Source organism: Pseudomonas sp. YeP6b, assembly GCF_025642995.1.
Lineage (GTDB): Bacteria > Pseudomonadota > Gammaproteobacteria > Pseudomonadales > Pseudomonadaceae > Aquipseudomonas.
In genome coordinates, this window is record NZ_CP080090.1 from 4,795,474 (window position 1) to 4,910,816 (window position 115,343).

The 115,343-nt window shown below is 60.7% G+C and carries 104 protein-coding genes and 2 pseudogenes (2 of these 106 only partly in view); 52 read left to right on the forward strand and 54 right to left on the reverse strand.

Translation table 11 applies throughout. The features are described 5' to 3' along the window. The 3 genes from ngg to KZH41_RS21535 all read left to right on the forward strand — a co-directional run. A protein-coding gene (gene ngg / locus KZH41_RS21525; RefSeq protein ID WP_242151504.1) for an N-acetylglutaminylglutamine synthetase crosses the window boundary here: on the forward strand, positions 1–984 show its 3' portion. 762 nt of this gene lie to the left of the window's left edge; 984 of the gene's 1,746 nt are visible here — the last part of the coding sequence; its start codon lies off the left edge, out of view; it ends in the stop codon at positions 982–984. A gap of 174 nt (positions 985–1,158) precedes the next feature. Continuing rightward, positions 1,159–2,343 (forward strand): osmoprotectant NAGGN system M42 family peptidase, encoded by a 1,185-nt coding sequence (locus KZH41_RS21530; RefSeq protein ID WP_094953533.1) that lies wholly within the window; start codon positions 1,159–1,161, stop codon positions 2,341–2,343. A 74-nt stretch (positions 2,344–2,417) separates the two neighbouring features. Beyond that, the gene (locus tag KZH41_RS21535) at positions 2,418–2,645 is read left to right on the forward strand and encodes a YheU family protein (protein WP_053257215.1); all 228 of its coding nucleotides are present in this window, start codon (positions 2,418–2,420) and stop codon (positions 2,643–2,645) included. 7 nt (positions 2,646–2,652) lie between these two features. Here KZH41_RS21535 and csrA read toward each other — a convergent pair whose 3' ends face one another. Together csrA and KZH41_RS21545 are read right to left on the reverse strand one after the other, a co-directional pair. After that, the gene (gene csrA, locus KZH41_RS21540) at positions 2,653–2,844 is read right to left on the reverse strand and encodes a carbon storage regulator CsrA (RefSeq protein ID WP_094953534.1); all 192 of its coding nucleotides are present in this window, start codon (positions 2,842–2,844) and stop codon (positions 2,653–2,655) included. Positions 2,845–3,930: 1,086 nt separating this feature from the next. Then, a complete protein-coding gene (locus KZH41_RS21545; RefSeq protein ID WP_263273671.1) occupies positions 3,931–4,746 on the reverse strand; it encodes an SDR family oxidoreductase in 816 nt (271 codons plus the stop codon). 328 nt (positions 4,747–5,074) lie between these two features. Here KZH41_RS21545 and KZH41_RS21550 point away from each other — a divergent pair, with 328 nt between their 5' ends. Then, positions 5,075–5,227: a DUF3309 family protein gene (locus KZH41_RS21550; RefSeq protein ID WP_015885095.1), complete on the forward strand. Its 153-nt coding sequence runs from the start codon at positions 5,075–5,077 to the stop codon at positions 5,225–5,227. Between the two features lie 53 nt (positions 5,228–5,280). Here KZH41_RS21550 and KZH41_RS21555 read toward each other — a convergent pair whose 3' ends face one another. The 5 genes from KZH41_RS21555 to KZH41_RS21575 form a co-directional block, all read right to left on the reverse strand. Next, complete coding sequence (locus KZH41_RS21555) at positions 5,281–7,368, reverse strand: LTA synthase family protein (RefSeq protein ID WP_263273672.1); 2,088 nt, start codon at positions 7,366–7,368, stop codon at positions 5,281–5,283. A 417-nt stretch (positions 7,369–7,785) separates the two neighbouring features. Continuing rightward, positions 7,786–7,977, reverse strand: a complete 192-nt coding sequence (locus KZH41_RS21560) for a PLDc N-terminal domain-containing protein (RefSeq protein WP_003192770.1) — start codon at positions 7,975–7,977, stop codon at positions 7,786–7,788. A gap of 67 nt (positions 7,978–8,044) precedes the next feature. Next, on the reverse strand, positions 8,045–8,581 hold the full coding sequence (locus KZH41_RS21565) for a hypothetical protein (protein ID WP_263273673.1): 537 nt from the start codon (positions 8,579–8,581) through the stop codon (positions 8,045–8,047). A 41-nt stretch (positions 8,582–8,622) separates the two neighbouring features. Beyond that, positions 8,623–9,138 carry an ankyrin repeat domain-containing protein gene (locus KZH41_RS21570; protein WP_094951437.1) on the reverse strand — a complete coding sequence of 172 codons (516 nt, stop codon included), beginning with the start codon at positions 9,136–9,138 and terminating at the stop codon, positions 8,623–8,625. Positions 9,139–9,278: 140 nt separating this feature from the next. Further along, positions 9,279–11,105 (reverse strand): long-chain-acyl-CoA synthetase, encoded by a 1,827-nt coding sequence (locus KZH41_RS21575; protein ID WP_094951438.1) that lies wholly within the window; start codon positions 11,103–11,105, stop codon positions 9,279–9,281. A gap of 75 nt (positions 11,106–11,180) precedes the next feature. Here KZH41_RS21575 and KZH41_RS21580 point away from each other — a divergent pair, with 75 nt between their 5' ends. Next, positions 11,181–11,405, forward strand: coding sequence for a hypothetical protein (locus KZH41_RS21580; RefSeq protein WP_263273674.1), 225 nt, complete (start codon positions 11,181–11,183; stop codon positions 11,403–11,405). Positions 11,406–11,501: 96 nt separating this feature from the next. After that, positions 11,502–11,780 (forward strand): DUF3509 domain-containing protein, encoded by a 279-nt coding sequence (locus KZH41_RS21585; RefSeq protein ID WP_048721059.1) that lies wholly within the window; start codon positions 11,502–11,504, stop codon positions 11,778–11,780. Between the two features lie 63 nt (positions 11,781–11,843). Here the strand turns inward: KZH41_RS21585 and KZH41_RS21590 are convergent, their stop codons facing one another. The 4 genes from KZH41_RS21590 to aroC form a co-directional block, all read right to left on the reverse strand. Beyond that, positions 11,844–12,113, reverse strand: a complete 270-nt coding sequence (locus KZH41_RS21590; RefSeq protein WP_263273675.1) for a response regulator transcription factor — start codon at positions 12,111–12,113, stop codon at positions 11,844–11,846. Positions 12,114–12,325: 212 nt separating this feature from the next. Beyond that, a complete protein-coding gene (locus tag KZH41_RS21595; protein ID WP_094951441.1) occupies positions 12,326–12,856 on the reverse strand; it encodes a 1,2-dihydroxy-3-keto-5-methylthiopentene dioxygenase in 531 nt (176 codons plus the stop codon). Then, entirely contained in the window at positions 12,853–14,016 is a 1,164-nt protein-coding gene (locus tag KZH41_RS21600) for an MFS transporter (protein ID WP_242151516.1), read from the reverse strand. The genes KZH41_RS21595 and KZH41_RS21600 overlap by 4 nt, the downstream gene beginning before the upstream one ends. 55 nt (positions 14,017–14,071) lie before the next feature. Beyond that, positions 14,072–15,163: a chorismate synthase gene (aroC, locus tag KZH41_RS21605; protein ID WP_094951442.1), complete on the reverse strand. Its 1,092-nt coding sequence runs from the start codon at positions 15,161–15,163 to the stop codon at positions 14,072–14,074. Positions 15,164–15,306: 143 nt separating this feature from the next. On the opposite strand from aroC, the gene KZH41_RS21610 reads away from it, so the two are divergent. Both KZH41_RS21610 and KZH41_RS21615 read left to right on the forward strand, forming a co-directional pair. Continuing rightward, on the forward strand, positions 15,307–16,269 hold the full coding sequence (locus tag KZH41_RS21610; RefSeq protein WP_263273676.1) for an alpha/beta hydrolase: 963 nt from the start codon (positions 15,307–15,309) through the stop codon (positions 16,267–16,269). 99 nt (positions 16,270–16,368) lie between these two features. Continuing rightward, positions 16,369–17,175: a hypothetical protein gene (locus KZH41_RS21615; RefSeq protein WP_094951444.1), complete on the forward strand. Its 807-nt coding sequence runs from the start codon at positions 16,369–16,371 to the stop codon at positions 17,173–17,175. A 119-nt stretch (positions 17,176–17,294) separates the two neighbouring features. Here the strand turns inward: KZH41_RS21615 and prmB are convergent, their stop codons facing one another. Beyond that, entirely contained in the window at positions 17,295–18,203 is a 909-nt protein-coding gene (gene prmB / locus KZH41_RS21620) for a 50S ribosomal protein L3 N(5)-glutamine methyltransferase (RefSeq protein ID WP_094951445.1), read from the reverse strand. 239 nt (positions 18,204–18,442) lie between these two features. Here prmB and KZH41_RS21625 point away from each other — a divergent pair, with 239 nt between their 5' ends. The 5 genes from KZH41_RS21625 to KZH41_RS21645 all read left to right on the forward strand — a co-directional run bounded on the left by KZH41_RS21625 (position 18,443) and on the right by KZH41_RS21645 (position 21,227). Further along, entirely contained in the window at positions 18,443–19,033 is a 591-nt protein-coding gene (locus KZH41_RS21625) for a cysteine hydrolase family protein (RefSeq protein ID WP_094951446.1), read from the forward strand. Between the two features lie 142 nt (positions 19,034–19,175). Continuing rightward, on the forward strand, positions 19,176–19,496 hold the full coding sequence (locus tag KZH41_RS21630) for a hypothetical protein (protein WP_094951447.1): 321 nt from the start codon (positions 19,176–19,178) through the stop codon (positions 19,494–19,496). 75 nt (positions 19,497–19,571) lie between these two features. Next, the gene (locus KZH41_RS21635; protein WP_083357563.1) at positions 19,572–20,129 is read left to right on the forward strand and encodes a Smr/MutS family protein; all 558 of its coding nucleotides are present in this window, start codon (positions 19,572–19,574) and stop codon (positions 20,127–20,129) included. 78 nt (positions 20,130–20,207) lie between these two features. Next, positions 20,208–20,753 (forward strand): GTP cyclohydrolase I FolE, encoded by a 546-nt coding sequence (gene folE, locus KZH41_RS21640; RefSeq protein ID WP_024076633.1) that lies wholly within the window; start codon positions 20,208–20,210, stop codon positions 20,751–20,753. Positions 20,754–20,855: 102 nt separating this feature from the next. Then, positions 20,856–21,227, forward strand: a complete 372-nt coding sequence (locus KZH41_RS21645; RefSeq protein WP_094951448.1) for a glutathione S-transferase N-terminal domain-containing protein — start codon at positions 20,856–20,858, stop codon at positions 21,225–21,227. Positions 21,228–21,345: 118 nt separating this feature from the next. Here the strand turns inward: KZH41_RS21645 and KZH41_RS21650 are convergent, their stop codons facing one another. Both KZH41_RS21650 and KZH41_RS21655 read right to left on the reverse strand, forming a co-directional pair. Next, on the reverse strand, positions 21,346–21,948 hold the full coding sequence (locus KZH41_RS21650; RefSeq protein ID WP_094951449.1) for a glutathione S-transferase family protein: 603 nt from the start codon (positions 21,946–21,948) through the stop codon (positions 21,346–21,348). A gap of 10 nt (positions 21,949–21,958) precedes the next feature. Continuing rightward, positions 21,959–23,125 carry a PLP-dependent aminotransferase family protein gene (locus tag KZH41_RS21655; RefSeq protein ID WP_263273677.1) on the reverse strand — a complete coding sequence of 389 codons (1,167 nt, stop codon included), beginning with the start codon at positions 23,123–23,125 and terminating at the stop codon, positions 21,959–21,961. An 81-nt stretch (positions 23,126–23,206) separates the two neighbouring features. Between KZH41_RS21655 and KZH41_RS21660 the strand changes: the two genes are divergently transcribed. The 3 genes from KZH41_RS21660 to KZH41_RS21670 all read left to right on the forward strand — a co-directional run bounded on the left by KZH41_RS21660 (position 23,207) and on the right by KZH41_RS21670 (position 25,926). Further along, positions 23,207–23,641: a MarR family winged helix-turn-helix transcriptional regulator gene (locus tag KZH41_RS21660; RefSeq protein WP_094951451.1), complete on the forward strand. Its 435-nt coding sequence runs from the start codon at positions 23,207–23,209 to the stop codon at positions 23,639–23,641. A gap of 220 nt (positions 23,642–23,861) precedes the next feature. Continuing rightward, on the forward strand, positions 23,862–25,223 hold the full coding sequence (locus tag KZH41_RS21665) for an NCS2 family permease (protein WP_412548773.1): 1,362 nt from the start codon (positions 23,862–23,864) through the stop codon (positions 25,221–25,223). 67 nt (positions 25,224–25,290) lie between these two features. Further along, complete coding sequence (locus tag KZH41_RS21670; RefSeq protein WP_094951453.1) at positions 25,291–25,926, forward strand: LysE family translocator; 636 nt, start codon at positions 25,291–25,293, stop codon at positions 25,924–25,926. Here the strand turns inward: KZH41_RS21670 and KZH41_RS21675 are convergent. Next, positions 25,907–31,138: a dermonecrotic toxin domain-containing protein gene (locus tag KZH41_RS21675; protein ID WP_263273678.1), complete on the reverse strand. Its 5,232-nt coding sequence runs from the start codon at positions 31,136–31,138 to the stop codon at positions 25,907–25,909. The genes KZH41_RS21670 and KZH41_RS21675 overlap by 20 nt on opposite strands. Positions 31,139–31,303: 165 nt before the next feature. Next, entirely contained in the window at positions 31,304–31,657 is a 354-nt protein-coding gene (gene uraH / locus KZH41_RS21680) for a hydroxyisourate hydrolase (RefSeq protein ID WP_094951455.1), read from the reverse strand. Between the two features lie 389 nt (positions 31,658–32,046). Between uraH and puuE the strand changes: the two genes are divergently transcribed. The 8 genes from puuE to KZH41_RS21720 all read left to right on the forward strand — a co-directional run bounded on the left by puuE (position 32,047) and on the right by KZH41_RS21720 (position 40,756). Continuing rightward, positions 32,047–32,973, forward strand: coding sequence for an allantoinase PuuE (gene puuE / locus KZH41_RS21685; RefSeq protein WP_094951456.1), 927 nt, complete (start codon positions 32,047–32,049; stop codon positions 32,971–32,973). Next, a complete protein-coding gene (gene uraD / locus KZH41_RS21690) occupies positions 32,970–33,485 on the forward strand; it encodes a 2-oxo-4-hydroxy-4-carboxy-5-ureidoimidazoline decarboxylase (RefSeq protein WP_242151531.1) in 516 nt (171 codons plus the stop codon). Before puuE ends, uraD begins: the two co-directional genes overlap by 4 nt. Before the next feature lie 78 nt (positions 33,486–33,563). Next, complete coding sequence (gene alc, locus KZH41_RS21695) at positions 33,564–34,559, forward strand: allantoicase (protein ID WP_242151534.1); 996 nt, start codon at positions 33,564–33,566, stop codon at positions 34,557–34,559. 124 nt (positions 34,560–34,683) lie between these two features. Next, complete coding sequence (locus KZH41_RS21700) at positions 34,684–35,187, forward strand: ureidoglycolate lyase (protein ID WP_094951459.1); 504 nt, start codon at positions 34,684–34,686, stop codon at positions 35,185–35,187. 51 nt (positions 35,188–35,238) lie between these two features. Then, positions 35,239–36,531 carry a urate hydroxylase PuuD gene (locus KZH41_RS21705; protein WP_242151536.1) on the forward strand — a complete coding sequence of 431 codons (1,293 nt, stop codon included), beginning with the start codon at positions 35,239–35,241 and terminating at the stop codon, positions 36,529–36,531. A gap of 100 nt (positions 36,532–36,631) precedes the next feature. Then, positions 36,632–38,007, forward strand: a protein-coding gene (locus KZH41_RS21710; RefSeq protein ID WP_412548774.1) for an IS3 family transposase whose coding sequence is annotated in 2 segments (ribosomal slippage) — positions 36,632–37,111 and positions 37,114–38,007 — 1,374 coding nt in all. Because the reading frame shifts where the segments join, the coding sequence is not laid out codon by codon here. 179 nt (positions 38,008–38,186) lie between these two features. Continuing rightward, the gene (locus KZH41_RS21715; protein ID WP_242151539.1) at positions 38,187–39,530 is read left to right on the forward strand and encodes a nucleobase:cation symporter-2 family protein; all 1,344 of its coding nucleotides are present in this window, start codon (positions 38,187–38,189) and stop codon (positions 39,528–39,530) included. 440 nt (positions 39,531–39,970) lie between these two features. Next, positions 39,971–40,756, forward strand: a complete 786-nt coding sequence (locus tag KZH41_RS21720) for an outer membrane protein OmpK (protein WP_094951462.1) — start codon at positions 39,971–39,973, stop codon at positions 40,754–40,756. A gap of 110 nt (positions 40,757–40,866) precedes the next feature. Here the strand turns inward: KZH41_RS21720 and KZH41_RS21725 are convergent, their stop codons facing one another. Both KZH41_RS21725 and KZH41_RS21730 read right to left on the reverse strand, forming a co-directional pair. Beyond that, positions 40,867–42,015, reverse strand: a complete 1,149-nt coding sequence (locus KZH41_RS21725; RefSeq protein WP_094951463.1) for a patatin-like phospholipase family protein — start codon at positions 42,013–42,015, stop codon at positions 40,867–40,869. 30 nt (positions 42,016–42,045) lie between these two features. Then, a complete protein-coding gene (locus tag KZH41_RS21730; protein ID WP_263273679.1) occupies positions 42,046–42,981 on the reverse strand; it encodes a lipid A biosynthesis lauroyl acyltransferase in 936 nt (311 codons plus the stop codon). 118 nt (positions 42,982–43,099) lie between these two features. On the opposite strand from KZH41_RS21730, the gene minC reads away from it, so the two are divergent. The 9 genes from minC to KZH41_RS21775 all read left to right on the forward strand — a co-directional run bounded on the left by minC (position 43,100) and on the right by KZH41_RS21775 (position 53,623). Continuing rightward, positions 43,100–43,837 carry a septum site-determining protein MinC gene (gene minC / locus KZH41_RS21735; RefSeq protein ID WP_094951465.1) on the forward strand — a complete coding sequence of 246 codons (738 nt, stop codon included), beginning with the start codon at positions 43,100–43,102 and terminating at the stop codon, positions 43,835–43,837. Between the two features lie 200 nt (positions 43,838–44,037). After that, positions 44,038–44,850, forward strand: a complete 813-nt coding sequence (gene minD, locus KZH41_RS21740) for a septum site-determining protein MinD (RefSeq protein ID WP_057011745.1) — start codon at positions 44,038–44,040, stop codon at positions 44,848–44,850. A gap of 3 nt (positions 44,851–44,853) precedes the next feature. Continuing rightward, on the forward strand, positions 44,854–45,108 hold the full coding sequence (minE, locus tag KZH41_RS21745; RefSeq protein ID WP_003175252.1) for a cell division topological specificity factor MinE: 255 nt from the start codon (positions 44,854–44,856) through the stop codon (positions 45,106–45,108). A gap of 96 nt (positions 45,109–45,204) precedes the next feature. Continuing rightward, entirely contained in the window at positions 45,205–45,840 is a 636-nt protein-coding gene (locus KZH41_RS21750) for an RluA family pseudouridine synthase (RefSeq protein WP_003192838.1), read from the forward strand. A gap of 196 nt (positions 45,841–46,036) precedes the next feature. After that, positions 46,037–47,326, forward strand: a complete 1,290-nt coding sequence (locus KZH41_RS21755; RefSeq protein WP_094951467.1) for a M18 family aminopeptidase — start codon at positions 46,037–46,039, stop codon at positions 47,324–47,326. 192 nt (positions 47,327–47,518) lie between these two features. Beyond that, positions 47,519–47,686, forward strand: coding sequence for a hypothetical protein (locus KZH41_RS21760; protein ID WP_178119777.1), 168 nt, complete (start codon positions 47,519–47,521; stop codon positions 47,684–47,686). A gap of 72 nt (positions 47,687–47,758) precedes the next feature. Further along, positions 47,759–49,924, forward strand: coding sequence for a mechanosensitive ion channel family protein (locus tag KZH41_RS21765; RefSeq protein WP_263273680.1), 2,166 nt, complete (start codon positions 47,759–47,761; stop codon positions 49,922–49,924). Positions 49,925–49,940: 16 nt separating this feature from the next. Next, a complete protein-coding gene (locus KZH41_RS21770) occupies positions 49,941–51,287 on the forward strand; it encodes an amidohydrolase (protein WP_263273681.1) in 1,347 nt (448 codons plus the stop codon). A 1,028-nt stretch (positions 51,288–52,315) separates the two neighbouring features. Further along, on the forward strand, positions 52,316–53,623 hold the full coding sequence (locus KZH41_RS21775; RefSeq protein ID WP_242150573.1) for an IS4 family transposase: 1,308 nt from the start codon (positions 52,316–52,318) through the stop codon (positions 53,621–53,623). Positions 53,624–53,827: 204 nt separating this feature from the next. Here the strand turns inward: KZH41_RS21775 and KZH41_RS21780 are convergent, their stop codons facing one another. The 5 genes from KZH41_RS21780 to KZH41_RS21800 all read right to left on the reverse strand — a co-directional run bounded on the left by KZH41_RS21780 (position 53,828) and on the right by KZH41_RS21800 (position 58,730). After that, a complete protein-coding gene (locus KZH41_RS21780) occupies positions 53,828–54,052 on the reverse strand; it encodes an MbtH family protein (RefSeq protein WP_028617283.1) in 225 nt (74 codons plus the stop codon). Positions 54,053–54,135: 83 nt separating this feature from the next. After that, positions 54,136–55,548 (reverse strand): aspartate aminotransferase family protein, encoded by a 1,413-nt coding sequence (locus tag KZH41_RS21785; protein WP_263273682.1) that lies wholly within the window; start codon positions 55,546–55,548, stop codon positions 54,136–54,138. A 275-nt stretch (positions 55,549–55,823) separates the two neighbouring features. Next, on the reverse strand, positions 55,824–56,591 hold the full coding sequence (locus tag KZH41_RS21790) for an N-acetylmuramoyl-L-alanine amidase (protein ID WP_263273683.1): 768 nt from the start codon (positions 56,589–56,591) through the stop codon (positions 55,824–55,826). A 124-nt stretch (positions 56,592–56,715) separates the two neighbouring features. After that, on the reverse strand, positions 56,716–58,035 hold the full coding sequence (locus tag KZH41_RS21795) for an ATP-binding protein (protein WP_094950794.1): 1,320 nt from the start codon (positions 58,033–58,035) through the stop codon (positions 56,716–56,718). Then, the gene (locus KZH41_RS21800; protein ID WP_263273684.1) at positions 58,035–58,730 is read right to left on the reverse strand and encodes a response regulator transcription factor; all 696 of its coding nucleotides are present in this window, start codon (positions 58,728–58,730) and stop codon (positions 58,035–58,037) included. Before KZH41_RS21800 ends, KZH41_RS21795 begins: the two co-directional genes overlap by 1 nt. A gap of 176 nt (positions 58,731–58,906) precedes the next feature. Here KZH41_RS21800 and dsbD point away from each other — a divergent pair, with 176 nt between their 5' ends. From dsbD to dsbG, 3 genes are read left to right on the forward strand one after another with little or no spacing between them, the layout of a single operon-like run. Beyond that, positions 58,907–60,634, forward strand: coding sequence for a protein-disulfide reductase DsbD (gene dsbD, locus KZH41_RS21805; protein WP_263273685.1), 1,728 nt, complete (start codon positions 58,907–58,909; stop codon positions 60,632–60,634). After that, positions 60,634–61,479, forward strand: a complete 846-nt coding sequence (locus KZH41_RS21810) for a TlpA disulfide reductase family protein (protein WP_094950791.1) — start codon at positions 60,634–60,636, stop codon at positions 61,477–61,479. Before dsbD ends, KZH41_RS21810 begins: the two co-directional genes overlap by 1 nt. After that, positions 61,455–62,216: a thiol:disulfide interchange protein DsbG gene (dsbG, locus tag KZH41_RS21815; RefSeq protein ID WP_263273686.1), complete on the forward strand. Its 762-nt coding sequence runs from the start codon at positions 61,455–61,457 to the stop codon at positions 62,214–62,216. The genes KZH41_RS21810 and dsbG overlap by 25 nt, the downstream gene beginning before the upstream one ends. A gap of 267 nt (positions 62,217–62,483) precedes the next feature. On the opposite strand, the pseudogene KZH41_RS21820 reads toward dsbG, so the two are convergent. After that, positions 62,484–63,482, reverse strand: a pseudogene (locus tag KZH41_RS21820) (chitinase); the annotation flags it as partial. Positions 63,483–63,522: 40 nt separating this feature from the next. Further along, positions 63,523–64,158, reverse strand: a complete 636-nt coding sequence (locus KZH41_RS21825) for a lytic polysaccharide monooxygenase auxiliary activity family 9 protein (RefSeq protein WP_263273687.1) — start codon at positions 64,156–64,158, stop codon at positions 63,523–63,525. Between the two features lie 412 nt (positions 64,159–64,570). On the opposite strand from KZH41_RS21825, the pseudogene KZH41_RS21830 reads away from it, so the two are divergent. After that, positions 64,571–64,747 (forward strand): annotated as a pseudogene (locus tag KZH41_RS21830) (IS5/IS1182 family transposase); the annotation flags it as partial. Between the two features lie 66 nt (positions 64,748–64,813). Here KZH41_RS21830 and KZH41_RS21835 read toward each other — a convergent pair. After that, positions 64,814–77,710, reverse strand: coding sequence for a non-ribosomal peptide synthetase (locus KZH41_RS21835; protein WP_263273688.1), 12,897 nt, complete (start codon positions 77,708–77,710; stop codon positions 64,814–64,816). Between the two features lie 51 nt (positions 77,711–77,761). After that, positions 77,762–78,514, reverse strand: coding sequence for a thioesterase II family protein (locus tag KZH41_RS21840; RefSeq protein ID WP_242151564.1), 753 nt, complete (start codon positions 78,512–78,514; stop codon positions 77,762–77,764). Positions 78,515–78,814: 300 nt separating this feature from the next. Here KZH41_RS21840 and KZH41_RS21845 point away from each other — a divergent pair, with 300 nt between their 5' ends. Continuing rightward, a complete protein-coding gene (locus KZH41_RS21845; protein WP_027603895.1) occupies positions 78,815–79,366 on the forward strand; it encodes an RNA polymerase factor sigma-70 in 552 nt (183 codons plus the stop codon). A 72-nt stretch (positions 79,367–79,438) separates the two neighbouring features. On the opposite strand, the gene KZH41_RS21850 is transcribed toward KZH41_RS21845, so the two are convergent. Further along, positions 79,439–80,227: a substrate-binding periplasmic protein gene (locus KZH41_RS21850; protein WP_263273689.1), complete on the reverse strand. Its 789-nt coding sequence runs from the start codon at positions 80,225–80,227 to the stop codon at positions 79,439–79,441. A 93-nt stretch (positions 80,228–80,320) separates the two neighbouring features. Next, positions 80,321–80,944 carry a TetR/AcrR family transcriptional regulator gene (locus KZH41_RS21855; RefSeq protein ID WP_094950784.1) on the reverse strand — a complete coding sequence of 208 codons (624 nt, stop codon included), beginning with the start codon at positions 80,942–80,944 and terminating at the stop codon, positions 80,321–80,323. A gap of 153 nt (positions 80,945–81,097) precedes the next feature. Here KZH41_RS21855 and KZH41_RS21860 point away from each other — a divergent pair, with 153 nt between their 5' ends. The 8 genes from KZH41_RS21860 to KZH41_RS21895 all read left to right on the forward strand — a co-directional run bounded on the left by KZH41_RS21860 (position 81,098) and on the right by KZH41_RS21895 (position 90,372). Next, positions 81,098–82,876, forward strand: coding sequence for an acyclic terpene utilization AtuA family protein (locus KZH41_RS21860; protein ID WP_263273690.1), 1,779 nt, complete (start codon positions 81,098–81,100; stop codon positions 82,874–82,876). Between the two features lie 12 nt (positions 82,877–82,888). Continuing rightward, on the forward strand, positions 82,889–83,761 hold the full coding sequence (locus KZH41_RS21865; RefSeq protein ID WP_094950782.1) for an SDR family oxidoreductase: 873 nt from the start codon (positions 82,889–82,891) through the stop codon (positions 83,759–83,761). Between the two features lie 3 nt (positions 83,762–83,764). Beyond that, the gene (gene atuC / locus KZH41_RS21870; RefSeq protein WP_263273691.1) at positions 83,765–85,381 is read left to right on the forward strand and encodes a geranyl-CoA carboxylase subunit beta; all 1,617 of its coding nucleotides are present in this window, start codon (positions 83,765–83,767) and stop codon (positions 85,379–85,381) included. Positions 85,382–85,454: 73 nt separating this feature from the next. Then, on the forward strand, positions 85,455–86,612 hold the full coding sequence (atuD, locus tag KZH41_RS21875; protein ID WP_242151576.1) for a citronellyl-CoA dehydrogenase: 1,158 nt from the start codon (positions 85,455–85,457) through the stop codon (positions 86,610–86,612). Next, positions 86,609–87,376, forward strand: a complete 768-nt coding sequence (locus tag KZH41_RS21880; RefSeq protein ID WP_263273692.1) for an enoyl-CoA hydratase/isomerase family protein — start codon at positions 86,609–86,611, stop codon at positions 87,374–87,376. Before atuD ends, KZH41_RS21880 begins: the two co-directional genes overlap by 4 nt. Positions 87,377–87,486: 110 nt before the next feature. Continuing rightward, positions 87,487–89,415 (forward strand): acetyl/propionyl/methylcrotonyl-CoA carboxylase subunit alpha, encoded by a 1,929-nt coding sequence (locus tag KZH41_RS21885; RefSeq protein WP_263273693.1) that lies wholly within the window; start codon positions 87,487–87,489, stop codon positions 89,413–89,415. A gap of 66 nt (positions 89,416–89,481) precedes the next feature. Next, positions 89,482–90,024: an exonuclease domain-containing protein gene (locus KZH41_RS21890; RefSeq protein WP_094950777.1), complete on the forward strand. Its 543-nt coding sequence runs from the start codon at positions 89,482–89,484 to the stop codon at positions 90,022–90,024. A 63-nt stretch (positions 90,025–90,087) separates the two neighbouring features. Next, a complete protein-coding gene (locus KZH41_RS21895; protein ID WP_094950776.1) occupies positions 90,088–90,372 on the forward strand; it encodes a pyrimidine/purine nucleoside phosphorylase in 285 nt (94 codons plus the stop codon). Positions 90,373–90,436: 64 nt separating this feature from the next. Here the strand turns inward: KZH41_RS21895 and KZH41_RS21900 are convergent, their stop codons facing one another. Together KZH41_RS21900 and KZH41_RS21905 are read right to left on the reverse strand one after the other, a co-directional pair. After that, complete coding sequence (locus KZH41_RS21900; protein ID WP_263273694.1) at positions 90,437–91,243, reverse strand: MOSC domain-containing protein; 807 nt, start codon at positions 91,241–91,243, stop codon at positions 90,437–90,439. Between the two features lie 125 nt (positions 91,244–91,368). Next, positions 91,369–92,304: a chemotaxis protein CheV gene (locus tag KZH41_RS21905; RefSeq protein ID WP_263273695.1), complete on the reverse strand. Its 936-nt coding sequence runs from the start codon at positions 92,302–92,304 to the stop codon at positions 91,369–91,371. Between the two features lie 534 nt (positions 92,305–92,838). Here KZH41_RS21905 and KZH41_RS21910 point away from each other — a divergent pair. The 3 genes from KZH41_RS21910 (at position 92,839) to KZH41_RS21920 (ending at position 95,202) form a co-directional block, all read left to right on the forward strand. Next, positions 92,839–93,288 (forward strand): hypothetical protein, encoded by a 450-nt coding sequence (locus KZH41_RS21910; RefSeq protein WP_242151584.1) that lies wholly within the window; start codon positions 92,839–92,841, stop codon positions 93,286–93,288. Between the two features lie 364 nt (positions 93,289–93,652). Further along, entirely contained in the window at positions 93,653–94,546 is an 894-nt protein-coding gene (locus KZH41_RS21915) for a sensor histidine kinase (protein ID WP_094950773.1), read from the forward strand. After that, on the forward strand, positions 94,543–95,202 hold the full coding sequence (locus tag KZH41_RS21920) for a response regulator transcription factor (RefSeq protein WP_094950772.1): 660 nt from the start codon (positions 94,543–94,545) through the stop codon (positions 95,200–95,202). The genes KZH41_RS21915 and KZH41_RS21920 overlap by 4 nt, the downstream gene beginning before the upstream one ends. Here KZH41_RS21920 and yegS read toward each other — a convergent pair. The 5 genes from yegS to KZH41_RS21945 all read right to left on the reverse strand — a co-directional run bounded on the left by yegS (position 95,161) and on the right by KZH41_RS21945 (position 98,219). Then, positions 95,161–96,081: a lipid kinase YegS gene (gene yegS / locus KZH41_RS21925; protein WP_094950771.1), complete on the reverse strand. Its 921-nt coding sequence runs from the start codon at positions 96,079–96,081 to the stop codon at positions 95,161–95,163. The two genes, KZH41_RS21920 and yegS, sit on opposite strands and share 42 nt — an antisense overlap. A gap of 92 nt (positions 96,082–96,173) precedes the next feature. Continuing rightward, positions 96,174–96,719: a hypothetical protein gene (locus KZH41_RS21930; protein WP_263273696.1), complete on the reverse strand. Its 546-nt coding sequence runs from the start codon at positions 96,717–96,719 to the stop codon at positions 96,174–96,176. A 33-nt stretch (positions 96,720–96,752) separates the two neighbouring features. Beyond that, complete coding sequence (locus tag KZH41_RS21935) at positions 96,753–97,079, reverse strand: hypothetical protein (protein WP_094950770.1); 327 nt, start codon at positions 97,077–97,079, stop codon at positions 96,753–96,755. 255 nt (positions 97,080–97,334) lie between these two features. Further along, the gene (locus KZH41_RS21940) at positions 97,335–97,724 is read right to left on the reverse strand and encodes a hypothetical protein (RefSeq protein WP_263273697.1); all 390 of its coding nucleotides are present in this window, start codon (positions 97,722–97,724) and stop codon (positions 97,335–97,337) included. 66 nt (positions 97,725–97,790) lie between these two features. Beyond that, a complete protein-coding gene (locus KZH41_RS21945) occupies positions 97,791–98,219 on the reverse strand; it encodes a class I SAM-dependent methyltransferase (protein ID WP_263273698.1) in 429 nt (142 codons plus the stop codon). 376 nt (positions 98,220–98,595) lie between these two features. Here KZH41_RS21945 and KZH41_RS21950 point away from each other — a divergent pair, with 376 nt between their 5' ends. After that, positions 98,596–98,727 carry a hypothetical protein gene (locus KZH41_RS21950; protein WP_263273699.1) on the forward strand — a complete coding sequence of 44 codons (132 nt, stop codon included), beginning with the start codon at positions 98,596–98,598 and terminating at the stop codon, positions 98,725–98,727. 59 nt (positions 98,728–98,786) lie between these two features. Continuing rightward, positions 98,787–99,020 (forward strand): hypothetical protein, encoded by a 234-nt coding sequence (locus KZH41_RS21955; protein ID WP_218193667.1) that lies wholly within the window; start codon positions 98,787–98,789, stop codon positions 99,018–99,020. A 9-nt stretch (positions 99,021–99,029) separates the two neighbouring features. On the opposite strand, the gene KZH41_RS21960 is transcribed toward KZH41_RS21955, so the two are convergent. The 14 genes from KZH41_RS21960 to flhA all read right to left on the reverse strand — a co-directional run bounded on the left by KZH41_RS21960 (position 99,030) and on the right by flhA (position 113,119). Then, a complete protein-coding gene (locus KZH41_RS21960) occupies positions 99,030–99,422 on the reverse strand; it encodes a DUF2802 domain-containing protein (protein WP_263273700.1) in 393 nt (130 codons plus the stop codon). Beyond that, on the reverse strand, positions 99,423–99,905 hold the full coding sequence (locus tag KZH41_RS21965; protein ID WP_003236843.1) for a chemotaxis protein CheW: 483 nt from the start codon (positions 99,903–99,905) through the stop codon (positions 99,423–99,425). Between the two features lie 76 nt (positions 99,906–99,981). Beyond that, a complete protein-coding gene (locus KZH41_RS21970; RefSeq protein WP_263273701.1) occupies positions 99,982–100,776 on the reverse strand; it encodes a CheW domain-containing protein in 795 nt (264 codons plus the stop codon). Then, positions 100,776–101,564, reverse strand: a complete 789-nt coding sequence (locus KZH41_RS21975) for a ParA family protein (protein ID WP_017134961.1) — start codon at positions 101,562–101,564, stop codon at positions 100,776–100,778. Before KZH41_RS21975 ends, KZH41_RS21970 begins: the two co-directional genes overlap by 1 nt. A gap of 51 nt (positions 101,565–101,615) precedes the next feature. Continuing rightward, complete coding sequence (gene motD / locus KZH41_RS21980) at positions 101,616–102,503, reverse strand: flagellar motor protein MotD (protein WP_094950797.1); 888 nt, start codon at positions 102,501–102,503, stop codon at positions 101,616–101,618. Positions 102,504–102,518: 15 nt separating this feature from the next. Beyond that, positions 102,519–103,259, reverse strand: coding sequence for a flagellar motor protein (locus KZH41_RS21985; RefSeq protein ID WP_094950765.1), 741 nt, complete (start codon positions 103,257–103,259; stop codon positions 102,519–102,521). Beyond that, complete coding sequence (locus KZH41_RS21990; protein WP_094950764.1) at positions 103,259–104,371, reverse strand: protein-glutamate methylesterase/protein-glutamine glutaminase; 1,113 nt, start codon at positions 104,369–104,371, stop codon at positions 103,259–103,261. Before KZH41_RS21990 ends, KZH41_RS21985 begins: the two co-directional genes overlap by 1 nt. 48 nt (positions 104,372–104,419) lie before the next feature. Then, positions 104,420–106,639: a chemotaxis protein CheA gene (locus KZH41_RS21995; protein WP_263273702.1), complete on the reverse strand. Its 2,220-nt coding sequence runs from the start codon at positions 106,637–106,639 to the stop codon at positions 104,420–104,422. 11 nt (positions 106,640–106,650) lie between these two features. Beyond that, the gene (locus KZH41_RS22000) at positions 106,651–107,439 is read right to left on the reverse strand and encodes a protein phosphatase CheZ (RefSeq protein WP_094950762.1); all 789 of its coding nucleotides are present in this window, start codon (positions 107,437–107,439) and stop codon (positions 106,651–106,653) included. A gap of 18 nt (positions 107,440–107,457) precedes the next feature. Next, positions 107,458–107,832: a chemotaxis response regulator CheY gene (locus KZH41_RS22005; RefSeq protein ID WP_005790040.1), complete on the reverse strand. Its 375-nt coding sequence runs from the start codon at positions 107,830–107,832 to the stop codon at positions 107,458–107,460. Positions 107,833–108,000: 168 nt separating this feature from the next. Then, positions 108,001–108,741: an RNA polymerase sigma factor FliA gene (gene fliA, locus KZH41_RS22010; protein WP_094950761.1), complete on the reverse strand. Its 741-nt coding sequence runs from the start codon at positions 108,739–108,741 to the stop codon at positions 108,001–108,003. Further along, positions 108,738–109,571, reverse strand: coding sequence for a flagellar synthesis regulator FleN (fleN, locus tag KZH41_RS22015; protein WP_003192912.1), 834 nt, complete (start codon positions 109,569–109,571; stop codon positions 108,738–108,740). Before fleN ends, fliA begins: the two co-directional genes overlap by 4 nt. 105 nt (positions 109,572–109,676) lie before the next feature. After that, positions 109,677–110,993 carry a flagellar biosynthesis protein FlhF gene (gene flhF / locus KZH41_RS22020; protein ID WP_094950759.1) on the reverse strand — a complete coding sequence of 439 codons (1,317 nt, stop codon included), beginning with the start codon at positions 110,991–110,993 and terminating at the stop codon, positions 109,677–109,679. Between the two features lie 11 nt (positions 110,994–111,004). After that, the gene (flhA, locus tag KZH41_RS22025) at positions 111,005–113,119 is read right to left on the reverse strand and encodes a flagellar biosynthesis protein FlhA (RefSeq protein ID WP_094950758.1); all 2,115 of its coding nucleotides are present in this window, start codon (positions 113,117–113,119) and stop codon (positions 111,005–111,007) included. Between the two features lie 569 nt (positions 113,120–113,688). Here flhA and KZH41_RS22030 point away from each other — a divergent pair. Then, positions 113,689–113,952 (forward strand): DUF6124 family protein, encoded by a 264-nt coding sequence (locus KZH41_RS22030; protein WP_094950757.1) that lies wholly within the window; start codon positions 113,689–113,691, stop codon positions 113,950–113,952. A gap of 46 nt (positions 113,953–113,998) precedes the next feature. Here the strand turns inward: KZH41_RS22030 and KZH41_RS22035 are convergent, their stop codons facing one another. From KZH41_RS22035 to flhB, 4 genes are all read right to left on the reverse strand, one after another. After that, complete coding sequence (locus KZH41_RS22035) at positions 113,999–114,202, reverse strand: cold-shock protein (protein ID WP_094950756.1); 204 nt, start codon at positions 114,200–114,202, stop codon at positions 113,999–114,001. Positions 114,203–114,246: 44 nt separating this feature from the next. Beyond that, a complete protein-coding gene (locus KZH41_RS22040; protein WP_263273703.1) occupies positions 114,247–114,447 on the reverse strand; it encodes a cold shock domain-containing protein in 201 nt (66 codons plus the stop codon). Between the two features lie 315 nt (positions 114,448–114,762). Further along, positions 114,763–114,945 (reverse strand): cold-shock protein, encoded by a 183-nt coding sequence (locus KZH41_RS22045; protein WP_094950754.1) that lies wholly within the window; start codon positions 114,943–114,945, stop codon positions 114,763–114,765. A 240-nt stretch (positions 114,946–115,185) separates the two neighbouring features. Then, positions 115,186–115,343, reverse strand: the 3' end of a protein-coding gene (gene flhB, locus KZH41_RS22050; RefSeq protein WP_094950753.1) for a flagellar biosynthesis protein FlhB. It continues 979 nt past the right edge of the window; the window shows 158 of its 1,137 coding nt (coding positions 980–1,137); its start codon lies off the right edge, out of view; the stop codon is at positions 115,186–115,188.

Genomic DNA, 115,343 nt, shown 5'->3' on the forward strand with positions numbered 1-115,343 from the left:
CGCAAGAACGGCATCAACCAGCCGCTGTTTCTCGGCCCCGGCCCGCAGGCCGGGTTCAACCCGTACGCGCGGATCATTGTCGAAGAGGCTCACCGACGCGGCATTGATGTGCACGTCGATGATGCCGATGCCGGCCTGTTTACCCTCAGCCATGGCGGGCGCCGCGTGCGCTGCCGTGAATCCCTGAGCGACCTGACCAGCGCCATCAGCATGACCCTGTGCCAGGACAAAAGCCTGACCCACAAAGTGCTCAAAGCGGCCGGTTTGAACCTGCCCTCGCAGCAATTGGCGGGCAATGCCGACGACAACCTGGAGTTCCTCGACGAACACCAGCGCATCGTGGTCAAGCCGCTCGATGGCGAGCAAGGCCAAGGCGTGGCGGTGGATCTGCAGACCATCGAGGACGTGCAGAAAGCTGTCGAAGCGGCGCGTCAGTTCGACAGCCGTGTGCTGCTCGAAAGCTTTCACGAAGGCCTCGACCTGCGCATCCTGGTGATCGGTTTTGAAGTGGTCGCCGCCGCCATCCGTCGCCCGGCCGAAGTGACCGGCGACGGCCAGCATTCCATCGGCGCCTTGATCGAAGCCCAAAGCCGTCGGCGCCAAGCCGCCACCGACGGAGAAAGCAAAATCCCGCTGGACGCCGAAACCCAACGCACCCTGCATGCCGCCGGTTACGACTACAGCAGCATCCTGCCACGTGGCGAAACCCTGGCGGTACGCCGCACCGCCAACCTGCACACCGGCGGCTGCCTGGAAGACGTCACGGCGATTCTGCACCCGACCCTGGTCGACGCCGCCGTACGCGCCGCCCGCGCGCTGGACATTCCCATGGTCGGCCTGGACCTGATGGTGCCCGCCGCCGACCAACCCGAGTATGTGTTTATCGAAGCCAACGAACGGGCCGGCCTGGCCAATCACGAGCCGCAACCGACTGCGGAGAAGTTTGTGGATTTGTTGTTTCCGCATAGCCAGCCGACCGCTTGAGAAATGTGTCGCCTGCACCGGCGCTATCGCGGGCAAGCCCGGCTCCCACAGTTGAATGCACTTCAATGTGGGAGCCGGGCTTACCCGCGATAAGGCCAGTACAGGCGATGGATTTCCAGCTGACCTGTTCCCCTCATCGAAACCATCGATGCCCTCACCTCATCAGGAGTTTCCATGACTCGAACCATCCCCGAACCGGACCTGAACTACCTGCAAAAAGTGCTGCTGGAAATGCTCGCTATTCCCAGCCCTACCGGGTTTACCGACACCATCGTGCGCTACGTCGCCGAACGCCTGGAAGAACTGGGCATCCCCTTTGAGATGACCCGGCGCGGCACCATTCGCGCCACCCTCAAGGGCCAGAAAAACAGCCCCGACCGTGCAGTGTCCGCGCACTTGGACACCATCGGCGCCGCCGTACGTGCAATCAAAGACAACGGCCGCCTGACGCTCGCCCCGGTCGGTTGCTGGTCCAGCCGTTTTGCCGAAGGCAGCCGCGTCAGCCTGTTTACCGACAACGGCGTGATCCGTGGCAGCGTGTTGCCGTTGATGGCCTCCGGGCACGCCTTCAACACCGCCGTGGATGAAATGCCAGTGAGTTGGGACCACGTGGAATTGCGCCTCGACGCTTACTGCGCCACCCGCGCCGACTGCGATTCCTTAGGCATCAGCATCGGTGACTACGTGGCCTTTGACCCACTGCCCGAGTTCACCGAGAGCGGGCATATCAGCGCGCGTCACCTGGACGACAAAGCCGGTGTCGCCGCCCTGCTCGCCGCGCTCAAGGCGATCATCGACAGCGGCGAACCCTTGCTGATCGACTGCCACCCGCTGTTTACCATCACCGAAGAAACCGGCAGTGGCGCCGCTGCTGCCCTGCCGTGGGACGTGAGTGAGTTTGTTGGCATCGACATCGCCCCGGTCGCACCCGGCCAGCACTCCAGCGAGCACGCCGTGAGCGTGGCGATGCAGGATTCCGGCGGGCCGTATGACTATCACCTGTCCCGGCACTTGCTGCGCCTGGCCTCGGACAATGACCTGCCAGTGCGGCGCGACCTGTTCCGCTATTACTTCAGCGACGCGCATTCGGCGGTGACTGCCGGCCACGACATTCGCACCGCGCTGCTGGCGTTTGGTTGCGACGCGACCCACGGTTACGAGCGCACGCACATCGACAGCCTGGCGGCGTTGAGTCGCCTGTTGGGCGCGTACATCCTCAGCCCGCCGGTATTCGCCAGCGACGCGCAACCGGCCCAGGGTTCGCTGGACCGCTTCAGTCATCAGATCGAGCATGAAACGCAGATGGAGAGCGACACTCGCGTGCCGTCGGTGGACAGCTTGGTGGGCCAGAAGTCCTGACACGGGCACACCGGATACTGGCAAGACGGATCCCGGCGCAGTAGCATCGCCGGGATTCTACCTCTGAGGCTTTTATGCTGATTCCCTACGACGCACTTGAAGTCGACACCCTGACGCGCCTCATCGAAGACTTCGTGACCCGCGACGGCACGGACAATGGCGATGAGACGCCCCTGGAAACCCGCGTATTGCGTGTGCGACAGGCGCTGACCAAGGGCCAGGCGCTGATTGTGTTCGACCCTGACAGTGAGCAATGCCAGTTGATGCTCAAGCACGATGTGCCCAAGCATCTGTTCGATTGAGGGTGTTTTACGGGTTGGTTTGGGCTTGTGTGGCTTGGCGTTCGAGGATTTTCTGATACACCTCGGCGCGGTGTATGTTGACCCCTATTGGAGCCTGGATACCAAATTTTACTTGGGTGCCGTTTAGTTCGAGGATGTGCAAGGTGATGTCATCGCCGATAGAGATGATTTCGCCTATGGCGCGGCTTAAGACCAGCATGGCGGTTGTCCTTTTGGAGTGACAGGACCTTGACCATGCGCGCTTGGGTGGGGGGCGACAATGGCTTGCCGCTAAATCAGACGGGGCCTACATTTATAGGTAATTTGCCTGACAGACATGGGTTGATTAGGGGGGTTGGGGTTGTTGAGTACATATCCGTTGCTGCGGTAACGGCGGCTATTGGTTCCGCCCTTACGGCGGGTCACTTTTGAAAAAGAGCCCCAAAAGTAACCAAAGGGCTCTTGCCCCACCACTCGGCACCTCGCCTCGCCTAGGGTGTGCCCTCACTCCGGCTTTGGACCGTGGGCCGCCGCCATGGGCCATCCTTGGCCCATCGCGGCTAAACCGGCGTCCTGCCGGTTTACCCACGCCCAAAGCCTGCGTTCGGCCAGCGTGGTTTAACGGGGCGCCTAAGATCAAGATCAAAAGCAGATCAAGATCAAAAGCAGATCAAGATCAAAAGCAGATCAAGATCAAAAGCAAGAGCACGGCGGCCTAGTAGCCGACCTGAGTGGTTAGATCAAAAGCACGGCTGAGGCGGCCTGCTAGCCGACCTGATCTTGGAGGCTGAACTCAATCTAATGTGGGAGCTGGCTTGCCTGCGATGGCATCAACTCTGTGTACCTGATACACCCAGGTGTCTGCATCGCAGGCAAGCCAGCTCCACAGAAAAGCAGATCTGCTTTTGCTGTGCTTTTGCTGTGCTTTTGCCCTGCTTTTGCTTCAACCACTCAGGTCGGCTACTAGGCCGCCGTGCTTTTGATCTTGATCTTCTTGATCTTGATCTTGATCTTGATCTTGATCTTGATCTGAGGCGCCCCGTTAACCACGATGGCCGAACGCAGGCTTGAATCCGTGGGTAACCCGGCAGGACGCCGGGTTAGCCGCGATGGGCCAAGGATGGCCCATGGCGGCGGCCCACGGATTCAAGCCTGCGTGAGGGCATGCCGAGCCTAGGCGAGGCACCGAGTGGTGGGGCAAGAGCCCTTTGGTTACTTTTGGGGCTCTTTTCCAAAGTGACCCGCCGTAAGGGCGGAACCAATAGCCGCCGTTACCGCAGCAACGGATATGCCCCCCACCAAAACCTCACCCCCTAACCGCCTGCGCCTTAGCCCGCATCTTATCCGCCATCGAAGCCATCTCGTCATACAGCAACTGCGGAGTCTTCTGCTTCAACGCCCAAGCCATACGCCCCTGCTCATGCGGCAGAATCATAAACTCCCCCTCCGCCACCCGCTGGTAAATATAGTCAGCAATGTCCGCCGCCGAAATCGGCGAACTCTCGAGCAACTTACCCACCTGCGCCTTCATCGCCGGGGTAGGCCCGCGAAACGAATCCAGCAAGTTGGTCTGGAAAAACGACGGGCACACCACATGCACACCCACTTCCTGCTGCTTGAGTTCCACCAGCAAACTCTCCGACAACGCCACCACACCCGCCTTGGCCACGTTGTAGTTGCTCATCGCCGGCCCCTGCATCAGTGCTGCCATTGAGGCGATGTTGATGATCCGGCCCTTGCTCTTCTCCAACAGCGGCAGAAACGCCTTGCAGCCCTTGACCACGCCCATCAGATTGATCGCGATCTGCCAGTCCCAATCCTCCAGAGACAACTCGGCGAAAAAACCACCCGAGGCGACGCCGGCATTGTTGACGATCACATCAACCCCACCCAGCTTGACCTCGCAGGCCTGGGCAAACGCGGTGAGCTGGCTGTAATCGCGCACATCACAACGCTGGATAAACCCATCGCCACCCGCCTCGCGCACCAGCCTGAGGGTTTCCTGCAAGCCAGGCTCACTGACATCCGACAAGGCCAACTGCCAGCCCTCACGGGCCCAGCGCAGCGCGATTTCGCGACCCAGGCCGGACCCGGCGCCGGTGATCATCATGCGATTTTGCATAGGAAAGTAGCCTTGTGGTTCACGGAAGAAGTGATCGGCAGTGTAGCGAAGGTTTTTCCCACACCCACGCACCATCCAATTGATGAATGCCTCGGGCAAACCTGGGGCCGGGTGGGAGAGTTACGTATAGCGTAAGTTCAATCTTTTTCAACTAATACGGCGTATTTGCGAACGCATTAAAAGAAATAAGCAAGTTTGCAAAATGCTTTAAAAAACCAGGGAATTTTCTGCCGACCGGTACAGTCGGAGTTAATAAGGCGTCTGTATTAAGATGACGGCCTAGCGTTTAATAACCGGTCTTTGCAGAAGGCCTATAAGGAAAAAAACTATGAGCCTCATTCTGATCATTATCCTGATCCTACTGCTGGTAGGCGGCCTGCCAGTATTCCCGCACTCGCGTAACTGGGGCTATGGCCCGTCAGGTATTCTGGGCGTTGTCCTGGTCGTCCTGCTGGTGCTGTTGTTGCTCGGTCGGATATAAACACCGGACAAAAAAAGAGGCCTCATTGAGGCCTCTTTTTTATTGCCGTTAAATTAGTCCGGCTTACCGTCGATAACACCGGCGGTGTTATCCAACAAGCTCTTGGTCGCTGTCTGCAGGAACGATTCGAGTTTCTGCTTCAGCGCCGCTTCGTCCGGCGATTCAGGGATCACTTTACCGGTCGGGTTAGCGCCCAGTTCGTATTCCCACAGTTTGGGTGGCATTTCCTTTGGCAGTACCAGGATACGGTCTGCGGTGACCAAGGCCACCGTCTGGTCGCTGCCCGACGGCTTGATCACGCCAAAGCCCTTGTCGCCTTCCGGCAGGTTCAGCAGGTCACGGCCCCAGCACTGGTGCAGGGTGTCGCCACCGAGGCGGCCCATGATGGTCGGCACGATGTCGATCTGGGTGCCCACGGTGTGGTCACGCTCGCCGAACTTCTCCTGCATGCCCGGTGCAATCATCAGCATCGGCACGTTGAAGCGGCCCAAGTCCATTTCGGTGATCTGCTGTTCGTTGCCGAAGCCGTGGTCACCCACGATCACGAACAGGGTTTCTTTGAAGTACGGCTCTTTACGAGCCTTTTCAAAGAACTGGCCCAGGGCCCAGTCGGAGTAACGCATGGCCGTCAAATGCTCGTTGAGGCTGCCACGGTCGGTGACTTTCTCTACCGGCAATGGCGTCGGCAATGCGTACGGCGTGTGGTTGGACAGGGTTTGCAGCAGCGCGTAGAACGGCTTGCCGCCTTCGCGGGCTTTCAACTCTTCCAGGCCACGGGTGAACATGTCCTGGTCGGACACACCCCACGTCGGGTCGGAGAACACCGGGTTGACGAAGTCATTACGCCCGATGAAGTTGGTCATGCCCTGGTTGCTGAAGAAGCCCGACTGGTTGTCCCAGGCGAAATCGCCGTTGTAGACATACACGTCGTCAAACTTGCGCGCGCTGAGCAACTGCGGCAGGCCCGACAGATTGTGGCTGCCTTCCGGGGTCTGCATCAGGTATTCGAAGCCCGGCAGGTTCGGGAAGCAGGCCATGGTGGCGAACATACCCTGGTGGGTGTGGGTGCCGTTGGAGAAGAAGCGGTCGAACAGCAAGCCTTCTTTGGACAACTTATCGAAGTACGGCGTGATGTTGCCTGGGCGGCCCAGCGCACCGACCGAGTGACCGGCGAAGCTTTCCATCAGGATCACTACAACGTTCTTGATCGGCAGGGTCTTCTCGGCCGGTGGCGTGTAGTCACGGCGCACCGCTGCGGTGTCGGTATCCACCAGCTTCTCTTGCGGCAGCACCAGCATGTCACGCACGGTTTGGGTAGCCAGCGGCTGATCGAGGGTGGCCTTCCAGATGTTGGAACGCTCTTCGGAGAAACGCGACTTGGCCGCGGCGATCAGCGACAAGGTGCCGTTCAAGCCCAATTGGTTGGCGAAGTTCGATTCGGTGGTGTACACATCACCCCAACGCAGCGGCGGGCCCTGGCGCAGGGTGCCACGGATGGCGACCACGGCGATCAACAGGCAGACCACGAACACCGCGATGCGGCTGTACCACGGCGCCACTTGGCGGGTGCCGATACTGCCGCCGCTGAACGGGCCACGTGGGCGCGTCGCACGGTCGGCGCCTTTGAAGGCGATGCTCAGGATCAGTGTGCCCACGGCCCAGGCCAGCAGGTAGCGCACCACCGGGAAACCGTACCAGAGCATGCTCATCACGGTTTTCGGGTCTTCCTTCACGTACTGGAAGACCAGGCCGTTGAGGCGCTGGTGGAACTCGCGGTAGAAGTCCATTTCCATCAAGCCCAGGAACAGGGCAATGCTGGACACCACGGTCAGCCACAAACGGAAGAACCCGCGCGCCGCCATGGCCCTTACGCTGAACAACGCCAGCAGCAGCGGGACCAGCGCGTACATCACAAAGCGTATGTCGAAGCGCGTGCCGTTGACGAACGCTTCCAGGAAGGTCGAGGCAGGCGTGTCGAGGATCATCTCGCGGTTATAGACCAGCAGCGCCAGGCGCAGCAGGGAGAACATCACCATCATGACCAGTGCGCAGAGCAGTGTGTACGCCAGATGGGATTTGACGGTCGGTTGCAGCAGGCGATTAGAAGCTCGCTGCTGACTCAGGGCGTCCGGGTTTGCCATGTCGTTTCAGGACCCATTGGAAGTTTAAGTTACGAAAAAATGCAGTGGCGTCCGTCCCTCGCCCAGGCTGGCTGGGGTAGGCGGTTAACGCGGTGGCGCAAATGGTGCCCGATCAATGGCAGCAACGCTATTAATTACTGAACGTGCGCCGCCCTTGCGCCTTTAACGGCACTCGAGATAGAGCCGTGGCAGCGTCATAAAGCCGGAGAATTGTCTTGGAAAAGATGTGAAAATTTCGTGCAGCGAATACTTTCGACACACAAAACTTTAAATACGCTAAAAACCAATGTGGGAGCGGGCTTGCCCGCGATAGCTGTATGTCAGCCAGCAGAACTGTGGCTGATAAACCGCTATCGCGGGCAAGCCCACTCCCACATTTACTGTGCCCACTCAGGATAAGAGTGAGCGCTGGTGGCGTCAGATCCGCACGTTGCCCCGTGGCCCGGCGATTGCCCAGATGATCAGGCCCAGCACCGGCAACAGCAGGATCAGCAGAATCCACAACACCTTGGCCCCGGTGCTTGCGCCGCTTTTGAACACGTTGATGATCGCCCAGATATCCAACGCCAGGATGATCAGGCCAATCAGGCTATTAAAAGTGGAACCCATGGTGTCGCTCCTAAGTGAGGGCATGCACTTGTAGGATAGTCAGCCCTGGCAGGGGTTCCGTTTTATTTCAGACGTGTAAGGCGACGCGCAGCGCTTCCAGGGACGGCTCGGCCTTGATGCCGACTTCAGCGCACAGTTGCAGCACGCGCGGCAGGTCGTTGCCGTAGACCAGCACCGCCTGGATTTCGTCGTCCAGCAGTTGGCTGAAGTTGAGCAGCACATAACCGCCATCTTCGGGGCTTAAGGCACTCATCTGGATCTGGATGCGGTTCAGCGCAGTGAGGTCTTCGGTCTTGGCCAACTGCTTGGGCTTGAGATTGAACGCTACGCCCGGGCCAAACGACGCGACGATCTGCGCGAACAGGTCGGCATAGGTGTCGGCCTGGAACAGCACGGTCTCCGGTAGGCTACCGACTACGACCCACTCTCCCAGCGCAATCGGGAAGCTGTCGTCGTAGTTGATATCCGGGTTGGCTGCCAGAAAGGCTGCAGGGTCGGCGTAGGCCTGGGCCTGGGCCGCTTCCTCGGCGATGCGCGCCACTTCGTCCTCGCCCATGACGCCGGCGCTGATTTTGCTGATGAGTTCGACGAGGGCGGTTTTCATGGGGTGATCCTGTGGCGAGCTGGTTTTTGAGGGCGCGTAGCCTACACCAGTTTCTGCAACTGCGCCGTCGTATCCACCGCGCCCATGGTCTGAGCCGCCGCCAGTGCAGTCGCGCCCTGGGCATCGGTGGCCTTGGGGTTGGCGCCTTGGCCGAGCAGGTAGTCGACCATGTCGACACGGTTGAACATCGCCGCCATCATCAACGCCGTACGGCCGTCCGAGGAGGCCGCGTCTACCGGCGCGCCGCCGTCGATCAGCGCCTTAACCACCGGCAGGTTGCCTTTGAACGCCGCACCAGCCATTGGCAGTTGGTTCTTGTCGTTGGCGATTTGCGGGTCAGCCTTGAATTCCAGCAGTACTTTTACCGCGTCAGCGTGGCCGTGATAGGCCGCGAGCATCAGCAAGGTGTCGCCATTGTGGTTGCGCAGGTTGGGTGGCAAGCCTTTGGCCAGCAGTGCGGCGAGCATGGCGGCATCGCCTTTGCGCGCCACGTCGAAGACTTGCTCGGCAAATTCAGCGGCTTCGTCTTCGGTCATTTGTTTAGGCTGGTCTGACATGTGGGGCTCCTTAACTGGGTGCTGCTTCTGGAATAAAGAATAGGCGCCCAGTGTCGCGATGGAGTTCCCCACTGTCATGGCTTTTTTACCAAAAGCCGCCATAGGCACAATCAATAGCGCTGCTCTTAATAACGCTGCTCTTAATAACGAAAGTGCCCGCCCTGAATCTGCGCCAACAATTGGCCGGTCACCGGTACATAGCAGTCCGACCCCGGCAGCCACGCATACACCGGGTCGTTACCCGCTTTGTCCGGGTCGAAGGCCTCCTCCTTGAGCCGCACTTTCTGGTACTTGAAGGTGCCGGTGGTTTCCATCTTCACCTTGATCCGCAGGAACAACGGCACCGCGTAAGGCGGAAGTTGGCCGTGAGCGAACTGCAGCAATTCACGCATATCCAGGGAGGCCAGGGACTCACTTGGGGTGATGGCGACCATGCCGGCGCGGCCATTGGTGTTTTCGATCTCGACACCGTAGGCCACCACTTCGGCGATCTGCGGGTGTTGCAACAGCACATTCTCCACTTCGGTGGTGGAGACGTTTTCGCCCTTCCAACGGTAGGTGTCGCCAAGGCGGTCGACAAATTGCGCATGGCCGAAGCCGATACTGCGCAACAAGTCGCCGGTATTGAAGTAGCGGTCGCCCTTCTCGAACACGTCGCTGAGGACCACCTTGCGGTTCTTTTCCGGGTCGGTGTAGCCGTCAAACGGCGATTTTTCATCGATCCTGGCCAGCAGCAACCCCTGCCCGCCCGTTTGCACCTTGCGCATGAAACCGTCGCTGCCACGGACCGGCTCACCCGCTTCGTGGGAGTAGTCCACCAGTGCCCAGTGCTGCAGGCAGAAGCCGATGGTGTTGTCGAAATTCAACACATTGGTGAAACCGATATTGCCGTCGCTGGCGGCATACAGTTCGCAGATGTGCTCAACGCCGTAGCGTTGCTTGAACTGGGCCCAGACGCCGGGGCGCAGGCCGTTACCGACCATCTTGGTCACGCGGTTATCGAGATCCTGCGCGCTGGCGGGCTGGTCGAGCAGGTAGCGGCACAACTCACCGACATAACCCAGGGTGGTTGCGTTGAATCTGCGCGCATCGTCCCAGAACTGGCTGGCGCTGAATTTACGCCGGATGGCGAACCCCGACGCCCCGACAATCGCCGAACCCCAGCACACGCACAGGCCAGTGGCGTGGTACAGCGGCAAGGTGCAATACAGGATGTCTTCGGGGCCCATGTCCAGGGCGATGCTGCCGAAGCTCACGGCGGTTTTAGTCCAGCGCCCGTGCTTCATGATGCCGGCCTTGGGCAAGCCCGTGGTGCCGGAGGTGTAGATATAGAAGCACGGGTCGTTGAAGAAGATTTGCCCGGTGCTGGCGGGGTTGTCCACCGGGCATTCGGCAACGGCGGCCATCAGGTCGATATAGCCATCGGGCACTGTGCTTGACTGCTGGTCGGCGACAAACCAGGTTCTTTGCGCAGTGATCGCCACTTGATCGCGCACCGCAGCGTAGGCAGCCACCAACTCCGCACCCACCACAATCGCCACCGGGCTGACCAGGTTCAGGCTGTGCACCAGCGCCGCCTGGGTTTGCGAGGTATTGAGCATGGCGCAGATGCCGCCCAGCTTGGCCACGGCCAATACGTTGAGCAGCAATTCGGGACGGTTTTCGATAAACAGCGCGACCACATCACCCTTGCCGATGCCCTGCGCGTGCAGGTGATGGGCAATACGGTTGGCACACTGGTTGGCTTCGCGGTAACTGAGCACCCTGTCGGCGTACAACAACGCCGCGCCGTCAGGGTTGCGCAGGGTGGCCTGTTCGAAGTGCCAACCCAGGCCGCAGGGTTGCTGGGGGTCGGTGACATTCGCGGCGCGCATGCCGCGTACCACGCGTGGCAGGGCTCGAACAATCGCGGGCACCTTACGCAGCATCTTGCCCCAGGTGATCATGTCGTCTTGCGGATGGGTCATGGCGGAACGTCCTTTTTCTTATTCTTCGTATGAGCCAGGAACACCGGCAAACCTGTCGCCAGGAGGCCGAGCGCCTTGCAGGAAAATACGCCTGCCGTTCTTTGGCTGTACACGCAGGATTTGAAAAGTTTTGTATCCCAGGGCAGCGCCGCCACAAAAATGGAATTGTGCGGCCTCTGGGCAGTCATTATCAGTAACGGCGACCTGAAACGGTCAACCTCGATAGCGCAAAATGCAGGATGCACGATGGCCATTCATGCAATTTGCACGAAACTGAAAATAAGGATATTTTTTAAGTGATTGTTTTATAACGATTTTTTACAAATACGAATACTGGCACAATCACTGCACCTATCACTCCACGCTTGCCAACTTGAGCCAACGGAGCTGATAGACATGAGCCTGATCCAAGATAAATTCGCTTCTGTATTCTCCCAATACGACGTCACCACTCAGCCACGCCCAGACGGCGGCATCCTGTTGACCCTGCGCAACAGCGAAGGCAAACAGGTCAAGCGCTCGATTTCGTATCAACAGCTGCACACCGCCGACCAACTGACGTGGGTGATCAGCGCCATCCGCCGCGACCTGGCCGAACAAGCCAGCGACCTGCCGCAAATTTCGATGCTGCAAAGCCAGAACCGCTTTGCGTTGCCGACTTACCATTCGGCCTAAGCAACTGCTGTGCAAAAAGGGCCGCGACGCCATTAAGCGTCGCGGCCCTTTTTTTATGGCGTGTCAGCACAGCCCCTGGCGGGTAGCCTCATTCATCGCCTGTACGCGATTGGTGACTTCCAACTTGCCGTAGATGTTACGCAGATGGAATTTGACCGTGGCTTCGGAGGTGGCGCGAATCTGGCTGATTTCCCAGACGGTCTTGCCCTCCGAGGCCCAGCGCAGGATTTCCAGCTCAGTCGGCGTGAGAGGCTTGCCGCCTAAGCTCTGCCGCCTTCTAACCACCACGGGCACGGTAACCAGCGTACGACACGACTCCTCTGGGCCACTCATTGATCTCTCTCCTTGTATTAGCGGATGCCCTGCCATCATTCGGATTGCTCCTATTGACAGGTGGCGCAAACATCAAAAACGAAAGAGAGAGTTACATAACGAATGGGATGAAAGCACAAGGCGCAGCATAAACAGCTACGCCCTACAGGAAATTAGGCTTATTCCTACAACAACTTCCAACCCGCCTGAGTTGAACAGTTAAATACTTGTGCTTAGTCGTCCAGGCCTGGAAAACCACCGGTAATATCAGCGCCGGTAAACTCAGGTACCCGGCCTTGGGCGGTGTTGAACAAACGCAGGGTTACAAAGTGTGGATTCTCACCCATGTCGAACCAATGCGGCATACCGGCCGGAATCACCAGCAGGTCATTTTTCTCACAGCGCACCGCGTATACGTAGTCGCCCACGTGCACGCTGAACAGGCCTTGGCCCGCGATGAAGAAACGCACTTCGTCTTCGCTGTAGCGGCGCTCATCGAGGAACTGCGCACGCAGCTCTGCTTTCTGCGGATGCTCGCCGCTCACGCTGAGCACCTCCACAGCCGCGTAGCCAAGGCTATCGATCTGCGGTTGGTATGCAGCGATCATTTCAGCATTGCTGGCGCCCTTCTCGATAGGGCTAGGTTGCCAGCGCTCAAAGCGTACGCCGTGTTCGGCCAGGGTCTTGGCGATATCGTCGAAGTGGGTCAGGACCTTGTTCGGGGTATCGGGTGTAGCAACGTGGTAAACAGCGACATAACTCATTGCTCGTCTCCTTTATTCGGCTCTTGCAATCGAAGGCCAATGATAATGGCGGCGGCCAGCGCCGCGACGCTGGCGATGCTGAAGGTCAGGGTCGGGCCCAGCAGGTTCCAGCTATAGCCGGCATACAGCGCGCCCACCGCGCCACCGGTGCCGGCCAACGCGGCATACAGCGCCTGGCCCTGGCCTTGCTGGCGATCACCGAAGCTGCGTTGAACAAAGGCAATCGCTGCCGCGTGGAAGCTGCCGAAGGTGGCCGCGTGCATCACTTGCGCCAGCAGCAGCACCCAGAAAAATTCGGCGAATGAGCCCAACAGCAACCAGCGTACGGCCGCCAGCAGGAAACTGGCCAGCAGCACCCGACGCACCGAAAAGCGTGTGAGGATGCGGCTCATGGCCAGGAACATCAGCACCTCCGCCACCACCCCGATGGCCCAGAGCATGCCGATCACGCCACGGCTGTAGCCCAGGTGTTCCAGGTGCAGGGTGATGAAGGTGTAATACGGGCCGTGGCTCATTTGCATCAGCGCCACGCAGGCATAAAACGCCAGAACGCCGGGGCTGCGTAATTGCTTGAGAAAACCGGCACCGGCCAGGCGATTGCCGTGGGTAACAGGCTGCGCGTTGGGCACCCACAGGCTGGCGCCGATGATACCGGCCATGATCACCACGACCACCACCGGATAAATGTCCAGGCTCAGCCAATCGAACAGGCGCCCCATGATCACCACAGTGAGGATGAACCCGATGGAGCCCCACAGGCGGATCTGGCTGTAGCGTGAGGTTTGCTTTTGCAGGTGAGCCAGGGTGATCACTTCAAACTGCGGCAACACGGCGTGCCAGAAGAATGCGTGCAGCGCCATCACCAGGGCCAGCCAGGCGTAGGTCTTGCTCACGAAGATCAGTGAGAAGCTGGCCAGGGTGCACACCGCGCCAAAGCGCACGATGGCCAGCCGCCGACCGGTATAGTCGCCGAGCCAGCCCCACAGGTTTGGCGCCACGCAGCGCATCAGCATGGGGATGGCCACCAGCTCGCCAATGCGCGCGCTGGAGAACCCCAAATGATCGAAATACAGCGCCAGGAACGGCGCCGTCGCCCCGAGCAGGGCGAAGTAGAAGAGGTAGAAGCTGGAGAGGCGCCAGTACGGGAGGGCTTGGGTCATGCGGTAAGGGGCTGCTTCGCAGCCCAGCGGGAGCAAGCTCGCTCGCCACAGGCTGTCACAGCTGGCCCAGTACCGGGGTACTCACGCGCACATCAGCATTTTGCCCACGGTTGCGCAGCAGATGATCCATCAACACGATGGCCATCATCGCCTCGGCAATCGGCGTGGCACGGATGCCGACGCATGGGTCGTGGCGGCCCTTGGTGATCACGTCCATTGCGTTGCCGTGCACATCGATCGAACGGCCCGGGGTGGTGATGCTCGACGTGGCCTTGAGGGCCAGGTGCGCAACGATCGGTTGGCCGGAGGAAATACCCCCGAGGATGCCGCCCGCGTTGTTGCTGAGGAAACCTTCCGGCGTCAGCTCATCACGGTGCTCGGTGCCGCGCTGCGACACACAGGCGAAACCGGCGCCGATTTCCACGCCCTTCACCGCGTTGATGCTCATCAGCGCGTGGGCCAGCTCGGCGTCGAGGCGGTCGAAGATCGGCTCGCCCAGGCCTGGCTTCACGCCTTCAGCCACGACGGTGATCTTCGCGCCCACAGAGTCCTGATCGCGGCGCAACTGGTCCATATAGGCTTCCAGTTCCGGCACTTTGTCCGGATCAGGGCTGAAGAAAGCGTTGTCATCCACGCTGTCCCAGGTCTTGAACGGGATCTCAATCGGGCCCAGTTGGCTCATGTAGCCACGGACCACGATGCCCTGGGTGGCCAGGTATTTCTTGGCGATTGCACCGGCGGCCACACGCATGGCGGTTTCGCGGGCCGAGCTGCGGCCACCGCCACGGTAGTCGCGTTCGCCGTATTTGTGGTGGTAGGTGTAGTCGGCGTGAGCCGGGCGGAACAGGTCCTTGATCGCCGAGTAGTCCTTGGACTTCTGGTCGGTGTTGCGAATCAACAGGCCGATGGCGCAACCGGTGGTGCGACCTTCGAACACGCCGGAGAGGATCTCGACTTCGTCGGGCTCCTGGCGCTGGGTCGTGTGGCGGCTGGTGCCGGGCTTGCGGCGGTCGAGGTCACGCTGCAGGTCGTCCAGGGACAACTCGAGCCCTGGCGGGCAGCCGTCGACAATGGCGACCAACGCCGGGCCATGGCTTTCGCCCGCGGTGGTGACAGTGAACAGCTTGCCGAAGGTATTGCCGGACATGCAGGGCGCTCCGTGAAATCAGTTGAATCAAGTCAACCGTAATAACTTAAGGCAGCCAGTATACGCAGGCTAACCGACTAGTTCATCCTCGAAACCTTACCGGTAGACGTTGGTCCAACCGGCACCTTCCTCATGATGGCGCGATGATGCTGCGAGTTCTGCTTTTGACCCTCACCCTGTTTTCCAGCCTTGGCTTCGCCGCCTCCCCTGTCGTGCTGCAACGGCCCATCAGCCTGGACACCGGCAGCGGCGAGCTGTTTGGCTCACTTTTACTGCCCAAATCCGACAAACCGGTGCCGGTGGTGTTGATCATCGCCGGCTCCGGCCCCACCAACCGCAACGGCAACAGTGCCGACGGCGCGCGCAACGACAGCCTCAAGCGCCTGGCCTGGGTACTTGCCCGGCACAACATTGCCAGTGTGCGCTACGACAAGCGCGGCGTGGCCGCCAGCCTGGCGGCCACGCCCGACGAACGCAACCTCACGCTGGACGCCTACGTGGCCGACGCCGTGGCCTGGGGCAAGCTGCTCAAGGCCGACAACCGCATGGGCCCGCTGATTGTGCTGGGCCATAGTGAAGGCGCGCTGGTCGCCGCCCTCGCCGCACCGCAGCTGGAGCCGGCCGGGGTTATTTCCCTGTCCGGCAGCGCCCGGCCGGTGGACCAAGTGATCCGCCAGCAATTGGCCAATCACCTGCCCCCTGCCCTGTTGCTGCGCAGCAACGAGATCCTCGACCACCTCAAGGCCGGCCAGGTGGATGCTGATGTGCCTGCCCCGCTGGAAGGTATTTTCCGACCCAGCGTGCAGCCGTACCTGATCAGCCTGTTTCGCGCCGATCCGTCAGCCGCTTTCGCCAAACTGCGCATGCCGGCGTTGATCATCCAGGGCACTAACGATATCCAGGTCGGCGTCGCGGATGCCCGGCAACTGAAAAACGCCAAGCCCGATGCACACTTGACGGTGATCGAAGGCATGAACCACGTGATGCGCATCGTGCCCAACAATGTGCAGCAGCAATTGGCCTCCTACAACGACCCGAAACTGCCCCTCGCCGCCGAACTGGGCGAGCGCATCGTGCGCTTTATCGACGGACTTCAAGCCCGTTAAGCGACTATTTACCTCCAGTCCTCAAGAAAGCGGCCGATAAGCCCAGGGTCGACAGTAAAAAGACTGTCGACTCGCAGGGCTTGGACAGGATCGCACCGCATGACAACCACAGAAGCTACACCAGAACCCATCGCCGACACCCCGGCCGAAAAACCCGAGGCCGTCGAGGCGGCGGCGCTGCCGTGGGCGGACGTGCAAGCCGAACATTTCAAGATGCTGCGCCTGGCGCCCCTGACCACGGACCGCGCCACCGGCGTGCGGCAGTTGCGGTTTGTGCAGTTCGGCTATGCCGAGCGCCACGATAAACACCAGAGCCTGTTGCGCATGGTCATCCAGTTGCCGGGCCAACGGGTACGGCGCGAGCAGAACCACTTGGATATCTGGGTCGATCACGATAAACACCGCGTGCACTTCGGCCCGGGCAACAGCCTGGAAATCGAACCGGCCAACCGTGGCATCGGTCGCTTCCTCGTCGCCCAAGGCGCAGCGTGGGCGAAAAAGACGTGGTCACACTACCGCGTCGACGGCGTGGACCTGGCCAACAAAGACGCCCTTAACGAAGCCACGCGCCTGCGCCGCGATCACTTCCTGCGCATCCAGGGTTTTGATGTGGCGTATGCCGATGTGCAGCATTTGAAAGGCAATGTACAACCCGGCAAAGTCAGCGCAGTGCTGGACAGTTGGAACACCGAGAAGGTGCAGTTCGTGGAAATCCTCGAAGCCGCACAGATGCTGCAACAGGCTGAGCAGAACCTGGCCGAGCAGGAAGTGAAGCTGCGCAAGGAAGAGGAAAAGGTCACCAAGTTCAAGCGTGAGGACAGCGGGTTGCGCTTTACCATCACCTGTCTGGTGGCGTTTACGGTGTTTCAGGCGGGGCTGTTGATCTGGATTGCGACACACCGATAGCGGGTGCAATGCGATCAAAAATGTGGGAGCTGGCTTGCCTGCGATGGCGGGCAACTGATACACCGCCATCGCAGGCAAGCCAGCTCCCACACTGACCGCATGCTTACTTTGAGTTCTGGTTAAACCCTGGCAGCAAACACCGCCTGATGTTCCCGGCACTGCTCAGCCGTCAACATGAACACGCCATGCCCACCGCGCTGGAACTCCAGCCAGGCAAAGTCGACTTCGGGGTACAACGCCTCGACGTGCACTTGGCTGTTGCCAACCTCGACAATCAGCAAGCCCTTCTCGGTCAGGTGGTCCGCCGCCTCGGCCAGCATGCGCCGCACCAGGTTCAGCCCATCATCGCCGCAGGCCAGGCCCAGCTCCGGTTCGTGCTGGTATTCGTCCGGCATGTCGGCGAAGTCTTCAGCATCCACATACGGCGGGTTGGACACGATCAAGTCAAAGCGCTGGCCCGGCAGGCCATCGAAGCCGTCGCCCTGCACGGTGTAGACGCGCTCGTCGACGCCGTGGCGCTCGATGTTCTGGTTGGCCACCTCCAACGCTTCGAAGGACAAGTCGCCCAGCACCACTTCGGCGTCCTGGAACTCATAGGCGCACGCAATGCCGATGCAACCGGAACCGGTGCACAGGTCGAGGATGCGTGCCGGCGGCTGGGCCAGCCAAGGTTCGAAGCGGTTTTCGATCAGCTCGCCAATCGGCGAACGCGGGATCAACACGCGCTCATCGACGATAAACGACATGCCGCAGAACCAGGCTTCTTTCAGCAGGTAAGCCGTAGGCACGCGCTCGTGGATGCGGCGGTGCAGCAAGCGCTGCACGTGGGAGATTTCCTCTTCCTCCAGATTGCAGTCCAGGTAGCTGTCGGCAATTTCCCAAGGCAGGTGCAAGGCACCGAGTACCAATTGCCGGGCTTCGTCCCAAGCATTGTCGGTACCATGGCCGAAAAACAGGTCTTCCCCATGGAAACGGCTGACAGCCCAACGGATGTGGTCGCGCAGTGTGCGCAGGCGGGAGGTGATCACGGGGGCAAGCTCCTGGAAAAAACGACTGGCGATTCTAACAGCCTTCGCCTGTACCGACGATGTACGAAAGCCCTTCACCATCCGTCGGATTTCATCCTATTTGCCATCATTGCGCTAAACAAGCCGCCCACTTGACATGGCTGCACGTCAACAACGGCGTACCTTACGATGGTAGCGATTCACAGAACCGCTCAGCCAGTGGACAATGTCACAAAAGCCCCCCTCACAGGAGCCCCAGAATGTCCGTTCCAAAGACGATGTTTCAACTCAGCGGTCGCGGTTACGCAGCAGCCAACCTGAACCATGCGACCCTCGTGATCATCGACGCCCAGAAGGAATACCTCAGCGGCCCACTCGCCCTCTCAGGCATGGACGCGGCGGTCGACAACATCAAGCAACTGGTCGCGGCAGCGCGCAACGCTGGGCGGCCGATCGTGCACGTGCGCCACCTCGGCACCGTCGGCGGTCTGTTTGACCCGCAGGGCGAGCGTGGCGAATTCATTCCCGGCCTGGAACCCCTGGGCGATGAAACCATCATCGGCAAGCTGCTGCCCAGCGCGTTCCACGGCACCGGCCTTGAAAAACACCTGCAAGACCTTGGCTCCCTGGACCTGATCGTCAGCGGCTTCATGAGCCACTCCAGCGTCAGCACCACCGTGCGCGCTGCCAAGAACCTGGGCTTTCGCTGCACCCTGGTGGAAGACGCCTGCGCCACGCGCGACCTGCCTTACAAAGGCGGCATCCTGAGTGCTGAACACGTACAGCAGACCGAAATGGCCATCATGGCCGATAACTTCGCGACCCTCGCGTTGACCAAAGATCTGATCTGATCGTCCTTCTGATGAGCGGCGCGGCAATGTTTATTGCCCCGCTCATCTGCAAAAGCTTTTCATTTTCTGCAATTGCCTCAGGCACAGGAACAACCTGTGTATCTTCCGGTCGAAGGGCCGATACCCTGGAGGAAAGGTCGGAATGAAGATATCCGATGGTTTTGATGCTCGTCGCTTGCGCCCCAAGGGCCCGAGCAACTGGCGTCTGCGCCTGGTAGCCGGCTTTGCCGCGCTGCTGGCCATTGTTGGTGTGCTGCTGGCAGGTGCCGGTGGCGCCGGTTTGTTTGGTCATTCGCCGGCGCTCGGCGAACTGAATGCCAGCCCGGGCGGCTCGGCTATCCTGTTAGGGATCGGGCTGTTGGTGCTCTGGTTTGGCGTGTGGTTATGGCGTCGCAGCCGTCGGCGGATGCGCCAGCCGTTGTCGCTGAACATTGCGTCGCACCTGATGAAAAAGCACGACTGATGGCGCTTGGATAGCGTTTCCTGCGCCCTGGCCGCCGCGATTTAGGTAAACTGCCCGCCCTTCGCGGAGGCTGACATGCAAGACGACGATTTTTCCCTGTTCAAAAACGAGCTGCGCGGCGTCAAGCCGATCAAGCACGACCGCGCCGACACCGGCAAACCCAAGACCGACCGGGCGCAGATTGCCAAGCTGCGCCAGGCCGCGACCGTGCGCACCGATGCCACCACCGTGGATGGCCTGTCAGACCAGTTCGTGATCGATGTAGGCCCCGAAGACGAGCTGATGTGGGCCCGCGACGGCGTGCAGGAAAGCCAGATGCGCAAGCTCAAGGTCGGCCAGATCCCATTCGAAGGCAGCCTTGACCTGCACGGCATGAACGTGGAAAAAGCCCGCGAAACCCTCTGGGCCTTCCTGGCCGAAGCGACCAAATTCGAAATCCGCTGCGTGCGCGTCACCCATGGCAAGGCCGTGCGGTTGGATGGCAAGCGGCCGATGATCAAGAGCCACGTCAACACCTGGCTGCGCCAGCATGCCCAGGTGCTCGGCTTTACCTCATGCCAGGCCCGCCACGGCGGCGCGGGCGCGGTGTATGTGATGCTCAAGCGCACCATGATGGAGGGGCGCGACGAGTAACAAGTGCCATCGTCAGGCTTGCAGCGATGTGTCCGCCACCGTAACCTTGCGCTTTGCGAAAATCCCACAGGTAGTTTCATGTCCCTGGAACAGAATTACACAGAGATCCTCGGCCAACTCGGCGAGGACGTCTCCCGCGAGGGCCTGCTCGACACGCCAAAGCGTGCCGCCAAGGCGATGCAGTACCTTTGCCGCGGCTATGAACAGACACTCGAAGAAGTCACCAACGGTGCCTTGTTCAGCTCCGACAACAGCGAAATGGTACTGGTGAAGGACATCGAGCTGTACTCGCTGTGCGAACACCACCTGCTGCCGTTTATCGGCAAGGCTCACGTCGCGTATATCCCGAGCGGCAAAGTGCTGGGCCTGTCCAAGGTCGCGCGGATCGTCGACATGTATGCGCGTCGCCTGCAGATCCAGGAAAACCTCAGCCGCCAGATCGCCGACGCGGTCCAGCAGGTGACCGGTGCACTGGGCGTTGCGGTGGTGATCGAAGCCAAGCACATGTGCATGATGATGCGCGGTGTGGAAAAACAGAATTCGTCGATGATCACTTCGGTGATGCTGGGTGAGTTCCGCGAAAACGCGGCCACCCGCAGCGAATTCCTCAGCCTGATCAAGTAACAGGCTGCGTAGGAAAAGGCCGGCGTTCATCGCCGGTTTTTTTTCGCCTGCAGAAATCAGGTAAGCTGCGGCCCCTTCTTCATGGGCAAGAGGTTTTCAGCCATGTTCGTCAAAGCACTTCGAGTGGGCCTCGGCCACGTCATCATCGCGGGCGACTTCATTACCCGCCCACGCAAAAAGCAGCGCCCCGCCGAACAACAGGCGCAGGTGAACGCTGCGGCCAAGGACCTGACGCTGTATCAGTTTCATGCCTGCCCGTTTTGCGTGAAGACCCGTCGTACGCTGCACCGTCTGAATGTGCCGGTGGCATTGAAGGATGCGAAGAACAACGCGCAAGACCGCCAGACCCTGCTGGAGCAAGGAGGCAAGATCAAAGTGCCGTGCCTGCGCATCGAAGAGAATGGCCAGACGACCTGGATGTATGACTCCAAGGTGATCATTGATTACCTGGACAAGCGGTTTGCTGCGGTCTGACAAACACTGGTTAACCGGTGTGGGCGCTGGCTTGCCTGCGATAGCATCAGCGCGCAGTACCTGAGCAACCGAGTTGCCTGCATCGCAGGCAAGCCAGCGCCTACATATGAACCTGTGTTTAATCCAGCATCAGTACATGCTTAGGATGGCTAGCCACGCGCTTAAGCCACGCCTGCACCGCCGGGTAAGGCGTCAGGTCAAAACCACCTTCATGGGCCACATGGGTGTAGGCATACAGCGCGATGTCGGCAATTGAATATTGCTCGCCCACCAGGTAGGGCGTGGCTTGCAGCTGACGCTCCATGACCTTCAAGGCCTTGTAGCCGCCTTTATGGGTGGTTTTGTATTCCTCCAAACGGTCTTGCGGCATGTTCAGGTAAAACTGAATAAACCGCGCCACTGCGATGTAAGGCTCGTGGCTGTATTGCTCGAAAAACTGCCACTGCAGCACCTGGGTACGCAGGCGTGGTTCGGACGGCAGGAACTCGCTGCCATCGGCGAGGAAGTTGAGGATCGCATTGGATTCCCACAGGCAGGTGCCGTCTTCGAGTTCCAGTACCGGGATCTTGCCGTTGGGGTTCTTGGCCAGGAATTCGGCGGTCTGGGTGTCGCCCTTGAGGATGTCGACATCGATCCATTGATACGGGATGCCCAGCAGGCTGAGCATCAATTTGACCTTGTAGCAGTTGCCCGACTTGTAATCGCCATAAACCTTGTACATGGGGCTCCCCTTATGCCGCTTGCGCGTGCTGTGCTTGCCGAACCACCGCGGCCAGGCGCTTGAGACCTTCGTCCAAACGGGCCGGGTCGATATGGCTGAAATTGAGGCGCAACGAGCCATGGTGCTGGTCGGGCTCGGAAAAGAACGGTTCACCGGGCATGAACGCAACGTCCTGATCTAATGCTTGCGCCAACAAGGTGCGGGTATCGAGCGGCTGTTTCAAGGTCAGCCAGAAGAATAATCCGCCTTGAGGTGTTTGCCAGTCGGCCAAATCACCGAAATGGCGCTGCAGCGCGGCCTGGAATGCATCGCGCCGCTCGCGGTAAAAGCTGCGCAGTTCAGCCAGGTGCTGTTGGTATTTTTCGCTGCCGATCCACTGCATCGCCTGCCACTGGCCAACGCGGTTGGTGTGCAGGTCGGCCGATTGCTTGAGTTTGAGCAAATGCGGGAATAAATCCGGGCTGGCGATCAGGTAGCCGACGCGCAGGCCGGGCAGCAAGGTCTTGGAGACGGTGCCGGTGTAGATCCAACTGGCCTTCTTCAGGCGGCCGGCGATGGGCTGCGCACTGGCGCCGTCGAAGGTCAGCTCACGGTAGGGTTCGTCTTCGATCAAGGTTACGCCGAACTCGTCGAGCAAGGCCGCGACGGCTGCGCGCTTGGCCTCGCTGTAGCGCACGGCCGAGGGGTTCTGGAAGGTCGGGATCAGGTAGATGAACGCCGGGCGATGGCGTTCGAGGCTGGCACGCAGGGTGGCCAGGTTCGGGCCATCGGCTTCCAGTGGCACGGTCAGGCACTCGGCGCCGAACAGTTGGAAGATCTGCAAGGCCGCCAGGTAAGTCGGGCCTTCCAGCAGGACTGGGGTGCCCTTGTCGATGTACAGCTTGGCCGCCAGGTCCAGGGTTTGCTGAGAACCGCTGACCACCAGCACCTGGCTGGCCTGGCACGCTACGCCCAACGCGCGTGCTTGGTCGGCGAGCAGTTCGCGCAACTGTGGTTCGCCTTCGCTCATGCCGTATTGGCCAATGTTGAGCGGCATGCCGTCCCAGTTCAATGTGGGCAGCATGGCTTCGGCCGGCAGGCCACCGGCGAACGACATCACCTGCGGGCGCTGGGCCGCGGCGAGGATTTCACGGATCAAGGAGCTTTTGAGGCGCGTAACACGTTCAGAGAAGGCCATAAGGTCACCGGTGGCAAAGCACGTGGGAAATACGTCAAACTACTTGACCGAAATTACGACGGCTTGAGTAGATACGTCAATATGCTTGACCTTAAAAACCAGAACAGCCAGCAACAGGCGATGGAAGCCTTCTTCTTCGGCTACCAGGCCTTCACCGCCAAGGCCGACGAAATGCTTGAGCGCCGTGGCCTGAGCCGCGTGCACCAGCGCATCGTATTTTTTATCGCGCGTTACCCGGCCTTGAGCGTGAAGCAACTGCTGGAATTGCTCGGCGTGAGCAAGCAGGCGCTGAACATCCCGCTGCGCCAATTGCAGGAAATGCACTTGGTCAACAGCGTCGCGGCCGAGACCGACAAGCGCAAACGCCTGCTGGAGCTGAGCGAAGAAGGCCAGCGTTTCGAGCAGTCGCTGCGCCGCGAGCAGGTGAAACTGCTGCAACGTGCCTTCAACGAAGCCGGTGAAGCAGCGGTGGCGGGATGGTTGGCGGTGAACCAGGCGCTGGCCGGGCAGCCTTGATCTTCCCCGCTCACCACAAAGCCCCCTTGCTAGCCTTTCATCCACTTTCGCACAAACAATCGAAAACATTATTTGCTTTATTTGTATACAAAAGCATAATTCGCTTCGTGCGAGTTCCTGACCTATTGGTCAACAAAGCCCGCCAGTACCTCAAAGCGCTGTTGCCCACTTTTGTGACCGGCGCTGGAAATAACAATAAAACTCTTGAGGAGTACTTGCTGTGGAAAGCCGAAAATCCGAAGCCCCGACGCTGGACCTCTCCCCGCCCAGCCTCACCCCCGCAAAGCATGGCTGGCTGGAACGCCTGTTCAAACTGAGCGCACATGGCACCACAGTGAAGACCGAGCTGATTGCCGGCCTCACCACCTTCATCACCATGGCCTACATCATTTTCGTCAACCCCAATATCATGGCCGACGCCGGCATTGATCACGGCGCGGCGTTTGTCGCCACCTGTATCGCCGCTGCGCTGGGCTGCCTGTTGATGGGCTTGTACGCCAACTGGCCGGTCGGCCTGGCGCCGGGCATGGGCCTGAACGCGTTTTTTACCTACACCGTGGTCGGCACCATGGGCTACCACTGGGAAACGGCGTTGGGTGCGGTGTTTATCTCCGGCGTGCTGTTCATGGGCCTGACCCTGTCGCGCGTGCGTGAATGGCTGCTCAACAGTATTCCGGTGAGCCTGCGCCATGCCATGGGCGCCGGTGTGGGTTTGTTTATCGGGGTGATTGGCCTGAAAACCGCTGGCATCATCGTCGACAGCCCGGCCACCTTGATCAAACTCGGTTCGCTGCACGAGCCCGCGCCATTGCTGGCGGCGGTGTGCTTTTTGCTGATCGCGATCCTCAGCTACCACCGCGTATTCGGCGCGATCCTCATCAGCATCATCGCCGTAACCCTGGCCGGCTGGGGCCTGGACCTGGTGCACTACAACGGCATTCTCTCCACCCCACCCAGCCTGGCGCCAACCTGGATGGCGATGGACATAAAAGGTGTATTCAGTGTCAGCATGATCAGCGTGGTTTTTGCCTTTTTGTTTGTACACATGTTTGATACCGCCGGTACACTGATGGGCGTTGCGCAACGCGCTGGGCTGGTCGATGCCGAGGGCAAGATTCATAACCTGTCCCGTGCGTTGAAGGCTGACAGTGCATCGAGTGTATTCGGTGCCATGGTCGGCGTGCCGCCAGTGACCAGCTATGTGGAAAGTGCTGCCGGTGTTGCTGCTGGCGGGCGCACCGGGCTGACCGCCGTGACCGTGGGCGTGCTGTTTGTAGCGGCGATGTTTTTTGCGCCGTTGGCCGGCATGATTCCGGCGTATGCCACCGCCGGTGCGTTGATTTACGTGGCGATGCTGATGATGGCGAGCATGGCCCATATCAACTGGGATGAGGCCACCGACAGCATTCCGGCGATTGTCACGGCGATCATGATGCCGCTGACGTTCTCGGTCGCCGACGGTATCGCCCTGGGGTTTATCACGTACGTGGCGCTGAAGGCCGGCACCGGCAAGTACCGTGAGATTTCCATCAGCTTGTGGGTGCTGTGCGTGATTTTCATCGCGAAATTCATCTTCCTGTAGTTCGCAGGAAACGGCCGAAAACCGCCTCACCTCCGGGTGGGGCTTTTGCACGAATGGAGGACTGTAAATGACCCTGGAAACCTGGCTGCTGTTCAGCGGTGCTGCATTGATCGTGATCCTGATCCCCGGCCCGCTGTCGCTGCTGATGATCAGCAACAGCCTCAACTACGGCCTGCGCCGTTCGTACCCGGCGTTTCTCGGCGGGGTGTTTGCCTCGATTTGCCTGCTGAGCGCCTCGGCCTTGGGCCTCGGCGCCCTGCTGCTGGCGTCGGAACAGCTGTTCAGTGCGTTGAAAATCGTCGGCGCGCTGTACCTGTTTTATCTGGCGTGGCAAAGCTTTCAGCAATCGCGGCAACCGGCCCATCGCGCCGACGTGCCGCACATGGCAGCCACCCCGCGCTTTCGCACACTGTTTGGCCGGGCCTTTGTGCTGGGCGCCAGCAACCCCAAAGACATCCTGTTTTTCGCCGCCTTCCTGCCGCAGTTTCTCAGCGCTGAGCAAGCCTTCCTGCCGCAATTGCTGATCATGATCGCCACTTGGACCGTGCTCGACCTGCTGTGCAAGCTGGCGTACGGCCTCGGCGCCCACGGTGCTGCGCGGTATTTGCGCAGCGGCACGGGCCAGAGCTGGTTCAACCGTGTCAGTGCCCTGCTGTTTGGCGGCGCGGCGACGGCGGCGCTACTCAAAAGCTTGCCGGCATGACTTTGACAAAATACACAGTGGCCGGCTCGGCAAAACGTACCGGCCATTGAATACCCGCCACCAGCCTGACCAGGCGGTTTTCGTCCATGGCGATTTCGATGGCGGCAAACTCCGCTGAGAATGGCACGCTTGAGCTGATACGGTTTCGAAACCATGGATCGGAAAGCTCTGGCGCCACCCTGGAGCGTAGGTTGACGTTGTTACTATCAACCCATTGGGTCAGCACAAAATAGACGGTGTCGGTGTGTGGGTGAGTGCAGTAGAAATCCAATGCTGCTGTCGCTCCACGCCGTCTTGCGATGCCGTTGACGGTAAAACCATGGCGCTCGAAAATCTGCCTGACGGCTGCCTCTGCCGATTGCGAGCGAATGATAGTGTTGCCTCTGCGCCTGAGCAACGCGGCGTTGAGGCGGCTGGGCGGGGTGAAATCCAGACGCATCGCCCCCGGCGCCAATCCTTCAGAGCCTATATTGAAACTACGGCCACCCGGTTCGCCCACGGGCTGTAACAACTTCAGCAAATCGACCATGCGCCCCTGGGTCCCCGGCGCCAGCCAATGATCGAGCGTGGCCCTGATATTGAGTAAATGCGTCGCCGTCATCGTCGGGTCGGAGCCCGCCAATTCGATGAGCCGCTCGCCGAAAAACCGCCTGCTGCCTGCGGTCATACCAGGAAAAGCCCTGCCCACCGTGGCCTCCAGGGGCTCATTAAACAGTGCCAAATGGGGCGTCCACCGCCCATTGGCACCGAGGGTCGTCGGCATGGGCTGCTCGCCTGCGCCAACGCCCAGCCAACGGTCCATATCCATATAGGCCCTGAAGCCGAGGTCATGATTTCTCATGATAAAGACAAGGTTCGGGGACAGCGCGTTAGTGCCCTGAGGCAACAGCCGGTAATAGTTCGCCCCTATTTTCAACACTTCATAGGCCGGATACCCCGCCACTGCCGGCACTTGGAAAATTCCGCGCGGTGGCGCCACCTCGGTCAGCGCTTGCTCCCACTGAAAGCCCCAGCCTTGCCAGGAGGCGTCGCTGGCCGCCGGTGATGCGCGCAAGGCCGTTTCCATGCCCGCGCGCGATGGCGGTGACCAATCACTTGTGCCTCTGATCGGAGCCCAAGGCTGTAACACACCTGAGCTGGGCCCCGGCACCGGCGAGTCGGCCCCCAACTCCCATTCCCGGGCCTGCTCAATCCGTAGAATCAGCTCATCCGACCCTTCGGCCTTGGGGTTTTTCAGGCGCAGGCCGCCTTCGTTCTTGTGTTGATACACCGGGTAGGCGTCGTCACCGTCGACAATATACTGCTGGCCATTTTTCACATACCGGCCCTTGCCTCCCGGCCCTTTCAACTCAATCGCCCCCTCCAATGCGCCGCTTGCCTTGAAGCACGCAAGCAGCTGGGTCGGTTTGGCCGGTGCCGCCTTCAGGCCGGCGAGCGCAACGGCAACGCTTTGATAGCGATGCACGCGGGGGATGGCGACCTGCGCAGCACGCGCATTCTTGGGGCCAGGAGCAAAGGTCATCAGCACGTCAACAAACGTCAGCATCGTCAAAAACGCCACATCCACTGCGTCATGGGCAGAGCCGCTGAAGTGATAGCGCCGCGCCGCGAGCAGCACTTCATACACGCTGATACCAACACCCAATACCGGCACAAATGACAGTAACCCCCGGATGCTCGCTTCATGCTGATCGCTGAAGCGTTGCTCACGGTACTCATCCAACGTCGCAGAGGAACGGGAGCGGGCTCGAGTGCGGCGTTGCAGCTCGAGCACCCGGGCATGGGCCAACAGCGCCAGTGCATGGCCGTGGGAGGTGACCACAGCCTCCAACCACAGCTCTGGCTGCAGCGCAATCTGCTCCTTGATTTGCGCCTCAATGGTATCCAGGGCAACCGCCGGTTCTTTATGCTCGACCGTGAAAAATTCGACGATTACAGCAACAAAGCGTTGCAGGCCTGTCAGATAGGGCCTGGCCGAGTAGGGCTGCCTGGGATTTACCTGGAGGCCAACGCCTGGGTAACTGGCAAGTGCCGTGGACTCCCAGCCAGGCGCCACCTGGCGCGCCAACATTTTCAGGTTCTCAGGTAATGCGCCCAGCCGATTCAACGCTTCCACGGCGTCGGCGAACGTGTTGTACCCGACCATTATTCGGCTTGCCACTGCCATGGGCCAATACAGCACGCACACACCCGAGATTTTGTCATGTATCAAGAGCACGCCGGTGATGTGGCGATCATGCTCCAGGGTAACGCCCACCAGTCGCACAACCGCCAGTTGCGCGTCAAACCCATCGGCCTTCAGGTCGCCTACCGCCCGCGCAGCCATAGCGAAGGTAAACAGACGCTGGGCCTTGTCGCTCATGCCTTGTCGAATCCCCGAGTACAGATGCACCTGCGCGCGTTGTTTCAGGGCCCGATACACCAGTGCTTCAGACAGGCCAGAGGACCGGGCCGGGATGGACGCCGGCGGATAAAAAGCCCGCCAGATCTGATTCTCGTACTCGCCGCCCACATTCAGCGACGAGATCATTTTGATCAGATAGGGCACGCTCAACCGCTCTTTCCAGACCGGGTCCAGCCAGCGGGCACGGTTCAAGCGCCAGCGGGTCCAGGGCGCCTTGGGGTCGAGGTTGTGCAGCGCTAATTGCAGCAAGCTGAAGGTCGTACGCTGCGGGCTGACGACCATTTTAATGTTGCGGTCCCCCACCACACACCCGCTCGTATAGCCACAGTACTGGGAACTGACCTCATCAGGCATGTCGAACAAGGGTTTATCGATATCCAGTTGCGGGTAAAAACCATCCTTGGTCAATTGTGCAATCAGGGCTTTGCGGGCGAAGGCATCGAGCTCAGGCAGGTCCTGCCAGAGCTTGCTATCCACCGCCCAGGCGTTGAGCAGATAACGGCGGGATAAGCGCTTGTATTGCCTGCGTTGACTCGTCGAGGCGATGCCAAGCCACGAAGGCAGTTTTTTCGCCTGACGAGCCGCCTCTTGCAACAGGTTGATGTTGGCCAGGGCCAGTGTTCGCGCGTCATTGGCGGGCACTTGCAGGCTCTCGAACAGCTCCTGGGCGAGCAGTGCGCGACTCAACACCGGATCACTGACCTCGCTGAACAGTCTGACGCCCTGATCAATACGCTTGTCCATCGCGGCGTAATGTTGCGTCAGTTTAAGGAACACGTCCTTGAGAATGTGACGTTCGATCGCCGCATAGCTGACCCCCAAGGGCGTACCCGCGGGCAACCGGCTGATTATCGTACGCAGGCTCTCACGTTGGTGACGCTCAATGCAGCGCCACAGTATCGACCCATCCCGACTGTTCAGGCTGGCCCGCAGGCCCTCGGCGAAGGCGTCCAGGCTCTCGAACGCGACGATCCCACCCAACCGGCCGATCACGTAAAACAACACCGGGTGCTGGTGTGCCGGATGAGCCTGAGCCTCGTGGGCGGTCACCACAAAAGCCCCCAGCAACGGCAACGCCGTGGCAGCCTCGCCGCCTACCGTGACCTGAAGCACACAGGTGTCGGTGGCGTTCTTTGCAGGCACCCAGGACTTACTCAACGCAGCCTTCAATCGCTCTAGGTGCGCGGGTGAGATCAGGTTCAAGCGTTGCTGCATATGAGCCTCGTGCTGTAAGGCCTGGTGTTGCGCGGCACCCACCAGCGAGGCACGATTGCGCGAACCTTCGAGTTGCTCAAGCCAGAAGGTTTTTTGAAACACGCGCTCTTGCGGGCCTTGCGCCCACTTGCTTGCCGCCTCCACCTGCTCCTGCCATTGGCGTTCAAGCTTCAAAAAGTCCTGGTAGGCCACGCTGTCGTTCGCCACGTCCGTCGCATCCAGCAAGGCTAAAAGGCCTTTTTCGTAACGCCCGAGCTGCTGCGCCCACGTGTTGATCGCAAGCCCCTGGGCCAGGCTGCCACCTACAATTTCCCTGCTGCGTCGCCGGTGATCCCACGCAAGCAAGGTGTCCAGGGTACGTCCCAGCCTTGCGAAACCGACGATGCGCCGGCGGCCTTTTTCGATGAACGCGAGATAGCGTTTTGTAGTCGGAGCGGAGGCGGTGTCCGCCGCCTGAATGCCCACCGCGGCAAAATTAATCGATAACGCGCAGGCCAGTTCGTTATCCCACTGCGCGTCCAGCAGCTCGGTCGCGCTGGCCTGCAACACATCGTCCTGGTGTGTACCAATCAGTTGCAGGCTGAACGCCATGGGCGTGGCGCTTGCCGTATTACACAGCTCATGCCAGCGGCGCAGCGGCAGGCATTGCCACAAGACGCTGCTCAAGGGGCCGTTGACCAAGGTGGGCAGGTCGCACTGCAGTTGGTTCCAGGAACTGAACTCATAAAACTCACGCACCAGGCCGGGCAGGTAAATCACATGGGAGGTATCCTCCACGTCGCCCTCACGGTAAATATGCAACGCCCCCGGAATCGGCACCTGAGCCTGATTAGTCCCAGGCCACACGACCCTGCTCACGAGCAGAGTCGCCCATTGCCCCCCGGCCTGCTTGCGCGCGGCGGTGCCAGGTATTTCCATCAGTTGCCGGACCATGGCAAAGCCACTGTCCGTGAGTTGATACAGACGATGCGCCAGCCACGCATTCTCGGCGAACAACGCCTGGCGCAATTGCACCCACCGCTCCCGCCGACTCAGCCAGGAACCGTGCGCCAGTTGCTGCCAATACGCACGCACCGCACTGTCGAGCCGATCGAGCAGCGCCAGCCCCTTGACCCGTTCGAGTGCTTGCAGCGCAGTAAACGGCAGGCGCCCAGTCGGGTCGTCCTTGATACTCAAGGTGGTGAACTGGTTGATATTGATCGGCACATACGGCTGGACGAGCAACGCCAAGGCGCGCTCGGTCAAACTGTCGACCTTCTGCGGCGAGCCCGACGCCCGCTCAGTGAACAGCACCGTGTCCGGGTCTAGAGCAAAGGCCTCGCGCAAGGCGCCCCGAATGATCCCTTGCACGCGGGGCGCACGCCCGATCAAGCCTTTGAGGTCCTTGGCGCATTCACGGCCCCGGGCCTGCGACGCGTGCAGTTGATTGATTTCATGGCTGGGGTGCGTGACCGCGTTGAGCCGGCGGGTCAATAACACCCGGATCGCTTCCTCACGCCGCACCTGGGAGGTTTGCGGGTCAGCGAAATCCAGCGTGTCGGCCCAGCGAGTGTCACTGGCCAGTGGGGCAAAAGAGCTGCTGTCTGTACTCATGGGGGACTGTTCCGTGCGCAAAAGCCCAGCCTAAGTACCTCGCCTCACAAGGGTGCGTTACATAGTAGAACCCTGCGCGGCCCAACCGCGCGCCAAAAAAAAGCCCGCAGTGTGGGCGGGCGAAAAACCAACGAAGAGCTTTGGGGGTATGAAGCGAGGTGACGCTCAGCTACCGCGATAGGTGGAGTAGCTGTAAGGCGAAATCAGCAGCGGCACATGGTAGTGATCCTGTTCGGCACTGATGCCGAAGCGCAGCACCACCACGTCGAGGAACGCAGGTGCAGGCAACTGCACCCCCCGCGCACGGTAGTAGTCGCCGGCGCTGAATTGCAGTTGGTACACGCCGCTGCGGTAGTCATCGCCTTGCAGCAGCGGCGCATCGCAACGGCCGTCGCTGTTGGTGATGGCGCTGGCAACCAGCTCCAGCTGCGCGCCTTCGACGCGGTACAGCTCAACCGTGATTGCGCTGCCGGGGCAGCCGTGTGCGGCGTCCAAAACGTGTGTGGTCAAGCGTCCCATGGCGTCTGCGCGCCTCCCGAAGTCAGTAAATAAGAAGACCGCACTTTTTCAGGGCATCAAAAAGTCGGCGATGGCTGATTAAGACACTTTTTAAAAAAATTGTACACAATAAAAATCACAAACTCAGCGATCCTCCCAACTGTGTTAATCGGCAGGGCAATGACCGGGTAATCCTTGCTTTCAAACGACCTTTTGTCCATTAGCTGACCAGTTGGGCAAGTTTCTTGCTAAGCCAAATGCACAGTACTCTACCGAAAAAATGCAGAAATTCAGGCTTACAAACTTGCCGATAAGTTGTATACAATCACTCATCGCTGTGACGCCACCCAGTCTTTTCACTGCCCGGCCGCCACACACACTTGCTACCACGAACAAGAAGGAAGACTGCAGTGAGCGCTGACTACCCACGCGACCTGATCGGTTACGGCAGTAACCCTCCTCACCCCCACTGGCCGGGCAAGGCACGCATCGCGTTGTCTTTCGTACTCAACTACGAAGAAGGCGGCGAGCGCAATATTTTGCACGGTGACAAAGAGTCCGAAGCCTTTCTATCGGAAATGGTCTCGGCCCAGCCACTGCAAGGCGAGCGCAACATGAGCATGGAGTCGCTGTACGAATACGGCAGCCGTGCCGGCGTGTGGCGCATCCTCAGGCTGTTTAAAGAATTCGACATTCCGCTGACTATCTTCGCCGTGGCCATGGCCGCCCAGCGCCACCCGAACGTGATCCGCGCGATGGTCGCCGCCGGCCATGAGATCTGCAGCCACGGCTATCGCTGGATCGACTACCAGTACATGGACGAGGCCCAGGAGCGCGAGCACATGCTCGAAGCCATCCGCATCCTCACCGAACTGACCGGCGAGCGCCCATTGGGCTGGTACACCGGCCGTACCGGCCCCAACACGCGGCGGCTGGTGATGGAGGAAGGCGGCTTTCTCTACGACTGCGACACCTACGACGACGACCTGCCCTACTGGGAACCCAACAACCCCACCGGCAAGCCGCACCTCGTGATCCCCTACACCCTGGACACCAACGACATGCGCTTCACCCAGGTGCAGGGGTTCAACAAGGGCGATGACTTTTTCGAATACCTCAAGGACGCCTTCGACGTGCTGTATGCCGAAGGCGCCGAGGCACCGAAGATGCTCTCGATCGGCCTGCATTGCCGCCTGATCGGCCGCCCGGCGCGCCTCGCCGCGCTGAAGCGTTTTATCGAGTACGCCAAAGGTCATGAACAGGTGTGGTTCACCCGCCGCGTCGACATTGCCCGCCACTGGCACGAAACCCACCCGTACACGGGAGCGGCGAAATGACTGCGTTCCAAACCTTGAAACCGTCGAGCCTGAGCCGCGACGCATTCGTCAACGCCTTTGCCGACATCTACGAACATTCGCCATGGGTGGCCGAAAAGGCCTTCGACCTGGGCCAGGACAGCTCGATCGATGAGATCGAAACCCTGCACCAGCGCATGAGCGATATCCTGTTGAGTGCCGATCACGCCAGCCAGCTGGCGCTGATCAACGCTCACCCGGACCTGGCTGGCAAAGCTGCCGTCCAGGGCCAATTGACCGAAGCCAGCACCAATGAACAAGCTGGCGCCGGTATTCACCAGTGCACGAGTGAAGAGTTCTCACGCTTCACTGAGCTGAACGACGCCTACAAGGCCAAGTTCAAGTTTCCCTTCATCATGGCGGTAAAAGGCAGCAACCGGCATCAGATTCTCGCCGCGTTCGAAACGCGCATCCACAACTCGGCAGACGCCGAGTTCAAATGCGCGCTGGCCGAGATCAATAAAATCGCGTTGTTTCGATTACTGACCCTTTAGCAGACCTGGCCCGAGCGCTCATGACGCCCAGGGCCTGGCGAGCATCCCAAGCCACTTAATCTAAGGCAGACAAGAAGAATGAAAGCGCAACCCGTACCTTTCGAGAAGTTCGTCAACCTGGCCGACGCCCGCCTGGGCACCAAGATCATTTCGGTGACCGATGACTGGTTCGCTGACGCCAACCGCCTGTTCCAGCCGACCCCGGCTGTGTGGAAGGAGGGCGTTTTCGATGACAACGGCAAGTGGATGGACGGCTGGGAGTCGCGCCGCAAGCGCTTCGAAGGCTACGACAGCGCAGTGATTCGTCTGGGCGTGCCCGGTTCGATCAAAGGCGTGGACATCGACACTTCATTCTTCACCGGCAACTACCCGCCGTCGGCGTCCCTGGAAGCCTGCTTCCTGGCCTCGGGCGAACCTGACGACAACACCCAGTGGGTTGAAGTGCTGTCGGCCGTTGAGCTGCAAGGCAACAGCCACCACTACCACGAGATCAACAATGCCCAGGCGTTCAGCCACCTGCGCTTCAACATCTACCCGGATGGCGGCGTGGCCCGTCTGCGTGTGTACGGTGTGCCGTTCCGTGACTGGTCGGCTGTGGGTGACAACGAACAAGTCGACCTGGCAGCAGCCCTGAACGGCGGTCGCGCGCTGGCCTGCTCCGATGAACACTTTGGCCGCATGAGCAACATCCTTAACCCGGGCCGTGGCATCAACATGGGCGACGGCTGGGAAACCGCACGTCGTCGCACGCCAGGCAATGACTGGGTGATCGTCGCACTGGGGCACCCAGGCGAGATCGAGAAAGTCATCGTCGACACCCTGCACTTCAAGGGTAACTACCCGGACACCTGCTCGATCCAGGGCGCGTTCGTTAAAGGCGGCACCGACAGCCAGATCGAAACCCAATCGCTGTTCTGGCGCGAACTGCTGCCGGCACAGAAACTGGAAATGCACGCCGAACACACGTTTGCCGAGCAGATCAAGGCACTGGGGCCGATTACCCACATCCGCCTGAACGTATTCCCGGACGGTGGTGTGAGCCGCCTGCGGGTTCTCGGTAAGGTAGCGAAATAAGGGTGAGCCCAATCGCGGGCAAGCCCGGCTCCCACAGGGGTACGCGGTCAAATGTGGGAGCCGGGCTTGCCCGCGATAGCGGTAGACCAGACAACATCAAATTCGAAAACTTAAGAAGACAGCCATGCGCACACTGATGATCGAACCCCTGACCAAAGAAGCCTTCGCGCCTTTCGGAGACGTTATCGAAACCGATGGCAGCGATCACTTCATGATCAACAACGGGTCGACCATGCGCTTTCACAAGCTGGCAACGGTAGAAACCGCACAGCCTGAAGACAACGCGATCATCAGCATCTTCCGCGCCGACGCGCAGGACATGCCGTTGACCGTGTGCATGCTGGAGAGACACCCGCTGGGCAGCCAGGCTTTCATACCGCTGCTCGGCAACCCCTTTCTGATCGTGGTCGCGCCACTTGGCGATGCACCTGTATCAGGCTTGGTCCGCGCCTTCGTCACCAACGGCAGGCAGGGCATTAATTACCATCGCGGCGTCTGGCACCACCCGGTGCTGACGATCGAAAAGCGGGATGACTTCCTGGTGGTTGATCGCAGTGGCACCGGCAATAACTGCGATGAGCATTTTTTCAAAGAGGATGAGCGGTTGATCCTCGCCCCCCACCAATAAGAGAAGGCCGGATCACCCGACAACAAGGGTGACAGGCGAGAGGTAAAGACTGTGGAAGCACATCTGTTGGAATGGCTGAACCTTAGCGTGCGCTGGGTTCACATGATCACTGGCGTCGCGTGGATCGGCGCTTCCTTCTATTTCGTCTGGCTGGAAAACAACCTCAACCGCGTCAACCCCAAGGACGGCCTGGCCGGTGACTTGTGGGCGATCCACGGTGGCGGTATCTACCACCTGGAAAAATACAAACTGGCCCCACCGACCATGCCGGACAACCTGCATTGGTTCAAATGGGAGGCCTATTTCACCTGGATGTCGGGCGTCGCGCTGCTGTGCGTGGTGTTCTACCTCAACCCGACGCTGTACCTGCTCGCCCCCGGCAGCACGCTCAGCGGCACCGAAGGCGTCTTGCTGGGCATCGGCTCGCTGTTCGCCGGCTGGTTCATCTACTCCTTCCTGTGCGATTCGGCCCTGGGCAAGCGCCCTGCCCTGCTCGGTTTGATCCTGTTCGTGCTGTTGATTGGCGCTGCGTACGGCTTCAGCAAAGTGTTCAGCGGCCGTGGCGCTTACCTGCACGTGGGTGCAGTGATCGGCACCATCATGGTCGGTAACGTGTTCCGCATCATCATGCCCGCCCAGCGCGCACTGGTGGCCGCCATCGCCGAGAACCGCACGCCGGACCCGGCGCTGCCCGCCAAAGGCTTGCTGCGTTCACGCCACAACAACTACTTCACCTTGCCGGTGCTGTTCATCATGATCAGCAACCACTTCCCGAGCACCTACGGCAGCCAATACAACTGGCTGATCCTGGCTGGGATCGCGGTGGCGGCGGTGTTGGTGCGGCACTACTTCAACACCCGGCACAACAGCCAGAAGTATGCGTGGACCTTGCCGGTTGGCGCGTTGGCGATGATTTGCCTGGCGTACGTGACCGGCCCGAAACCGGTGTCGACTGCCCCAGATGTGGCCAAGGCGCCTGCCGCCATCGAGTACCAACCATTGCCGGAAACCGCATTGGGTGGCGGCCTGAAACCAGCCGCCCCGGCAGCACCTGCTGCGGCACCTGCGCCTGCCCAGGCATCGATTGATTTCGACAAGGTGCACGGGGTCATCCAGGAACGCTGCGCCGTGTGCCATTCGGCCAAGCCCACCAGCCCGCTGTTCAGTACGGCACCGGCGGGCGTGATGTTTGATACGCCGCAGCAGATCCAGCAAATGGCCCCACGGATCCAGGCGCAGGCTGTGGCCAGCCAGATCATGCCGCTGGGCAACATCACCCAGATGACCCAGCAGGAACGGGATTTGATAGGGACTTGGATCAACCAAGGAGCCCGCACAAATTAACTGATTCACACAGAACCCCATGTGGGAGCGGGCTTGCTCGCGAAAGCGGTGTGAAGTGCGCCCCAGAAGTTGGACACCCGTCCAACTCCTGGGGCTTTTCATGAGCAAATACACGACGCAGTTCAAGCTTTCCGCCATTACCACTTTCCTTGAGCAGGGCCGAGGCTTTCGCCGCATAGCCGCTCAATTCCAAATGGATCCCACCTTGCTTCGTCGTTGGGTGGAGGCTTACCGATTACATGGCGAAGCCTGTCTAAGCAGAACCGGCGAACGCTACAGTCCCTTGTTCAAGTTTTCAGTGCTGCAACGCATGTGGCGCGACTCCTTATCCTTGCGCCGCGCAGCGGCGCTCTTCAACCTGGGTAACTCAAGCCAGGTGGGCAGATGGCAACAGCAGTATTACAGTGGCGGTATTGAAGCCCTGGAGTCAGGGAAAAAAGGATCGATTACCGCTATGCCCAAGCCGCCTTCTAAACCGCGTAAAACTACCACCCCACTCACCGACGCACAGCTTGCACACAAGGCATTACTCGATGAACTGCAGTATTTGCGCATGGAGAACGCCTACCTAAAAAAGCTTGGAGAGTTGGGCGAGGCGGTGATGAGGCGAGAGAGAGAAGCGAAGAAAAAGCCCGATTAGTCACTGAGCTCAAACAAGCTTTCCCCTTGAGTGATTTGCTCAAGCTGGTAGGTCTTGCGCGAAGTACGTACTACTACCAACTCAAGGCGATGGGCGTTGCGGACCGGTTTATCTCGATCAAAGCCTCTATCCAGACTATCCAAGACGAGAATGAGGGCCGCCTTGGTTACCGTCGGATGACTTTAGCGCTACGTAAGCAAACGCCGTTGATCAACGGTAAAACGGTACGACGGCTGATGGGAGAGTTAGGCCTGAAATGCACAGTGCGACCGAAAAAATACAAATCGTATAAAGGGCCAATGGGAGAGGTATCGCCCAATATCCTGGCTCGTCAGTTCGAAGCTGAGCAACCAAATCAGAAATGGGTGACCGATGTCACCGAGTTCAAAGTGGCCGGCAAAAAGCTGTATCTGTCCCCAGTACTGGACTTGTACAACGGAGAGATTGTGGCCTATAAGACCGCCGTCCGCCCCCAATACGCCTTGGTAGGCGACATGCTGGAGCTGGCCCTTGAGCGCTTGCCCGAAGGCGCCAAACCCATGCTGCACTCGGATCAGGGCTGGCACTATCGACACTCAAAGTATCGGGAAAAACTGGAAAAAGCTGGGTTGGAACAGAGCATGTCTCGCAAAGGGAACTGCTATGACAACGCCACAATGGAAAGCTTTTTCGGTACCCTGAAGTCGGAGTTTTACTATCGGGAAAGCTTCGACAGCGTTGCTCAGCTGCAGGCCGGGCTGGATAAGTACATCCATTACTACAACCATAAGCGAATCAAAACGAAGCTTGGCGGACTGAGCCCTGTGGCTTACAGAACCCGGTCCGCGGTAGCCTAACCATTAGCTGTCCAACTTTTGGGGCGCACTTCAGTGTGTCATTCAATCAATCAGTGACTGAACTACCGCATTCGCGAGCAAGCCCGCTCCCACAGGGGTTATGCAGTGTTTGAAAGATCGCGTTCCAAATGGCAATTGAATGCCAAACAACACAAAAATAAAAAGATCCGAGGTGTTGCATGTCCCCGTTAGAAACGCAGACTCCTGCCGCGCCCGCCATGGTGCGGCTGCCCCTCTTGCAATTGATTCTGGTCGGCCTGCAACACGTCCTGCTGATGTACGGCGGCGCCGTCGCCGTGCCCCTGATTATTGGCCAGGCCGCAGGCCTGAGCCGTGAAGAAATCGCCTTTCTGATCAACGCCGACCTGCTGGTGGCTGGCGTCGCGACTATGGTGCAGTCGTTCGGCATCGGCCCGGTGGGCATTCGCATGCCGGTGATGATGGGCGCCAGTTTTGCCGCCGTCGGCAGCATGGTGGCCATGGCCGGGATGCCCGGCATCGGCTTGCAGGGGATTTTCGGCGCGACCATCGCCGCCGGGTTCTTCGGCCTGTTGATCGCACCGTTCATGTCCAAGGTCGTGCGTTTTTTCCCGCCGCTGGTGACCGGCACAGTGATCACTGCCATCGGCCTGTCGCTGTTCCCGGTGGCCGTGAACTGGGCCGGTGGTGGCAGCGCCGCCGCCTCGTTCGGCTCGCCGGTTTACCTGGCGATTGCCGCGCTGGTACTGGGCACTATCCTGCTGATCAACCGCTTCATGCGCGGCTTCTGGGTGAACATCTCGGTACTGATCGGCATGGCGCTCGGCTACGGTTTGTGCGGCATGCTCGGCATGGTCGACCTCAGCGGCCTGGCCCAGGCGCCATGGGTGCAGGTGGTCACACCGCTGCACTTCGGCATGCCTAAGTTCGAATTGGCGCCGATCCTGTCGATGTGCCTGGTGGTCGTGATCATCTTCGTCGAGTCCACCGGCATGTTCCTCGCCCTGGGCAAAATCACCGGCCAGGAGGTCACGCCGAAGATGCTGCGCCGTGGCTTGCTGTGTGATGCCGGCGCGTCGTTCTTTGCCGGTGTCTTCAACACCTTTACCCACTCCTCGTTCGCACAAAATATCGGCTTGGTGCAGATGACCGGCGTGCGTTGCCGCTCGGTGACGATCATGGCCGGAGCGTTTTTGATTGTGCTCAGCCTGTTGCCCAAGGCGGCGTATTTGGTCGCCTCGATTCCGCCGGCGGTACTCGGCGGCGCAGCGATTGCCATGTTCGGCATGGTCGCGGCGACCGGGATCAAGATCCTGCAGGAAGCCGACATCGCCGACCGCCGTAACCAGTTGCTGGTGGCGGTGAGCATTGGCATGGGGCTGATCCCGGTGGTGCGTCCGGAGTTCTTCGCGCAGTTGCCCTTATGGATGAGCCCGATTACCCACAGTGGGATTGCCATGGCCACGCTCAGCGCGTTGTCGCTGAATGTACTGTTCAACATCCTCGGCGGTGCTGAACGCCCCGTCGTCGCCCCTACACACTGATGCGTTCCTGCTCCAAACAAAAATAATAACGAACAGAGAACAACACCATGCACACCCTTCACCTGGGGCTGGCCACAAGCCGCGCCCCATTCTTGCCCCACGCGCTCTGTAACAGCGCACTTGAGCCAAGGCCTGGGAGCCAGTATTCTCCGCGCCCGCTCAAATCGACTCAAAAAAAAACAGCGAATGTAAAAGCTGACTGCAGGGCCAACTTATCCTGGCCCCGTGTCTGCGGCCAACGTGCACAAAAGAACCTGCGTATTCGACTGCATCAAGTGCAGCCGAAGGCGTTTTATTGGCTTTTTAAACACCTTGGCGCAGCTCTTGCTAAAAGCATTAAAGCTGACCAAACAGACGATTTTTGCAGCGAACCAAAAGGCGCCACACCAGAGCGCCTGCGTAGAAAAACAACCATAAAACTTTGACTCGGGAGCAACCGAATGAAACCTATGTTGAAAGGCCTGATGTTGGCGGGATCCCTGCTGGCCGGCGGCCAAGCCATGGCCGGCGATTTGTTGCAGTGGCAGACCAACAGCCTGACGTACCTGTGGGGCAAGAACTTCACCGTCAACCCGCAGATCCAGCAAACCGTCACCTTCGAACATGCCGATGCCTGGAAGTACGGCGACAACTTCCTGTTTGTCGACCGCATCTTTTACAACGGCAAGGAAGACGGCAACGTCGGCCCGAGTACTTACTACGGTGAGATCAGCCCGCGTTTGTCGTTCGGCAAGATTTTCGACAAAGACCTGTCATTCGGCCCGATCAAAGATGTGTTGCTGGCCTTCACTTACGAGTTCGGCGAAGGCGATAACGAGTCGTACCTGCTGGGCCCGGGCTTTGACTTGAACATCCCGGGTTTCGACTACTTCCAGTTGAACTTCTACCAGCGCCAGACCGAAGGCAATCGCCCGGGTGACGGCGTCTGGCAGATCACCCCGGTCTGGTCGTACACCATTCCCGTGGGCAACTCCAACGTGCTGATCGACGGCTTCATGGACTGGGTGGTGGATAACGATAAGAACGCCCGTGGCACTTACCACGCCAACCTGCACTTCAACCCGCAGGTCAAATATGACCTGGGCAAGGCGCTGCACTGGGGCGAGAAGCAGTTGTATGTGGGTTTTGAATACGACTACTGGAAGAACAAGTACGGGATTGAAGATTCCGGTGCGTTCAAGACTAACCAGGACACGGCGAGCTTCCTGGTGAAGTACCACTTCTAACAGACACGGCAATACCCCTGCGGGAGTGGGCTTGCCTGCGACAGCGTTATATCTGTGCCAACTATATTGGCTGACACACCGCTATCGCAGGCAAGCCAGCTCCCACACTTTTAGATCGACGACAAGCCCAGGAACCTCGACAACTCCTCGCGCTTGGCCAACGCATCTTTCCTGCCCAACTCAATCAACTCGCTGCAATACCCCGCCTCGAACAGCAAGTAACTCAGCACCCCTGCCCCGCTGGTCTTGGTCGCTCCCGGCCCGCGCAAGAACAGGCGCAACGCCGCCGGTAGTTCCTGGCGATGACGCGCGGCGATTTCATCGATCGGCTGACTCGGCGCAATCACCAGCACTTCCACCGGCGCCAAGCCCTGTATCGCCGCATCCGCCGGCAACACATGACTGAACTGGTTGAGACGCTCGAGCAATTCGATGTCGCTTTCCAGGCTGTCAATGAACGTACTGTTGAGCATGTGCCCACCGATCTGCGCCAGGGTCGGTTGCTGGCCGGTAAACGTGCGTTGCGCTGCCGGCTCATTGCCCCGAGGGTTACCGCTCACGCCCACCACCAGCACGCGGCTTGCGCCCAGGTGCAGGGCCGGGCTGATCGGCGCGGATTGGCGCACTGCGCCATCGCCGAAGTACTCCTGGTCGAGTTTGACCGGGGCAAACAGCAAGGGAATTGCCGAGCTGGCCAGCAAGTGTTCAACCGTCAGTTGGGTGGGCATGCCGATACGTCGATGGCGCAGCCAGGCATCGATGGTGCCGCCGCCCTGATAGAACGTCACCGCGTGCCCGGACTCGTAGCCAAAGGCGGTGACGGCGACCGCATGCAGGTGTTTGTTGCGGATGGCGACATCGATGCCGTCCAGGTTCAGCTTGTCGTTGAGCAGCGCGCGCAACGGCGTGCTGTCGAGCAACGCCACCGGCACCTGGGCGCCGATACCCAGCAGGCTGTGGAAGGTGAAACGACTGGCCTGGCGGATCACACCGGGCCAGTCGCTGCGCAGCACCAAGTGGCTGCGAAAGCCCTGCCAGAACGCCGTGAGACGTTGGATGGCGGCCGTGAAGTCGGTGGCCCCGCTGGCCAGGCTCACCGCATTGATCGCCCCCGCCGAGGTGCCGACAATCACCGGAAATGGATTCGGTGCCCCTGGCGGCAGCAGCTCGGCAATCGCTGCTAACACCCCCACCTGATACGCCGCTCGCGCCCCGCCGCCGGAAAGAATCAAGCCTGTGACCGGTTCAGCTGGGCGCATTGCGTCACTCCATGTGCAGAAAAGTAAGGCTTATCGGCGGCGTTTCTCGTACAGCTTAGCCTCGCCCGGTGGCCGGCTCTTGAAGCGCCGGTGGGTCCACAAGTATTGCTCGGGGCATTCGCGTACCGAGGCTTCGACCCACTGGTTGATGCGCAGGCAGTCGATCTCATCGGTTTCGCCGGGGAAGTCGGTCAACGGCGGGTGGATCACCAGCCGGTAACCGCTGCCATCGGCCAGGCGCTCCTGGGTGAACGGCACCACCAACGCCTTGCCCAGGCGCGCAAACTTGCTGGTGGCGGTCACGGTGGCGGCCTGGATGCCGAACAGCGGCACAAAAATGCTCTGCTTGGCGCCGTAGTCCTGGTCCGGCGCGTACCAGATGGCGCGGCCGGCGCGCAGCAGCTTGAGCATGCCGCGCACGTCTTCGCGCTCGATGGCCAGGGAGTCGAGGTTATGCCGCTCGCGGCCACGGCGCTGGACGAAGTCGAACAACGGGTTGCCGTGTTCGCGGTACATGCCATCGATGGTGTGTTTCTGCCCGAGCAGGGCCGCGCCGATTTCCAGGGTGGTGAAGTGCAGGGCCATAAGGATCACGCCCTTGCCATCCAACTGCGCCTGCTTGAGGTGCTCAAGCCCTTCGACATGGGCCAGGCGCGCCAGGCGTTGACGCGACCACCACCAGCTCATGGCCATTTCAAAGAAGGCGATGCCGGTGGAGGCAAAGTTTTCCTTGAGCAGCTTCTTACGCTCCTTGGCGGATTTTTCCGGGAAGCACAGTTCCAGGTTGCGCGCGGCGATGCGGCGGCGTTCGCCAGCCACGCGGTACATGCCCGCGCCAAGCACGCGACCAATGGTCAACAGCCCGCGGTACGGCAACTGAGTAATCAGCCACAGCAGGCCGAGGCCCAGCCATAGCAGCCAGAAACGCGGGTGAAGAAATACAGCTCGAAAACGCGGGCGATCCATTACAGATTCCGGTAAAGACAGGGCCGCGCATTCTACAACGGTTCGACTCGGCTTGCGGCCCGTGGATGTTCTCGTTATAAGTCTCGACACTTTTCGTGACAAGCCGCTTTCGCCGACCATGAGCCAAACCGAACCGCTAGACCAAGATCCCGTGTTCCAGCTGAAAGGCAGCATGCTCGCCATCACCGTGCTGGAACTGGCCCGCAATGACCTCGATGCCCTGGACCGCCAACTGGCCGCCAAGGTCGCCTTGGCGCCGAATTTTTTCAACAATGCCCCGCTGGTGCTGGCCCTGGACAAACTCCCGGCTGGCCAGGGTGTGATTGATTTGCCCGGCCTGATGCGCGTCTGCCGCTCCCATGGTTTGCGCACCCTGGCGATTCGCGCCAGCCGTATCGAAGACATCGCCGCCGCAATCGCCATTGAACTGCCAGTACTGCCACCTTCAGGTGCCCGCGAGCGTCCGCTCGATCCGACCGAAGGTGAAGTGAAGAAAAAACCGGAAAAGCCGCCGGAACCGATGATCAAGCCTACAAAAATCATCACCTCCCCCGTACGCGGCGGGCAGCAAATTTACGCCCAGGGCGGCGACCTGGTGGTGATCGCTCCGGTAAGCCCGGGCGCGGAACTTCTCGCCGATGGCAACATCCATGTATACGGCCCGATGCGCGGACGTGCCCTCGCCGGCATCAAGGGTGATACCAAGGCCCGTATTTTTTGCCAGCAGTTGACCGCTGAACTAGTGTCCATCGCAGGCCAGTACAAGGTTTCAGAAGATTTGCGCCGTGATCCGCTGTGGGGGGCCGGGGTACAAGTCAGCCTGTCGGGCGATGTGTTGAACATCATCCGTCTTTAACGGATACTGCCGCATTTTCCAAGCATCTCTAGACTCTGATAGCAAAGCGAAACCGGCAAGACTTGCGTAGGACTATTTGGAAGTTGGCGTTCCCCCGTGGAAACCACATCTTTTTCCTACAAAGGCTGTCCGCCTGCGGCGAGTTCCAAGAGATGTTTTTCAGGGACCGAAAAGTCCTTTTTCCTTAGGGGTGAAACACCTTGGCCAAGATTCTCGTGGTTACATCCGGCAAGGGTGGTGTGGGTAAGACCACCACCAGCGCCGCTATCGGTACCGGCCTCGCTCTGCGCGGCCACAAGACAGTCATCGTCGACTTCGACGTCGGTTTGCGTAACCTCGACCTCATCATGGGCTGCGAACGCCGCGTGGTGTATGACTTCGTCAACGTGGTCAACGGTGAAGCCAACCTGCAACAGGCCCTGATCAAGGACAAGCGCCTTGAGAACCTGTACGTATTGGCCGCCAGCCAGACGCGCGACAAAGATGCGCTGACCAAAGAAGGCGTAGGCAAAGTACTCGCCGAGCTGAAAGAAACCTTCGAGTACGTGGTGTGCGACTCCCCGGCCGGCATCGAAACCGGTGCTCACTTGGCAATGTACTTCGCCGATGAAGCGATCGTTGTGACCAACCCGGAAGTGTCTTCGGTACGTGACTCGGACCGTATGCTCGGCCTGCTGGCCAGCAAATCCAAGCGCGCCGAAGACGGCCAGGACCCGATCAAGGAACACCTGCTGCTGACCCGTTACAACCCGGAGCGCGTCAGCAACGGCGAAATGCTTGGCGTTGAAGACGTGAAAGAAATCCTCGCAGTGACCCTGCTGGGCGTGATCCCGGAATCCCAGGCCGTGCTGAAGGCTTCCAACCAAGGAGTACCGGTGATTCTTGACGACCAGAGCGACGCCGGCCAGGCGTACAGCGATGCCGTCGATCGCTTGCTGGGCAAGACCGTGGAACATCGCTTCCTCGATGTTAAGAAGAAGGGATTCTTCGAGCGTATCTTTGGAGGCAACTAAACAATGAAATTTCTCGACTTCTTTCGCGCCAACAAAAAGCCAAGTACCGCGTCGGTAGCGAAAGAGCGTCTACAGATCATCGTGGCGCACGAACGCGGCCAACGCAGCACGCCGGACTACCTGCCAGCCTTGCAGAAGGAACTGGTCGAGGTGATCCGCAAGTACGTCAATATCGGCAACGATGACGTGCATGTCGCCCTGGAAAATGACGGCAGCTGCTCGATCCTGGAACTCAATATCACCCTGCCTGATCGTTGATCGAACAGGCGGTCGCCACGGCGGCTCGGGCACCCTGATCCCTTTTATGGGACCGGGTGAGCGAGCCGCCGTTGGCGTTTGTTACGAGGCTGTTTAATGCCGCTGTCCAATATCCATATCCTGCATCAGGACGACGCTGTCCTGGTGGTGAACAAGCCGACCCTGTTGCTCTCGGTGCCCGGCCGCGCCGATGACAACAAGGATTGCCTGATCACCCGTCTGCAGGAAAACGGCTACCCCGAAGCCCGCATTGTCCATCGCCTGGACTGGGAAACCTCGGGCATCATCCTGCTCGCGCGGGACGCCGATACCCACCGCGAACTGTCGCGCCAGTTTCATGACCGCGAAACCGAAAAGGCCTACACCGCCCTGGCCTGGGGCCAACCGGCACTGGACAGCGGCAGCATCGACCTGCCCCTGCGCTACGACCCGCCGACCAAGCCACGCCACGTGGTCGACCACGAATTCGGCAAACACGCGCTGACTTTCTGGAAAGTGCTGGAACGTTGCGGCGACTGGTGCCGCGTCGAGCTGACGCCGATCACCGGGCGTTCGCACCAGTTGCGCGTGCACATGTTGTCGATCGGCCACCCGTTACTCGGTGATGGCCTGTACGCCCACGAACAAGCCTTGGCCGCCTGGCCGCGTTTGTGCCTGCATGCGAGCATGTTGAGCTTCACGCATCCGCAGAGTGGCGAACGGCTTCGCTTCGAGTGCCCCGCGCCCTTTTAAGCTGCGAACACGGTCAAATGTGGGAGCCGGCTTGCCTGCGATAGCGGTGTATCAGCCAATACATTTGGCACAGATGGGCCGCTATCGCAGGCAAGCCAGCGCCCACATTAGCCTTGTGTAGTTCTCAACAACGCAGCTTCACTTCAAATGTGGAGCCAATACGGTAAACTCCGCGCATTGCTGTCTGGAGCTATTTATGCGCGAAGCGTTGAATCAAGGCCTGATCGACTTCCTCAAGGCCTCCCCTACTCCTTTTCATGCCACTGCCGCCCTCGCCCAGCGCCTGGAAGCGGCGGGTTACCAGCGTCTCGACGAGCGCGAAACCTGGACCACCGAGGCCAACGGGCGCTATTACGTCACCCGTAACGACTCCTCGATCATCGCCTTCAAGCTCGGCCGCCACTCACCGCTGCAAGGCGGCATTCGCCTGGTCGGCGCCCACACCGACAGCCCGTGCCTGCGCGTCAAGCCCCAGCCGGAGCTGCAGCGCCAGGGTTTCTGGCAGTTAGGTGTGGAAGTCTACGGCGGCGCACTGCTGGCGCCGTGGTTCGACCGCGACCTGTCGCTGGCCGGCCGCGTGACCTTCCGCCGCGACGGCAAGGTCGAAAGCCAACTGATCGACTTCAAGCTGCCCATCGCCATCATCCCCAACCTGGCCATTCACCTGAACCGTGAAGCCAACCAGGGTTGGGCGATCAATGCGCAGACCGAACTGCCACCGATCCTCGCGCAATTTGCCGGTGACGAACGCGTGGACTTCCGCGCCGTGCTCACCGAGCAGCTGGCAAGGGAGCACGGGCTGAACGCGGATGTGGTGCTCGACTACGAGCTGAGCTTCTACGACACCCAAAGCGCTGCGGTGATCGGCCTCAATGGCGACTTCATCGCCGGTGCGCGCCTCGATAACCTGCTGTCGTGCTACGCCGGCCTGCAAGCCTTGCTCACCAGCGAAACCGACGAAACCTGCGTGCTGGTGTGCAACGACCACGAAGAAGTCGGCTCTTGCTCGGCGTGCGGCGCCGATGGCCCGATGCTGGAACAGACCCTGCGCCGCCTGTTGCCCGAAGGTGACGAATTCGTACGTACCATTCAGAAATCACTGTTGGTGTCGGCGGACAATGCCCACGGCGTGCACCCCAACTACGCCGAGAAACACGACGCCAACCACGGCCCGAAACTCAACGCTGGCCCGGTGATCAAGGTCAACAGCAACCAGCGTTACGCCACCAACAGCGAAACCGCCGGCTTCTTCCGCCACCTGTGCATGGCCCAGGAAGTGCCGGTACAGAGCTTCGTGGTGCGCAGCGACATGGGCTGCGGCTCGACCATCGGCCCGATCACCGCCAGCCACCTGGGCGTGCGCACCGTGGACATCGGCCTGCCGACGTTCGCCATGCACTCCATCCGTGAGCTGTGCGGCAGCCATGACCTGGCGCATTTGGTGAAGGTGTTGGGCGCGTTCTATGCGAGTCGCGATCTGCCCTGAGACCGAGGCGCGGCCATCGCGGGCAGGCCCGCTCCCACTTTGGAATGCATTTTCCTGTGGGAGCGGGCCTGCCCGCGATGACAATTTCACTGACACCCCACGCTATCTGACTCACATCAACTCCACTTCTCGTAATCCGACCTAGACTTGTCAGTATTCCCACTCCGACAAGGCCGTCGCACCATGATCTCCATGTCCTCTTTCCACACCATGCTCATTCCCATCATCATCGGCATGATCCTGCTCGCGACCGGTTTCAACTTTCGTGACAAACCTGTGGGCGTGTTTGGCATGTGGGTCGGCATGCTGTTGATCCTGGGCACCGTGGTGTACAAAATCCTCGCCAAACTGGCGGAATGACAAATGCACTCGCATTGGGCATAGCGGCCTCGTACACTCGGTCAATTCGTCGTTTTCAAGGTTGACCGCCTCGTGCTCTCCCGTCTGTTTGCTCTGCCCTGCTACTGCCTGTTCGCCCTGCTGATGCTGCTGCCGCTCACGCCTGCCCACGCCGCGGGCTTGCCCGGCCTGCTCGGCAGCACCACCAAGACCCAACCCCAGGCCGACGTGCCGCTGGGGCAGTCGCTGGACGAGGTGATCAAAACCTTGGAAAACGACAAGCAGCGTACTCAGTTGCTGAGCGACCTGAAAAAGCTGCGCGAAGCCACGCAAAAAGCCCAACCGGCCGCCGAACAAGGCGTGCTTGGTTTGATCGGCAGTACGCTGTCCGACCTTGAGCAGCAGTTCTCCGGCGCCGACAGCCCGGTGCAACGCTGGTCCAATGAAGTCGACCTGGCCAAGGACGAACTCAGCGCCCTGATGCTGCCTGCCCGCGAATGGTTGCCGATCATTTTCGGCTTTGCCGTGATCCTGGCCGTGTGGAGCCTGCTGGCCGCCGCGCTGATCTGGCTCAGCCACCGCGTGCGCGAACGGTTCGGCCTGCCCGAGGAACTGCCGCAACACCCGCGCACCTGGGACATGCTGCGTTTCGCCCTGCGCAAACTGGGCCCTTGGTTGATCGCCCTGGTGATCACGGTGTACCTGAGCTACGCCTTGCCTTCGTCCCTGGGTAAGTCCCTGGCGATGGTGCTGGCCTATGCGCTGGTGGTCGGCACCTGTTTCTCGGCCATCTGCGTGATTGCCTTCTCCGTGCTCGATGGCCCGCATCGCCACCGCGCGCTGTACATCCTGCGCCGCCAAGCCTTCCGCCCACTGTGGTGGATCGGCAGTTTTGCCGCGTTTGGTGAAGCCTTGAGCGACCCAAGACTGATCGCGGCACTCGGCCAACACCTTGCCCATACCGCCGCGACGGTCGCCAATGTGATGGCCGCGCTGTCCACCGGCGTGTTTATCCTGCGTTTCCGCCGTCCGATCGCGCACCTGATCCGCAACCAGCCGCTGTCGCGCCGCCTTACCCGCCGCGCCCTCACCGATACCCTTTCGATCATCGGCACCTTCTGGTACTTGCCGGCGCTGTTACTGGTGGGCATCTCGCTGTTCGCCACCTTCCTGTCGGCCGGCGACACCAGCACGGCGCTGCGCCAATCATTGTTGTGCACGGTGTTGCTGGTGTTGTGCATGGTCATCAACGGCCTGGTGCGCCGCCATGCACTCAAGCCACAGCGCGGGCACAAACGCCATGCGCTGTACTCCGACCGCCTGAAAAGCTTCGTTTACACCTTGATCCATCTGGTGGTGTGGCTGGTGTTTATCGAGCTGGGCCTGCGGGTTTGGGGGCTGTCGATGATTCGCTTCACCGAAGGTGACGGCCATGAAGTCAGCGTCAAGCTGTTCGGCCTGGGCGGCACGCTGCTGTTTGCCTGGCTAATCTGGATCCTCAGCGACACCGCGATCCACCATGCCCTGACCCGCTCGCGCAAAGGCATGGCGAATGCGCGTGCACAGACGATGATGCCGTTGATCCGCAACGTGCTGTTCGTGACCATCTTTATCATCGCCGCCATCGTGGCCCTGGCGAACATGGGCATGAACGTCACGCCACTGCTGGCCGGTGCCGGTGTGATCGGTATCGCCATCGGTTTTGGTGCGCAGTCGCTGGTGGCCGACTTGATCACCGGCCTGTTCATCATCATCGAAGACTCCCTGGCGATTGATGATTACGTGGACGTCGGCGGCCACCTCGGCACCGTCGAAGGCCTGACCATCCGCACCGTGCGCCTGCGCGACATCGACGGCATCGTGCACACCATTCCGTTCAGCGAAATCAAAAGTATCAAGAACTACTCGCGGGAGTTCGGCTACGCGATCTTCCGGGTGGCGATCCCCTACAACATGGAAATCGACGACGCCATCAAGTTGATGCGCGACGTCGGCCAGAAAATGCGCAACGACCCACTGCAACGCCGCAACATCTGGTCACCGCTGGAGATTCAGGGCGTGGAAAGCTTTGAGTCCGGCAGCGCGATTCTTCGGGCGCGGTTCAAGACCGCGCCGATCAAGCAGTGGGAAGTCTCGCGGGCATTCAACCTGTCGCTCAAGCGCCATCTGGATGAGGCCGGGCTGGACCTGGCGACGCCGCGCCTGAGCGTGCAGGTAGTGACCGCAGGCTCCGTGCTGGAGAAAGATCCACAACAATAATTAGGGAGAGGTGCTTATGCGTTTAAACGGTCTGACACACCAATGGGTTTTGGGCTTGCTGTGCGGCGCCGCCAGCGGGGTGGTCATAGCCGCCAGCAGCGGCCAGGACAGTGCCCGGGAGGAAATCGCCGCCCAGGCCAAAATCCTTGAACCGGCCCTGCTGGAAACCCGCCGCGATATCCACGCCCACCCTGAACTGGGCAACACCGAAACCCGCACCGCCGAATTGGTCGCCAAGCAACTGCGCGACCTGGGCCTTGAAGTCAAAACCGGCGTGGCCCGCACCGGCGTCGTCGCCATCTTGAAGGGCGCCCTGCCCGGCCCGACCGTCGCCTTGCGTGCGGATATGGATGCATTGCCGGTCAAGGAAGTCGCCGACCTGCCCTTCGCCTCCAAAGCCAAAGGCACCTACTTGGGCAAAGAGGTCGACGTGATGCACGCCTGCGGCCACGACGCCCACACCGCCATCCTACTGAGCACGGCGAAAATCCTCACCGGCATGCGCGACCGCTTGCCCGGCACCGTGGTGTTTTACTTCCAACCGGCCGAAGAAGGCCCGAGCGACTTTGTCCCCGACGGTAAGAACACCTGGGGCGCGAAGATGATGGTGCAGGAAGGCGTGATGAAAGCGCCCAAGCCGGACGCGGTGTTCGGCCTGCACGTGTGGGCCGGTGTCCCCGCCGGGCAGATCGCCTACCGTCCGGGCCCGACCCTGGCCAGCTCCGATGACCTGCGCATCAAGATCCTCGGCAAACAGACCCACGCCGGCCGCCCTTGGGACGGCATCGATCCGATCACCGTGGGCGCACAAACCATTGTCGGCCTGCAGACCGTGGTCAGCCGCCGCACCGACATTTCGTCATTCCCGTCGGTGGTGAGCATCGGCACCATCAACGGCGGCACCCGCTACAACATCATCCCCGAATCGGTGGATATGACCGGCACCATCCGCTCCTACGACTACGGCATCCGCCAGAAACTGCACGCGGACGTGCGCCAGACCGTGGAGAAAATCGCTGAAAGTGGCGGTGCCAAGGCCGAAGTCACCATCATCGAGAAGTACGACCCGACCATCAACAACCCGGCGCTGACCGAGAAAATGCTGCCAAGCCTGCGTTGGGCGGCCAAGGATGATGTGGTGCAGGGGCCGCTGGTCGGCGGTGCCGAAGACTTCTCGTTTTACGCCAAGGAAGCGCCGGGGCTGTTTGTGTTCCTGGGGGTGACGCCGAGGGATCAGGACATGAGCAAAGCGGCACCGAATCACAATCCGGGCTTCTTTGTGGATGAGTCGGCGTTGGTGGTGGGGGTCAGGACGTTGGCGTCGTTGGCGACGGATTATCTGTACACCAATACACCGCAGTAACACTTTTATGTGGGAGCGGGCTTGCCCGCGATGGCGGTGTAGGTATCTACACATCTTTTTATGGGTTGAGTTCTTTGGTTGTCGCGGGGGCGCTGGGTACATATCCGTTATTTGGGTCATGGCCTCTATTGGTTCCGCCCTTACGGCGGGTCACTTTTGGAAAAGAGCCCCAAAAGTAACCAAAAGGGCTCTTGCCCCACCACTCGGCACCTCGCCTAGGCTCGGTGTGCCCTCACTCCGGCTTTGGACCGTGGGCCGCCGCCATGGGCCATCCTTGGCCCATCGCGGCTAAACCGGCGTCCTGCCGGTTTACCCCCGCTCCAAAGCCTGCGTTCGGCCAGCGTGGTTTAACGGGGCGCCTAAGATCAAGATCAAGATCAAGATCAAAAGCAAGAGCACGGCGGCCTAGTAGCCGACCTGAGTGGTTAGATCAAAAGCGAAGCCGAGGCGGCCTGACAGCCGACCTGATCTCTGAAACTGAACTCAATCTAATGTGGGAGCTGGCTTGCCTGCGATGGCATCAACTGGTTATGCCTGATACACCGAGGTGTCTGCATCGCAGGCAAGCCAGCTCCCACAGAAAAGCAGATCTGCTTCTGCTGTGCTTTTGCCCTGCTTTTGCTTCTACCACTCAGGTCGGCTACTAGGCCGCCGTGCTCTTGCTTTTGATCTTGATCTTGATCTTGATCTGAGGCGCCCCGTTAAACCACGATGGCCGAACGCAGGCTTGAATCCGTGGGTAACCCGGCAGGACGCCGGGTTAGCCGCGATGGGCCAAGGATGGCCCATGGCGGCGGCCCACGGATTCAAGCCGGAGTGAGGGCATGCCGAGCCTAGGCGAGGCACCGAGTGGTGGGGCAAGAGCCCTTTTGGTTACTTTTGGGGCTCTTTTCCAAAAGTGACCCGCTGTAAGAGCCATGCCTTTCAAGGTCTTGGTTTAAAACATAAACAAATACTTTAGTCAGGATGACGAAACGATGTGGGAAAAGGTTCTAGAACGGTTTGAAAAGCAGGCGCCGGCCAGTGTCATGACCAAGCTGGTATTGGAGCAGGCCGTACCTGCCGAGTGGGTTGACAAGGTGTTCAATGACCACCGACAACGCCAGTACTCCCGTGAGCTCTTGTTTTCAACCGTTGTAGAGCTGATGTCCCTTGTTTCATTGGGCTTGAGGCCATCACTGCACGCTGCAGCGCGTAAGATGGAGGGCCTTTCGGTGAGCGTTGCGGCGCTCTATGACAAGATCAATCGGACCGAACCCGAGGTGCTTCGAGCCCTCATTTCAGGCAGCGCAGAGCGTTTAGAACCAACCATCAAAACGCTCGGCCACTCATCGATACTACCCGGCTGGCAGTTGCGCATTGTCGATGGCAACCACCTACCGGCCACTGAAAAACGTTTAGGCCCTTTGCGCAGCGAGCGAGCTGCGGCTCGCCCAGGGTTTTCCGTAGTGGCCTACGATCCTGATCTGGATTTAGTCGTCGATCTTCAGCCTTGGGAAGACGCCCATGCCAGCGAGCGGGTCAGTGTTCTACCGCTGTTGGCCCGCGCAAGCGCGGGTCAACTATGGATGGCTGACCGACTTTATTGCACGCTGCCTGTCCTGCAAGCCTGCGAAAACACAGGGGCCTCGTTCATCGTTCGCCAACACAGCAAACATCCACGTGTGATCCAGGAAGGCGACTGGCAAGAGTCAGGGACCGTCGACACCGGAACCGTTCGCGAACAAACCATCGAAGTAAAAGGCGGTCGCCGCTGGCGACGCGTTGAGTTGAGCCTGCAAACGGCAAATGACTCAGGTGATTTGGTGATGTGGTTCTGGAGCAATTTGCCCGACACCATCAGCGCTCGACAAATAGCTGATTTATACCGCCGCCGCTGGAGTATTGAAGGGATGTTCCAACGCCTTGAATCGGTGCTCGACAGTGAGATCAAGAGCCTTGGTAGCCCTAAAGCCGCGCTGCTGGGCTTCGCCTCGGCGGTTCTGGCTTACAACGTTTTGTCGGTTCTCAAACGCAGTGTGGAACAGGCGCACCGCGAAACGCAGCCAGCGAGTTGGGAGGCTTCGATTTACCATTTGGCGGTGCACGTTCGCAGCGGTTATGAGGGAATGCAGATCGCATTACCGGCGGAAAACTTCCCTCTCGAAAAGACCTCGCAAGGGTTGGCAGAGCGGTTACTGGCCCTGGCGAGGTTGATCAAACCTAAGGCCGTCGCGAAAAGCCCGCGCGGCCCTAAAGTCGCCAAACCCAAGGAGTGGCTGGAAGGTAAGGCCGCACGGGCTCATGTTTCAACAGCTCGGGTGCTTAAGGCTGCCAAGTCGGATAAACAGACTTAAACACTGCTTTAAACGAACTTTTAAACGCAGACCTTGAAAGGCATGGCTGTAAGAGCGGAACCATACGAAGCCGTTACCGCAGCAACGGATATGTACTCATATCCACCTAAAAACCCCATCAAAAACTTAACGCAACACAAAAAGTTGCGCAGATACCCATGGCTATCGCAGGCAAGCCCGCTCCCACATTGGGTTTGCGGTGTGTCAGCCAGCCAACGCTGCGCCATCCATCTTCTGGCGCAGGCTGAGCGGGCGCATGTCGGTCCAGACTTCTTCGATGTAAGCCAGGCACTCTTTCTTCATGCCACTCTTGCCCACGGTGCGCCAGCCTTCCGGTACGGCTTTGTAGTCGGGCCAGATGGAATACTGTTCTTCGTGGTTGACCACTACCTGAAACAGGATGTCGTCGCGGTCAAATACTGAGGTCATTGCTGTTCTCCATCAAAAACAAGGCTGGCTGCGCACCACGCGCAGCGCTGATATCTGTAGAAACGTACCAAGGGTACGAAAAATTAGAGGCTGGCGACCGCTGCCGCCAAGGCACGGCCGAAGATCTCGGCAACCCGGTCGATTTCGGCGGCGGTGATCACCAGCGGCGGCAGGAAGCGCACCACACTCCCATGGCGGCCGCCCAGTTCGAGGATCAGGCCGCGCTTGAGGCATTCGCGCTGCACCAGCGGCGCCAGTTGGCGATGCACCGGTGGGTGGCCCTGGATATCAAGGGTGCCGCTGGGGTCCACCAGTTCCACGCCGAGCATCAGCCCACGCCCACGAATATCCCCCAAGTGCGGGAAGTCGCGTTGCAGGATGCGCAGGTGCTCGCCGAGGCGCTCGCCCATGGCCGCGGCATGGCCGGCCAGGTCGTGCTCCTTGAGGTAGCGCATCACCGCCGACCCCGCCGCCATCGCCATCTGGTTGCCCCGGAATGTCCCGGCATGCGCGCCCGGCAGCCAGGTGTCGAGCCAGTCGCGGTACACCACCACCGCCAACGGCAAACTGCCGCCGATGGCCTTGGACATCACCACTACATCCGGGATGATGCCCGCGTGTTCGAAGCCAAACATCTTGCCGGTGCGACCGAAGCCGCTTTGGATTTCATCGACGATCAGCGCCACACCGGCTTGCTCGGTGATACGGCGCAGGCCACGCAGCCAGTCGAGATCGGCCGGGATCACACCGCCCTCGCCCTGCACCACTTCGACAATCACCGCCGCCGGCAGCAACACCCCGGCCTCCGGGTCGTTGAGCAGGTTTTCCAGGTAATGCAGGTTGACCCGCACGCCCTCTGCGCCACCCAGGCCGAAAGGGCAGCGGTAGTCGTAGGGATAAGGCAGGAATTGCACGCCATTACTGAGCAAGGCGCCCAAAGGTTTTTTCGGCCCCAGGCTGCCCATCAGGCTCAGCGCGCCTTGGCTCATGCCGTGGTAACCGCCCTGGAACGACAACACCGTGCTGCGACCGGTGGCCGTGCGCACCAGCTTCAGCGCGGCTTCGACCGCATCGGTGCCGGTGGGGCCGCAGAACTGGATTTTCGCTTCCCGCGCCAGCTCCATCGGCAAAAGGCCGAACAGGTCTTGTACGAACTGGTCCTTCACCGGTGTGGTCAGGTCGAGGGTGTGCAGTGGCAGTTCGTCGCTCAGTACCTGCTGGATGGCGTCGATCACCACTGGGTGGTTATGGCCCAACGCCAGAGTGCCGGCGCCGGCCAGGCAGTCGATGAAGCTTCGGCCTTCGACGTCTTCCACGTAGATGCCCTTAGCGCGCTTGAGCGCCAGGGGGATACGCCGGGGATAGCTGCGGGCGTTGGACTCCTGCTGGCGTTGGCGGGCCAGTAACGGGGTTTCTTCGAACTGGTAGAGCGTTTCCACGGGTGCCGGGCTGGCGTGCACCGGGGCGTCTTCGATACGGCTGGTAGCGACTGACATCTCTCGATCCCTCAATACGCTGGTGGGGGTGACCAAACTGCCGATCCGCGTGCGCGCGGATTTCATGTTCTGGAGACGCACCAGGGGTGGGGGGATTTAGGCTTGTTGTGGTTTTTTGAGTGGGGGCATGATCGTTTCCACGGGGACTGCGTGGAAATACATCCCGTGACGCTCCGCGTCACTTTGCACCCTAGTTGAGACCTTCACTTACAGCGGGACGCGGAGCGTCCGTGGCGGCACCCCCACGCAGAGCGTGGGAACGATCATTCCATCAGTCAAAGCCCCCGATACCGCTCATTCAACGCATACAAAATCGCACACGTCTCGCCATCCAAAACCCCACCATAATCCCGACTCCGAAAGTGCATCTGAAACGCCCGCGTTCTCAGCTCAAACGCCTGGCGATTCCAAGCCGGCTTATACCCATACCGCTGAAACGCCCGCTCCACCTCAACCTCCGGCGGCAACCCAAGACAAAAACGCCGCTGATACATGGCCCGCGTCGACTCATCAAACCAGGCCCCAATCCCAGCCTCGAACAATCGCCGCCAAGGCAACCGAGGCCCAGGATCACTCTTGCGCCAATACGCCACATCCGAATGCCCAACAATGTCGACGGGCTCAACCTGCGGATACCGCTCAAGAATGTCGCGAACCAACGCAATCAACACATCAACCTGCTCCTCGCCGTACGCAGGAAAGGTAAACACCCCGCCATCCTCCCGCGCCAAATTAACAATCTCGACACCAATCGACCGGCTATTGAGATTATCCCGACCACCCCAATGGCTCACCCCGGCATGCCAGGCACGCTTATCCTCGTCCACCAACCGAAACACGCGCAATTCGTCATACCCGGCGGCACGGTAGCCGAGCTCATCAGGGTCCGGCAGCAGATAGTGAGCGCTGACGCCATTTTGAGTAAGCGTAAGCAGGGATGAAGCGAAAGGCGACGCGGTGTAATGCAGGACCACCTGCCGCACGGGCTCACCCATGCGTTCATTGAAATCCCTGGAAGAGAAACTGCTATCGATCACCAACATAAGAACCGTCCTTTTCAGTACAGGCCGAGTCATTCAGCCCGTTCAAGCGCAAAAAAATTACCGCCATCCTGAAGTGCTGAACTTCAAAAAGGCGGTAATTATTTGGCACCTTAAAAGAACGTGATCAGCGCCGCAGCGGCATGCCCAAGTCAACCCGCAGGCCATCCGGCTGGCTGTCGAATTTCAACGAGCAGGAGCAGCGCTGCACGATAGCCTGCACAATCGCCAGGCCCAGTCCACACCCCTCGCTGCTGCCATTGCGCCAGAAACGCTGGGTCAGGTATTGCAGGTCATCACTGGAAATCTGCTTGCCATGGTCACGCACGCGGAACACCACCGTGTCGGCGCTGGTGAATACATCCAGCTCCACGCGCGTGTCGCCCGGGGTGTGGCGCAGGGCGTTATCCAGCAGGTTGCGCAAGGCAGCGACGGCCAAGGCCACCGGCATTTCTACCGGGGTTTGCGTGAGGTTGTCCGCCAGGATCAGGTCGATACGCCGGTTATCGCCGGCGTTGGCGTCCTGGATCGCCAGCCGTGCGACTTGTTCAGCACTGGATTGCAAGCCATCGTCGAACGACAGGCTGCCCTCCACCCGCGCCAACAGCAGCAATTGCTCCAGGGTGCGGTGCAAGCGGTCGGCGCCCTCTTCGGCATGAGCCAGGGATTGGTCGCGGGCCGCACCGTCGGTCATGCGCGCTACTTGCAGGTGGGTCTTGATCGCCGTCAGCGGGCTGCGCAGCTCATGGGCGGCATCGCCGGTGAGCCGGCGCTCACGCTCGATGGCCTTGGCGATGCGTTGCAACAGTTGGTTTTGGGTGTCGAGCAGCGGCTTCAGCTCGCTGGGCAGCGGGTGAATTTGCAGGGGTTCGAGGGAGTCAGCACTGCGGCGCATCAACGCATCGCGCATGCGGTTCAGCGGCACCAGGCTCTGGCCGATGCCCAGCCACAGCAGGCACAGGCAACCCAGCAAGGCCACGCCGACCGGCACCGAAGCCGCCAGCAGGATCGACAGGTTCAGCGCCTCACGCTCCACTTGGCGATCGGCAGTGGTGATCAGCAGGTCGCCACGGGACAGGGTGAAACTGCGCCAGCCCACGCCGTCGATGACCTGATCGCGAAAGCCGCTCTTGCGCGACTCCAAGCCTTCATCCGGAGTGGTATGGCTGCGCGCCAGGACTTCCCCGCGCAAGGAACTGACCTGGCAGGCCATGCCACCCGGCACATTCAGTTGTTCGGTGCGCAACTGCGTACCGCCGCTCACGCTGGCAAGGCCCGGCATCTGCTCGGTCAGACCCGCCACCATGCGTGCCGACGCGACCAGACGCTGGTCGAGGGAAAACATCATCTGGTTGCGCAGGTCGTTGAGCATCCAGGCTGCCGCCAGCAGCCAAATCAGCACAAAGGCAGCGCCCAGCTTGAACGTCAGGCGCAGGCGCAGGCTCATCACGAAGCGTTTTCTCCATCATCCAGTGCACCACCGTCCGCCACGCCCAGGCGATAACCCAGACCGCGCACGGTCTCGACGATGCCATTGCCCAATTTGCGCCGCAGGTGGTGGATATGCACGTTGAGGGCGTTACTTTCCAGCTCGTCGTTGAAGCCGTAGACGCTGTCCTTGAGCTGTTCGCTGGACAGCACCCGGCCCTTGTTGTGCAGCAGTGCCTGCAACAACGCTTGTTCGCGACGGGAAAGGTCCACCGGCTCGCCGGCCAGGAAGGTTTCGCGGCTGCTGGGGTCATAGGCCAGACGGCCGTGTTCGATCAGGTTGATTCTGCGCCCCGCCACCCGCCGCAGCAGGGTTTGCAGGCGTGCAGCAAGCTCGCGCAAGTCGAAGGGTTTGAGCAGGTAGTCGTCGGCGCCGGCTTGCAGGCCGTCGACGCGATTAGTTACCGAGTCGCGCGCGGTAAGGATCAGCACCGGAATTTCCAGGCCTTGGCTGCGCTGTTGCTGCAGCAACTTGAGGCCGTCTTCGTCGGGCAAACCGAGGTCGAGCACCATGATGTCGAACGTGGCAGCCCTGAGCATCGCCCGCGCGGCAGCGGCCGTAGCCACGCGCTCGACGGTAAAGCCTTGGGCGCCGAGGCCAGCAACAATGCCGCTGGCGATCAGTTCGTCGTCTTCACAGACCAGTACGTGCATGGTTAACCCTTCATGAAAGATGGGGAGAATTAAAGGTGCGGCGGATTAAGCGCCGATTATGCCGTGAAAACAGGCGCACTCGGGCATTCCCTCACTTTAGAATAGCGCCCGGTTAATCATCGGTTAATCAACGCCACACATTGTGTGCCTAACTTGCATCAAACTAAGGCGTGTCCATGCGGTATTTGTTTACCTTTCTGCTGGTGTTATTCGCGGGATTCGCCCAGGCCGCGCCGGGCAATCCATTCGAGACCAAACCCGACTTCCTCCCGGTGGGCAAAGCTTTCACCTTTACCTCCGAGCGTCTTGAAAGTGGCGAGACCCAGCTGTATTGGCAGATTGCCGACGGTTATTACCTCTACCAGCAGCGCATGAAGTTCGAGGGCCTGGCCGAGAAGCCCGTATTGCCGCAGGGTGAAGCCCATAGCGACGAGTTCTTCGGTGAGCAGCAAGTGTATCGCCAAGGCCTGGAAGTGAAGATTCCTGCCGGCGCCACCGGCCAGATCAAACTGAGCTGGCAGGGCTGCGCCGATGCGGGGCTGTGCTACCCGCCGCAGTCGACCACCGTGGACCTGGGTGGCAACCCGGCCGTTGCCGCTACCGCCCAAGCCCAGGACGAGAGCCTGGCCAGCGGCCTGCAGCAGCGCAGCCTGGGTTGGAGTCTATTGGTATTCTTTGGCCTCGGCCTGTTGCTGGCATTTGCCCCGTGCTCGTTGCCGATGCTGCCAATCCTCGCAGGCCTGGTGGTCGGCAGTGGCGCCAGCCCGCGCCGTGGTTTTGCCCTGGCCAGCAGCTATGTGGTGTGCATGGCGCTGGTGTATGCGGCCCTTGGCGTATTGGCCGCGTTACTCGGCGGCAACCTCGCCGCACTGCTGCAAACGCCGTGGATTCTGGGCAGCTTCGCCGCGCTGTTTGTAATCCTTGCGCTACCAATGTTTGGTTTCTTTGAACTGCAACTGCCGACCTTCCTGCGTGACCGCCTGGACAACGTCAGCCGCCAGCAAAGCGGCGGCAGTTTGGTGGGCGCCGGCATTCTCGGTGCACTGTCCGGTTTGTTGGTGGGGCCGTGCATGACCGCGCCGCTGGCCGGCGCCCTGCTGTATATCGCCCAGAGCGGCAATGCGCTGCACGGCGGCTTGATCCTGTTTGCGATGGGCATCGGCATCGGTATTCCGTTGTTGCTGCTGGTGACCGTGGGCAACCGCTTCCTGCCTAAACCGGGTACTTGGATGAATGTGCTCAAGGGCGTTTTCGGCTTCCTGTTCTTGGGCACGGCGGTGCTGATGATTCGCCCGGTCGTCGGCGAAAGCCTGTGGCTCGGCCTGTGGGGCGCATTGGCGCTGGTGATGGCCTACTGCGGCTGGAGCCTGGCCCGCGAGTATGGCTTGGCGGCCAAGGTTTTTGGCGCTGGTTCCCTGGTGCTGGGCCTGTGGGGCGCCGTGCTGGTGGTGGGCGCAGCCGGAGGCAGCGACGACCTGTGGCAACCGCTGAAGGTCTACAGCGGCTCGCAGGTGGGCGCTGCACCGAGTGCCCATGACGCCTTCATGACCATCAACGACCCGGCCGCGCTGCAAAGCCAACTCGACAGCGCCAAGGCTCAGGGCCAATGGGTGCTTGTGGATTACTACGCCGACTGGTGCGTGTCGTGCAAAATCATGGAAAAACAGGTGTTCGGCAAACCCGAAGTGATGGACGCCCTCAAAGATGTGCGCCTGCTGCGCCTGGACGTCACTGCCGACAACGCCGCCAGCCGCGAGCTGCTCGGCCGCTACAAGGTGCCGGGGCCACCGAGCTTCGTGTGGATCGGCCCGGACGGTGAAGAACGCCGCGCCCAACGCATCACCGGCGAAGTGGATGCCACCGCCTTCCTGCAACGTTGGTTACAGACCCGGGACGCGCGCTGATGCTGACCCTGACCATCGGCACCTTCGCCATCGCCCTAAATCACATCCTGCTGATCAGCGCGCTGATTCTCGCCACCGTGGTGGGTTGGCGCGTGGCCAAGCACGGCGGTGAAAACCCGGAGTCAGTGCTTTTCAGCCTGTTCCTGCTGGGCATGCTGGTGGCGCGCATTAGCTTTGTATTGATGTATTGGAGCGACTACCGCCACGACCCGCTGCAAATGGTCGACCTGCGCGACGGCGGTTTTCTCGCCTGGCCCGGCGTGATCGCGCTGGTGCTCGGTGCACTGCTGTACGGCTGGCGCCGCCCTGCGCTGCGCAAACCGCTGAGCGCCGGGGTGATCACCGGGCTGCTGTTCTGGGGCATGACCAGTTTATCTCTGAGCCTTTACGACAAGGGCGCGCAACTGCCGGATATCACCTTGCGCAATGCCAATGGCGACGTGGTGCAACTGGCCGATTACAAAGGCGGCCCGCTGGTGATCAACCTCTGGGCCACCTGGTGCCCGCCGTGCCGACGGGAAATGCCCGTGCTGGAACGCGCACAGCAACAACGCCCCGACGTGACCTTCCTGTTCGTCAACCAGGCCGAAAGCATGCAAAGCGTCAGCACCTACCTCGCGACCCAAGGCCTGACTCTCGACAACATGCTGTTTGACGCCAGCGGCCGCCTCGGCCAGGCCGTGGGTTCCATGGCCTTGCCGACCACGTTGTTCTACCAAGCCGACGGGCGCCTGATCAACAGCCACCTCGGTGAGCTGTCCCAAGCCAGCCTGGCCCGTGCCATGGAACCCTTCGACACCGCCCCTGAAAGGAAACCGACATGCCTCGCCTCCGCCAACTGCTGACCCTGCTGCCGCTGACGCTCGCGGCCACCCTGGCCCAGGCCGAAGACTGGCCGGCACCGATCAAACAGATCGAAGCCAAAGGCGCCAAGATCCTCGGCAAGTTCGATGCCCCCAGCGGCCTCACCGGCTACGCCGCGCAGTACCAGAACCGGGGCATGGCCCTGTACCTGACCGCCGACGGCAAAAGCGTGATCGCCGGCAACCTGTACGACGCCGACGGTAAAGACCTGAGCACCGCGCCCCTGGAAAAACTGGTGTACGCGCCGATGGCCAAGGAAGTCTGGGCCAAGATGGAACACAGCAACTGGATTCAGGACGGCGATAAAAACGCGCCGCGCACCGTCTACCTGTTCAGCGACCCTAACTGCCCGTACTGCAACATGTTCTGGGAACAGGCGCGGCCGTGGGTAAAAGCCGGCAAGGTGCAGTTGCGCCACATCATGGTCGGCATCATCCGCGAAGACAGCCCAGGCAAGTCGGCCGCCCTGTTCGCCGCCAAAGACTCGCAAAAAGCCCTGGAAGAACACGAAGCCGCCGGCAAAGGCAGCAAATTGCAGGCGCTGGACAAGATCCCGGCGGATATCGAAGCCAAACTCGATGCCAACATGAAGTTGATGGAAGAGCTGGAATTGTCGGCAACGCCGGCGATTTTCTACCTGGATGACAAGGGTGGGTTGCAGCAGCAGCAAGGCGCACCATCGCCGGACAAGCTGGCGAAGATTCTGGGGCCGAAGTAATCGGCGTTTCCCTAAGACTGTTTCAGGCTTGCCCAACAGAAAACGAGCAAAGCAAATTCATAGAAAACCGCATGAAGATTTGAGCTTGACGCAAAAAATCCGATGCCCAAACAGGCATCGGATTTTGTTTCATAAAGCCAACGATCAGATCATAAACATAGCGGCTTGAGATCAGGCACGTCTGCCAGATGTCTCTTTGCGCTACTGCCGATTGGCGACTTCGAGATCCGCCTCATCCTCACCGAGGCCAGAGAGATGAGTGCCTTTGATCAACGGCCCATAACGGCGGCTGAATTCCCCGTTGTAGGGCACGTGGTCTTTGCTGATCCCGTTATCCCAATTCACCGACCATGTCATCAGGCCCTTGATCGACAACCCTTTGTCGTACAAACGCTTGAATGCATTGGTCACGGCTGCGGGGTTGATCACATAACCGGTGGCGGCTGCGTCGACGTTGGCCGGGAGGCCAATGACGAACTTGTCCGCCGGTATTTTGGTAAACCCTCGCGTTCCGCTCACCAGACTTTCGGTCAGGTAAAACAGGAAATCCTCTTTCATCGCGTCGTTGTTCTGGGCAATCCAGGCACCGTTGCCGTTGTTGACCTCCTGCACCCAGATCCCATCGCCCCCCTGGTTGTAATACTGCGGGGCAATGAAGTCGTAATAGCCTTCCAGCGCCTGGAGGTAACCGACGTATTTGCCGGCGGTGGTCAGGTAAGGAAACTCCGGCGCCATGCTGATAATGAAGTGTTTGCCTTCACCAGCGTAATGGTCCTTGACCAGTTTCAACGCGGCGGGCAGGACAGTCTTGTTGTCGGCGAAATCAATCGCGCTCTGTTCAAGATCGATGTCCAGGCCATCAAAGCCATAAGTTTCCACCAGGCGGATAATCTCGTTGGCCAGTGGCTGTTCGTTGCCTTTATGCAACTCGATGTGCGCATCGGCGCCGCCAAGGGAAATCAGCACCGCCCTGCCCTGGCTGTTTAGCACGCCCACCTGGCGGCGGAACTCGGCGTCGGACAGGTTGTACGGCTTGAACGTTGGGATACCGTTGCCTTTCATGAAGGCCACGGCCACCACGTTGTAATACCTCGGCACGTCCGCCAGGCTCATATTGGCGAATTGGCCACGCTGGTAGCCGTCGCTCGCGCCGGCAGGCCAGTTGTGCCAGAAGCCCATGAGGATCTTTTTGCCGGCAATGCTCGGCATCAGCGAGGCGACATCGTTCAGCGGCGATTTCAGTAAGGTGAAGTCAATCTTTGACATGTTCTAATCCTTCAGAACGTATGGGTTTAACGGCGTGGGCTTATTTGAAGTCCACGTCGAAGGCTTGATAGAAGGCGTTGCCGGTGTTGGCGACGATCCACATCAACACGATCACATGCTTGCCCTTTTTGTTGGCCGGCAGTTTCACTTCGTGATTGACCTTGGCCTTCAGTTCACCTGCATGACTGAAGTACGGCACCTGGGTATAGAAGTCTTCGGCGAACGGCTGGGTTTCCAGTTGTGCTCGGGTGATGCGCTGTTTCGGATCCCAGCCATCCTTGGTGATCAGCCAGCGATAGCCACGGGTGGTGTGCGGCGCGGTGTATTCCCAGGTGACCTTGAAGGTCTGACCCGGGTCGACATTGAGCAGCGGCCAGGTGAAGTCGCGGCTGAGTTTCTTGGCCATTTCCTCGTTGGTGAAGTTGATGCAGTCACGGGCATCGGTCTTGCCGCCGCTGAGGATGAAGCCGTCGGCTGGTGGAGTGACGCTGTCAGTGTCGGTTTGATAAGGCGCCGGGAACGGACCGGCAATCAGTGCCGGAAAGTTCTTGCCGCCTTCCATTTCATTGACCTGCCAGGTAGCCAGCAGGCCGAGATCCACGGCGACTGCGTCACGGCTGGAAGGGGACGTGACACGACCATGGCGAAGAGGTGTCTGGGTTTGTGGTTTGTTCATTTGTTACTCCATTGAGATTGATTAAGAACTCTCCTTTCCTTAAGGAGAGAACCTCAAACTAACGGAGTTGCTTTTTTTTTCCACAGGCCCATTTTTCACTCATTTTCTTCTCATGAGACGATAGACCCGCAAACACTGTATATAAAAACAGTATAATGGCAATAACCTACGCCACCAGAGGTCAATTTCCTACAATTCAAGGCGCAAATAGACACAGCGTCTCTCGCAAATCGCCTTAGCCCGTTCGTAAGTGATGGCCCTCTGCACGTGACGAGGCATTGGCCTGGCGGCGAGAAAGAATTTCTAGGGAGCGTTCTCAATCAATCAGATGTGCTGAAAGCCACCCTCACCACCTGGCCAGAGCCACGCATGAGCCCGATGGGCTTCTGCGACTTCGAACGGTTACTGACAGGAAAAAGATCTGTCCCCGCGCCAGGGCACCCTCGTCGATGCCACGATTATTCATGCTCCCAGCTCAACCAAGAACGAGGGAGGCCAGCGTGATCCTGAGAGGCATCAGACCCAAAAAGGTAACCCGTGCCACTTTGGAATAAAGGCCCCTCTCGGCGCCGATGTGGATTCTGCGTTAAGCAACGCTGAAAGTCGTTTTCGTTTCGACTAACAGCACGCTCACCGCCAGTTGTTCCACGTTTGCTTAAAGCCCCTCCAACTCCGCCATCAAATCACTCAACCGATCCACCTTCTCGGCGCTGATTTCATTCGCCGCCAACCCCTCGATGTACTCGGCCAACTCCGCCACCGTGCTGCACTCAAACATCGCCCGCAATGGTACATCTCGCTGCAGGTTTTTCTGCACGCGGGAGGCAATCTGCGTGGCCAGCAACGAGTGCCCGCCCAACTCGAAGAAGTTGTCCTGTACGCCTACTCGCTCAACCTTGAGCACCTCAGCCCAAATGGCAGCCAAGGTGGTTTCCAGCTCGTTGCGCGGTGCCAGGTAGTCCTGGCTATGCAACTGGCCGATCTCCAGGGCTGGCAGGGCCTTGCGGTCGAGTTTGCCGTTGGCGTTCAGCGGCAGGCGCTCGAGCCATAACCAGTGCAGCGGCACCATGTATTCCGGCAGTTCAGCGCGCAGGCGTTGCTTGATGCGGTCGAGGCGATCACTTGGGTTCAACACGTCGTCCGCCGCCACCAAGTAACCCACCAGATGCTTGCCGTTGACGCCTTCCTGCACCCCCACCGCCGCGTCACGCACCTGGGGCTGTTCATGCAGGCGCGCTTCGATTTCACCCAGCTCGATGCGGTAGCCGCGAATCTTCACCTGATGATCGATACGGCCCACATATTCCAACACGCCATCGCTGCGCCGACGTGCCAGGTCGCCGGTGCGGTAGAGACGCTCGCCCGGCTCGCCGAACGGGTTGGGCACAAACACCTGCGCTGTACGCAGCGGATCGCTGACGTAACCACGGCCCACACCGGTACCCGCCACGCACAACTCACCCACAGCACCTTGTGGCACCAACTCCAGTGCGCCATCGAGCACGTACAACCGGTTGTTGTCGGTCGGCGTACCAATCGGCAGATAAGTGCCACGGGTAGACGCCAGGTCGACACGGAAGAACGCCACGTCGTCCGAACATTCCGCCGGGCCGTACGCGTTGACCAAGCCAATTTCTGGATAACGCCGCAACCATTGGTGCGCCAGCTCCGGCGGCATCGCTTCGCCCGTCGGCAACATCCAGCGCAGGCCGTCCAGGCTCATGCGCTCCTGGGCGAGCATGCCCTGGATCAGCGACGGCACGCTTTCCAGCACGGTTATGCCTTGGGCCTGCACATGCGCCAGCAAACCCTGCGGATCATGCGCAATAGTGTTCGGCACGATATCCACCCGCGCGCCGAACAGCGGCGCGGCGAGGAATTGCCACACGGAAATATCGAAGCTCTGCGAAGCAGTCTGGGCGATTACATCCGCCGGGCTCAGGTCCAGGTACGGCACCTTGCTCAATTGGTTATTGAGCATGCCCCGCTGTTCGACCATCACGCCTTTGGGCAGGCCGGTAGAACCCGAGGTGTAGATCACGTAGGCAAGGTTGTCCGGGCCGCTGTAGATCCCTGGATTTTCCCCACGGCCCGGCACTTCCTCCCACACCAGTAACTGGCAGTCGGTGCCTTCCAACAACTCAATCGCCTGCTCGCGGCACGCTTCAGTGCACACCAGCAACGGCGTACGGCTCAGGTCAATAATGCGGCTCAGGCGCTGGCTTGGCAGGCCCGGATCCAGCGGCAAGTAACCGGCGCCGGCCTTGAAGCTGCCGATGATCATGCCCAGCAGATCCAGGTTGCGCTCGGCCAGCAACGCCACCGGTTGATCCAGGCCGACACCCGCCGCAATCAGCGCGTAACCCAGGCCGTTGCTGCGCCGGTTCAACTCGTCATAGGTCCATTGACGGTCAAGGCAACTGGCGGCGATGCGCTGCGCATGCTCGGCCACCTGCGCTTCAAACAGCTCGACGTAGCTGCGCTCCAATGGGTAGGCGTGCTCACTCTGGTTGCAGCCGTCCAACAGGAATTCACGCTCTTGCTCGCCGATCAGCGGCAGGTCGGCCATGTCGCCATGGAAGCCCTGCACCAACGCCAGCAACAGCCGCTTAAACTCACCGAGCATGCCTTGCACGGTGGTTTCGTCGAAGTAACGCTGGTCGTAGGACAGGTGCAAACCGAGGTCATCGCCCGGGTAGCACACCGCGGTCAGCGGGAAGTTGGTGTGGGTGCGGCCGGAATCCGAGGTGGCGTTCAGGCGTTGCGCACGGTCCAGCACCGAGACTTCCACCGGCGCGTTCTCGAACACGAACAGGCTGTCGAACAGCGGCTGGCCCTTGGGCAACTCGCTGTGTTCCTGAATAGTCACCAGCGGCAGGTATTCGTACTCGCGCAGCTGCATGTTGCTGTCGAGCAAGCCACTCAACCACTGGCGTACGCTGCAGTGCTGATCGTCTTCAGGCAGTTTCACCCGCAGCGCAATGCTGTTGATGAACAGGCCGACGGTGCGTTGCATCTCGGGCATTTCCACCGGGCGCCCGGCCACAGTGACGCCAAACAACACGTCACGCTCCCCGCTCAAGCGACGCAGCACCAACGCCCAGGCCGCTTGGGCGAAGGTGTTGACGGTCAGTTGATGGGCCTGCGCCAATTCACGCAGTTGCGCACCGTCGCGGGCATCCAGGCGGGTGTAGCAGTCGCCCACCACCATGCCGCCGCTGTGACCTGCGTGTTCACGCAGAAACGGCCGGTCGCTCGGGATCGGCGTGGTGCGCTCGAAACCTTGCAAGTTCTGCTGCCACCACTGGCGCGCTTCGGCGAGGTTCTGGCGTTGCAGCCAGGCGATGTAGTCGCGGTAGCGCGGCGGCGTGGCCAGTTGCGCTTCGCGACCTTCGCTCAGGGCCATGTAGATATCAAAGAAGTCATTCATCAGCAGCGAACGGCACCAGGCATCAATGAGGATGTGGTGGTTGCTCATCAAGAACCAGTAGCGCGCTTCGCCGACGCGGATCAGGCGCAGGTGGAACGGCGCTTGGTTGAGCAGATCGAAACCGGCTTCACGCTCGGCCTTGAGCAGCGCTTGCAGACGCGGCTCCTGTTCACTTTCCGGATCGGCGCTCCAGTCCAGGTACTCAATCGGCGTGCTGCCCGGTTTGTGGATCACTTGCAGCATATCTTCGCCGACGTTCCAGCAGAACGACGCACGCAAGGCTTCGTGACGGGCGATCACCGCCTGCCAGGCCTGGGCGAAACGCTCGGGGTCCAGCGCGCTGTGGATGCGGTAACGGTCCTGCATGTAGTAAAGGCCGGTGCCCGGTTCCAACAGGGTGTGCAGCAACAAGCCTTCCTGCATCGGCGTCAGCGGGTAGACGTCTTCGATGGTGCCGGCCGCAATCGGCAGGCTGTCGAGTTGTGCTTGGCTCAGGTGGGCCAGCGGGAAGTCGGAAAGCGTGAGGCCGCCGGCATCGTCCTTGAGGCAGTGGGCAATCAGGCTTTGCAGTTCGGCGAGGTAGGCATCGGCCAGCTCGCTAATGGTCTGCTGATCATGGCGCTCGCGGCTGAAGGTCCAGCGCAGCACCAATTCACCGCCATACACTTGGCTGTCGACGCTCAACGCGTTGGGCAGCGGCGCATCCGGGTCATGGGCCAGGCCGGCCGACTCATCCAATGGATGGAACAGCGCATCGGCGCCGAAGCTCTGGTCGAATTGGCCGAGGTAGTTGAAGGTGAGGTCGGCGCTTGGCAGGGCGGCCATGGTCTGCTGGCACAGATCGTCCGCCAGGTAACGCAGCACGCCGTAGCCCAAGCCTTTGTGCGGCACGCCGCGCAGTTGCTCCTTGATCGCCTTGATCGACGCGCCCTGCTCTGCTTGCGGTGTAAGACGCAGCGGATAAGCACTGGTGAACCAGCCGACGCTGCGGGTCAGGTCGATGTCATCAAACAAGGTTTCACGACCATGGCCTTCCAGCTGAATCAGCGCTGAATCGTGCCCACTCCAGCGGCACAGCACGCGGGCCAAGGCCGTCAGCAGCAGGTCGTTGACCTGGGTGCGGTAGGCGCTTGGCGCCTGTTGCAACAACTGGCGGGTGTGTTCGGCATCCAGGCGCACGCTGACGGTGTCGGCATCGCGATTGCGCCGCGCGCCGTTCGGGCGATCCACCGGCAATACCACCTGCGGGCCGGCCAACTGGTCTTGCCACACAGCCAACTCTTCGCGCAGGGATTCGCTGCTCGCATAAGCCTGCAAGCGCGCAGCCCAATCGCGCAAGGCGCTGGTCTTGGCCGGCAGGCTCACGGACTGACCATCGCTCAACTGGCGGTAAACCGTTTGCAGGTCTTCCAGCAACACGCGCCACGACACGCCATCCACCACCAGGTGATGAATCGCGATCAGCAGGCGTTGCTGACCTTGCGGGCCGTCCACCAGCAAGGCGCGTAGCAGCGGGCCGTGTTCGAGGTCGAGGCTGCGTTGGGTGTCGGTGAACAGCGCGCTGCACTGCTGCATATCGCGCACTTGCGCCTGCATCAGTACGCCGCCTTGCGGCACGGCCAAATGCTCGGCGTGCCATTGGGCGTCGCGCGGGGTGAAGCTCAAGCGCAGGGCGTCGTGGTGCTCCAGCACCGCCAACAGCGCTTGCTCCAGGCGATGAGGTTCGAGCAGTTGCAGCGGTTTTAGCAGCAACGCCTGGTTCCAGTGCTGACGATTAGGCATCTCGGTATCGAAGAACCAATGCTGAATCGGCGTAAGCCCTGAGCTGCCAGTCAGCACGCCTTGCTCGGCGGTAACCTGCTCGGAACGCGTGGCCACGCCAGCCAGGGTTTGCACGGTCTGGTGCTGGAATAAATCGCGCGGGCTGAAGTGAATTCCAGCTTGCCGCGCGCGGCTGACTACTTGGATCGACAGGATTGAGTCGCCGCCCAGTTCAAAGAAATTATCGTCCAGGCCGACTTGCTGCACGTTCAATACGGCGCACCAGATCGCGGCCAGGGTGTGCTCCAGCTCATTGCGTGGCGCCACGTATTGTTGGCGATTCGCCTCCGGGTCCGGCTGCGGTAAGGCACGACGGTCGAGCTTGCCGTTGGCGGTCAGCGGCATGCTGTCCAGCACGATCAAGTGCGCGGGCACCATGTAGTCCGGCAGTTGCGCCTTGAGGTGTGCCTTCAGCGCCTCGCGCAGGGTGCCGTGGTCGGCGTCGCTGACCAGATAGGCCACCAGCTGTTTGCCGCTGGGTGATTCCAACGCCAGCACCACCGCTTCGCGCACCGCTGGGTGTTCCAGCAGGCGGGTTTCGATTTCGCCCAGCTCAATACGGAAACCGCGAATCTTCACTTGATGGTCGACACGGCCCAGGTACTCCACCAGGCCATCGACGCGTTGGCGCACCAGGTCGCCGGTGCGGTACAAACGGCCACCCTTCGTGGCAAACGGGTCGGCGACAAAGCGCTCCGCGGTCATGCCCGGGCGCTGGTGGTAACCCTGGGCCAGACCGGCCCCGCCGACATACAACTCGCCGGTCGCGCCTTGCGGCACCAGCGCCAGGTCGGCGTCGAGAATGTAGGCCACACGCGCGCCGATGATGCTGCCGATCGGCACGCTGGCGGCGCCCTCTTCCAACTGCTCCGGCGCCAGGCTGGCCAGCGGCATGACCACGGTTTCGGTCGGGCCGTAGGCGTTGAAAAACACCTCGGGGTTGAACGCCGCGCGGATACGCTGCAAGTGTTCGCCGGTCAGCGCCTCACCGCCGGTGATGCACATGCGCACCGGCAAGGTCTGGTGCTGGGTCGCCAGCCATTGCGCCAACTGGCTGCCGTAGCTTGGGGTAAAGCCCAGAATATTGATGCGATGGGTGCGGATCAGCGCGCAAATTTCTTCGGCATCCCACTGGCCCTGGGCTCGCAGAACCACCTGCGCACCGCTGAGCAGCGGCACCAGCAAACGCTCGGTGGCGGCGTCGAAGTTGATGGAATAAAAGTGCAGTTCGCAGTCATCCGGGCGCATGCCGAAGCGCTCGATCACCGCCTGGCAATGCATGGCGATTTCACCGTGGGACACCACCACGCCTTTGGGCTTGCCGGTGGAGCCGGAGGTGTAGATCAGGTACGCCTGGTGTTGCGGCAGGCTGATGAACGGCAGCTCGTTGGCCGGGTAATTGGCGAGCACCGCAAGGTCGTCTTCCAGGCACCAACACGCCACCGTCGCCGGCAGTTCACCGAGCGCTTCAAACATCGCCGCGTCACTGAGCAGCAGGCCGATGCCGCTGTCTTCGATCATGTAGTGCAAGCGGTCCAGCGGGTATTCCGGGTCCAGCGGCACATAGGCACCGCCGGCTTTGAGGATCGCCAACAGGCCAATCACCATTTCCAAAGAACGCGGCAGCGCCAGGCCAACACGTACTTGAGGGCCGACGCCGCGCTCGCGCAGCATCCAGGCCAGGCGGTTGGCGCGGGCGTCCACTTCGCGGTAGGTCAGCGTCTCACCGGCGAAGGTCAGCGCAGGCGCATCGGGACGATTATTCGCCTGCTGGCTGAACAGCGGATGGATGCACTGATCGAGGCGATGCTCACCGGCCTCGACACCCAAACTGTTTTGCAGCGCACGCTGCTCGGCGGCCGTCAGCAGCGGCAGTTCGCTGAGGCGCTGTTGCGGGTTGGCGATCAACGCCTCCAGCAGGTTGCGCCAATGCTCGGCCATGCGCGCAATGCGCGGTTCGTCAAACAGGTCGGTGCTGTAGGTCAGGCAGCAACCCAGGCGATGGTCGAGGTCGGTGACTTCCAGGTTGAGGTCGAACTTGGTTGCACGTGCATCGTTGGCCAGGTACTCGACAGTCATGCCGGCCAGTTGGCGGCTCTGCTGGAATTCCCAGCGCTGCACGTTGCACATCACCTGGAACAGCGGGTTGTACGCCGCGCTGCGCGGGGGTTGCAGGGCTTCCACCACGTGGTCGAACGGCAGGTCCTGGTGGGACTGGCCTTCAATCACGGTGTGGCGCACGTGCTCGAATAACTCCCCCACTTTCATCTGCCCATTGAGCTGGCAACGCAGCACCTGGGTGTTGAGGAAGGCGCCGATCAGCCCTTCGCTTTCCGGGCGAATCCGGTTGGCCACCGGCGCGCCGATGCGCAGGTCGGTCTGGCCGCTATAACGGTAGAGCAACACGGCCAGGGTGGCGGTCATGGTCATGAACAGGGTCAAGCCACGCTCGGCATTGAAGGCACGCACGCGGGCGGCCAGTTCATCGCTCAGGTCGAAGCGGTACAGCTCGCCCTGATGGCTTTGCACCGGCGGGCGTGGGCGATCGGCGGGCAGTTCGAGCAGTGGATGCTCATGCCCAAGCTGTGCGATCCAATAATCCAGTTGGCGCTGACGCTCACCAGACTCCAGCCACTGGCGCTGCCACACACTGTAGTCGAGGTACTGCACCGGCAACGGCGCCAGCGGCGAGTCGCGCTCGTCGATAAAGGCTTCGTACAGCGCGCTGAGTTCACGCGCGAAGATGTCCATCGCCCAACCTTCGGTGACGATATGGTGCAGGGTCAGCACCAGGTAGTGTTCCTGCTCGCCGGCCTTGACCAGGCATGCGCGCAGTAGTGGCCCGGTTTCCAGGTTGAAGGGCGTGTGGGCTTCGTGGTCGGCAAGATGTTGCAGACGCCGCTGGCGCTCGGTGTCGTTCAGCGCCGAGAAGTCCTGCCAATCCATGCGCAGGCCGGTTTGCGGCGCGACCTTTTGATAAGCCACGCCGTCGACGCTCGGGAACGTTGTACGCAGGGTTTCGTGGCGCATGATCAAGGCTTGCAACGCGGCCTCGAAACGCCCCACATCCAGCACGCCGCGCAGGCGCGCCATGCCGCCGACGTTGTAGGCCGGGCTGTCCGGTTCCATCTGCCAGAGGAACCACATGCGCTGCTGCGAATAGGACAGCGGCACCGGCGCGCTGCGGTCGACTTTGGCGATGGCGGTTTGCTGGTTGCGCTGGCCCGAGGCTTGGATCAGCCCGACTTGCTCGGCAAACGCGCCCAACTCGCTGGCTTCGAACAAGGTGCGCAATGGCAACTCGACGTCGCAGGCCTGGCGGGTGCGCGAGATGATTTGCGTGGCCAGCAACGAGTGGCCGCCGAGGGCGAAGAAGTCGTCGCTCAAGCCAATGCGTGGCAGGCCGAGGACTTCGCGCCAGATCGCCGCAATCTGCTGCTGCAACGGCGTTTCGGGTTCGATGTGTTCACGGGTTTGCCACACCGGTTCGGGCAATGCGCGACGGTCGAGTTTGCCGCTGGGGCTCAGGGGCATGGCGTCCAGGCGCATCAGTTGCGCGGGCACCATGTACTCCGGCAGCTCGGCGGCCAAGGCGGTTTTTACCGCTTGTTCGTCCAACTCGGTACCGGCGGTGTAATAGCCGATCAACTGCTGCTCGCGCACCAGCACCACGGCCTGGGCGATGCCGTCCATGGCCAGCAGGCGCGCTTCGATTTCTTCCGGTTCCACACGAAAGCCACGCAGTTTGACCTGCTGATCAAGGCGGCCGAGGTATTCGAGCACGCCGTCAGCGCTCCAGCGCACACGGTCACCAGTGCGATACAGGCGTGCGCCCGCCTCGCCCAGTGGGTCGGCGACAAAACGTTCGGCGGTCAGCCCGGCGCGGCCGAGGTAACCACGCGCCAGGCCGATGCCGCCGATGCACAGTTCGCCCGGCACACCGGCGGGCAGTGGGTTGAGGTGTTCGTCCAGCACACGGCAGGTCACATTGCCCAGCGGCCGGCCAATCGGCGAGCGCTCGCCATCCTCGGCTTTGCATTGCCAATGGGTGACGTTGATCGCGGTTTCGGTCGGGCCATAACGGTTGTGCAGTTGCACTGCCGGCAGGCGTGCCAATACGCGGTTGCGCAACTCGGCAGGCAAGGCTTCGCCGCCGGAGAACAGGCGGCGCAGGCTGGTGCATTCGGCCACCAACGGCTCATCGATAAACAGCTGCAACAGCGGCGGCACAAAGTGCAAGGTGGTCACGCCGTGCTCCTGCACCAACTGCGCGATGCGGTGCGGGTCGCGATGCTCGCCGGGGCCGGCCAGCACCAACCGGCAACCGGTGATCAGCGGCCAGAAGCATTCCCACACCGACACGTCGAAACTGATCGGCGCCTTTTGCATCAGCACATCGGTTTCGTTGAGTTGATACGTGGCCTGCATCCACTGCAAGCGCTCGGCCAGTGCCGCATGGGTATTGCCCACGCCTTTGGGCTGGCCAGTGGAGCCGGAGGTGTAGATCACGTAGGCGAGGTTATCGCCGTGCAAGTGCAGACCCGGCGCCTGGGTCGGCCAACTGTCGAGGTGCAGGCTGTCCATCGCGATCACGCACACGCCTTCGGTGGCCGGTAACAGCTCCAGCAGCGAGGTTTGGGTCAGCAGCAGGTGTACGCCGCTGTCCTGAAGCATGTAGGCCAGGCGGTCGGCGGGGTAATCCGGGTCCAGCGGCACGTAGGCGCCACCGGCCTTGATGATCGCAAGCAAGCCGATCAACAGTTGCGGCGAACGCTCGGCGGCGATGGCCACGCACACATCCGGGCCGACGCCTTTGTCACGCAGGTAATGGGCCAGGCGGTTGGCCTGGGTGTGCAGTTGAGCGAAGGTCAGGCTGGCGCCCTGCCAGACCAGTGCGGTGCTGTCCGAGGTGTGCCGGTTAAGTAACTCGGGCAACCACTGCTGCGCGGGCACGCACGGCGCTTCGCTCCACGGCTGCTGCTCGTCGGTTTGCATCAGCTTCAGGTCGCCGATGGCCTGTTGCGGTTGCTTGCAGACGGCGTGCAGCAGGTTGATGAAGTGCTCGGCGAGACGCTGAATGGTTGCGCTGTCGAACAATTCATCGGCGTAGTCGAACGACAGGCTCAGGCGCCCGTTGCGGTCTTCTTCGCTGTGCAGTTGCAGGTCGAACTTGGCCTCGCGGCTGTGCCACGCCAGCTCATCGGCGAGCATCCCCGGCAGGCGGCGCAAGGCACTCAAGTCGCGCTGCTGGTGGTTGAACATGACCTGGAACAGGCCTTGTTCACGGGCTTGCGGGAAGGCTTCCAGCAGTTGTTCGAACGGCAGGTCCTGATGGGCCTGGGCACCCAACGCCGTTTGGCGGGTTGCAGCCAACAGCTGGTTGAACGGCAGTCGCCCATCCAGCTCGGCGCGCAGCACCAAGGTGTTGATGAAGAAGCCGACCAGGCCTTGGGTTTCCTGGCGCGGGCGGTTGGCATTCGGCACGCCGATGCGAATATCACGCTGGCCGCTGTAGCGGTAGAGCAGGCTTTGGAACGCCGCCAGCAGCAACATGAACGGTGTGGATTCGTTGGCCTGGGCGGTCTGGCGAATCGCGGCACTGAGGCCTGCATCCAGGCGCACGCTATGGCGCGAGGCGCTGTTGCGTTGCTGCGCCGAGCGCGGGTGGTCGGTGGCCAGGCTCAGGGTTGGATGCTCCTCGCCCAACTGCGCTTTCCAATACGCCAATTGCCGCTGGCCTTCGCCTTCTGCCAGCCATTGGCGCTGCCAGCTGCCGTAGTCGGCGTATTGCAGGGCCAATGGCGGCAGCGCCAGGGTTTGGCCCTGGGTCGCGGCAGCGTACAGCCGCGAGAATTCATCGATAAGGATATTCAGCGACCAGCCGTCAGCAATGATGTGGTGCAGCGTTACCAGCAATTGGTGCTCTTCATCGTCCAGACGTACCAGGGTCACCCACAGCAGCGGGCCTTTTTCCAGGTCGAAGTGGGTGCGCGCTTCGTCTTCGCGGATCTGTTGCGCGCGCGCTTCACGCTCGGCGGCGGGCAGGTCGCTGAGGTCGATGACGTGCAGGTCGAATTCGATGCTTGCGTCCACACGCTGGAAGGCCTGGCCGTCGCGCTCGTAGAAGCGGGTACGCAGGGCTTCGTGGCGCTGGATCAGGTGCTGGAAGCTGGCGCGCACCGCGTCTTCGTCCAGCTCACCGCGCAAGCGCAAAGCGCCGGGGATGGTGTAGGCGCTGCTCTGCGGGTCGAGTTGCCAGGTGATCCACAGGCGATTTTGTGCCAGGGATTGCGGCAGGTCGTCTTGGCGCGACAAGGCATGAATCGCGCCTTGAGCGATGCCGCCGTCCTGCTGCAATTGCGCGACGTTTGCGGCAAAGCTCGCAAGCGTCGGCGCTTCGAACAGCATGCGCAGGTTCAGCTCCAGGCCCAGGGTTTCGCGCAGGCGCGCAACCACTTGGGTGGCGGTGATGGAGTTACCGCCGAGCAGGAAGAAGTGGTCATCGCCCGCGACAGTTGCGACCTGCAACTGCTCGCACCAGATCGCTGCGATCTGGCTTTGCAGTTCGGTTTCCAACGCCGCATCGCTCGCTTGCACGTGCAGGTCGGGGAACTGCGCATAGCTGTCGAGGCTGCCGTCGGCGTGGCGAAGGGCACACGCCGAGCGCTGCACCTTGCCGCTGGACGTCTTGGGCAAGGCGCCGGGGTTGAGCAATACAACTACGCTCGGGGCTTGTTGATAGGCCTCGGCCACGGCCTGGCGGATAGCTTTGATCAGCGCTTCGGGTGGCAGGATTTTCTGCACGCTGCGGCTGATTTCGGCGGCGATGCCGATGCCTTCCAGGCCCTGATCATTCACGGCAAAGGCGGCGACGCGGCCCTTGCGCACCACTTCCACTTCGCGCTCGATGGTCTGTTCGATGTCCTGGGGATACAGGTTGTGGCCGCGCACGATCAGCAGGTCTTTCAGGCGACCGGTGATGTACACCTCGCCCTCGCGGATAAAACCCAAGTCGCCGGTGCGCAGCCAGGTGCGGCCAGCCTGTTCTACGAACGTCTTGGCAGTGGCCTCAGGGTTGCGCCAGTAGCCGTGGGCGATGCTCGGGCCGGTGGCCCACAGCTCGCCGACGCGGTTATCCGGCAGCTCGCTCAACGTGTGCGGGTCGGCAATCAACACCGCGTGTTCCGGCTGGCAGGTGCCGCAGCTCATGATCGCGCTGCCCTGCCCCGGCTCGGCACGATTCGCCGCCAGCGCTTGTTCGTCCAGGCGCAAGGCCGGGATGCCGTGGCCACGGGTGCCGCCGGCGACAAACAGGGTGGCCTCGGCCAAGCCGTAGGAGGCGAAGAAATTGTTCGAGGTGAACCCGCAGGCCGCGAACTTCTCGGCGAAGCGTTCCAGGGTGTCGAGGCGGATCGGTTCGGAGCCCGAATACGCCACGCGCCACTTGCTCAAGTCCAGGCGTTCCAGGGCGGATTCGCTGACCCGCTCGCTGCACAGGCGATAAGCGAAATCCGGCCCCCCGCTGATGGTGCCGCCGTATTCGCTGATCGCTTCGAGCCAGCGCAATGGCCGGCCGAGGAAGTAAGCCGGCGACATCAACACACACGGCACGCCGCTGAAGATCGGTTGCAGCAGGCCGCCGATCAGGCCCATGTCGTGGTACAGCGGCAGCCAGCTGACGATCACGTCATCCGGGTTGAGGTCGATGCCGAAGCCGCGACGGATCAGCACTTCGTTGGCCACCAGGTTGCCGTGGCTGACTTGCACACCTTTGGGCAATGCGGTGGAGCCGGAGGTGTATTGCAGGAAGGCGATGTCGTCGGCGTGAAGTTCGGGTTCGACCCAGCCGTCGGCGATCTGCGCATCCAGGGTGTCGACGCTCAGCACCGGCGGTGCGTTGTCGATCTGTGACAGGCCGCCGCCGAGGCTGGCGATGGTCAGCAGCAGGCGCGGTTCGGCATCGGCGATGATCGACAGCAGGCGCTCCTGGTGATGCCGACGCGTGGATTCGGGCGGATAAGCCGGCACCGCGATGACCCCGGCGTACAGGCAACCAAAGAACGCCGCGACGTAGTCCGGGCCGCTGGGGAACAACAGCACCGCGCGGTCGCCCAACGCCGCATTGGCCTGCAAGGCGGCGGCGATGGTACGGGCGCGTTGGTCCAAGTCACGGTAACTGAGCACGACGCTGTGCTCGGCCGACTCGGCGAGGAAGCGCAGCGCTACCTGATCCGGGGTCTGCGCGGCACGACGTTGAAGGGACTGGACCAATGTGCGGGGAAGTTCGAAGGCGTCCATCATGGGGTTCCTGCCTGAAATCGGCTTACGGGAAAATCGAGAATTAGAGAGCGCTTAGCCGGCGGCCAGTGGCCGCGCCGCGCCATTGCGCCAGCGCGCCAGGTGTTCGTCGGCATAGCGCCGCAGGCAGCGCAGCACGGCACTTTCGTGCTGCACGAGGAAGAAGTGGTGGCCATCAAACATGTCCAGGGAAAAGCCGCTGGCGGTGTCGGCCTGCCAGTCGAGCAACTGCTCGGCGCGCACGCTGTCTTGCTTGCCGCCGAACACATGGATCGGCATGCCCAGCGGCTCGCGCTGGCCGTAGGTGAAGCTGCCGCAGAGCAGGAAGTCGGCGCGCAGAATCGGCAGCATCAACTGCATCAGCTCGGGGTTGGCCAGGGCTTCTTCGGCGGTGCCCTGCAGTTCGCGCAGGCGGGCGATCAGTTGTTGGTCGGTCTTTGCGATGGCGTATTCGCTCACATCACGGCGCGCCGGGCCGGCGGTGCCAGAGGCGAATAACGCCAGTGGCGCAGGCACGCCGCGCTCATTCAGTGCGTGGGCCAGCTCAAATGCCAGCAAGCCGCCGAGGCTGTGGCCGAACAGAGCATAGGGGCCGCTCAGGTCACGGCTGATCTCATCCGCAAGCTGCGCTGCCAAGGCCTTGATATCGCGCTGCAACGGTTCATCCATGCGCATGCCACGCCCCGGCAACTCCAGCGGGCACACGTGCAACCAATCCGGCAAAGCCCGGCGCCAACGCGCATAAACCATGGCGCTGGCCCCCGAATAGGGCAGGCAAAACAGGCGCAGTCGCGTGGAGGCACTCATCAATTTAGGTCTCCAAACAAAAACACGCTGTATGCACGATACAAACCCATGTCGTCCTCCTGCGGGCGCTGATCCTTGGCCGCTTGTTAACGGACCTGTCACCCATGAGAACGGACGGAGCGGGCAAATAATTAGTCGCGGGAGAGGAGCGAGACGCGGTTCACACCTTCCAAACAGGCATAAGATTAGTTCGCCTTCTCATTTGACAATCATTATCATTAAGCATAATTTGTTGCCCGATGTGTAGGAGGCCTCAGCAAGGATGCCCTCCCCTAACTCTTTTGCGACAAGGTGATTTCCATGACGGAACAAGTATCCACAGGCAGGTGCGACTCACCGCTTCTCCAGGCATTCGTCGACAATCGTTTGATTCTGGTGAAGATCGCGGCACGCATTACCGGCTGCCGCTCGCGTGCCGAAGACGTCGTGCAGGACGCCTACTTCCGGCTGCAATCGGCGCCGACGATCACGTCATCGTTCAAGGCCCAATTGAGTTATCTGTTCCAGATCGTGCGCAACCTGGCGATCGATCACTACCGCAAGCAGGCCCTGGAGCTCAAATACTCCGGGACGGAAGAGGAAGGCTTGAATGTGGTTATTCACGGCGCATCACCGGAAACCTCCCACATCAACTTCAACACCCTGGAAAACATCGCCGACGCCCTGACGGAGCTGCCACAACGCACCCGCTATGCGTTCGAGATGTACCGCCTGCACGGCGTACCGCAAAAGGACATCGCCAAGGAACTCGGTGTGTCACCGACCCTGGTGAACTTCATGATTCGTGATGCGCTGGTGCATTGCCGCAAGGTGTCGGGCAACCACAGCGATACGTTTGCGCGCAGGGTTTGATTGATCAAAGAGTGAACAGGCTTGTTTGTGGCGAGCGAGCTTGCCACAACAAGCCTGTTCAACACATAGACCTCAGCGCATCGCCGTCACATCAATGCGATACGGCTCGAAGATCTTCAACATCTGCCCATTATCGCGCAGGCGCTTGAGCAACTCGGCAAACGCCGCCCCGGTAATCGGTGCCTTGGGCCGCAGCAACGCGTAGTGGTGATACACCTGGTCAATACGCTCCGAGACCAGGAACTGCCCGGCCATGTCCGCATTGCGCACCATGAAATCACTCAAGTACGAACGCGTGACCAGCGCGATATCGGCACGCCCACGCGCCACCATCAGCAAGTTGCTGTCATGGGAATAAGTCAACGTGGCGTTGAAGTGTTCGGCCATGTACTTGGGGTCAGGATTGAAGTTGGCGAAGGCGTAGTGATAACCGCTGAACAAGGCCAGGCGCTTGCCGTTGAGGTCGGCGAAATAGTGTTGGTCGCGATCGGCCCCACGCTGGGCGACGAAGATTTCCGCGTCTTCCAGGCCCATGTCCACCGCGGTATGCGCAATGTTCTGCCAGCCCCAGTCGGGGTTTTCGAAGATCGCCATGTCGACCCGGCCTTGCTCGAAATCGCGGAAGCGCCGTGGAATGGAGGTCGGCACCAGCACAAACTGGTAGTCGGTTTGCGAGGCGTTCAGGGCTTCGACCAGTTGCGGCAGTAAACCGGTGTCGGCGCCTTGCTCAGGGCGTACGGTGTAGGGCGGGAAATGCGCGGCGCCGATCCTCACCAATTGCGCAGCCGAAGCCGGCACACCCCACGCGGTGCCCAGTGCCCATATAGTTAGTCCTGCAGCCAGCGGCGATGGCGAAAACATTGAGACACACACCGTTTAATACTCTGATGGCGATAAGCTAGGCGTTTTTGTCAGGTGAGACAACTTTCCATCGGCAAATTAATGGCTTGCACCTCAATCGGCCTTCAGCACCATCAGCAGGGCTTCTTCGGCCAATTGCTCCAAAGTCAGGCTGCCTTGGGCGCGAAACCAAGTGGTGGTCCAAGACAACGCACCGGTCAGGAAGCGCCGGGTGATAAACACATCGCCCCTGATGTAACCGGCGGCCTTGGCCTCGCCCAGCACCTGCAGCCAGATCTCTTCATACACGTCACGCAGCGCCAGCACCTGGGCCTGGCCGTCGGCCGACAGTGAGCGCCATTCGTAGACCAACACCGCCATGGCTTCGCCGCTGCCGCCCATGATCGACTGCAATTCGCAGCGGATCAGCGCCAATACACGCTCACGCACGGTGTTCGCTTCTTCCAACGATGCTCGCATCATCGCCGTGTTGTAGTGGATGGTTTCCTCCATCACCGCGCGCAGGATCTCGTCCTTGCTCTTGAAGTGATGAAAGATGCTGCCGGACTGAATGCCCACCGCGCTGGCCAGATCACGTACGGTGGTACGCTCAAAGCCTTTGTTGCGAAACAGGTGAGCTGCGGTTTGCAGCAATTTGCCCCGGGCACTGTCGGGGTCGGTCAATTGGCCGCCGTCGACCATGGTGCGCATCACCCGTAGGGCTTTCTGCTCATCCATGCCTCTCTCCTTCACGTGTGCTGACGTCTTGGGCGGCAATTTAGGCCGTGGCCGCCAGCCAAGCAAGCGCTTGGGCAAAACTTATGCGCCTAGTTTACAAACCAAGCGCTTGCTTGGTAGTCTCGGCACCAGCCATTAGAGGAAGGATTTCTCATGAGCAAGACGGTTCGTATCGGCTGCGCCAGCGCCTTTTGGGGTGATACCTGCACCGCTGCCGCCCAATTGGTGCACGGCGGCGCGCTGGATTACCTGGTGTTCGACTATTTGGCAGAAGTCACGATGTCGATCCTCGCCGGTGCGCGGATGAAAGATCCCCAGGCCGGCTATGCCACCGATTTTGTCGAGGTGCTCACGCCGCTGCTGGGCGATATCCAACGCCAGGGCATCCGCGTGATCAGCAATGCTGGTGGCATCAACCCGCAGGCCTGCGCCGCCGCCCTGCAAGCGGCCTGCGATAAGGCGCAAATCCCGCTGAAAATCGCCGTACTGTTGGGCGATGACCTGCAACCGCAGCTCAAGCACCTGCACGGCGTCACCGATATGTTCAATGGCGCGCCGCTGCCGCCGATGTGCGTCTCCGTCAACGCCTACCTCGGCGCGCCAGGCATTGCCGCCGCGCTGGAACGGGGCGCGGACATCGTCATCACCGGCCGAGTGGTCGACAGCGCCGTGGTCAGCGCCGCGCTGGTGCATGCATTCAACTGGTCGTGGCAAGACTACGACCGCCTCGCCCAGGCCGCACTCGCCGGGCATATCATCGAATGCGGCGCGCAGTGCACCGGCGGCAACTTCACCGATTGGCGCGACGTGCCGGACTACGAGCACATCGGTTTCCCCATCGTCGAGGTCAGCGCCGACGGCCAGTTCACCGTCAACAAGGTCGACGGCACGGGTGGGCTGATCAGCGAACTCAGCGTGGCCGAGCAGTTGCTGTATGAGATCGGCGACCCGCGCGCCTACTTGCTGCCCGACGTGATCTGCGATTTCAGCCAGGTCAAATTGCAGCAGCAAGGTAAACACAGCGTGCGCCTGCACGGAGCCAAGGGTTTGCCGCCGACCAATCAATACAAGGTCAGCGCCACCTACCCGGACGGCTTTCGTTGCACCGCCAGTTGCCTGATCGCCGGGATCGACGCGGTGGCCAAGGCCGAGCGGGTCAGCCAGGCGATCATCAACAAGACCTCGGAACTGTTCAGCCAGCGCGGCTGGGCGCCTTACACCGAAGTGAACATTGAATTGCTCGGCAGCGAAGCCACCTACGGCGCCCACGCCCAACGCCAGGACTGCCGCGAAGTGGTGGTCAAACTCGCGGTGCGCCACCCGAGCAAACAGGCGCTGGTGCTATTCGCCCGCGAGATCGCCCAGGCGGCGACCGGCATGGCGCCCGGGCTGACCGGGATCGTCGGTGGACGGCCGACGGTGTATCCGCTGATTCGGCTGTTTTCGTTCCTCGTTGATAAATCCTCCTGCGAGCTGATGATCGACCTCCAAGGCCAGCACCACCGCTGTGAACTGCCAGTGGCCGATGCACTGCGCACCCCGGCCGCGCCGATTGATCCGCCCAAGCCCCAAGGCCGCGCCGATGCCAGCGTGCCGCTGGTGAAACTGGCCGTTGCACGCTCCGGCGACAAGGGCAACCACAGCAATATCGGCGTGATCGCCCGCCACCCCGACTACCTGCCGTGGATCGCCGAAGTGCTGACCCCGCAAGTGATCGTCGACTGGATGAGCCACGTGCTCGACCCCGTCCACGGCCGCGTCGAGCGCTGGTACTTGCCCGGCAGCCACAGCCTGAACTTTCTGCTGGAAAACGCCCTGGGCGGCGGCGGTATCGCCAGCCTGCGCATCGACCCGCAGGGCAAAGCCTTCGCCCAGCAACTGCTGGAAATCCCCATTGCTGTGCCGCAACACATCGCCGATCAATTCAAATAAAGGAGCGTTGCCGTGGCCTTCGCCTCAATCTTCAAAAGCGACCTGTTCCAAGGGCAAACCGTGATCGTCACCGGTGGCGGCAGCGGCATTGGCCGCTGCACCGCGCATGAACTGGCGGCCCTCGGCGCCCGTGTGATCCTGGTGGGGCGCAAGCCGGAAAAACTGCAAGCGGTGGCGGCGGAAATTGCCGAAGACGGTGGCACGGCCCATTGGCAGGCCTGCGATATTCGCGATGAAGAGGCGGTAAAAGCGCTGGTGGCACAGGTCATTCACGCACACGGGCCGATTCACGGGCTGGTGAATAACGCGGGCGGCCAATACCCATCGCCCCTGGCCTCGATCAACCAAAAGGGCTTTGAAACCGTACTGCGCACCAATTTGGTCGGCGGGTTCCTGATGGCGCGGGAAGTGTTCAACCAGTCGATGAGCAAGCACGGCGGCGCCATCGTCAACATGCTCGCCGACATGTGGGGCGGCATGCCCGGCATGGGCCACTCGGGCGCGGCGCGCTCAGGCATGGACAACTTCACCAAGACCGCCGCGTTCGAATGGGGCTATGCCGGGGTGCGCGTCAACGCCGTGGCGCCGGGCTGGATTGCCTCAAGCGGCATGGACACCTACGAAGGCGCGTTCAAGGCGGTGATCCCGACCTTGCGTGAACACGTGCCGCTCAAGCGTATCGGCACCGAATCGGAAGTCAGCGCGGCCATCGTGTTTCTGCTCAGCCCCGCCGCCGCCTTCATCAGCGGCAGCACCTTGCGCATCGACGGCGCCGCCAGCCTGGGCAGCCGCGCCTGGCCATTGCCCAAAGCGCAGCCGCCGAGTGAACCTTTCAATGGTTTTCACCGCGCTTACCTGCCGGATGTACTCAAGGTGGAGCAATAAAGCATGCCGGTGATTGAAAGCTTGATCGACGCCCACAGCCCGCAGTTCGCGCAAAACCGCGAAGCGATGCTGGCTGCCATCGCGCAGCTGCGCCAGCTGGAACACACCCTGCTGAGCAAGGCACAGGAAGCTAAACCCAAGTTCGACAAGCGCGGCCAACTGCTGCCGCGCGAGCGCCTCAACCTGCTGCTGGACCCCGGCGCGCCGTTCCTGGAACTGGCGAGCCTGGCCGGCTACAAACTCCACGACGACAAAGATGGCAGCGCGGCCGGCGGCGGCTTGATCGCCGGCATCGGCTACGTCAGCAGCGTGCGCATGCTGGTGGTGGCCAATAACAGCGCGATCAAGGGCGGCACCATTTCCCCCACGGGGCTGAAAAAATCCCTGCGCCTGCAACAGATCGCCATGGAAAACAAACTGCCGGTGGTGACCCTCGCCGAAAGCGGCGGCGCCAACCTCAACTATGCCGCCGAGATTTTCGTCGAAGGCGCGCGCAGCTTTGCCAACCAGGCGCGCATGTCGGCCATGGGCCTGCCGCAGATCACCGTGGTGCACGGCTCGGCCACGGCGGGCGGTGCGTATCAGCCGGGGCTATCGGATTACGTGGTGGTGGTGCGCGGCAAGGCCAAGCTGTTCCTCGCCGGGCCGCCGCTGCTCAAAGCCGCCACTGGTGAAGTGGCGACGGATGAAGAATTGGGCGGCGCCGAGATGCATGCGCAAACCGCCGGCACGGCCGAATACCTGGCCGAAAACGATGCTGATGGCGTGCGCATCGTGCGCGAAATCGTCAGCCTGTTGCCTTGGGATGATCGCCAGCCACCTGCGCCGCAACGGGCTTACACCGCGCCGCTGTATCCCATCGACGAGCTGCTGGGGCTGATCCCCGACGACCCGAAAAAACCCTACGACGTGCGCGAAATCCTCGCGCGCCTGGCGGACGGCTCCAACTTTCTCGAATTCAAGGCCGAGTTCGATGCCCACACCGTCTGCGGCCATTTGCATATCCAAGGCCGTGCCGTTGGCGTGATCGGCAATAACGGTCCGATCACACCCAAAGGCGCAAGCAAGGCCGCACAGTTTATCCAGCTGTGCGACCAGAGCCGCACGCCGCTGCTGTTCCTGCACAACACCACCGGTTTTATGGTGGGCACCGAGTCGGAGCAGCAAGGCGTGATCAAGCACGGCGCGAAGATGATCCAGGCGGTGGCCAACGCGCGGGTGCCTAAACTCACGGTGGTGGTTGGCGGTTCTTACGGCGCCGGCAACTATGCGATGTGCGGCCGTGGCCTGGACCCGCGCTTTATCTTCGCCTGGCCCAACAGCCGCACGGCGGTGATGGGCGGCGCGCAAGCGGGCAAGGTGCTGCGTATCGTCACCGAGGCCAAGCAACTCAAGGAGGGTTTGGTGCCCGACCCCAAGGTGCTGGACATGCTCGAGCAGGTCACTGCGCAGAAGCTCGACAGCCAGTCCACCGCGCTCTATGGCAGCGCGAATCTGTGGGACGACGGGCTGATCGATCCACGCGATACCCGCACGCTGCTGGGTTACCTGCTGGATATTTGCCATGAAGCCGAGGTGCGGCAGTTGCAGCCCAACAGCTTCGGTGTAGCGCGCCTTTAACGTGATCGTTCCCACGCTCCACGTGGGAATGCAGCCCAGGACGCTCCGCGTCCCCACAGGGAGAACAAGAACAATGATCTTCACCCAAGAACACCAGGAACTGCGCCGCACCGTCCGCGCCTTCGTCGACCGCGAGATCAACCCGCATGTGGACGAATGGGAAAAAGCCGGGCGCTTTCCCATCCACGCTATTTTCCGCAAGGCCGGCGACCTCGGCCTGCTGGGCATTTCCAAGCCGGAAAAATTCGGCGGCATGGGCCTCGACTACAGCTACTCCATCGTCGCGGCCGAAGAGTTCGGCACCATTCGTTGCGGCGGCATCCCGATGTCCATCGGCGTGCAGACCGACATGTGCACCCCCGCCCTCGCCCGCTTCGGCTCCGATGAGCTACGCGATGAGTTCCTGCGCCCGGCCATCAGCGGCGAGCAAGTGGGCTGCATCGGCGTCTCGGAAACCGGCGCTGGTTCCGACGTGGCCGGGCTGAAAACCCATGCACGCAAGGACGGTGGCGACTACGTGATCAACGGCAGCAAAATGTGGATCACCAACTCGCCCAGCGCCGACTTTATCTGCCTGCTGGCCAACACCTCGGACGACAAGCCGCACATCAACAAGTCGCTGATCATGGTGCCGATGAACACGCCAGGCATCAGCGTCAGCCCACCCCTGGAAAAACTCGGCATGCACAGCTCCGAGACCGCCCAAGTGTTCTTTGACGGCGTGCGCGTGCCGCAGCGCAACCGCATCGGCCATGAAGGTGCGGGCTTCATGATGCAAATGCTGCAGTTCCAGGAAGAGCGCCTGTTTGGCGCGGCCAACATGATCAAGGGCCTGGAGTACTGCATCGACAGCACCATCGAGTACTGCAAAGAGCGCCAGACCTTTGGCAAGGCGCTGATCGACAACCAGGTCATCCACTTTCGCCTGGCAGAACTGGCCACCGAAATCGAATGCCTGCGCGCGCTGGTCTACCAGGCCACCGAGCAATACATCAAAGGCCAGGACGTGACCCGCCTGGCCTCCATGGCCAAGCTCAAGGCCGGGCGCCTGGGCCGCGAAGTCAGCGACAGCTGCCTGCAATACTGGGGCGGCATGGGCTTCATGTGGGACAACCCCGTGGCCCGCGCCTACCGCGACGTGCGGCTGGTCTCGATTGGCGGCGGCGCCGACGAAATCATGCTGGGCATCATCTGCAAATTGATGGGCACCTTGCCTGGGAAAAAATCATGAACACCTTGCTGCTCGAACCGCATAACGGCGTGCTGCACATCACCCTCAACCGCCCGGCAAACCTTAACGCCATGAGCCTTGAGATGGTCAATGAACTGCGCGCGGTATTGACGCAGCTCGACAGCCAAGTGCGCGCGTTGGTGATCAGCGGCGCCGGCGGGCATTTCTGTGCCGGGGCGGATGTGAAGGACATGGTCACCGCAGGCGGCAAGCAACAGTTGCAGGCGCTGAACCGCGCGTTCGGCACCTTGCTGCAAGAAGTCGAGGCCGTGCCGCAGGTGGTGATCGTCGTGCTGCAAGGCGCCGTGCTGGGCGGCGGGTTTGGGCTGGCGTGTGTGAGTGATATTGCGATTGCCGATCATAAGGCGCAGTTCGGCCTGCCGGAGACCAGCCTGGGCTTGTTGCCAGCGCAGATTGCGCCGTTTGTGGTCAAGCGTATCGGCCTGACCCAGGCACGACGGCTGGCGCTGACGGCGGCGCGATTTGATGGGGTTGAGGCCCACCGGTTGGGGGTGGTGCATTTTGCCGAGAGCGATGCGCAGGCATTGGCGGAGCGCCTGGATGAGGTGCTGGGGCAAGTGTTGCAGTGCGCGCCGGGGGCGAATGGACGGACGAAAGCCTTGTTACTGGCCAGTGCCGATGAGCCGCTTGAGGCCGTATTGGATCGCGGGGCGCAGTGGTTTGCTGAGGCCGTGACTGGCGTGGAAGGGATAGAGGGGACGCAGGCTTTTGTGCAGAAGCGTAAGCCGAGTTGGTGCAAGTGACGCCATCGCAGGCAAGCCAACTCCCACAGGGAGAACGCATTTCAACAAGTGGGAGCTGGCTTGCCTGCGATGGGGCCAGAACAAACACCCGATTACCCAGGGATAAACCAATGCCCACATTCAGCAAAATCCTGATCGCCAACCGCGGCGAAATCGCCTGCCGCATCCAGCGCACCGCTCAAGGCTTGGGCTACCGCACCGTCGCCGTCTATAGCGACGCCGACGCCCAAGCCCTGCATGTGCAGATGGCCGACGAAGCCGTCAACATCGGCCCGGCCCCCGTCCAGCAGTCGTACCTCAACATCGCGGCCATCCTCAAAGCCGCCAGAATCACAGGCGCCGACGCCATCCACCCCGGCTATGGCTTCCTCTCCGAAAACGCCGAGTTCGCCCGCGCCTGCCAACACGCGAACATCACCTTCATCGGCCCCAGCCCCGAGGCCATCGAACTGATGGGCAGCAAACGCCGGTCCAAACTGGCCATGCTCGAGGCGGGCGTGCCCTGCATCGCCGGCTACCAAGGCAGCCAGCAAGACGACGCCACCCTGCAACAAGAAGCCCAGCGCATCGGCTACCCCCTGATGATCAAAGCCAGTGCCGGCGGCGGTGGGCGCGGCATGCGCCTGGTGCACGACAGCACACAATTGCTCGACCAACTGCGCACCGCGCGCTCTGAAGCGATAAACGCCTTCGGCAGCGACGAGCTGATCCTCGAACACGCCCTGATCGACCCACGCCATGTGGAAATCCAACTGTTCGGCGACAGCCACGGTAAGCTCATCTACCTGGGCGAACGCGACTGCTCGATCCAACGCCGCCACCAGAAAGTCATCGAAGAAGCCCCCTGCCCCGTGATGACAGCCGAGCTGCGCCAAGCCATGGGCGAAGCCGCGTTAGAGGCCGGGCGCGCGGTCAATTACGTCGGCGCCGGCACCGTGGAGTTCCTGCTCGACCGCAACGGGCAGTTCTACTTCCTGGAAATGAACACCCGCCTGCAAGTAGAGCACCCGGTGACCGAACTGATCACCGGCCTCGACCTGGTGGATTGGCAACTGCAAATCGCCGCGGGCCAGCCGCTGCCACTGAACCAGGCGGACGTAACCTTGCACGGCCATGCCATGGAAGTACGCGTGTACGCCGAAGACCCGGCCCAAGGCTTCCTGCCGCAAACCGGTGACGTACTGCGCTGGGAACCCGCCGCCGGCGTGCGGATTGACCACGGCGTACTCGAAGGCCAACGCATCAGCCCGTTCTATGACGCGATGCTGGGCAAGATCATCGCCCATGGCGCCACTCGCGAAGAGGCCCGGCGCAAATTGCTGCGGGCGGTCGAGGACACAGTGTTGCTGGGCGTGACCACCAATCAGCGGCTGTTGATTGACCTGCTCAAGCAAGAAGACTTTATCGCCGGCGACTTCAGCACCGGGTTTATCGCCGAACACTTCAACGAAATCCCCCGCCAGGCCGCAACGGACGAGCAGATCGCCTTGGCCGCCGCGCTGTTCTATCAACACAGCGCCCGCGCGCACCGCCAAGGTTTAGCGGGCTGGCGCAACAACGCCAGCGTGCCTTGGACCTATCGCCTGGAGATTAACGGGCAGACCCACGACATCGCCGTCAGCGTGCTGGAAGATAATCGCCTGCAGGCCAACGGCATCGACATCAGTAGCCTCAGCACCGACGGCCACTGGGCCACGCTGGTGATCAACGGCATCCGCCGCCGCGTCGCCTACCACCTCGACGATACCCAGCTTTGGCTGCCCGGCGTAAAGGTGATCAACCGCACCCAGCAAGTCGCCAGCCGCCAGGCCGACGCCGGCAGCGGCACCGTCAAGGCGCCGATGGACGGCGCCATCGTCGATGTACGCGTGAGCAGCGGTGAGACGGTCACTAAAGGCCAACTGCTGCTGGTGCTCGAAGCGATGAAAATGGAACACCCGCTGACGGCCGGCATCGATGGGGTGATCAAAGGCGTGCAGGTGACTGCAGGCGATCAGGTGCGTAATCGCCAGGTTTTGTTGGAGATTGAAAAGCCCTAGGCGGAACTACAAGGCCGGGCTACGCTCTATCCCCATCAGGACGGGAAGAGTACGGGAACCTGCGCGATGCCTCATTGGCTGATTATTGACTTGGAAGCCACAACGGATGAAGGCGGCTGGCCCGTGACGGAGATGGAAGTCATCGAGATCGGCGCGAGCCTGGTAAACCGCCAGGGCCGTGAGCTGGATCACTTCCAGCGCTTTGTGCGGCCGCTGCGTCGGCCTTTGCTGACGCCCTTCTGCCGCCAATTAACCCATATCACCCAGGCCAACATCGACGGCGCTGCGCCGATGACCGAGGTGTGGCCGTTGTTTGAGCGCTGGCTGGGCCAGCATCAAACCCGCCTGGAAGGCTGGGCCAGCTGGGGTGACTACGACCGCAAGCAGCTAGAGCTGGAATGGCAACGCCATGGCCTGGCCAGCGCGCTCGCGCAAACGCCGCATGTGAACCTCAAGCAGCGCTTCGCTAAGGCGCGGCGCCTGGATAAGCCACTGGGGCTTAACGGCGCCCTGCAATTGGCCGGGATGCAGTTCCATGGCCAGCAGCACCGGGCGCTGGAGGATGCACGCAACACCGCACGCCTGCTGCCGTTGATTTTGCCGGTCTAGGCAGCTCCCCTGGCCTTGGGCATACTGGCCGACCTTTCCAGACCCTTTTCCGAGGATTCACCCATGTTTAAAGTCAACGAATACTTCGACGGCACCGTCAAGTCGATCGCTTTCGGCACCGCAGAAGGTCCGGCGACCATCGGCGTGATGGCTCCGGGTGAATACGAATTCGGCACCGCCCAGCGTGAAATCATGCACGTGGTGTCCGGCGCCCTGAGCGTCAAACTGCCTGACGCCAGCGAGTGGGAAACCTTCGCCGCCGGCAGCCAGTTCAACGTACCGGCCAACAGCAAGTTCCAGTTGAAGGTCGCGGTGGATACGGCTTACCTGTGCGAATACCGCGGCTAAGTTTGCCTCGGTCAAAAAAATGCCCGTCTCGCAGGAGACGGGCATTTTTTGTGGGCAGCGCAAATTACTCGAGAACAGTCACCGGCATGCCGACTTCCAGGCGCCCAGGGCCATCGTTGACCAAGTTCTGGCCGAACATCGCGCCATTTTCCGTCTTACGATAGGCATCGAGCGTGACGAAGGGTTCGCGGTCGGCACTGCGTTCGCCGGTGGCGGGGTCGATCGTGGTGAGAATGCAGCGTGAGCAAGGCTTGACCACGCGCAACTCGACATCGCCGATACGCAGGCGCTTCCAGCCGTCTTCGGCGAATGCCTCAGCGCCTTCGATCACCAGGTTGGGACGAAAACGCAGCATTTCCATGGGCCGCCCAACGTGCTGGGAAAGGTCGTCCAGAGAGCCCTGGCCGATTAGTAACAGCGGGTAACCGTCGGCAAACGCCACCTGGTCATCATCGTTGCCGAAACCGGCCTCGGTGGTACGCGCGCGCTCAAGCGGCATTTGCACGAGCCGCGTAGGCTTGCCGATAAAGTCGCTGACCCAGGCGGCGGCTGCATCGCCTGCATCCGGCACCCGCAAGGTATCGCGCCAGATGGTCACGCCGCGCAACTCGGCATCATTGCCGGGCAGCGCCACGTCCAGCGGCGCGAAACCCGGCGAACTCAGGGTCAGGCCACCGGCACTGTTCCACAACGCCGCCAGTTGGCTCATTTTCGCCACGGCCCGTTGTGTGAGAAAGCGCCCGCTGGCTTCGTCCACCAGCATCCAGCGTCGATCCCCGTCCAGCCCGATTTTATCCAGGCCGATGTGTTGCAAGACTTCGGCCTTGCCGGACTTCAAGGGGTAACGGTACAGCGCGCTGAGACGAAGCATGGGCCTGCTTTCCTGAAGGGGACGAAGCGTCACCCTATAGGACGGCGCTCCCAGAATCAAAGGGCGCTGGATGTCAGTGTGGCGAAGTTACTGATGGCGAGCAGGCCGGGTTACCACACAGTAGGTCAAGCCGGCACTACGTCCAGCATCAGCCGTTGGCGCACCACATCCACCAGTTTGTCGGGCTGGAATTTGGACAGGAAGTTATCGCAACCGACCTTCTTGACCATCGACTCGTTGAAGCTGCCCGACAGCGAGGTGTGCAGCACCACATACAGCCCACGCAGGCGCGGGTCGTTGCGGATCTCGGTGGTGAGGCGGTAGCCGTCCATCTCAGGCATTTCGGCGTCGGTAAAGATCATCAGCAGTTTGTCGGTCATGACCTGGCCGCTGTCGGCCCAGGCTTTGAGCATGTTCAGCGCCTTGAGGCCGTCGCTGGCGATGTGCATCTTCACCCCGAGTTGGCCAAGGGTGTCGCGCAGTTGCGACAGGGCCACATTGGAGTCGTCCACCAGCAGTACTTCGCGACCACGGGCGCGTTCCAGCACTGGGTCTTCGAGTTTTTCGCGGGAAACCTTGGCGTTGTACGGCACGATTTCGGCGAGGACTTTTTCCACGTCGATGATTTCCACCAACTGGTCATCGACCTTGCTGATGGCGGTGAGGTAATGCTGACGACCGGCACTGACCGGCGGTGGCAGGATGGCTTCCCAGTTCATGTTGACGATGCGGTCCACGCCGCCCACCAGGAACGCCTGCACCGAACGGTTGTACTCGGTGACGATAATCGTGCTGTTGGGCCCCGGCACCAGCGGGCGCATGCCAATAGCCTGGGACAGGTCAATCACCGGCAAGGTCTGGCCGCGCAGGTTGACCACGCCGCATACGAACGGGTGGCGCTGGGGCATCAGGGTCAGCTTGGGCAGTTGCAAGACCTCCTGCACCTTGAACACGTTGATCGCAAACAGCTGCCGCCCGGCCAGGCGAAACATAAGAATCTCCAGGCGATTCTCACCCACCAGTTGCGTGCGTTGATCTACCGTGTCGAGAATGCCGGCCATTGAAAGCTCCTGATATGGGATTGTGCTGCTCACTTAAGGCTGTTATCGGCGGCAAGCGCCAGACCTTGACCCTGATAAATTGCCACGTAAATGCATTGATGTCACACTGACATCATGCTTTACTGCAACGGCCTCTCCAAACGGCTCTATAGCAACGTTACGCGACACGCAAATAGACGCAAGGTTCCGCTGCGTAAGGGATTCCCCTATGCACAATCAGGCCCAACCTGATATTCGCAATATCTAATAGCCATTAATGTGACGCCATTCTCATTGCATGAATGGAGTCAGGCTTTTGTTTGCCATCCCAAGCCCTCGGCCCACGGGTCTTCCAGTGATTCACGTGGCGGCAGCTGAAGTTGTGCAGTCGCCCCTGATACCCAGAGCCTCGCGCGGCAATCGTAATCAATCAAGTATCGGTCCTACTGAAAACTCAGAAACGGGCTACAGATTCCAGTCATATTTCAGCGGTAGTTTTACGCCATTCACCCGGTGCGGCATCTCATCACCCGGCCTTATGTTGCGGAGACTTGCATGATGAATAATGCTAACGAATGGCAAACAGCACTTCCCGAATTCCTGCTCGAAGCCGAGACGCTCCTGGCCAAGTCGCAGGAGTGCTTGAACCACTTGCATTTGATCCGCAACGACAGCGATGCCATCGACTGCATGAAAGCCAGCCTGGCCAAGCTGGCTGAAAAGGCCGAAGGCCAGGCGCTGCAGGCCATCAGCGAATTCTCCCGGCATATTCAGTACCTGATTGCCAATGCCGTAAGCCCTATGGAACTGCATGACCAGGCGTTGAATGCCCTGCATGACTGCTTGACGCTGCTGGCCTGGCAACTGGAATTGATCGACTCCCGGACCGGTGAGTTGACCCTGGATGAAAGCGAGCAAACTAAATTGATCGCGACAGTCACGTTGCAGATCCCGCAGAAAGACTACGGCTTTAAACCGCAGCAGCGCCTGCATCACACGTTTTGAGTGTTGGCGAGGTCGTCTTTAATCGGCGAGTTATCTAAAAACGACGCAAGACATATCAATTAGCCATCAACGCTATAACGCTACAAAGCAACTTAATAAATACAATTACACCCTCTATATCTGCCCTCTTTGAACTCTGGGATTCTCTAACTCTAGAATTAGGCCCAGGGCGTGTCCGTGTGGTTAATAAACCGGTCACGCGAGGCGCCAGGCGACCAACGGTAATAGTGGTGGTACTATGCACCGCTCGAAGTGACTCAACTTCATAAAGTATGCAAATGTTTCGGCCCCGTATTCCAAACAGAGCCCTGTCAGCTGCCGTGACCGGTCTTCCCGCAGCGAACCTTCATTGGCTCCATCCGCTATGTACGCCAGCCTAAAGTCACTCATCGCCAGATCCGTGTCCCGCAGCAATGCCCGTCGCATCGTTCTCGCCCTGTGCCTTTGCTCATTGCTGGTCAGCCTGTGGGCCTACACCCAATCCGCGCCGTTGCCGCTATCGGTCCTGCTGCTGAACCTGGCCACGTTGCTGGTGGTGGGCCTGCAACAGTGGAGTTCGCGCAAATCGATAAAATTCCAGCCGCAGGAATTGGCCGATCGCTTGCTGCAAGTGCAAGAAAACGAGCGCCATCGCCTCAGCCGCGAATTGCATGACGACATCGGCCAATTGCTCACCGCCGCCAAGCTGCAAAGCGAATGGCTCAAACGCCGCCTGCCTGACGACCTGCAAAGCCAATGTACTGTGCTGTGCAACACCCTGAATGAAACCTTGGCGAAGGTGCGCGACGTGTCCGCCATCCTCAACCCAAGGCAGCTGGCCAGCCTGGGTTTGGAGGCGAGCCTGCGCGCGCACCTGCTCAAGACCTTGGAAAACACCCCAGTGCACTGGAGCCTCGAATGCCAGCAACGGCTGACCGGCATCCCGGAAGAAATGGCCGTGGCGGCCTTTCGCATCACCCAGGAAGCGGTGACCAATATGCTTCGCCACGCCCAGGCACACAATTTGTTGGTACGCCTGCAACGCCTGCCCGAAGGCCTGTCGCTGATGATCTGCGATGACGGCCTGGGCTTCTCGCCTGCCATCAACCCAGGGCTAGAAGGCCAACGGGGCATGGCCGGTATGTCCGAGCGGATAGATCAGTTGGGGGGCACCTTGTCCGTCACCAGCCAGCCTGGCAAAGGGACCCGGATCGACGCGCTTTTCCCCTGGGCGCCGCGCGCCCTCGAACGGGCCAGTTCCCCTAAGGTTCTCCAGTGACCTGCAATTTACTCTTGGTGGATGACCACGCACTGATTCGGGCCGGCGTACGTGCGCTGATCCAAGATACGCCCGGCTACACAGTGATCGGCGAAGCCAGCGATGGCGCGCAGTTGCTGGAGAAGTTCAGCACCCTGCAGCCAGACATCGTGCTGCTGGACCTGTCAATGAAGCACGTCGGTGGCCTGGATGCCTTGCAGCAACTCAAGGCGGCCTACCCCAAGAGCAAGGTGCTGATCCTGTCGATGAACACCGACCCGGAGCTGATCATGCGTGCGCTGGAGTCCGGCGCCCATGGCTACCTGCTCAAAGACACCACCGCCAGCGAGCTGGAACACGCCCTGCAGGCCTTGCGCAACAACGAGCGTTACCTGAGCCCCGCGATTGCCCACACGGTGATCAATCAGGCGCTGATTCGCAACCAGGGCCAGAGCGCCCCTGTCGCCCACAGCCATAACCTGACGGCGCGCCAGCTGGAAATCCTGCGTTTGATCGTGCGCGGCAAGTCCACCCGGGAAATCGCCCACGGCCTGGGCCTGAGCATCAAGACCGTGGAAGCGCACCGCTCGCAGATCATGAAGCGCCTGCAGATTTTCGACGTGGCGGGCCTGGTGTTATTCGCCGTTCGCGAGCAGATCATCAGCTTGGACGACTAACGGCGAACCCAGCGGCAGGTGCACGCGCAAGGCTTTGGGCAGTGCGCAAAAACGCAGGTCATCGCCCTTCAACGGTTCGCCATCGAGGTTGATGTACAGCCCTTCGGCCACCTTGATCTCGACCCAGGGCAGGCGCGCCCGCACAAACATAGTGTCCAGGCCCCAGCCCTGGCTCATCAGGGTCATCAGCGTGCCGACCACCTCCTGGGGCGCGGGCAGAATGCTGATATCCAGCAAGCCATCATCGACCAACGCGCCGGGGCATAGCACATGCCCACCGCCCGCCTGACGACCGTTGCCGATACCCAGCGCGAGTAAGTCGCCTTTCCAATGGAAGCCCGGCCCTTCCAGCTCGCCATAGGCGGCCTTCAATTCACTGAAACGCGTCAACCCGGTGAACAGGTAGGCCGCGCCGCCCAGCACTTTCTTCAGATCTTCGGAGGTGTTGGCGGTGACCTGGCTGCCGAAGCCGCCCGTGGCCATGTTGAGGAATATTTGCCCACCGGCCTGGCCGAGGTCGATGGCCCTTGGCGGCACATCCAGCAGCGCCAGCGCCTGGGCAGGCTCAAGCGGCACACCGGCGGCGCGCGCGAAGTCATTGGCAGTGCCCAGTGGCATCAGCACCAGGCTGGCGTCGGTTTTGGCCAATGCCATCGCCTCGGCCACATCGCGCAAGGTGCCGTCGCCGCCACCGGCAATCAGGTGGGTATAGCCATCGGCCAAGGCTTCGTTGACCAGCCGCTGGGCGTCACCGCCCTCCCATGTCACCCGCACCGCCAGCTCCCAGCCCTGTTCGCGCCGGGCCTGCACGGCGGCGCGCACGTCCTCATTGAGGGCTTGCTTGCCGTGCAGAATCAACAGTGCCTTGGGGGTGGTCATGGTGGGCTTACTCCTGGAGTCAAAGATGCTTGAAGGATGTGGACCTTTGCGGTGGGAAAAAAAGCCATCGAGGTTGCAAATTAATTGCCCGGCTAGAAGTTATCCATCGCGTTGCACATCGACAGCTTGCCCTTGGGCGTGGGCTCTACAGGCTCCCATTGCTGACCGTGCGCAGGCAGTTCATGCAGTTGGATGGAACAGTTCGCGTAGATAGTCGCCTGCACCATGTAATCCACTCCGGGGCGCGGCACGAAGCTCATGCTGCTGAAGCATTGTCGGGAATACTGCAATTGCCCCAGGTAATGCAGCGCGATGGGCTTGTTCGCCGGCACCACCAGCTCCGTGGTCACCGCGCCGTTCCAGGTATAAATCGGCCCGGGCATGCCAAGGCTTTCGCCGTTGTGGTCAGGGAAGCCGGATTTGGTCGACGCCATTACCCCAGCGCCCAGCACATTCCAGTCCAGGCAATCGCGCCCCGGCACTGCGCGCACCAGGCCGTCGGTGATCAACCGCACACGAGCGGTCTCGCCTGACTGCGGTGGGGCGTAGCCGGTGGACAAGGAACGGATGTTCGCCACCTGGCCGCACCCCGTCAGCAGCACCAGAAGCGCCACGGGAATAACACGCAAAACAGTCATCAGCATTCAACTCGCAGGGGAAGAAAGGGCCGGTTACGGCTGGCGGCAATTTTGCTCGACCGACAACTGCGGCGCCGGCTCAAAACTCACCATCTGCAAGCCATCGGCGCCCTGGAAGATGAAGTACTTGGTGCGGCAATCTTGGAACATCTTCGAGTAGCCTTGCGCTCGGAAGCCTTGGCCCTCGACCTGCTTGGTCACGGTATTGTTGCGGCTCACTACGGCGAGCACCTGCGCATAGCTGTCGCCCATTTTCACCCCGGGCTCGTTGGTGACGCTCATCGACGAGGCGCAACCGCCCAGCGCTGCTGCCGCCAGCATCAAAGCGGCGCCGTACACTCCATTACGTGTGGCGTTCATCCCTGTGTCCTTTTAATAGCCCGTGAGAAAAATAGCGCCCATACAAGCGCAGACGGCGGCACAGGGCCGCCGCAAACCAGACAGTTTTATGCCAACAAAAGCGTGGAAAGACATTTCAAATCCTTGTGCGTAAAACTTCCTACAGTTACAGGCTTGGTCAGCACAAAGACGCAAAAGTGCCATGCTCATGCATGGTGCTATGACATGTCCCGCAGATTCAACTGCGAGCGATAGGCGAGGGATTCGAGCGGAACACTAGCAACTTGGCCGTTGAGCCGTGGTGATCAGTCTGGACATGCATGCAAAAAAACGGCCCCGCTCAGCGAGGCGTTGAAGATCATTTAACCACTGAGCAGACTCTTCAACACTGATGACCTTGCTGTCGACCGCATGACTTACCAAAGGCGCGATAAGTAACGGGTATACATCCGACAGCTCTGTGTGCAACGCAGGCACAACGCTCACCTGTACATCGACAAAGCCAAGCTCGGACAAATGATCCGCAGCGCTGATGGCGGCGTGACTATTCGCCAAGCTGTCTGCAAACGCACGCACGATGGCGCGCGTCAGTTCAGGGTAATGTGAGTAAATGACATACGCCTCCCAAACCGGGTCTATTAATAATATCCGACCGTTGGGAGCCACCACTCTCCATGCCTCTTTAAGTGCAATTTTCGGGGTGCTGATGTGCTGATAGACGCGCTCCGACCACTACCAGCCGTACGCTTCATCCGGCGCATCGATGGTCAGTGCATCGCTCACACGGTAAGACTGCTCAGGGTAGCGTGACTGTGCCGTTTCGATCATCGCGCAACTCAAATCAACACCCACGGATAACAAACCACGCTGAAAAAGCTCGTCGACGACGGAGCCACAACCACACCCTACGTTGATCCCCATTCCGCCTGGGGTGCCCAGCCTTGCGTAGGCATGCTCACGTAAGATGCGAGTGTGTGGTAACTGATCGAACTGATCAAGAAACTGAATAAGCAAGTTTGCCTGATCGCTGTTATCAGGGTCTGAGAACGAAGAAATAGATGGCACGGTCAGGGCCTTGGCTTTCTGTTCATTGGCGGCGCCAGGCATTACTTTTTTACTCGGCATATTCAGTTCGATCGAAGGTATTAAAGAAGCGTCCATGCAACTTGATCGGGTGCCTTCAACGTTCTTTTACTGTCGATCCTCTTATCGCTTGGATACGGATGACCTGTGGGTGGCTCGGATTGTTTGCGCGTTATCATCACGCACTGAAATGTAGCGAGTGGGCCGCCGCCCGAACACTGTTAAAAATGACAGTTTTTTAGTGCGTTTAATAATAAGTAAACTGGCCGTTCGTTATGTGGGAGTTGATTTCAAGGCATGCCATTAAAAGCGACTATCTTGAACAGATAGGTGCAGCGTAGCGCTGGTAAGTCGCCTAAACATTTTTGATCAGGAGAGCAAAAATGAACAACGACTCAGCTGACGATAAACCCGCGATGGCAGCGCCGTTTGTTCGTGCGGCGTGGGCCGCCCCGTGACCGAACACTACATCGCCAGCTGGAACATTGACGTTGCAGCCGATGGCAACAACCTGCCGCCCGGCCAAGGCACCGTCAAGGAAGGTGAGAAGGTGTATCAGGCAGCCTGCCCACACCCAAGCCGATAAAAACCGTCGGCAGTTATTGGCCCTACACCACCACCCTGTTCGACTACGTGCGGCGCACCATGCCGTTCCAACAACCACAATCATTGAGCAATGATCAGGTGTACGCGGTGGTGGGGTATATCCTGAACCAGAACCAGCTACTGGAAGCGAGCGCCACCGTTGATGCGGCCACCCTCACCCACTTGGAGATGCCCAATCGCGATGGCTTCTACGTCGACGACAGGCCCGATGTCAGCGAGCAACCTTGCTACAAGGACTGTATCGGGCTCCAGTTGACCGGGAAAATCCGCTAAACAAGCACATCAGCTCTTGTGTAACTTACTCATCAACTGCGCCTCAGCCTGGGTCAACCCGCACGACTGGGTCAGCTCATCCACGGTCGCGCCCATGCCCACCAGCTTCGCCGCCTGGGCAAACGACAGGCTCGAAGGGTCGCGCTGTTCGATCTGCGCCAGCTTGTCCGGCAACGGCGCCAGGACCGCGCGCAGTTCATGCACCTCGTCCCCGACCTTCACCGCACTCTGCTGGAAGTGATCCACACGCTTGACCAGGTCGAGGATGCGCCGGTCACGCACGGCATCGCGCTCGGCCTGTTGCAAGGCCAATTCCCGTTGCTGGTGCATATAGCGCAGCAGGAACGCCACCGTCCCAGCCCACAACAGGGCCAGGACAATCACCGCTGCTTCAAGAAACAATCAGATGTTCTCCAGATCCGACCATTCTTCTTCGCTCATCATCTTGTCCAGCTCAACCAGAATCAGCAGCTCGCCGTTCTTGTTGCACACGCCCTGGATGAACTTGGCCGACTCTTCATTACCGACGTTCGGCGCGGTTTCCACTTCCGATTGGCGCAGGTAAACCACTTCGGCAACGCTGTCGACCATGATCCCGACCACTTGCTTGTCGGCTTCGATGATAACGATACGGGTGTTGTCGTTGACTTCGGTCGGCACCAGGCCAAAACGCTGGCGGGTGTCGATCACGGTCACGACGTTGCCGCGCAGGTTGATGATGCCCAGCACATAGCTTGGAGCACCCGGAACCGGCGCGATCTCGGTGTAGCGCAGCACTTCTTGCACGCGCATCACGTTGATGCCATAGGACTCGTTGTCCAGTTTGAAGGTAACCCATTGCAGGATCGGATCATCCAAACCTTGTGCGGACGCTGACTTATTCATACCACTGACCCCTTCAAATGCCGTTTTACTCGGCGTGTGTACTTCGCTGACCGCACTCGCATGCGGGCCTTATTATTCAATCAACTGTGTGTGTGTTCGGCGCCATCGCCTTGACGGCGCCACTGGCGATCAACTCGGCCAGCTCAGCGACGTCCAGCAACGCGCACATGTGTTCAATCACGGTGCCCGCCAACCACGGCCGTTGGCCCCGGTGGCTGCGCCATTTGATTTCATTTGGGTCCAGGCGCAACGAGCGGCTGACTTGATGCACCGCCAGCCCCCACTCGTAGCCCTGCACCGAGATCACGTATTGCAAGCCCTGGCGAAAGTCATCGCGGTAACGGTCGGGCATGACCCAACGCGCGGTGTCCAGCACCTTGAGGTTGCCGGCTTGGCTTGGCAGGATGCCGAGGAACCACTCCGGTTGCCCGAACAGTGGCGTCAGCTCCTGGCCTTCCAGCGAATAGATCGAACCCAGGCACACCAGCGGCACCGCCAGGGTCAACCCGGCGACGTCGAACAGCAGGCATTCGAACGGCTCGGCGGCCCACGACGGTCGGCCATCACCGGTCACCGGCGGCGGCGTGATGCTCGGTGGCAGATGGACTTCCACCACAGGCTCGACCACAACAGGCGCCACAACAACCGGCGCAACCGGCACAACAACCGGCACGACGTGCGCATCGCGGGCTTGTTCTTCGAGCACCGCCAACTGGAATTCATCCAGCGTGCTTTCGGGCTCTACGACGGCAGGTTCAAGTACCAGAATCGGTTCCGGCAGTTCCTCCTCGGTCGCGTCCTGCAGCAACGCATCCAGGTAGGATTCCAGTGCCAGTTGCGGCCGGGTCTTGAGTTGAACGGGACGGTTCATCACGCCACCTGCGCCACAAGTTGCTGCGACAGCAAATGCTTGAGCAACGCACGGTAGGCCAGCACACCACGGCTTTTGCCGTCGAACTGCGAAGGCGTGAGGCCCGCGCGGCTGGCGTCACGCAGGCGCGTGTCCACCGGAATATAGCCATTCCAGATGGTCTCGGGGTAAGCGTCACGCAACACACGTAAAGTGCCGAGAGACGCCTGGGTCCGACGGTCGAATAGGGTGGGCACGATGCTGAACGGCAGCGCCTGTTTGCGCGAACGGTTGATCATCGCCAAGGTGCTGACCATGCGTTCCAGGCCTTTGACCGCCAGGTGCTCGGTCTGCACCGGGATCACCAGTTGCTGGCTGGCCGCCAAGGCGTTGACCATCAGCACGCCGAGCAACGGCGGGCTGTCGATGATGGCGTAGTCGAAGTCCTGCCACAGCTGCGCCAGGGTCTTGGCGATCACCAAGCCCAAGCCGCTCTGCCCCGGCGACTGGCGCTCAAGGGTAGCCAGCGCGGTGCTGGACGGCAGCAGGGAAATGCTTTCGTTACTGGTGGGCAGCAGCAGTTGCCCAGGCAGGTCGGCAGGCACGCTGCCCTTGTGCAGGAACAGGTCATAGCAGCTGTGCTCCAGCGCATCAGGGTCGTAGCCGAAATAGCTGGTCATCGAGCCATGCGGGTCGAGGTCGACCACGACCACACGCTTGCCCGCCTCAGCCAGCAAGCCGGCTAAGGCGATGGAGGTGGTGGTCTTGCCGACCCCACCCTTTTGATTGGCAACTGCCCAGACTCTCATTCGGTTGATTCCTCCCGGTGGGCTAAAGCGCGACCGAGACAATGCATAAAGTTATTGAGCCGGTGACGGAGAATTGACGGCACTCTGACGAACCGACGGCTTAACGGTTGGCGGTGCAGTTTGTGTGCCAGCCCGCTTCAAGGCCGCATCCGGTGTTGCATTAGCGGTGCCGGTACCGGTCAGGCTGCGGCGAACATCTAGGTTGCGCGACACCACCAGCACCACGCGACGGTTACGCGCGCGGCCTTCCGCCGTGGCGTTATTGGCCACCGGCTGGAACTCACCATAGCCCACCGACGCCAACCGGCCAGGGTTCACGCCCTGCATCGCAAGCATGCGCACGATGCTCGCGGCACGTGCCGACGACAGCTCCCAGTTGGTCGGGTACTGCGCGGTGGCAATCGGAAAATTATCGGTAAAGCCTTCGACGTGGATAGGGTTTTCAAACGGTTTGAGGATCGCCGCCACCTTATCGATGATGGTGAACGCTTGGTCGCTCGGCATCGCGTCGGCGCTGGCGAACAGCAGGCTGGAGTTAAGCTCGATCTCCACCCACAACTCATTGCCGCGCACGGTCATCTGGTTCGATTTGATCAGGTCGCCAAACGCGGCACTGATGTCGTCGGCGATGCTTTTCAGAGGGTCGCTGGTGCCACCGATGCCAGCGGCGGTTTCATCGCTGTCGTTGACCAGCGGCTTGGCCGGAGTCACGGTCTTGGGTCGTTCTTCGCCGATTGGAATCGGCTTGAGGGCACGGTCGGTGTCGTTGAACACGCCGACCAGCGCCTGGGAAATGACTTTGTACTTGCCTTCGTTGATCGATGAGATGGAGTACATCACCACGAAAAACGCGAACAGCAAGGTAATGAAGTCGGCGTAGGACACCAGCCAGCGTTCATGGTTGACGTGTTCTTCAGGCTCCCGGCGGCGACGGCTCACACTCAATCCCTCCCATCAATCCATGAAGCCCTGGAGCTTCAATTCGATGGAGCGCGGGTTCTCACCCTCGGCAATCGACAACAGGCCTTCCAGCAACATTTCGCGGTAACGCGACTGGCGCATAGCAATCGACTTGAGCTTGCTGGCCACCGGCAACAACACCAGGTTGGCACTCGCCACGCCGTAAATGGTGGCGACAAACGCCACGGCAATCCCGCTGCCCAACTGCGACGGGTCGGCCAGGTTACCCATCACGTGGATCAGGCCCATCACCGCACCGATAATGCCGATGGTCGGCGCGTAGCCGCCCATGCTTTCAAAGACTTTGGCGGCGTTGATGTCGCGGCTTTCCTGGGTGAGAAAGTCCACTTCCAGGATGCTGCGAATCGCTTCCGGCTCGGCGCCGTCCACCAGCAACTGCAGACCTTTGCGCGCGTAGCTGTCGGGCTCGGCATCGGCCACGCCTTCCAGGCCCAGCAGGCCTTCCTTGCGCGCGGTGAGGCTCCAATTGACCACGCGATCGATGCCACCGGGCAGGTCGACGCGCGGCGGGAAGATAATCCAGATCAGGATCTGCATCGCACGTTTGAACGAGCTCATCGGCGATTGCAACAACGCTGCGCCCACCGTGCCGCCAATCACGATCAATGCCGCCGGGCCGTTGGCCAAGGCGCCAAGGTGGCCGCCTTCAAGGTAGTTGCCGCCGATAATCGCGACAAACGCCATGGTGATGCCAATCAGGCTCAAGACATCCATCAGAGGCAGGCCTCCACCAGATGCTTGCCGATGTCGTCCAGGCTGTAGACGGCGTCGGCCAGGTCAGCCTTGACGATGGCCATGGGCATGCCATAGATCACGCAGCTGGCTTCGTCCTGGGCCCAAATCGCGCTGCCGCCCTGCTTGAGCAGACGTGCGCCTTCACGGCCGTCGGCGCCCATGCCGGTGAGCACCACCGCCAGAACTTTGTCGCCGTAGGACTTGGCTGCCGAACCGAAGGTGATGTCCACGCACGGCTTGTAGTTCAAACGCTCGTCGCCCGGCAGGATTTTAATCGCACCACGGCCATCCACCATCATCTGCTTGCCGCCCGGGGCCAGCAACGCCAGGCCAGGACGCAGGATGTCGCCATCCTCGGCTTCCTTGACGCTGATGCGGCACAGCTTGTCCAAACGCTCGGCAAATGCCTTGGTGAACGCAGCCGGCATGTGTTGGATCAACACGATCGGCGCCGGGAAGTTGGCTGGCAGCTGGGTCAACACCCGCTGCAATGCAACCGGGCCGCCCGTGGACGTACCGATGGCCACCAGCTTGTAGGCTTTGCGCTTGGGTGCAGGCGAATGCGCAGCTGCACGCGCAGGAGCGGCGGCCGGACGCGCAACCGGCGCAGGTGCCGGGCGACCAAAGGTGCTCGGGGCTGCGGGCGGCGGCGTAACCGGTGCAGGCGCCGGCGCACTGAACAGGCTGCGACGGTTACTGCGTGAAATGCTGTGCACCTTCTCGCACAGCATCTGCTTGACCTTCTCGGGGTTGCGCGAGATATCTTCGAAATTCTTCGGCAGGAAGTCCACCGCACCCGCATCCAGCGCATCCAGGGTGACCCGGGCGCCTTCATGAGTGAGCGAGGAGAACATCAACACCGGCGTAGGGCAGCGCTGCATGATGTGTCGAACTGCCGTGATGCCATCCATCATCGGCATCTCGTAGTCCATGGTGATCACGTCCGGCTTCAGCGCAATGGCTTGATCAATCGCCTCTTTGCCGTTAGTGGCCGTGCCGACCACCTGGATCGTTGGATCGGCGGAAAGAATTTCCGAGACGCGGCGGCGGAAGAAACCCGAATCGTCCACCACCAGGACCTTGACTGCCATAAACACTCCGTTAGGCGGGGCGGGCAATACCGCCCTGCCCCACCAGAATCAAATACGCCGTGCGGCGTAACGCTTGAGCATGCTCGGAACATCAAGAATCAGCGCGATCCGACCGTCACCGGTAATGGTCGCACCCGACATGCCCGGGGTTCCCTGCAGCATTTTGCCCAAAGGCTTGATGACCACTTCTTCCTGGCCCACCAACTGATCGACGACAAAGCCGATGCGCTGGGTGCCCACGGATAAGATCACCACATGGCCTTCGTGCTGCTCTTCATGTTTGGCCGATGCCACCAGCCAGCGCTTGAGGTAGAACAGTGGCAACGCCTTGTCGCGCACAATCACCACTTCCTGGCCGTCCACCACGTTGGTGCGTGACAGGTCGAGGTGGAAGATCTCGTTGACGTTGACCAGCGGGAAGGCGAACGCCTGGTTGCCCAGCATCACCATCAGGGTCGGCATGATCGCCAAGGTCAACGGCACCTTGATGACGATTTTCGAGCCCTGGCCCTTGGTCGAGTAAATATTGATCGAGCCGTTGAGCTGGCTGATCTTGGTCTTCACCACGTCCATGCCCACACCACGGCCGGACACGTCGGAAATCTCGGTCTTGGTCGAGAAGCCCGGGGCGAAGATCAGGTTGTAGCACTCGGTGTCGGTCAGGCGGTCGGCGGCGTCTTTGTCCATCACGCCACGCTTGACCGCGATATTGCGCAGAATCGCCGGGTCCATGCCTTTGCCGTCATCGGTGATCGACAGCAGGATATGGTCGCCTTCTTGCTCGGCCGCCAGAATCACCTTGCCGTTGCGGGACTTGCCCGAGGCTTCGCGTTCTTCCGGGGTTTCCACGCCGTGGTCAACGGCGTTGCGCACCAAGTGGACCAGCGGGTCGGCCAGGGCCTCGACAAGGTTTTTGTCGAGGTCGGTTTCTTCACCCACCAGTTCCAGGTTGATTTCTTTCTTGAGCTGGCGTGCCAGGTCGCGAACCAGACGTGGGAAGCGGCCGAAGACTTTCTTGATCGGCTGCATCCGCGTTTTCATCACCGCGGTCTGCAAGTCAGCGGTGACCACGTCGAGGTTCGACACAGCCTTTTGCATGGCTTCATCGCCGCTGTTCAAGCCCAAGCGCACCAGGCGGTTACGCACCAGCACCAGCTCGCCGACCATGTTCATGATGTCGTCCAGGCGCGCGGTATCAACGCGCACGGTGGTTTCGGCTTCACTGGCAGGCTTGTCGGCCACCGGCGCCGCCGCAGCTCGCGCAGGTGCCGGGGCGGCTGCAGGGGCTGGAGCGGGTTTGGCGGCAGCCGGGATGGCGGCCGGTGCGGGTTTCGCCGCTACCGGGGCGGCAGTCGCCGCAGCGGCCGGGGCCACTTCGGTGAACTTGCCTTTGCCGTGCAAATCATCCAACAGGGCTTCGAACTCGTGATCAGAGATCAGCCCGTCGCCCGCGGGTGCCGCACTGGCAGGTGCTGCACCGGCGACTGGGGATGCGGCGGTCGCGGCAACTTGCGGCAAGGCTTCAGCGACAAACGTGCCTTTGCCATGCAGTTGGTCGAGCAACGCTTCGAATTCGTCGTCGGTAATGTCGTTGCTGGCCGGGGCCGCCGGCGCTTTCGACTCGGCGGCGGGTGCCACCACGTCAGCGGCGAACTGGCCTTTGCCATGCAACTGGTCGAGCAGGGATTCGAACTCTGCGTCGGTGATGTCTTCGCTGGTCGGCGTTGCGGGCGCAGCAGGCGCTTGCGGCGCCTCAGCCTCGGCCTTCACCGCACTGAGGGAGTTGAGCAACTGCTCGAACTCGCTGTCGGTCACATCCGCTTCCGGCTCAGCAACCGCAGCAGGCACTGCTTCCACCACCGGCGCAGCCGGGGTGGCGGCAGGTTCTGCCAGGCGCGCCAGGGCGGCCAGCAGTTCCGGCGTGGCCGCTGTGATCGGGGCACGTTCGCGCACTTCGCTGAACATACCGTTGACCGCATCCAATGCTTCCAGAATCACGTCCATCAGTTCCGAGTCGACGTGGCGCTCACCCTTACGCAGGATGTCGAACACGTTCTCGGCGATGTGACAGCACTCCACCAGCTCATGGAGCTGGAGGAAGCCGGCGCCCCCTTTTACAGTGTGAAAACCGCGAAAAATTGCATTGAGCAGGTTCGCATCATCCGGTCGACTTTCCAGCTCGACCAGTTGTTCGGACAGTTGCTCTAAAATTTCGCCGGCCTCTACAAGGAAATCCTGAAGGATTTCTTCATCGGCGCCGAAGCTCATGTGGGTGCTCCTTAGAAGCCTAAACTGGATAACAGGTCATCTACGTCATCCTGACCTGACATAACGTCTTCACGTTTATCGGCATGAATCTGCGGACCTTCACCCTTGGCGAGATGTTTTTGTGGATCTTTTTCCGAGAGGATCGCTTCGCGGTCATGTTCGATGCCGGCAAAACGATCAACTTGGCCGGCCATGAGCACCAATTTGAGCAGGTTGCTTTCCACTTCGGTGACCAGCTGGGTCACGCGTTTGATCACCTGACCGGTGAGGTCCTGGTAATCCTGGGCCAGCAGAATGTCATTGAGGTTGCTGGCAACCGTACGGTTGTCCTGCTCGCTGCGCGACAAAAAGCCGTCGACCCGACGCGCCAAATCACGAAACTCTTCGGCCCCCACTTCGCGACGCATGAAGCGGCCCCAGTCAACGCTCAGGGCTTGTGCTTCGGTGGTCATGCCATTGACCAAGGGCGTTGCGTTTTCCACCAGGTCCATGGTGCGGTTGGCCGCCGCCTCTGTCAGCCTGACCACATAGGACAGGCGTTCGGTGGCATCGGTAATTTGCGAAATTTCTTCGGCCTGGGGCATGTGCGGGTCAATCTGAAAATTGACGATCGCACTGTGCAGCTCGCGTGTGAGCTTGCCCACTTCCTGGTACAGGCCGCGGTCACGGGTCTGGTTAAGCTCATGGATTAACTGCACCGCGTCGCCGAATTGGCCTTTTTCAAGGCTTTCAACCAACTGGTGAGCATGCTTTTTCAGGGTCGACTCAAAGTCTCCCTGTGACGTTTCTTTATGCTCCATAGCTCCCCCGTGGCAGCATCAATGACCGATGCGTTCGAAGATTTTTTCGATCTTCTCTTTCAAGGCCAGTGCAGTGAATGGCTTGACCACGTAGCCGTTTACCCCAGCTTGGGCGGCTTCGATGATCTGTTCACGCTTGGCTTCGGCGGTCACCATCAACACAGGCAGGCTGCGCAGTTTTTCATCGGCGCGCACGTGGCGCAGCAAGTCGATGCCGGTCATGCCCGGCATGTTCCAGTCGGTTACCAGAAAGTCGATGCTCCCGCTGTTGAGGATCGGAATCGCCGTAATGCCGTCATCCGCCTCGACCGTGTTAGTGAACCCAAGGTCACGCAACAGGTTTTTTATGATCCGCCGCATCGTTGAGAAGTCATCAACGATGAGGATTTTCATGTTCTTGTCCAATTCGACCTCCAAGCAGTCTTAAACGCGCCCAGCACCTGGACGCGCCATTTCAATCAACAGGCGTTACACAAAAAGGACTGCCCAGGGCACCACGCAACGAACCCGCGAAAGCATGCAGCCTTCGCGGTAGCGTCTGCAGTGTCCCCACACTGCCTGTCAGCGCGTGCGCCACTCTCCCAATCGCCCCCGCAAGCGGGCTGCGCACTGGCTGTGCAACTGGCTGACACGCGATTCGCTGACCCCCAGGACCTCACCGATTTCCTTGAGGTTCAGCTCTTCGTCGTAGTACAGCGACAACACCAGTCGCTCACGCTCCGGCAAATTGGCAATCGCGTCCGCCAACGCCCCCTGGAAACGTTCGTCTTCCAGGTCGCGCGACGGCTCCAGATGTGCACTCGCGCCATCCTCGTGCAGCCCTTCGTGTTCGCCGTCCTGCAACAGGTCGTCGAAACTGAACAGGCGGCTGCCCAAGGTATCGTTCAAAATCCCGTAGTAATCGTCGAGACTCAATTGGAGTTCGGCCGCAACTTCATGATCTTTAGCGTCACGACCGGTTTTTGCTTCAATTGAGCGAATTGCGTCACTGACCATTCGCGTGTTGCGGTGTACCGAACGCGGCGCCCAATCCCCTTTACGCACCTCATCGAGCATCGCGCCACGTATACGAATACCCGCATACGTCTCGAAACTCGCGCCTTTGCTCGCGTCGTATTTGGTCGACACTTCGAGCAAACCAATCATGCCGGCCTGGATGAGGTCTTCGACCTGCACGCTGGCGGGCAGGCGTGCCAGCAAGTGGTAGGCAATGCGCTTGACCAGCGGCGCATAGCGCTCGATCAACTCGCCCTGGCTGTCACGTGCCGACTTTTTGTAAAGGTTGTAGCCGCTGGCTGTCATAGCACCGGTCCTGCGCTCGTCTGATGCACCAATCGCTCGACGAAAAACTCCAGATGCCCCCGAGGGTTAGCGGGCAACGGCCAAGTATCGACCTTCTGAGCAATAGCCTTGAACGCCAATGCGCATTTGGAACGAGGGAACGCTTCGTAGACTGCACGCTGCTTTTGCACAGCCTTGCGTACACACTCGTCATAGGGAACTGCGCCCACGTATTGTAGGGCGACATCGAGGAAGCGATCCGTGACCTTGGTCAACTTGGCGAACAGGTTTCGCCCTTCTTGCGGGCTTTGGGCCATGTTGGCCAACACGCGAAAGCGATTCATGCCGTAGTCACGGTTAAGCAATTTGATCAGGGCGTAGGCGTCGGTGATCGACGTAGGTTCGTCGCAGACCACCAGCAACACTTCTTGCGCGGCGCGCACAAAGCTGACCACCGACTCGCCGATCCCGGCGGCGGTGTCGATCACCAGCACGTCGAGGTTGTCGCCGATATCGCTGAACGCCTGGATCAGGCCGGCATGCTGCGCCGGGCTCAGGTGCACCATGCTCTGGGTGCCCGAGGCGGCGGGCACGATACGAATGCCACCGGGGCCCTGCAGCAGCACATCGCGCAGCTCGCAGCGGCCTTCGATCACATCGGCAAGGGTATGTTTGGGTGTCAGCCCCAGCAGAACGTCGACGTTCGCCAGGCCCAGGTCAGCATCCAGCAGCATGACGCGACGGCCAAGCTCTGCCAGGGCCAGGGACAAATTCACTGACACGTTAGTTTTCCCGACGCCACCTTTGCCGCCGGTCACCGCGATCACCTGTACGGGATGCATGCTGCCCATTTTATTTCTTTACCTTGTCTTGCTTAGACGCAGGCTACATGGCTTGGCCGCGTGAATCGCTTGCAGACCATCGATGTAGGTACATTTCACGGTGTTCATCCCGCCTCAACCGACCCGTTTTGCCGGGTGGTGGTAAAGGTCGGCGAACATATCGGCCATCGCTTCCTCGCTAGGCTCTTCTTGCATTTGCACGCTGACAGCACGGCTGACCAACTGATGACGGCGCGGCAGATGCAGATCATCCGGAATCCGCGGCCCGTCGGTCAGGTAAGCAACCGGTAATTCATGACTGATAGCCAGGCTCAGCACTTCGCCCAGGCTCGCGGTTTCGTCGAGCTTGGTGAGGATGCAACCGGCCAGGCCGCAGCGCTTGTAGCTGTGGTAGGCAGCGGTAAGAACCTGTTTCTGGCTGGTGGTTGCAAGCACCAGGTAATTCTTCGACTTGATGCCACGCCCGGCCAGGCTTTCCAGCTGCATTCGCAGCGCTGGGTCGCTGGCTTGCAGGCCGGCGGTGTCGATCAGCACCACGCGCTTGCGCAGCAGCGGGTCGAGGGCGTTGGCCAGGGACTGGCCCGGGTCGACGTGGGTCACCGACACATTGAGGATGCGGCCCAGGGTCTTGAGCTGCTCCTGGGCGCCGATGCGGTAGCTGTCCATGCTCACCAGCGCGATGTTCTGCGCGCCGTACTTGAGCACATAACGCGCCGCCAGCTTGGCCAGGGTGGTGGTCTTGCCCATGCCGGCAGGGCCGACCATGGCAATCACACCGCCCTCTTCCAGGGGTTCGATTTCCGGGGTGACGATCATGCGCGCCAAGTGCGCCAGCAACATGCGCCAGGCTTGGCGAGGTTCTTCGACCTCGGCGGTGAGCGCCAGCAAGTCACGGGACAACGGGCCGGACAGGCCGATCCGTTGCAGGCGACGCCACAGGTTAGCCTGTTGCGGCTTACTGCCTTGCAACTGGTTCCACGCCAAGGAGCCCAACTGTACTTCGAGCAGCTCACGCAGGCCATTGAGTTCAAAACGCATCGAATCAAACACGCGCTGGTCGACTGCGGCGGCCGGTGCCGGCGCTGCAGGACGTGGCGGCTCTTTGAATGTTGGTTCCACCAGCGGCTCGGAAGCAGTAAGCGGCAGGCCGGCGAACAGCTGGCGATTGGTGGTGGCGTCGCTGTCGCCACGCATGCTCAGCTCAGCCTGGGCCGAGACAATGCGCGAGGCGGTCTTGCGCAACTCGTCTTCGAGTTCCATGTTCGGCACGCGCGGCGCCAGCGCCGAGGGCGTGTAATCCAGGGCAGCCGTCAGCTCGACACCGCCGGCAATACGACGGTTACCGATAATCGCGGCATCGGCGCCCAGCTCATCACGTACCAGTTTCATGGCCTGACGCATATCGGCGGCGAAAAAACGCTTAACTTGCATATCCCACTACCTCAGCCGTTGGGCCCTACTGTCGCGACGATAGTCACTTGCTTGTTGTCAGGAATTTCCTGATAAGCCAAAACGTGCAAATTCGGCACTGCCAGGCGTCCAAACCGCGACAACATCGCGCGGACCGGGCCTGCCACCAGCAGAATCACTGGGTGGCCCTGCATTTCCTGGCGCTGAGCGGCTTCGATCAACGAACGCTGCAGCTTTTCAGCCATGCTTGGCTCCAGCAGAACGCCTTCTTCCTGGCCTTGTCCGGCCTTCTGAATACTATTGAGCAATATCTGTTCCAACCTTGGCTCCAAGGTGATCACAGGCAGCTCAGACTCAACCCCTACAATGCTTTGCACGATTGCGCGGGACAACCCGACGCGCACCGCCGCCACCAGCGCGGCAGTATCTTGACTCTTAGCGGCATTGTTAGCGATGGCCTCGGCAATGCTGCGAATGTCGCGTACCGGCACCTGTTCGGCGAGCAACGCCTGCAACACCTTGAGCAATTGCGACAGCGACAACACACCCGGCACCAGCTCTTCGGCCAATTTTGGCGAGGCTTTGGCCAGCAAACCCATCAATTGCTGGACTTCCTCATGGCCGATCAGCTCGTGGGAGTGCTTGTACAGAATCTGGTTAAGGTGGGTGGCGACCACCGTGCTGGCGTCGACCACGGTGTACCCCAGCGATTGCGCCTGGCTGCGCTGGCTGACTTCGATCCACACCGCTTCCAGGCCAAAAGCCGGATCTTTGGCGGTGATGCCGTTGAGCGTGCCGAAGACTTGACCGGGGTTGATCGCCAGTTCGCGGTCGGGGTAAATCTCGGCTTCGGCGAGGATCACGCCCATCAGGGTCAGGCGGTAGGCGCTGGGTGCCAGGTCGAGGTTGTCGCGGATATGCACGGTGGGCATCAAGAAGCCCAGGTCTTGGGACAGCTTCTTACGCACGCCCTTGATCCGCGCGAGCAATTGCCCACCTTGGTTGCGGTCCACCAGCGGAATCAGGCGGTAGCCGACTTCCAGGCCGATCATGTCTATCGGGGTTACGTCGTCCCAGCCCAGCTCCTTGGTTTCCTGGGTGCGGGCCGGGGATGGCAGCAACTCCTGCTGACGCGCGACCTCCTGCAACGCTTGAACCTTGACGGCGTTTTGCTTTTTCCAGAACAGGTAGGCGCCGCCACCGGCCAGGGCCGCCATGGTCAGGAATGATACGTGGGGCATGCCCGGCACGATGCCCATGATCGCCATGATGCCGGCCGCCACGGCCAGGGCCTTGGGCGATGCGAACATCTGCCGGCTGATCTGCTTGCCCATGTCTTCGGAGCCCGAAGCACGGGTGACCATGATGGCCGCCGCTGTGGATAACAACAGTGATGGCAATTGCGCCACTAAACCGTCACCGATGGTCAGCAAGGCGTACACCCTGCCCGCATCGCCGAAGGTCATGCCGTGTTGGAAGATGCCGACGGCTATCCCGCCGATCAAGTTGATGAACAGAATCAACAGACCGGCGATGGCATCACCGCGTACGAATTTGCTGGCACCGTCCATGGAGCCGTAGAACTCGGCTTCCTGGGCGACTTCCAGGCGACGGGATTTGGCTTGGTTCTGGTCGATCAGGCCGGCATTGAGGTCGGCGTCGATCGCCATTTGCTTGCCGGGCATGGCGTCGAGGGTAAACCGCGCGCTCACCTCAGAAATCCGCCCGGCGCCCTTGGTCACCACCACGAAGTTGATGATCATCAGGATCGCAAACACCACGATACCGACCACGTAGTTACCGCCGATCACCACCTCACCGAAGGCCTGGATCACCTTACCGGCGGCGGCGTGGCCGTCCTGGCCGTGGAGCATGACCACCCGCGTGGACGCCACGTTCAGCGCCAGGCGCAGCAGGGTTGCGATCAACAGAATGGTGGGGAACACCGCGAAATCCAACGGCCGCAGGGCGTAGACGCAGACCAGCAGCACGACGACAGACAGGGCGATGTTGAAGGTGAAAAACACGTCGAGCAGGAACGGCGGCATCGGCAACATCATCATTGCCAGCATCACCAGCAGCAACAACGGCACACCCAGGTTGCCCCGCGACAAGTCAGTCAGGGTGCCACGGGCCGTGTTGAGCATTTGAGAGCGATCTACCACCGGTATTCCTCGTGTTCCTTGAAGCAAAGTTTTGACGCTGTGAGGCGTCCTGGAAGCGGTATTGCAAGAAGCCTTCCAACTTTGGATTCAGGCCGACGATCGTCGCGTGGGAACCGATTCAAGGGTGGGAGCTGGCTTGCCTGCGATTGCGGTGTGCCAGTCACCTCAAGGGCCAGCCATGAGTCAGTCATCGCAGGCAAGCCAGCTCCCACATTTGGATCTGTGTACATCTGCTGCCATTGAGGAAATTTCCGACAGGGTTTTAAGGTTGCCCCTAGGAAACTCGCTCTCTAGTCTCCGTACACCGCTGCAACCGCAGCGGCCGCAGCGGCCGGGCGTCGCGGCCCGGTTTACTACGGAGCAAAAGCACCATCTCCCTTTCAGTAAGCGGTTTTTTATCGTCTACTGTGCGGCGCTATGGCGGCTGTGCGCGGGATACCTTCGGGTATGCCGGGTTGCTCCTTGACCGGTCCGCGAACCTGCGTACAGCTGCCACCCTCCATCGCGTCGCGGCGATCAGTGGCGGCTCCACTTTCGTAAGGAGCTTCACAATGATCAAACCCACCCCAAATCCCCCGCCCACCGTACTCTTCACCCTCATCGACAACATCAGCAGCGAAGACCTGCTGGTCAACCTCACCGAAACCCTGGCTTCCGCCCACGCCCTGACCTGCGACTTCGCCTTTGACCTGGAAGGCACACAGCGAGAAGGCGCGCTGGGCATTGCGCAGTTGATTGAAGTGGGGCGATTGTTGGCTGAGCGATTGCTGGATGACAGGGAGCCGTCACGCGAGGCCCAACCGGGCAAACTCTAGGTAGGATCAACAGACTGATCGTTCCCACGCGGGAGCGTGGAAATGATCATAGAGCCTTCACATTCTCAGCCTGCAGCCCTTTTGGCCCCTGGGCAGTGTCGAACTCTACCTCTTGTTGCTCTTCCAACGTTTTGAACCCAGCCGCTGTGATTGCCGAATAATGGACGAAAACATCCGGGCTCCCATCGTTAGGCGTAATAAAACCAAAGCCCTTTTCCGCGTTAAACCACTTCACTTTGCCTTTTGCCATTGCCGTTCTCCTGACTTCGCGTTCGAGACCCCGTACGCACGTCGCTAAATAATCTTGATATGGAACGCGAAGATGCCCGCGGGCCGATGAATCCTCGCGAATTGCACGCGCTGGCCATTTTTCAGCCAACGCTCACCCGAACTCCTCAGATCCACACGCACGGGCTCTTCGCCGCTATCTAGTGCAATCCAACCTTCCCCGGTTTTTTGGCTATACGACTTGATCGTGCGCGTCACCGCTTCCATCACCGCTCCCTCTGCATCTCATAACGACTTGTGCGCAGTGTGTGCTGTCATGGAACCGCAGGAAGGCGTCGCTGGCTACTGTCAAAGTTGACAGGTAGACGAGTGTTAGCGGCGGGTGGTAGAGGCTTCCTGTGGCGAGCGGGCTTGCCCCGCGCTGGGCTGCGAAGCGGCCCTAAAACCTGAAGGTGTGGTTTGCCTGAAGGAATGTGGTGGTCCTATTGGGGCTGCTTCGCAGCCCAACGCGGGGCAAGCCCGCGCGCCACAACAGGCCCGCTCGCCACAGAAACTGCGCTCAAGGTTTTGAGCGTCGCCGGATCAGACCTCGGATGATTTTTTTCGCTGGCGAGATTTTCGCGCCTTGGGCGGCGCCAGCAACTCATCGACTGCGCTGCATTTATTACCCGCCGACTCAACGGGCACCGCATTGCCATCGCGGTCCTGGGCGATAAAACCAATGCCCTTGACTGCGTCAAACCACCTGACCGTACCCCTGTCCATGACCGCTCTCCCGAGCCGCGCATAAAGGCGCGCCTCGCCGCTCTATCAAACAGTGAAGGCCGTGCAATGGGTACTGTCAAAGTTACCAGGTAAGGCCAGACTTTAGACAAATGGTAGGGGCAAACCCTGGGTATCCCGCTGGCTGTTATGCCGCCATCGCGGGCAAGCCCTGTGCCCACAGGGGAATGCGCTCAAGGGTGGGAGCCGGGCGTGCCCGCGATAGCGTCGGCGCAGGATGGCTCAGGAATCGCGACGTAAATCCGGCGGAATCGGCAGGTCTTTCAGGGGGTCAGGCCGCTTGCCCTTGCCCGCGCGGTATTGGCGGATCTGATAGACGTACGCCAACACCTGCGCCACCGCCAAGTACAACCCGGCAGGAATTTCCTGGTCCAGGTCAG

Bases quoted from the DNA above. Each gene is read 5' to 3' on its own strand.
- KZH41_RS21530 (WP_094953533.1), top strand. From the start codon at position 1,159: ATGACTCGAACCATCCCCGAACCGGACCTGAACTACCTGCAAAAAGTG.
- KZH41_RS21535 (WP_053257215.1), top strand. From the start codon at position 2,418: ATGCTGATTCCCTACGACGCACTTGAAGTCGACACCCTGACGCGCCTC.
- csrA (WP_094953534.1), bottom strand. From the start codon at position 2,844: ATGCTGGTCTTAAGCCGCGCCATAGGCGAAATCATCTCTATCGGCGAT.
- KZH41_RS21545 (WP_263273671.1), bottom strand. From the start codon at position 4,746: ATGCAAAATCGCATGATGATCACCGGCGCCGGGTCCGGCCTGGGTCGC.
- KZH41_RS21550 (WP_015885095.1), top strand. From the start codon at position 5,075: ATGAGCCTCATTCTGATCATTATCCTGATCCTACTGCTGGTAGGCGGC.
- KZH41_RS21555 (WP_263273672.1), bottom strand. From the start codon at position 7,368: ATGGCAAACCCGGACGCCCTGAGTCAGCAGCGAGCTTCTAATCGCCTG.
- KZH41_RS21560 (WP_003192770.1), bottom strand. From the start codon at position 7,977: ATGGGTTCCACTTTTAATAGCCTGATTGGCCTGATCATCCTGGCGTTG.
- KZH41_RS21565 (WP_263273673.1), bottom strand. From the start codon at position 8,581: ATGAAAACCGCCCTCGTCGAACTCATCAGCAAAATCAGCGCCGGCGTC.
- KZH41_RS21570 (WP_094951437.1), bottom strand. From the start codon at position 9,138: ATGTCAGACCAGCCTAAACAAATGACCGAAGACGAAGCCGCTGAATTT.
- KZH41_RS21575 (WP_094951438.1), bottom strand. From the start codon at position 11,105: ATGACCCATCCGCAAGACGACATGATCACCTGGGGCAAGATGCTGCGT.
- KZH41_RS21585 (WP_048721059.1), top strand. From the start codon at position 11,502: ATGAGCCTGATCCAAGATAAATTCGCTTCTGTATTCTCCCAATACGAC.
- KZH41_RS21590 (WP_263273675.1), bottom strand. From the start codon at position 12,113: ATGAGTGGCCCAGAGGAGTCGTGTCGTACGCTGGTTACCGTGCCCGTG.
- KZH41_RS21595 (WP_094951441.1), bottom strand. From the start codon at position 12,856: ATGAGTTATGTCGCTGTTTACCACGTTGCTACACCCGATACCCCGAAC.
- KZH41_RS21600 (WP_242151516.1), bottom strand. From the start codon at position 14,016: ATGACCCAAGCCCTCCCGTACTGGCGCCTCTCCAGCTTCTACCTCTTC.
- aroC (WP_094951442.1), bottom strand. From the start codon at position 15,163: ATGTCCGGCAATACCTTCGGCAAGCTGTTCACTGTCACCACCGCGGGC.
- KZH41_RS21610 (WP_263273676.1), top strand. From the start codon at position 15,307: ATGATGCTGCGAGTTCTGCTTTTGACCCTCACCCTGTTTTCCAGCCTT.
- KZH41_RS21615 (WP_094951444.1), top strand. From the start codon at position 16,369: ATGACAACCACAGAAGCTACACCAGAACCCATCGCCGACACCCCGGCC.
- KZH41_RS21625 (WP_094951446.1), top strand. From the start codon at position 18,443: ATGTCCGTTCCAAAGACGATGTTTCAACTCAGCGGTCGCGGTTACGCA.
- KZH41_RS21630 (WP_094951447.1), top strand. From the start codon at position 19,176: ATGAAGATATCCGATGGTTTTGATGCTCGTCGCTTGCGCCCCAAGGGC.
- KZH41_RS21635 (WP_083357563.1), top strand. From the start codon at position 19,572: ATGCAAGACGACGATTTTTCCCTGTTCAAAAACGAGCTGCGCGGCGTC.
- folE (WP_024076633.1), top strand. From the start codon at position 20,208: ATGTCCCTGGAACAGAATTACACAGAGATCCTCGGCCAACTCGGCGAG.
- KZH41_RS21645 (WP_094951448.1), top strand. From the start codon at position 20,856: ATGTTCGTCAAAGCACTTCGAGTGGGCCTCGGCCACGTCATCATCGCG.
- KZH41_RS21650 (WP_094951449.1), bottom strand. From the start codon at position 21,948: ATGTACAAGGTTTATGGCGATTACAAGTCGGGCAACTGCTACAAGGTC.
- KZH41_RS21655 (WP_263273677.1), bottom strand. From the start codon at position 23,125: ATGGCCTTCTCTGAACGTGTTACGCGCCTCAAAAGCTCCTTGATCCGT.
- KZH41_RS21660 (WP_094951451.1), top strand. From the start codon at position 23,207: ATGCTTGACCTTAAAAACCAGAACAGCCAGCAACAGGCGATGGAAGCC.
- KZH41_RS21670 (WP_094951453.1), top strand. From the start codon at position 25,291: ATGACCCTGGAAACCTGGCTGCTGTTCAGCGGTGCTGCATTGATCGTG.
- KZH41_RS21675 (WP_263273678.1), bottom strand. From the start codon at position 31,138: ATGAGTACAGACAGCAGCTCTTTTGCCCCACTGGCCAGTGACACTCGC.
- uraH (WP_094951455.1), bottom strand. From the start codon at position 31,657: ATGGGACGCTTGACCACACACGTTTTGGACGCCGCACACGGCTGCCCC.
- uraD (WP_242151531.1), top strand. From the start codon at position 32,970: ATGACTGCGTTCCAAACCTTGAAACCGTCGAGCCTGAGCCGCGACGCA.
- alc (WP_242151534.1), top strand. From the start codon at position 33,564: ATGAAAGCGCAACCCGTACCTTTCGAGAAGTTCGTCAACCTGGCCGAC.
- KZH41_RS21700 (WP_094951459.1), top strand. From the start codon at position 34,684: ATGCGCACACTGATGATCGAACCCCTGACCAAAGAAGCCTTCGCGCCT.
- KZH41_RS21715 (WP_242151539.1), top strand. From the start codon at position 38,187: ATGTCCCCGTTAGAAACGCAGACTCCTGCCGCGCCCGCCATGGTGCGG.
- KZH41_RS21720 (WP_094951462.1), top strand. From the start codon at position 39,971: ATGAAACCTATGTTGAAAGGCCTGATGTTGGCGGGATCCCTGCTGGCC.
- KZH41_RS21725 (WP_094951463.1), bottom strand. From the start codon at position 42,015: ATGCGCCCAGCTGAACCGGTCACAGGCTTGATTCTTTCCGGCGGCGGG.
- KZH41_RS21730 (WP_263273679.1), bottom strand. From the start codon at position 42,981: ATGGATCGCCCGCGTTTTCGAGCTGTATTTCTTCACCCGCGTTTCTGG.
- minC (WP_094951465.1), top strand. From the start codon at position 43,100: ATGAGCCAAACCGAACCGCTAGACCAAGATCCCGTGTTCCAGCTGAAA.
- minE (WP_003175252.1), top strand. From the start codon at position 44,854: ATGAAATTTCTCGACTTCTTTCGCGCCAACAAAAAGCCAAGTACCGCG.
- KZH41_RS21750 (WP_003192838.1), top strand. From the start codon at position 45,205: ATGCCGCTGTCCAATATCCATATCCTGCATCAGGACGACGCTGTCCTG.
- KZH41_RS21755 (WP_094951467.1), top strand. From the start codon at position 46,037: ATGCGCGAAGCGTTGAATCAAGGCCTGATCGACTTCCTCAAGGCCTCC.
- KZH41_RS21760 (WP_178119777.1), top strand. From the start codon at position 47,519: ATGTCCTCTTTCCACACCATGCTCATTCCCATCATCATCGGCATGATC.
- KZH41_RS21770 (WP_263273681.1), top strand. From the start codon at position 49,941: ATGCGTTTAAACGGTCTGACACACCAATGGGTTTTGGGCTTGCTGTGC.
- KZH41_RS21775 (WP_242150573.1), top strand. From the start codon at position 52,316: ATGACCAAGCTGGTATTGGAGCAGGCCGTACCTGCCGAGTGGGTTGAC.
- KZH41_RS21780 (WP_028617283.1), bottom strand. From the start codon at position 54,052: ATGACCTCAGTATTTGACCGCGACGACATCCTGTTTCAGGTAGTGGTC.
- KZH41_RS21785 (WP_263273682.1), bottom strand. From the start codon at position 55,548: ATGTCAGTCGCTACCAGCCGTATCGAAGACGCCCCGGTGCACGCCAGC.
- KZH41_RS21790 (WP_263273683.1), bottom strand. From the start codon at position 56,591: ATGTTGGTGATCGATAGCAGTTTCTCTTCCAGGGATTTCAATGAACGC.
- KZH41_RS21795 (WP_094950794.1), bottom strand. From the start codon at position 58,035: ATGAGCCTGCGCCTGCGCCTGACGTTCAAGCTGGGCGCTGCCTTTGTG.
- KZH41_RS21800 (WP_263273684.1), bottom strand. From the start codon at position 58,730: ATGCACGTACTGGTCTGTGAAGACGACGAACTGATCGCCAGCGGCATT.
- dsbD (WP_263273685.1), top strand. From the start codon at position 58,907: ATGCGGTATTTGTTTACCTTTCTGCTGGTGTTATTCGCGGGATTCGCC.
- KZH41_RS21810 (WP_094950791.1), top strand. From the start codon at position 60,634: ATGCTGACCCTGACCATCGGCACCTTCGCCATCGCCCTAAATCACATC.
- dsbG (WP_263273686.1), top strand. From the start codon at position 61,455: ATGCCTCGCCTCCGCCAACTGCTGACCCTGCTGCCGCTGACGCTCGCG.
- KZH41_RS21825 (WP_263273687.1), bottom strand. From the start codon at position 64,158: ATGAACAAACCACAAACCCAGACACCTCTTCGCCATGGTCGTGTCACG.
- KZH41_RS21835 (WP_263273688.1), bottom strand. From the start codon at position 77,710: ATGATGGACGCCTTCGAACTTCCCCGCACATTGGTCCAGTCCCTTCAA.
- KZH41_RS21840 (WP_242151564.1), bottom strand. From the start codon at position 78,514: ATGAGTGCCTCCACGCGACTGCGCCTGTTTTGCCTGCCCTATTCGGGG.
- KZH41_RS21845 (WP_027603895.1), top strand. From the start codon at position 78,815: ATGACGGAACAAGTATCCACAGGCAGGTGCGACTCACCGCTTCTCCAG.
- KZH41_RS21850 (WP_263273689.1), bottom strand. From the start codon at position 80,227: ATGTTTTCGCCATCGCCGCTGGCTGCAGGACTAACTATATGGGCACTG.
- KZH41_RS21855 (WP_094950784.1), bottom strand. From the start codon at position 80,944: ATGGATGAGCAGAAAGCCCTACGGGTGATGCGCACCATGGTCGACGGC.
- KZH41_RS21860 (WP_263273690.1), top strand. From the start codon at position 81,098: ATGAGCAAGACGGTTCGTATCGGCTGCGCCAGCGCCTTTTGGGGTGAT.
- atuC (WP_263273691.1), top strand. From the start codon at position 83,765: ATGCCGGTGATTGAAAGCTTGATCGACGCCCACAGCCCGCAGTTCGCG.
- atuD (WP_242151576.1), top strand. From the start codon at position 85,455: ATGATCTTCACCCAAGAACACCAGGAACTGCGCCGCACCGTCCGCGCC.
- KZH41_RS21880 (WP_263273692.1), top strand. From the start codon at position 86,609: ATGAACACCTTGCTGCTCGAACCGCATAACGGCGTGCTGCACATCACC.
- KZH41_RS21885 (WP_263273693.1), top strand. From the start codon at position 87,487: ATGCCCACATTCAGCAAAATCCTGATCGCCAACCGCGGCGAAATCGCC.
- KZH41_RS21890 (WP_094950777.1), top strand. From the start codon at position 89,482: ATGCCTCATTGGCTGATTATTGACTTGGAAGCCACAACGGATGAAGGC.
- KZH41_RS21895 (WP_094950776.1), top strand. From the start codon at position 90,088: ATGTTTAAAGTCAACGAATACTTCGACGGCACCGTCAAGTCGATCGCT.
- KZH41_RS21900 (WP_263273694.1), bottom strand. From the start codon at position 91,243: ATGCTTCGTCTCAGCGCGCTGTACCGTTACCCCTTGAAGTCCGGCAAG.
- KZH41_RS21905 (WP_263273695.1), bottom strand. From the start codon at position 92,304: ATGGCCGGCATTCTCGACACGGTAGATCAACGCACGCAACTGGTGGGT.
- KZH41_RS21910 (WP_242151584.1), top strand. From the start codon at position 92,839: ATGATGAATAATGCTAACGAATGGCAAACAGCACTTCCCGAATTCCTG.
- KZH41_RS21915 (WP_094950773.1), top strand. From the start codon at position 93,653: ATGTACGCCAGCCTAAAGTCACTCATCGCCAGATCCGTGTCCCGCAGC.
- yegS (WP_094950771.1), bottom strand. From the start codon at position 96,081: ATGACCACCCCCAAGGCACTGTTGATTCTGCACGGCAAGCAAGCCCTC.
- KZH41_RS21930 (WP_263273696.1), bottom strand. From the start codon at position 96,719: ATGACTGTTTTGCGTGTTATTCCCGTGGCGCTTCTGGTGCTGCTGACG.
- KZH41_RS21935 (WP_094950770.1), bottom strand. From the start codon at position 97,079: ATGAACGCCACACGTAATGGAGTGTACGGCGCCGCTTTGATGCTGGCG.
- KZH41_RS21945 (WP_263273698.1), bottom strand. From the start codon at position 98,219: ATGGACGCTTCTTTAATACCTTCGATCGAACTGAATATGCCGAGTAAA.
- KZH41_RS21955 (WP_218193667.1), top strand. From the start codon at position 98,787: ATGCCGTTCCAACAACCACAATCATTGAGCAATGATCAGGTGTACGCG.
- KZH41_RS21965 (WP_003236843.1), bottom strand. From the start codon at position 99,905: ATGAATAAGTCAGCGTCCGCACAAGGTTTGGATGATCCGATCCTGCAA.
- KZH41_RS21970 (WP_263273701.1), bottom strand. From the start codon at position 100,776: ATGAACCGTCCCGTTCAACTCAAGACCCGGCCGCAACTGGCACTGGAA.
- KZH41_RS21975 (WP_017134961.1), bottom strand. From the start codon at position 101,564: ATGAGAGTCTGGGCAGTTGCCAATCAAAAGGGTGGGGTCGGCAAGACC.
- KZH41_RS21985 (WP_094950765.1), bottom strand. From the start codon at position 103,259: ATGGATGTCTTGAGCCTGATTGGCATCACCATGGCGTTTGTCGCGATT.
- KZH41_RS21990 (WP_094950764.1), bottom strand. From the start codon at position 104,371: ATGGCAGTCAAGGTCCTGGTGGTGGACGATTCGGGTTTCTTCCGCCGC.
- KZH41_RS21995 (WP_263273702.1), bottom strand. From the start codon at position 106,639: ATGAGCTTCGGCGCCGATGAAGAAATCCTTCAGGATTTCCTTGTAGAG.
- KZH41_RS22000 (WP_094950762.1), bottom strand. From the start codon at position 107,439: ATGGAGCATAAAGAAACGTCACAGGGAGACTTTGAGTCGACCCTGAAA.
- KZH41_RS22005 (WP_005790040.1), bottom strand. From the start codon at position 107,832: ATGAAAATCCTCATCGTTGATGACTTCTCAACGATGCGGCGGATCATA.
- fliA (WP_094950761.1), bottom strand. From the start codon at position 108,741: ATGACAGCCAGCGGCTACAACCTTTACAAAAAGTCGGCACGTGACAGC.
- fleN (WP_003192912.1), bottom strand. From the start codon at position 109,571: ATGGGCAGCATGCATCCCGTACAGGTGATCGCGGTGACCGGCGGCAAA.
- flhF (WP_094950759.1), bottom strand. From the start codon at position 110,993: ATGCAAGTTAAGCGTTTTTTCGCCGCCGATATGCGTCAGGCCATGAAA.
- flhA (WP_094950758.1), bottom strand. From the start codon at position 113,119: ATGCTCAACACGGCCCGTGGCACCCTGACTGACTTGTCGCGGGGCAAC.
- KZH41_RS22030 (WP_094950757.1), top strand. From the start codon at position 113,689: ATGATCAAACCCACCCCAAATCCCCCGCCCACCGTACTCTTCACCCTC.
- KZH41_RS22035 (WP_094950756.1), bottom strand. From the start codon at position 114,202: ATGGCAAAAGGCAAAGTGAAGTGGTTTAACGCGGAAAAGGGCTTTGGT.
- KZH41_RS22040 (WP_263273703.1), bottom strand. From the start codon at position 114,447: ATGGAAGCGGTGACGCGCACGATCAAGTCGTATAGCCAAAAAACCGGG.
- KZH41_RS22045 (WP_094950754.1), bottom strand. From the start codon at position 114,945: ATGGACAGGGGTACGGTCAGGTGGTTTGACGCAGTCAAGGGCATTGGT.